Source organism: Mycobacteroides chelonae, from assembly GCF_016767715.1.
Taxonomy (GTDB): domain Bacteria; phylum Actinomycetota; class Actinomycetes; order Mycobacteriales; family Mycobacteriaceae; genus Mycobacterium; species Mycobacterium gwanakae.
Genome location: NZ_CP050145.1, coordinates 4221192 through 4336534, shown reverse-complemented (window position 1 = coordinate 4336534; position 115343 = coordinate 4221192). Strand labels below are relative to the sequence as shown.

General features: G+C 63.2%; 96 protein-coding genes and 1 pseudogene (2 of these 97 cut by a window edge). 56 read left to right on the top strand and 41 right to left on the bottom strand.

What is annotated here, in order from left to right:
* A protein-coding gene (locus HBA99_RS21405) for a hypothetical protein (RefSeq protein ID WP_070951994.1) crosses the window boundary here: on the top strand, window positions 1–1050 show its 3' portion. Its footprint begins 273 nt before the window's first position; the window shows 1050 of its 1323 coding nt (coding positions 274–1323); the start codon falls outside the window, past its left edge; the stop codon is at window positions 1048–1050.
* On the opposite strand, the gene HBA99_RS21400 is transcribed toward HBA99_RS21405, so the two are convergent.
* From HBA99_RS21400 to HBA99_RS21370, 7 genes are all read right to left on the bottom strand, one after another.
* Entirely contained in the window at window positions 1034–1588 is a 555-nt protein-coding gene (locus HBA99_RS21400; protein WP_070951995.1) for a hypothetical protein, read from the bottom strand. The genes HBA99_RS21405 and HBA99_RS21400 overlap by 17 nt on opposite strands.
* On the bottom strand, window positions 1585–2169 hold the full coding sequence (locus HBA99_RS21395) for a hypothetical protein (protein WP_070951996.1): 585 nt from the start codon (window positions 2167–2169) through the stop codon (window positions 1585–1587). Before HBA99_RS21395 ends, HBA99_RS21400 begins: the two co-directional genes overlap by 4 nt.
* On the bottom strand, window positions 2169–2816 hold the full coding sequence (locus tag HBA99_RS21390) for a hypothetical protein (RefSeq protein ID WP_070951997.1): 648 nt from the start codon (window positions 2814–2816) through the stop codon (window positions 2169–2171). Before HBA99_RS21390 ends, HBA99_RS21395 begins: the two co-directional genes overlap by 1 nt.
* 32 nt (window positions 2817–2848) lie before the next feature.
* Window positions 2849–4051: a DUF7373 family lipoprotein gene (locus HBA99_RS21385; protein ID WP_234797208.1), complete on the bottom strand. Its 1203-nt coding sequence runs from the start codon at window positions 4049–4051 to the stop codon at window positions 2849–2851.
* A 72-nt stretch (window positions 4052–4123) separates the two neighbouring features.
* Entirely contained in the window at window positions 4124–4924 is an 801-nt protein-coding gene (locus HBA99_RS21380) for an exodeoxyribonuclease III (protein ID WP_070932629.1), read from the bottom strand.
* A gap of 9 nt (window positions 4925–4933) precedes the next feature.
* A complete protein-coding gene (locus tag HBA99_RS21375; protein WP_070951998.1) occupies window positions 4934–5833 on the bottom strand; it encodes an N-acetylglutamate synthase, CG3035 family in 900 nt (299 codons plus the stop codon).
* Between the two features lie 14 nt (window positions 5834–5847).
* The gene (locus tag HBA99_RS21370; protein ID WP_030096298.1) at window positions 5848–6441 is read right to left on the bottom strand and encodes a peptide deformylase; all 594 of its coding nucleotides are present in this window, start codon (window positions 6439–6441) and stop codon (window positions 5848–5850) included.
* A 176-nt stretch (window positions 6442–6617) separates the two neighbouring features.
* Here HBA99_RS21370 and HBA99_RS21365 point away from each other — a divergent pair, with 176 nt between their 5' ends.
* From HBA99_RS21365 to HBA99_RS21350, 4 genes are all read left to right on the top strand, one after another.
* Window positions 6618–6965, top strand: a complete 348-nt coding sequence (locus HBA99_RS21365; RefSeq protein ID WP_030096299.1) for a DUF3263 domain-containing protein — start codon at window positions 6618–6620, stop codon at window positions 6963–6965.
* Between the two features lie 61 nt (window positions 6966–7026).
* Window positions 7027–7491 carry a LytR C-terminal domain-containing protein gene (locus tag HBA99_RS21360; RefSeq protein ID WP_030096300.1) on the top strand — a complete coding sequence of 155 codons (465 nt, stop codon included), beginning with the start codon at window positions 7027–7029 and terminating at the stop codon, window positions 7489–7491.
* Between the two features lie 51 nt (window positions 7492–7542).
* A complete protein-coding gene (gene sodC / locus HBA99_RS21355; protein ID WP_030096301.1) occupies window positions 7543–8259 on the top strand; it encodes a superoxide dismutase[Cu-Zn] in 717 nt (238 codons plus the stop codon).
* 8 nt (window positions 8260–8267) lie between these two features.
* Window positions 8268–9389 (top strand): glutamate--cysteine ligase, encoded by a 1122-nt coding sequence (locus HBA99_RS21350; RefSeq protein WP_070932635.1) that lies wholly within the window; start codon window positions 8268–8270, stop codon window positions 9387–9389.
* Here the strand turns inward: HBA99_RS21350 and cysC are convergent.
* The 4 genes from cysC to HBA99_RS21330 form a co-directional block, all read right to left on the bottom strand.
* Window positions 9386–11287, bottom strand: a complete 1902-nt coding sequence (gene cysC, locus HBA99_RS21345) for an adenylyl-sulfate kinase (RefSeq protein WP_070932637.1) — start codon at window positions 11285–11287, stop codon at window positions 9386–9388. The two genes, HBA99_RS21350 and cysC, sit on opposite strands and share 4 nt — an antisense overlap.
* Window positions 11288–11321: 34 nt before the next feature.
* Complete coding sequence (gene cysD / locus HBA99_RS21340; RefSeq protein ID WP_070932639.1) at window positions 11322–12275, bottom strand: sulfate adenylyltransferase subunit CysD; 954 nt, start codon at window positions 12273–12275, stop codon at window positions 11322–11324.
* A 190-nt stretch (window positions 12276–12465) separates the two neighbouring features.
* Complete coding sequence (locus tag HBA99_RS21335; RefSeq protein ID WP_070932641.1) at window positions 12466–12843, bottom strand: hypothetical protein; 378 nt, start codon at window positions 12841–12843, stop codon at window positions 12466–12468.
* Window positions 12844–12931: 88 nt separating this feature from the next.
* Window positions 12932–13852, bottom strand: coding sequence for an IclR family transcriptional regulator (locus HBA99_RS21330; protein WP_070921020.1), 921 nt, complete (start codon window positions 13850–13852; stop codon window positions 12932–12934).
* Window positions 13853–13971: 119 nt separating this feature from the next.
* On the opposite strand from HBA99_RS21330, the gene HBA99_RS21325 reads away from it, so the two are divergent.
* The 5 genes from HBA99_RS21325 to dtd are packed head-to-tail and all read left to right on the top strand — an operon-like array spanning window position 13972 to window position 18844.
* Window positions 13972–15144, top strand: a complete 1173-nt coding sequence (locus tag HBA99_RS21325) for a hypothetical protein (RefSeq protein ID WP_070923073.1) — start codon at window positions 13972–13974, stop codon at window positions 15142–15144.
* Entirely contained in the window at window positions 15144–15929 is a 786-nt protein-coding gene (locus tag HBA99_RS21320; protein WP_070951999.1) for an SDR family oxidoreductase, read from the top strand. Before HBA99_RS21325 ends, HBA99_RS21320 begins: the two co-directional genes overlap by 1 nt.
* A 17-nt stretch (window positions 15930–15946) precedes the next feature.
* Window positions 15947–17110, top strand: coding sequence for a sulfotransferase family protein (locus HBA99_RS21315; protein WP_057964333.1), 1164 nt, complete (start codon window positions 15947–15949; stop codon window positions 17108–17110).
* Window positions 17107–18411 carry an FAD/NAD(P)-binding protein gene (locus tag HBA99_RS21310; RefSeq protein ID WP_070952000.1) on the top strand — a complete coding sequence of 435 codons (1305 nt, stop codon included), beginning with the start codon at window positions 17107–17109 and terminating at the stop codon, window positions 18409–18411. The genes HBA99_RS21315 and HBA99_RS21310 overlap by 4 nt, the downstream gene beginning before the upstream one ends.
* A gap of 1 nt (window position 18412) precedes the next feature.
* Complete coding sequence (gene dtd, locus HBA99_RS21305) at window positions 18413–18844, top strand: D-aminoacyl-tRNA deacylase (protein ID WP_057968127.1); 432 nt, start codon at window positions 18413–18415, stop codon at window positions 18842–18844.
* A 1-nt stretch (window position 18845) separates the two neighbouring features.
* On the opposite strand, the gene HBA99_RS21300 is transcribed toward dtd, so the two are convergent.
* Both HBA99_RS21300 and HBA99_RS21295 read right to left on the bottom strand, forming a co-directional pair.
* A complete protein-coding gene (locus HBA99_RS21300; protein WP_081343043.1) occupies window positions 18846–19286 on the bottom strand; it encodes a hypothetical protein in 441 nt (146 codons plus the stop codon).
* Between the two features lie 52 nt (window positions 19287–19338).
* Window positions 19339–20538: a 3-ketosteroid-9-alpha-monooxygenase, oxygenase component gene (locus HBA99_RS21295; protein ID WP_057968125.1), complete on the bottom strand. Its 1200-nt coding sequence runs from the start codon at window positions 20536–20538 to the stop codon at window positions 19339–19341.
* 140 nt (window positions 20539–20678) lie between these two features.
* On the opposite strand from HBA99_RS21295, the gene HBA99_RS21290 reads away from it, so the two are divergent.
* Window positions 20679–21200, top strand: coding sequence for a gamma carbonic anhydrase family protein (locus HBA99_RS21290; RefSeq protein WP_057964336.1), 522 nt, complete (start codon window positions 20679–20681; stop codon window positions 21198–21200).
* Window positions 21201–21203: 3 nt separating this feature from the next.
* On the opposite strand, the gene HBA99_RS21285 is transcribed toward HBA99_RS21290, so the two are convergent.
* Window positions 21204–21674: a nitroreductase family deazaflavin-dependent oxidoreductase gene (locus HBA99_RS21285; protein WP_070932655.1), complete on the bottom strand. Its 471-nt coding sequence runs from the start codon at window positions 21672–21674 to the stop codon at window positions 21204–21206.
* A 123-nt stretch (window positions 21675–21797) separates the two neighbouring features.
* On the opposite strand from HBA99_RS21285, the gene HBA99_RS21280 reads away from it, so the two are divergent.
* Window positions 21798–23144, top strand: coding sequence for an FAD-dependent oxidoreductase (locus tag HBA99_RS21280; RefSeq protein ID WP_030096315.1), 1347 nt, complete (start codon window positions 21798–21800; stop codon window positions 23142–23144).
* 61 nt (window positions 23145–23205) lie between these two features.
* Here HBA99_RS21280 and HBA99_RS21275 read toward each other — a convergent pair whose 3' ends face one another.
* Genes HBA99_RS21275 through HBA99_RS21260 form a run of 4 tightly spaced genes read right to left on the bottom strand, consistent with a single transcriptional unit; the run spans window position 23206 to window position 26853 of the window.
* On the bottom strand, window positions 23206–23607 hold the full coding sequence (locus HBA99_RS21275) for a nuclear transport factor 2 family protein (RefSeq protein ID WP_070950583.1): 402 nt from the start codon (window positions 23605–23607) through the stop codon (window positions 23206–23208).
* Window positions 23604–24794, bottom strand: a complete 1191-nt coding sequence (locus HBA99_RS21270; protein WP_109418689.1) for a thiolase domain-containing protein — start codon at window positions 24792–24794, stop codon at window positions 23604–23606. Before HBA99_RS21270 ends, HBA99_RS21275 begins: the two co-directional genes overlap by 4 nt.
* A gap of 2 nt (window positions 24795–24796) precedes the next feature.
* On the bottom strand, window positions 24797–25864 hold the full coding sequence (locus HBA99_RS21265; RefSeq protein ID WP_057968121.1) for a thiolase domain-containing protein: 1068 nt from the start codon (window positions 25862–25864) through the stop codon (window positions 24797–24799).
* Window positions 25864–26853 (bottom strand): Zn-ribbon domain-containing OB-fold protein, encoded by a 990-nt coding sequence (locus HBA99_RS21260; protein WP_109394557.1) that lies wholly within the window; start codon window positions 26851–26853, stop codon window positions 25864–25866. The genes HBA99_RS21265 and HBA99_RS21260 overlap by 1 nt, the downstream gene beginning before the upstream one ends.
* Before the next feature lie 77 nt (window positions 26854–26930).
* Between HBA99_RS21260 and HBA99_RS21255 the strand changes: the two genes are divergently transcribed.
* Complete coding sequence (locus HBA99_RS21255; RefSeq protein ID WP_070952430.1) at window positions 26931–27962, top strand: LLM class F420-dependent oxidoreductase; 1032 nt, start codon at window positions 26931–26933, stop codon at window positions 27960–27962.
* On the opposite strand, the gene HBA99_RS21250 is transcribed toward HBA99_RS21255, so the two are convergent.
* Both HBA99_RS21250 and HBA99_RS21245 read right to left on the bottom strand, forming a co-directional pair.
* A complete protein-coding gene (locus HBA99_RS21250) occupies window positions 27959–28588 on the bottom strand; it encodes an LON peptidase substrate-binding domain-containing protein (RefSeq protein ID WP_078353962.1) in 630 nt (209 codons plus the stop codon). The genes HBA99_RS21255 and HBA99_RS21250 overlap by 4 nt on opposite strands.
* A 15-nt stretch (window positions 28589–28603) precedes the next feature.
* On the bottom strand, window positions 28604–29413 hold the full coding sequence (locus tag HBA99_RS21245) for a crotonase/enoyl-CoA hydratase family protein (RefSeq protein WP_030096322.1): 810 nt from the start codon (window positions 29411–29413) through the stop codon (window positions 28604–28606).
* A 53-nt stretch (window positions 29414–29466) separates the two neighbouring features.
* Between HBA99_RS21245 and HBA99_RS21240 the strand changes: the two genes are divergently transcribed.
* Entirely contained in the window at window positions 29467–31119 is a 1653-nt protein-coding gene (locus HBA99_RS21240; RefSeq protein WP_070932662.1) for an acyl-CoA synthetase, read from the top strand.
* A gap of 3 nt (window positions 31120–31122) precedes the next feature.
* Window positions 31123–32238: an NAD(P)H-dependent flavin oxidoreductase gene (locus HBA99_RS21235; protein ID WP_057968119.1), complete on the top strand. Its 1116-nt coding sequence runs from the start codon at window positions 31123–31125 to the stop codon at window positions 32236–32238.
* Between the two features lie 84 nt (window positions 32239–32322).
* On the opposite strand, the gene HBA99_RS21230 is transcribed toward HBA99_RS21235, so the two are convergent.
* The 3 genes from HBA99_RS21230 to HBA99_RS21220 are packed head-to-tail and all read right to left on the bottom strand — an operon-like array spanning window position 32323 to window position 36130.
* Complete coding sequence (locus tag HBA99_RS21230) at window positions 32323–33828, bottom strand: long-chain-fatty-acid--CoA ligase (RefSeq protein ID WP_070950585.1); 1506 nt, start codon at window positions 33826–33828, stop codon at window positions 32323–32325.
* A 9-nt stretch (window positions 33829–33837) separates the two neighbouring features.
* Window positions 33838–34935, bottom strand: a complete 1098-nt coding sequence (locus tag HBA99_RS21225) for an acyl-CoA dehydrogenase family protein (protein ID WP_070932666.1) — start codon at window positions 34933–34935, stop codon at window positions 33838–33840.
* A 16-nt stretch (window positions 34936–34951) separates the two neighbouring features.
* The gene (locus HBA99_RS21220) at window positions 34952–36130 is read right to left on the bottom strand and encodes an acyl-CoA dehydrogenase family protein (RefSeq protein ID WP_057968116.1); all 1179 of its coding nucleotides are present in this window, start codon (window positions 36128–36130) and stop codon (window positions 34952–34954) included.
* 228 nt (window positions 36131–36358) lie between these two features.
* On the opposite strand from HBA99_RS21220, the gene HBA99_RS21215 reads away from it, so the two are divergent.
* The 12 genes from HBA99_RS21215 to HBA99_RS21160 all read left to right on the top strand — a co-directional run bounded on the left by HBA99_RS21215 (window position 36359) and on the right by HBA99_RS21160 (window position 47969).
* Complete coding sequence (locus tag HBA99_RS21215; RefSeq protein ID WP_030096329.1) at window positions 36359–36550, top strand: ferredoxin; 192 nt, start codon at window positions 36359–36361, stop codon at window positions 36548–36550.
* A gap of 94 nt (window positions 36551–36644) precedes the next feature.
* Entirely contained in the window at window positions 36645–37550 is a 906-nt protein-coding gene (locus HBA99_RS21210; RefSeq protein ID WP_057968115.1) for a 3-oxoacyl-ACP reductase, read from the top strand.
* Between the two features lie 236 nt (window positions 37551–37786).
* Window positions 37787–38554, top strand: a complete 768-nt coding sequence (locus tag HBA99_RS21205) for an MlaE family ABC transporter permease (protein ID WP_057968114.1) — start codon at window positions 37787–37789, stop codon at window positions 38552–38554.
* 53 nt (window positions 38555–38607) lie between these two features.
* A complete protein-coding gene (locus HBA99_RS21200) occupies window positions 38608–39414 on the top strand; it encodes an MlaE family ABC transporter permease (protein WP_057968142.1) in 807 nt (268 codons plus the stop codon).
* 7 nt (window positions 39415–39421) lie between these two features.
* Window positions 39422–40621, top strand: a complete 1200-nt coding sequence (locus HBA99_RS21195; RefSeq protein ID WP_070923061.1) for an MCE family protein — start codon at window positions 39422–39424, stop codon at window positions 40619–40621.
* The gene (locus HBA99_RS21190) at window positions 40621–41655 is read left to right on the top strand and encodes an MCE family protein (protein ID WP_070923060.1); all 1035 of its coding nucleotides are present in this window, start codon (window positions 40621–40623) and stop codon (window positions 41653–41655) included. The genes HBA99_RS21195 and HBA99_RS21190 overlap by 1 nt, the downstream gene beginning before the upstream one ends.
* Entirely contained in the window at window positions 41648–42706 is a 1059-nt protein-coding gene (locus HBA99_RS21185; protein WP_070932670.1) for an MCE family protein, read from the top strand. The genes HBA99_RS21190 and HBA99_RS21185 overlap by 8 nt, the downstream gene beginning before the upstream one ends.
* A complete protein-coding gene (locus HBA99_RS21180) occupies window positions 42703–44109 on the top strand; it encodes an MCE family protein (RefSeq protein WP_057968110.1) in 1407 nt (468 codons plus the stop codon). Before HBA99_RS21185 ends, HBA99_RS21180 begins: the two co-directional genes overlap by 4 nt.
* On the top strand, window positions 44106–45281 hold the full coding sequence (locus tag HBA99_RS21175) for an MCE family protein (RefSeq protein ID WP_057968109.1): 1176 nt from the start codon (window positions 44106–44108) through the stop codon (window positions 45279–45281). The genes HBA99_RS21180 and HBA99_RS21175 overlap by 4 nt, the downstream gene beginning before the upstream one ends.
* Entirely contained in the window at window positions 45281–46810 is a 1530-nt protein-coding gene (locus HBA99_RS21170) for an MCE family protein (RefSeq protein WP_070915669.1), read from the top strand. The genes HBA99_RS21175 and HBA99_RS21170 overlap by 1 nt, the downstream gene beginning before the upstream one ends.
* On the top strand, window positions 46807–47487 hold the full coding sequence (locus tag HBA99_RS21165; protein ID WP_070932672.1) for a mammalian cell entry protein: 681 nt from the start codon (window positions 46807–46809) through the stop codon (window positions 47485–47487). The genes HBA99_RS21170 and HBA99_RS21165 overlap by 4 nt, the downstream gene beginning before the upstream one ends.
* Window positions 47466–47969, top strand: a complete 504-nt coding sequence (locus tag HBA99_RS21160; RefSeq protein ID WP_064409673.1) for a hypothetical protein — start codon at window positions 47466–47468, stop codon at window positions 47967–47969. The genes HBA99_RS21165 and HBA99_RS21160 overlap by 22 nt, the downstream gene beginning before the upstream one ends.
* On the opposite strand, the gene HBA99_RS21155 is transcribed toward HBA99_RS21160, so the two are convergent.
* From HBA99_RS21155 to HBA99_RS21135, 5 genes are all read right to left on the bottom strand, one after another.
* Window positions 47966–49477 carry an alpha,alpha-trehalose-phosphate synthase (UDP-forming) gene (locus tag HBA99_RS21155; RefSeq protein ID WP_057964350.1) on the bottom strand — a complete coding sequence of 504 codons (1512 nt, stop codon included), beginning with the start codon at window positions 49475–49477 and terminating at the stop codon, window positions 47966–47968. The genes HBA99_RS21160 and HBA99_RS21155 overlap by 4 nt on opposite strands.
* A 38-nt stretch (window positions 49478–49515) precedes the next feature.
* The gene (locus tag HBA99_RS21150; RefSeq protein ID WP_044105041.1) at window positions 49516–49680 is read right to left on the bottom strand and encodes a hypothetical protein; all 165 of its coding nucleotides are present in this window, start codon (window positions 49678–49680) and stop codon (window positions 49516–49518) included.
* 275 nt (window positions 49681–49955) lie between these two features.
* Window positions 49956–51623, bottom strand: coding sequence for a PE-PPE domain-containing protein (locus tag HBA99_RS21145; RefSeq protein ID WP_070952001.1), 1668 nt, complete (start codon window positions 51621–51623; stop codon window positions 49956–49958).
* Between the two features lie 227 nt (window positions 51624–51850).
* Window positions 51851–52294: an SRPBCC family protein gene (locus HBA99_RS21140; protein WP_057968141.1), complete on the bottom strand. Its 444-nt coding sequence runs from the start codon at window positions 52292–52294 to the stop codon at window positions 51851–51853.
* 58 nt (window positions 52295–52352) lie between these two features.
* Window positions 52353–52691 (bottom strand): ArsR/SmtB family transcription factor, encoded by a 339-nt coding sequence (locus HBA99_RS21135; protein WP_064409671.1) that lies wholly within the window; start codon window positions 52689–52691, stop codon window positions 52353–52355.
* A gap of 202 nt (window positions 52692–52893) precedes the next feature.
* Here HBA99_RS21135 and HBA99_RS21130 point away from each other — a divergent pair, with 202 nt between their 5' ends.
* The 5 genes from HBA99_RS21130 (at window position 52894) to HBA99_RS21110 (ending at window position 58013) form a co-directional block, all read left to right on the top strand.
* The gene (locus HBA99_RS21130) at window positions 52894–54087 is read left to right on the top strand and encodes an MFS transporter (protein ID WP_064409670.1); all 1194 of its coding nucleotides are present in this window, start codon (window positions 52894–52896) and stop codon (window positions 54085–54087) included.
* The gene (locus HBA99_RS21125) at window positions 54084–54611 is read left to right on the top strand and encodes a mycothiol transferase (protein WP_057968103.1); all 528 of its coding nucleotides are present in this window, start codon (window positions 54084–54086) and stop codon (window positions 54609–54611) included. Before HBA99_RS21130 ends, HBA99_RS21125 begins: the two co-directional genes overlap by 4 nt.
* 41 nt (window positions 54612–54652) lie before the next feature.
* A complete protein-coding gene (locus tag HBA99_RS21120) occupies window positions 54653–56179 on the top strand; it encodes an aldehyde dehydrogenase family protein (RefSeq protein ID WP_057964354.1) in 1527 nt (508 codons plus the stop codon).
* Window positions 56180–56237: 58 nt separating this feature from the next.
* Window positions 56238–57104, top strand: a complete 867-nt coding sequence (ppk2, locus tag HBA99_RS21115; protein WP_030096347.1) for a polyphosphate kinase 2 — start codon at window positions 56238–56240, stop codon at window positions 57102–57104.
* Window positions 57105–57176: 72 nt separating this feature from the next.
* Complete coding sequence (locus HBA99_RS21110) at window positions 57177–58013, top strand: hypothetical protein (RefSeq protein WP_070952002.1); 837 nt, start codon at window positions 57177–57179, stop codon at window positions 58011–58013.
* A gap of 8 nt (window positions 58014–58021) precedes the next feature.
* On the opposite strand, the gene HBA99_RS21105 is transcribed toward HBA99_RS21110, so the two are convergent.
* The 3 genes from HBA99_RS21105 to HBA99_RS21095 all read right to left on the bottom strand — a co-directional run bounded on the left by HBA99_RS21105 (window position 58022) and on the right by HBA99_RS21095 (window position 61185).
* Window positions 58022–58213 (bottom strand): hypothetical protein, encoded by a 192-nt coding sequence (locus HBA99_RS21105; RefSeq protein WP_046256038.1) that lies wholly within the window; start codon window positions 58211–58213, stop codon window positions 58022–58024.
* 447 nt (window positions 58214–58660) lie between these two features.
* Entirely contained in the window at window positions 58661–59098 is a 438-nt protein-coding gene (locus HBA99_RS21100; RefSeq protein ID WP_070952003.1) for a PNPOx family protein, read from the bottom strand.
* Between the two features lie 59 nt (window positions 59099–59157).
* Complete coding sequence (locus HBA99_RS21095) at window positions 59158–61185, bottom strand: prolyl oligopeptidase family serine peptidase (protein WP_070952004.1); 2028 nt, start codon at window positions 61183–61185, stop codon at window positions 59158–59160.
* Between the two features lie 78 nt (window positions 61186–61263).
* Here HBA99_RS21095 and HBA99_RS21090 point away from each other — a divergent pair, with 78 nt between their 5' ends.
* From HBA99_RS21090 to HBA99_RS21070, 5 genes are read left to right on the top strand one after another with little or no spacing between them, the layout of a single operon-like run.
* A complete protein-coding gene (locus HBA99_RS21090; protein ID WP_030096352.1) occupies window positions 61264–61542 on the top strand; it encodes a putative holin in 279 nt (92 codons plus the stop codon).
* Complete coding sequence (locus HBA99_RS21085) at window positions 61535–62296, top strand: hypothetical protein (protein WP_030096353.1); 762 nt, start codon at window positions 61535–61537, stop codon at window positions 62294–62296. The genes HBA99_RS21090 and HBA99_RS21085 overlap by 8 nt, the downstream gene beginning before the upstream one ends.
* A gap of 38 nt (window positions 62297–62334) precedes the next feature.
* Window positions 62335–63732 carry a dihydrolipoyl dehydrogenase gene (gene lpdA / locus HBA99_RS21080; RefSeq protein WP_046256037.1) on the top strand — a complete coding sequence of 466 codons (1398 nt, stop codon included), beginning with the start codon at window positions 62335–62337 and terminating at the stop codon, window positions 63730–63732.
* 54 nt (window positions 63733–63786) lie between these two features.
* Window positions 63787–64926: an SMI1/KNR4 family protein gene (locus HBA99_RS21075; RefSeq protein WP_131821701.1), complete on the top strand. Its 1140-nt coding sequence runs from the start codon at window positions 63787–63789 to the stop codon at window positions 64924–64926.
* A 31-nt stretch (window positions 64927–64957) separates the two neighbouring features.
* Window positions 64958–65458, top strand: a complete 501-nt coding sequence (locus tag HBA99_RS21070) for a beta-class carbonic anhydrase (RefSeq protein ID WP_030096356.1) — start codon at window positions 64958–64960, stop codon at window positions 65456–65458.
* Window positions 65459–65461: 3 nt separating this feature from the next.
* Here HBA99_RS21070 and HBA99_RS21065 read toward each other — a convergent pair whose 3' ends face one another.
* Genes HBA99_RS21065 through HBA99_RS21050 form a run of 4 tightly spaced genes read right to left on the bottom strand, consistent with a single transcriptional unit; the run spans window position 65462 to window position 70766 of the window.
* Window positions 65462–66790, bottom strand: a complete 1329-nt coding sequence (locus HBA99_RS21065; protein WP_070952005.1) for an NtaA/DmoA family FMN-dependent monooxygenase — start codon at window positions 66788–66790, stop codon at window positions 65462–65464.
* A gap of 9 nt (window positions 66791–66799) precedes the next feature.
* Complete coding sequence (locus HBA99_RS21060) at window positions 66800–67981, bottom strand: GNAT family N-acetyltransferase (protein WP_070952006.1); 1182 nt, start codon at window positions 67979–67981, stop codon at window positions 66800–66802.
* Window positions 67978–69237 (bottom strand): acyl-CoA dehydrogenase family protein, encoded by a 1260-nt coding sequence (locus HBA99_RS21055; RefSeq protein WP_070952007.1) that lies wholly within the window; start codon window positions 69235–69237, stop codon window positions 67978–67980. The genes HBA99_RS21060 and HBA99_RS21055 overlap by 4 nt, the downstream gene beginning before the upstream one ends.
* Window positions 69234–70766, bottom strand: coding sequence for an APC family permease (locus HBA99_RS21050; protein ID WP_070952008.1), 1533 nt, complete (start codon window positions 70764–70766; stop codon window positions 69234–69236). Before HBA99_RS21050 ends, HBA99_RS21055 begins: the two co-directional genes overlap by 4 nt.
* 231 nt (window positions 70767–70997) lie before the next feature.
* Here HBA99_RS21050 and HBA99_RS21045 point away from each other — a divergent pair, with 231 nt between their 5' ends.
* Together HBA99_RS21045 and HBA99_RS21040 are read left to right on the top strand one after the other, a co-directional pair.
* Window positions 70998–71417 carry a MerR family transcriptional regulator gene (locus tag HBA99_RS21045; RefSeq protein WP_030096361.1) on the top strand — a complete coding sequence of 140 codons (420 nt, stop codon included), beginning with the start codon at window positions 70998–71000 and terminating at the stop codon, window positions 71415–71417.
* A 1-nt stretch (window position 71418) separates the two neighbouring features.
* On the top strand, window positions 71419–72408 hold the full coding sequence (locus tag HBA99_RS21040) for an aldo/keto reductase (RefSeq protein ID WP_070932695.1): 990 nt from the start codon (window positions 71419–71421) through the stop codon (window positions 72406–72408).
* Here HBA99_RS21040 and HBA99_RS21035 read toward each other — a convergent pair.
* Complete coding sequence (locus tag HBA99_RS21035; protein ID WP_030096363.1) at window positions 72405–72938, bottom strand: carboxymuconolactone decarboxylase family protein; 534 nt, start codon at window positions 72936–72938, stop codon at window positions 72405–72407. The genes HBA99_RS21040 and HBA99_RS21035 overlap by 4 nt on opposite strands.
* Window positions 72935–74365 carry an acetate metabolism transcriptional regulator RamB gene (gene ramB, locus HBA99_RS21030; protein WP_057968092.1) on the bottom strand — a complete coding sequence of 477 codons (1431 nt, stop codon included), beginning with the start codon at window positions 74363–74365 and terminating at the stop codon, window positions 72935–72937. The genes HBA99_RS21035 and ramB overlap by 4 nt, the downstream gene beginning before the upstream one ends.
* A gap of 534 nt (window positions 74366–74899) precedes the next feature.
* Here ramB and HBA99_RS21025 point away from each other — a divergent pair.
* From HBA99_RS21025 to HBA99_RS21015, 3 genes are read left to right on the top strand one after another with little or no spacing between them, the layout of a single operon-like run.
* Window positions 74900–75316 carry an MmpS family transport accessory protein gene (locus HBA99_RS21025; protein WP_030096365.1) on the top strand — a complete coding sequence of 139 codons (417 nt, stop codon included), beginning with the start codon at window positions 74900–74902 and terminating at the stop codon, window positions 75314–75316.
* A 38-nt stretch (window positions 75317–75354) separates the two neighbouring features.
* Complete coding sequence (locus tag HBA99_RS21020; RefSeq protein WP_371258669.1) at window positions 75355–78192, top strand: MMPL/RND family transporter; 2838 nt, start codon at window positions 75355–75357, stop codon at window positions 78190–78192.
* A gap of 9 nt (window positions 78193–78201) precedes the next feature.
* Window positions 78202–81135: an MMPL/RND family transporter gene (locus HBA99_RS21015; RefSeq protein ID WP_070952009.1), complete on the top strand. Its 2934-nt coding sequence runs from the start codon at window positions 78202–78204 to the stop codon at window positions 81133–81135.
* A 94-nt stretch (window positions 81136–81229) separates the two neighbouring features.
* On the opposite strand, the gene HBA99_RS21010 is transcribed toward HBA99_RS21015, so the two are convergent.
* Both HBA99_RS21010 and rfbA read right to left on the bottom strand, forming a co-directional pair.
* Complete coding sequence (locus HBA99_RS21010) at window positions 81230–81568, bottom strand: hemophore-related protein (protein ID WP_030096368.1); 339 nt, start codon at window positions 81566–81568, stop codon at window positions 81230–81232.
* A 135-nt stretch (window positions 81569–81703) separates the two neighbouring features.
* Window positions 81704–82570, bottom strand: coding sequence for a glucose-1-phosphate thymidylyltransferase RfbA (gene rfbA / locus HBA99_RS21005; RefSeq protein ID WP_030096369.1), 867 nt, complete (start codon window positions 82568–82570; stop codon window positions 81704–81706).
* A gap of 464 nt (window positions 82571–83034) precedes the next feature.
* Here rfbA and HBA99_RS21000 point away from each other — a divergent pair, with 464 nt between their 5' ends.
* The 8 genes from HBA99_RS21000 to HBA99_RS20965 all read left to right on the top strand — a co-directional run bounded on the left by HBA99_RS21000 (window position 83035) and on the right by HBA99_RS20965 (window position 92087).
* Window positions 83035–84294 carry a glycosyltransferase gene (locus tag HBA99_RS21000; RefSeq protein ID WP_070932697.1) on the top strand — a complete coding sequence of 420 codons (1260 nt, stop codon included), beginning with the start codon at window positions 83035–83037 and terminating at the stop codon, window positions 84292–84294.
* A gap of 152 nt (window positions 84295–84446) precedes the next feature.
* Window positions 84447–85508 (top strand): NAD-dependent epimerase/dehydratase family protein, encoded by a 1062-nt coding sequence (locus HBA99_RS20995; RefSeq protein WP_070952431.1) that lies wholly within the window; start codon window positions 84447–84449, stop codon window positions 85506–85508.
* Window positions 85509–85672: 164 nt separating this feature from the next.
* Window positions 85673–86800 (top strand): acyltransferase family protein, encoded by a 1128-nt coding sequence (locus tag HBA99_RS20990; protein WP_030096372.1) that lies wholly within the window; start codon window positions 85673–85675, stop codon window positions 86798–86800.
* A gap of 190 nt (window positions 86801–86990) precedes the next feature.
* Complete coding sequence (locus tag HBA99_RS20985; RefSeq protein WP_070933357.1) at window positions 86991–87725, top strand: class I SAM-dependent methyltransferase; 735 nt, start codon at window positions 86991–86993, stop codon at window positions 87723–87725.
* A gap of 219 nt (window positions 87726–87944) precedes the next feature.
* Window positions 87945–88745, top strand: a complete 801-nt coding sequence (locus HBA99_RS20980) for a TylF/MycF/NovP-related O-methyltransferase (protein WP_030096374.1) — start codon at window positions 87945–87947, stop codon at window positions 88743–88745.
* A gap of 49 nt (window positions 88746–88794) precedes the next feature.
* Window positions 88795–90063 carry a glycosyltransferase gene (locus HBA99_RS20975; protein ID WP_070952010.1) on the top strand — a complete coding sequence of 423 codons (1269 nt, stop codon included), beginning with the start codon at window positions 88795–88797 and terminating at the stop codon, window positions 90061–90063.
* On the top strand, window positions 90060–91184 hold the full coding sequence (locus HBA99_RS20970; RefSeq protein WP_109492816.1) for an acyltransferase family protein: 1125 nt from the start codon (window positions 90060–90062) through the stop codon (window positions 91182–91184). Before HBA99_RS20975 ends, HBA99_RS20970 begins: the two co-directional genes overlap by 4 nt.
* A 114-nt stretch (window positions 91185–91298) precedes the next feature.
* Entirely contained in the window at window positions 91299–92087 is a 789-nt protein-coding gene (locus HBA99_RS20965) for a TylF/MycF/NovP-related O-methyltransferase (RefSeq protein ID WP_030096377.1), read from the top strand.
* Window positions 92088–92090: 3 nt separating this feature from the next.
* Here HBA99_RS20965 and HBA99_RS20960 read toward each other — a convergent pair whose 3' ends face one another.
* A complete protein-coding gene (locus HBA99_RS20960) occupies window positions 92091–93350 on the bottom strand; it encodes a glycosyltransferase (protein WP_070952011.1) in 1260 nt (419 codons plus the stop codon).
* A gap of 180 nt (window positions 93351–93530) precedes the next feature.
* On the opposite strand from HBA99_RS20960, the gene mtf2 reads away from it, so the two are divergent.
* From mtf2 to HBA99_RS20930, 6 genes and pseudogenes are all read left to right on the top strand, one after another.
* The gene (mtf2, locus tag HBA99_RS20955) at window positions 93531–94310 is read left to right on the top strand and encodes a fatty-acid O-methyltransferase Mtf2 (RefSeq protein WP_070933359.1); all 780 of its coding nucleotides are present in this window, start codon (window positions 93531–93533) and stop codon (window positions 94308–94310) included.
* Between the two features lie 61 nt (window positions 94311–94371).
* Window positions 94372–94617, top strand: a complete 246-nt coding sequence (locus HBA99_RS20950; protein ID WP_030096380.1) for a hypothetical protein — start codon at window positions 94372–94374, stop codon at window positions 94615–94617.
* 935 nt (window positions 94618–95552) lie between these two features.
* Window positions 95553–95783 carry an MbtH family protein gene (locus tag HBA99_RS20945; protein WP_005062145.1) on the top strand — a complete coding sequence of 77 codons (231 nt, stop codon included), beginning with the start codon at window positions 95553–95555 and terminating at the stop codon, window positions 95781–95783.
* Between the two features lie 26 nt (window positions 95784–95809).
* Entirely contained in the window at window positions 95810–106183 is a 10374-nt protein-coding gene (locus HBA99_RS20940; protein ID WP_420901997.1) for an amino acid adenylation domain-containing protein, read from the top strand.
* Window positions 106180–113908 (top strand): annotated as a pseudogene (locus HBA99_RS20935) (non-ribosomal peptide synthetase). Before HBA99_RS20940 ends, HBA99_RS20935 begins: the two are co-directional and overlap by 4 nt.
* 166 nt (window positions 113909–114074) lie before the next feature.
* Window positions 114075–114878 carry a GAP family protein gene (locus HBA99_RS20930; protein WP_057968082.1) on the top strand — a complete coding sequence of 268 codons (804 nt, stop codon included), beginning with the start codon at window positions 114075–114077 and terminating at the stop codon, window positions 114876–114878.
* Here the strand turns inward: HBA99_RS20930 and HBA99_RS20925 are convergent.
* A protein-coding gene (locus HBA99_RS20925) for a GlxA family transcriptional regulator (protein WP_057969759.1) crosses the window boundary here: on the bottom strand, window positions 114875–115343 show its 3' end. 479 nt of this gene lie beyond the right edge of the window; only the last 469 of its 948 coding nucleotides appear in the window; its start codon lies beyond the right edge, outside the window; it ends in the stop codon at window positions 114875–114877. The genes HBA99_RS20930 and HBA99_RS20925 overlap by 4 nt on opposite strands.

Genomic DNA, 115343 nt, shown 5'->3' with positions numbered 1-115343 from the left:
GGCCGGTCGCGGTATCAGGCCTTCGTGGGCATCGTGCTCAAGACGATTCTTCCGGTGTTCGTGCTCTTTGCGGCGTGGCGGCTGATTCTGGCCGACTACGCGTTGTACCTGGGTTCATTGAACGCCGACCTCTCCTACGCGGCCTACTCCGGCGGCGCCCCCGAGAGGACGTTGACGCAGGCTCAGGAGTTCATGACTCCCAGCGACTGGCGGGCATATCTGGCGATACTGATCGCGTTCGTGGCCCGTGGCGCCTTGACCAGGTATTCCGAGAAGCTCCCTGCCTGGACCCAGCTGGTGGCCGTCTACCTACAGGCTCTGTGGGTGGTGCTGCTGCTCAATGCCGCGTCGAATCGGCTTGTGGGGAGCCCGAAATGGGTATCTGAGCGCAAGGTCATCGTCTGGTACACCGAGCAGAAGGAGCGGTTTTTCGCGCACTTCAGCCTCCTCGGTCAGGTGTGGAAGTGGATCACCGATGCGGTGGGGCCGACCGTGCTTGCGGTGTTGTTGGCGGTGACGTGGATTGCCATTGTGGGAACCGTCTATGCGGCTCGGCCGCAAACCACGTGGGCGGGGGCCAGCCAGGCGGCATTCGGGGAACTTCAGGGCTCCCGCGTCACCGATGTGGCAAGTCGGACCGGCCTCGCGGCGAAGGCACGTTGGCAGCGGCTGCCGGTCATCGTCCAGACGCGTGCGTCCGAAATCTTCCGGAGCCTGCTGGGCATAGCCGACCAACTGCGAGACACTCTCCGGCTCACCGTGCATTCCGGGCCGGTGACGCTGTGTTTCTTCGGCTTTGTGTTCATGGCGACCGTGGTCCTGGATCCCAACGGTGCCTACTTCAACGTCTACGTGACCGACGGGTACATGTGGCGCGGCGTGGCCATGCTGCTGGGACCGCATGAGTGGATCTGGTGGGCGTCGTATCGCGAGTCCTTCCGGACAGCGATTGGCGCATTGATCGATCCGCTTCGGATATGCCTTGTGGTGGCAATGTATTGGCATTGCGTGGAGAGAGCCTCGCGGCCGTCGGTCACGAAGGAGGTATGAACCGCACGAAGCGGTATTTTTTCGCGCTTCCTTTTTCGGGTGCGAACTCGACGTCCACTGCGGTGATGTCGGCGTCCTCTGGAACCACCATGACGGCCGCGAATGCGCCGGCAGTATTGCAGGCGTCATACCCCTGCTTCCGGGTCCAATCCGACACCGAGACCGGCAGTAGCCCTATCTGTCCATACCAGTGCCGATAGCTCTGATCGACAAATGTGGCGCGACACATCGCCCATCCCTCATCCAGCGCGGCTGGCTTCCCGTCCTTGGATCGGTCGAATGCATACGCCACAAAACGTGTTCCGGGTGGCTGAGGGGAGTCGTACTTGGAGTACGCAGGAGTGGGCATGTCTAGAGCGCGCATACGCCATAGCACGCCGTCGATCTTGACCGTGGCGCCGGCGGGCACGGTGGCGGCGGGGATATCGGTCCCAAGGTTCTCTTTCCACGAGGGATAGCCCACCGTAATGCCGAAGGTGAGCACTCCGACAACGATCAGTATCGCTCCAATAATGTTGCGCCGCAGCCAGTTTCTCATGGAACGACCTGCTCGTTCACGAGCGTCAGCAATGGCCGCTCTTGAATCATTTCGGGCGGGATGACGATCAGGAGTTGTGAGTCGACCCAGCCCTGCATCATACGAAAGTCATTATCCGGGAAGATGATTGCGAGAAGATTGAGCGCTCTGGGAGGCTCTGGGGCGTCAAACACCCATGTCTTGCGCACGCTGACACCTGGTTGCCCGGAGGCCTTAGTGGCGGCGAAGTTCTCCCGGTCGATGTTGCGGTGGTCGGCCTCGAGCTGCAAATCGATCCTGTCGGGTGTGCGGACGGTTTCATAGGAGAGATCGATCGCGATGTAGCGGCCCTTGGTCTGGTAGGTGTCGATGCTGGAGTCGCTGACCGATGACTTCACGCGGACTTCGGGCGCCGAGAACACTCGATGTACGGTCACCGACAGATTGCGGCCCGCGGTGGGTGCCGGGGCAGTGCCGTGCACCAGGAGCGGTGCGTACGAGTCGGTGCGTTTCGGCACATTCATGTATAGGTAGGCCGAGCCTGCGAGCAGCAGGGCGCAAATAACGGCCTGGACTGCGACGATGGCCCGATTTCGCCGCATCACTCGCACCTGCCGATGGTGGTGCGAAGCTCGCCGTAATGACCCGTGGCACCCCAGGTGGTGACGGTATTGGCAACCCCGGCGGCTCGTTCGAAGTCGGACATTTTGATGATGACGTCATCGCCCGGCTGCGCTTTGCCGAACGGGAATCCCCAAACGACGATCACGTCCTGGACCTTTCCCGGCTGCAGGACCGATAGCAGGCCGTAGGGCCCGTAGGCGCCCTCGTCTCGAACATCGTCGCCGACCAGACTGAATACGGCGCTGTTACTGGGCTTGAGGTCGTGCAACACCACCCCGGACGAGTCGGCGGTGTTCTCCACGGTCGCGAACAGGCCCACGAGCTGGCGCTCCTTAGCGGCCTTCTGCAACAGCAACTGGTTGCGGGTCGGCAGGCGTGCGGGGTCACAGATCTGGGCGACGCGATGCGGTGTGATCGTGTAGACGCCGTTCGAATACGAGGATCCCAGTGCCACCGGTGTCATCGGCTCGGCGGTTTCCAATCCGCCGAAGGCCGCGGTCATCGCCAACACCGCGACGATCGCGACCTGGTGCAACCGTTTCAGCGAATAGCGATCCAGGAACCTGCGATTCTCCGGCTCGTTGGATTCGCTGACGGGATCGTCCCCACCCATGCGCAGAAGCATACGGTGAGAAGGTCGTCCGCAGCTGATTTCTGTTAGCTAAGCCGGTTCCGCTGATCCTGGACGCGTTGACCGATCACCGACAGGGCGCCCTGCACCCATGCGACATACCGTCCCTGCTGGAACAGGCACGTCAGGAGCGGGTCGTCACCGGTACCCGACTTGTACTGCAGGCATTCGGCGTTCGGCACGGTGGACGGCGCGCTCGGCGGGCCGTAATCCGTCCTGGCCTGTAACTCGGGTCGCAGTGCATCCAGTAGACGTTTGGCGCCCATATCATCGCCCGCGCGTGTCACTCGAGCGCTATCGGCGACGATGAACCGGTCGACACCGGTTTCGCGATAGATCTCAAGCCACGCCGGGATGTCGGAGTGAAACAGCGCCGCACCACGCGCGTCGAAGACGGCGCCGCTGCCGCTGGGGTTGAACGAGGTCTTGTCGGTGGCGAGTCTGAGCAAGGATCCATCGGGGTCGAAAGGCGATGTGAGCGAGCTTAATTGCTCAATCGGGGTGGGCGTGAAGTGCTCCAGCTCCTGGAACTGCCGGGTCAGGTAGCGGGACAGGATTTCCGCGCTCTCGACGTCTGGTTGCTGACTGATGTCAACCCGCACCACGAGTGGCCCGCGTTGGAGATACGCCACGGTTTCCGCGTAGACAGACTGGCCGTAGTTTTTGTGTGTGGCGTACGCCTTGGCAGCCGGAAAACCTGGAATCTCCACGGTCTCCACACGTTTGGATTCGCCAGGGTCCAGTTGGTTTCGGAGGCTGAATAGGGCTTCCGTCGCCGCTGCCGCGGACGCCTCGTCTTTGAACAGCCGGATCTTGACTCCCAATAGGGTGGTGGCGTCGTTGTTCGGAGTAACCGGCTCGCGCGAGATGCTGATGCCGGTCACGTATCCGTAGTCGAGCAACTCGTCGGACTTATCCCGTCGATAGAGCAGGGTCGGCCACCCCGTGCTGTTGAATCGGCCGTCGATGATCGTCGGTGCCACGATCGACCCGGACAGCCGGATCGCCTCATAAAACAGATACTTGAGCTTGACGTCTCCGATGTTGCCGGTCGGAGGCGGCAGCGGAACCGTGGGCCGTGGTTTCGTCGTCGCGGTGGTCGTAGTTGACGGTGTCGGTCCCATCGGTGTTTCTCCGTTGGTCACGATCTCGATGCCGTTGGGCGGTGACGTACAGGCCGCCATGGTGAGCATCAGAGCGATCGCCAACGCGTGGAACCGGCGCATCATCGCTACCCCCTCGATCAGTAGTTCTCTGAGGGTAGCGCGGGCAGGATTTGCTGCGGGAACTTCGCGCCGGTATCAGTCCAGATCGACGACGACCGGAGCGTGGTCGCTTGCGCCCTTGCCCTTACGTTCCTCACGGTCGATATGCGCGTCGCCCACCCGCTTGGCGAATTCCGGTGAGCCGAGGACGAAATCGATGCGCATCCCGCGCTTCTTGGGGAAGCTCAGTTGCGTGTAATCCCAGTAGGTGTACACGCCTGGACCGGGGGTGAACGGCCGCACCACATCGGCGAATCCGGCGTCGTTCATCGCGGTGAACGCGGTGCGCTCGGGCTCGGACACGTGGGTGCTGCCCTCATAGGCCTCGACGCTCCAGATGTCGTCGTCGGTGGGTGCGATGTTCCAGTCACCCACTAGCGCCACCTGTGCCGCGGGATCGGCTGCGAGCCAGCCGGCGGCCTCGTCACGTAGGGCAGAGAGCCACCGCAGCTTGTACTGGTAATGCGGATCCTGCAGCGTCCGGCCGTTCGGGACGTAGAGGCTCCATACCCGCACTCCGTTGCAGGTGGCGCCGAGCGCTCGGGCCTCGGCGGCTTCCTCGGCATCCGCGCCGGACGCCCACCCGGGCTGACCCTCGAATCCGACGGTCACATCGTCCAGCCCGACTCGCGAGGCGATGGCCACCCCGTTCCACTGGCTCAGTCCCACGTGTGCCACCTCGTACCCGGCATCGGTGAACGCCTGCATGGGGAACTGCTTGTCGGAGCACTTGGTCTCCTGCATCGCGAGCACATCGGTGCCGGAGCGTTCCAGCCAGGAGATCACCCTGTCGGCACGGGCGCGGATGGAGTTCACATTCCAGGTGGCCAATCGCATGACGTCACCCTACTTTTCGATGCTGACGGCCTCGATACGTGCATACCGGTATCGGTGTTGTTCGGTAAAACCCAAGCTCGGGTACAGCGCGAGCGCAGCCATGTTCTCCGCCCGTACCTGGACGTATGCGCGGCGCGCGCCCTGCGCGGCCCCCCAGCCCAGCAGTACCTCACACACCTGTCGGGCCAGCCCCCGGCGTCGATGGGTCTCGGCCACCCGTACCGCGGAGATGCCGAGCCAGCCCTCGGTGACGGCACCGCGCGCGATGGCCACGGCGGGACCGTTATCGGCGACGGAAGCAAAGCCCAGTTTCCCGTCGATCACCGCGGTTAGCACCGGCACCGTCAGGGGGTGGCTATCTCCATGCAGGGCAAGCCAATCCGGCGGTGGTGCCGGAGGCAGGGGCGGGCCATCCGGCTCGCCCAGATCACGCACCATCACCACGGTTTCCTCGCTCGTCACCAGCGTCTCGGGCGGATGTACCAACCGGTCGGGCAGGCACAACAGGGTGGGCAACTGGTGTGCGGAGTACCAGAAACCCACATCGCCGAGCGACCGAGGGGATGCCGAATGTTCCAGTGGGACAGCAGAGTTGCCGCGATGTGTGTACCCGCCCGCGGCCCGCACAAACCATCCGTCCACCCAAGCGTGTTCGATACCCGGCCAGGCGAAGGCCGCTGCTCGCTGCGCGGATCTGATGTCCCGGTTCAGCACCGGAACTGGGGGCAATACGCGCACCGAGACGATATCGAGGGGCGAAATATCCACCACCGCACCGGATTTATGCAGTACCCGTACCGCCGGATGCGTTGCCACCAACTCGCCGACGGTGTCGGTGAACGGGGGCACCGAGCCGGCAGGCCGTTGGCTGCGGATGGCGACCCGCGTACCGAGTTCGGGCAGGGACACGGCGCCGGGTCGCTCTAGTGTCCGAACGGATCAGCGACTTGTCCTGGCGTCCAACTCAATCCGGGTACGCCCCAACCGTTGGACTTGACCGCGCGTTTGGCCGCGCGAGCGTTCCGGCCGATCAGCGTGTCTATATAGAGGAATCCGTCGAGGTGCCCTGTTTCGTGCTGCAGCATGCGCGCGAACAGATCGTTGCCCTCCAGGGTGATCTCTTTGCCGTCGGCGTCCAGGCCGGTGACCCGCGCCCAGTCCGCGCGTCCGGTGGGGAAGGACTCTCCGGGTACCGACAGGCAGCCCTCTTCGTCGTCATCCGGGTCGGGCATCGTCTCGGGGATGGCGGAGGTTTCCAGGACCGGGTTGATCACCACGCCGCGATGGCGGGTTCCGCCGCCACGGGTGTCGGCGCAGTCGTAGACGAACAGGCGCAGGGGCACGCCGATCTGGTTGGCGGCGAGCCCGACGCCGTTGGCGGCGTCCATGGTCTCGTACATGTTCGCGATCAGCTCGGGCAGATCGTCGGGTAGCGAACCGTCAGGACCGACCGGGACGGGCTCGGTTGGCGCATGCAGCACCGGGTCGCCGACAATGCGGATAGGAACAATAGCCACGGAAGGCAAGCTATCGGCTTGGTATTGAGAGCCGACGCGCGGGGTTGGCTAGCCGGAGTTGCGGTTTGAGCGTGGTTAAATATCGCCGAACCACAGTGTTGTTATTTTCAGTGTTGCAGTGAACGCGATCGATCAAGAGACAAGACGACAAACGCCCGGTTGGGTCAGGAGCTTTTATGGACGGCGCCCAGGCGCGAGCTGAGCAGTCGAAGGCTGCGAATGCTGGTCAGGATTCGCCTGCCGTCGGCTCAGACGGAGTCGAGATCGCTGCTGGTCTGAGCCGGCGCGAGCACGACATCCTGGCCTTTGAACGGCAGTGGTGGAAGTACGCGGGTTCCAAGGAAGACGCCATCAAGGAGCTCTTCGGTATGTCGGCCACCCGCTACTACCAGGTATTGAATGCGCTGGTAGATCGTCAAGAGGCCCTGGCTGCCGACCCGATGCTGGTTAAACGTCTCCGTCGGCTGCGTGCCAGCCGTCAGAAGGCCCGTGCCGCGCGTCGCCTGGGGTTTGAGGTCACATAGCTGTCTCGGAGCGGCCGGCTGAATAGGTGCTGGCGCCCTCGGACCGTAGAGTGGATTCACAATGAACGAACGCGTACCCGATTCTCATGGTCTGCCGCTTCGCGCCATGGTGATGGTGCTGCTGTTTCTCGGAGTGATTTTCCTGCTCGTCGGGTTCAACGCTCTCGGATCGGACAAGTCCGCGTCATCGGACTCGACGTCCACATCGGTCAGCGCCGCCGCAGCCCCGAAGTCGACGACACCGCCGCCCGCGCCCAAGCCGGAGGTTCGTGTGTACAACACCACCTCGGTGCCCGACCTGGCGCGGGGTGCCGCCGACCAGGTCACGGCCGCAGGCTGGAAGGTCGCCGAAGTCGGCAACCTGCCGATGCCCGAGGTGAACGTCACGACCGTCTTCTTCGGCAAGACCGCCGGAGAAGAAGAGGCTGCCCACGAAATCGCCAAGGTGCTCGGTGTTCAGGCCGCGCCGCGTGCACCCGAACTCGTGGAACAGCCGCCGGGTGTCGTCGTCGCTGTCGCCATCTGACCGATCTGACGGATCGGCACTGCGGGTGCTACACGCTGTAGGAGAGATGGCATGATGAGGCCCATGGTTAAGCCCGCCGTTCTCGCCGCCGGAACCCTTGCTGCCGTTGCCTTGTCCCTGAGTGGATGCTCCCCGGATCAGCCCGCCAGCACCACTCCGGGCACCACACCTCCGGTGTGGACCGGTTCCACGGCGCCCTCGACCGCGGGCGGCCACGGCGGCCACGGCGGCGAGCAGCCGATCCCTTCGGGTGAGAAGCTCAACGCCACGCTCAAGCTCGCCGACGGCACGCCGGTGGCCAAGGCCGAGTTCGTGTTCCAGGACGGATTCGCCACCATCACTGTGAAGACCACCGAGAATGGCAAGCTCACCCCAGGGTTCCACGGGCTGCACATCCACTCGTTCAAGAAGTGCGAGGCCAACTCCACCGCACCTGCCGGCGGGACGCCGGGTGACTTCTTGTCTGCGGGCGGACATTTCAACGTCCCCGGTTACACCGGTCATCCGTCCAGCGGCGATCTGGTGTCGATCAACATTCTCAAGGACGGCTCGGGCGAGCTGGTTACCACTGCGGATTCGTTCACCAAGGATGATCTGACCGCTGGCAACGGCACTTCGATCATCATCCACGAGAAGGCCGACAACTTCGCCAACGTTCCGCCCGAGCGGTACACCCAGGCCAATGGCACGGCAGGTCCCGACGACACCACCAAGTCGACGGGTGATGCGGGCAAGCGTGTGGCCTGCGGTCTCATCGACGCGGGCTAGCCGCCAGAGTGGCCCGCCCGATCGAATTTCGCGGGTCACCGCGACCCACGCTGGGGGTTGAGTGGGAATTCGCGCTCGTCGACGCCCAGAGCAGAGACCTCACCAACGAGGCCTCCGCGGTACTGGCGGCGATCGGCGAGACACCGCACGTGCACAAGGAGCTGCTGCGTAACACCATCGAGGTGGTGACGGGCATCTGCGGGACGGTCGCCGAGGCGATGGATGACCTGCAGACAACCCTCGCTACTGTGCGGCCGACCGTGCAATCGATGGGCATGGAGCTGTTTTGCGCCGGAACGCATCCCTTCGCCCGGTGGTCGGCGCAGCAGCTCACCGATGCCCCGCGATACGACGAGCTGATTGCCCGCACCCAATGGTGGGGGCGTCAGATGCTGATCTGGGGTGTGCACGTGCACGTCGGCATCTCCTCCAAGCACAAGGTGATGCCGATCGTCACCTCGATGCTCAACTACTACCCGCACCTTTTGGCGCTGTCCGCGTCATCCCCGATGTGGGAGGGGCAGGACACCGGATACGCCAGTAACCGGGCCATGATGTTCCAGCAGTTGCCCACCGCCGGTCTGCCATTCCACTTTCAGACCTGGGAGCAGTTCGAGGGCTTTGTCGACGATCAGATGAAGACTGGAATCATCGACCAACTCAACGAAATCCGTTGGGATATCAGGCCTTCACCGGCACTGGGCACCGTCGAGATCAGGATCTTCGACGGGATCTCCAACGTCGCCGAACTCGAGGCTCTGGTGGCACTGACGCACTGCCTGGTGGTGGACCTGGACCGCAAGCTGGAGGCGGGGGAGTCACTGCCCACCATGCCGCCCTGGCATGTTCAGGAAAACAAGTGGCGCAGTGCGCGTTACGGGCTCGACGCGGTCATAATCCTGGATGAGGACAGCAATGAGAGATTGGTGACCGAGGACCTCGACGATCTGCTGACTCGGCTGCAACCCATCGCGCGGCTGTTGGAATGCGAGACCGAGCTGGCCGCCGTGGAGGATATCTACCGCCATGGCGGGTCTTATCAGCGCCAGCGGCGGGTGGCCGAAGAGCATGACGGCGACCTGGGCGCGGTCGTGGACTCGGTGGTCAACGAATTGGAAACCGAGCGCTAGACAGACAACCAGTACTCCAGGATCGCGGCCGCCTGCTGTTCTGGATTGCCTTCCTGCGGACGCAACACCAGCTCGGCGTTCACCGGGGCCTCGTAGGGCGCGTTGACTCCGGTGAAGTCGCTGATCTCCCCGGCACGGGCCTTGGCGTACATGCCCTTCGGGTCGCGCTGCTCGCAGACCTCCACGGGAGTGTCGACGAACACCTCGATAAAGGGCAGCCCGGCCTTTTCGTGCTGGGCCCGGATTTTGTCCCGATCGGCTTGATACGGACTGATGAGCGCGGCCACCGCGACCACCCCGGAGTCGGAAAGAATCTGGGCGACGGCGCCCACGCGGCGAACGTTTTCGGCGCGGTCGGCCGCCGAGAATCCGAGGTCCGCATTGAGGCCGTGCCGCAGATTGTCGCCATCGAGCCGATAGGCGGGGATGCCCATTGCCACCAGCCGCCGCTCCAATTCAACTGCCACGGTAGATTTTCCGGATGCGGAGAGCCCGGTGATCCATATCGTCCCGCCCTTGGTGGAGCGTTCCTCGCGAGAAACCGCGGACGAGTGCCAGACCACCTTGGACTGGTGCAGAGTCGGGCCGGAGATCATGCCGGCGGCGACCGTGTTGTTGGTGGCCTCGTCGACCAGGATGAAGCTGCCGGTGGTCCGGTTGCGCCGGTACGGATCGAACATGATCGGTCGCTGCAGTCGCAACTGCACGCGTCCGATCTCGTTGAGCTTCAGTTCCTTTGCTTCCTGGTCCCGGTGCAGGCTGTTCACGTCGAGCCGGTAGTCAAGGCCGGCAACGGCGGCTTTCACCGTCGAGTTGGCATGCTGCATCACGAATCGCGATCCCTCGGAGAGGGTGGAAACATCGGTGAACCAGCACACCATGGCATCGATCTGGCCACCTACCAGTGGCCGATTGTTCGGCCGGCAGAGCATGTCGCCGCGGCCCAGGTCGAGCTGGTCGGCAAGTTGCACGCTTACCGCGCTTCCGGCGAAGGCCTCATCCACGACCGCGCCACCCGGACCCCAGATCGCCGATACGGTTGAGGTGAAACCTGATGGCAACGCGACGATCTCGTCGCCAGGCTTGAATACGCCGCTGGCAACGGTTCCGGCCACGGCCCGGAAGTCGTGTAGGTCGGTGATGTGCTCGGCGCCCGGTGCCGCCGCACCGCCCTGGGGGCGGATGACGTACTGGATGGGAAAGCGGGCATCGATCAGGTTGCGGTCTGACGAAATATGTACCTGCTCAATATGGTGCAACAACGACGGACCCTCATACCAAGGGGTATTCGCCGACCGGGTGACGATGTTGTCGCCCAGGAGCGCCGACACGGGAATGACGGTGAGGTCATGCAGCTCCAGTTTGGTGGCGAATCTGCGGAATTCCTCTTTGATTTCGTCGAAACGCTGAGGGGACCAGTCGACCAGATCCATCTTGTTGATGCACAGCACCACGTGCTCGACACCGAGCAGCGAGGTGATGAACGCGTGCCGGCGAGTCTGTTGTGTCAGCCCGTTGCGGGCATCGACCAGAATGATCGCCAGGTCAGCGGTCGAGGCGCCGGTCACCATATTGCGGGTGTACTGTTCATGCCCCGGGGTGTCCGCAATGATGAATTTGCGTGCGGGCGTGGAGAAGTAGCGGTGCGCGACGTCGATGGTGATGCCCTGCTCACGCTCGGCGCGCAGCCCGTCGGTGAGTAGTGCCAGGTTGGTATGTGTCTCGCCCTTGGCCTTGCTGCTGGCTTCCACGGCGGCCAGCTGATCGGCGAAGATCGACTTCGAGTCGTACAGCAGACGACCGATGAGGGTGGACTTGCCGTCGTCGACGCTGCCCGCCGTGGCGATGCGGATGAGCTCCTGGGCAGGTTCGGTGGTTTCGATGGTCTGCGGGCTCATCAGCTCTGCCCTTGTTCTTCGCGCAAGCGCCTCATCAGAAATACCCTTCCTTCTTGCGGTCTTCCATGCCGGCTTCGGAGATCCGGTCATCGGCGCGGGTGGCTCCCCGCTCGGTGATGCGGGTTGCGGCAACCTCTTCCACTACCGCGCTGGGAGTTGACGCGACAGATTCGACGGCGCCGGTGCACGTCGCGTCACCGATCGTGCGGAACCGAACGGACTTCTCGACGAGTTCCTCGCCCGGCTGCAGGGTGAGGAATCTAGTGTCGGCCAACAGCATTCCGTCGCGTTCCACCACATTGCGTTTATGCGCGTAGTACAGCGGAGGCAGCGTGATGTCCTCGGATTCGATGTACTGCCAGATATCCAGCTCGGTCCAGTTGGACAGCGGGAACACCCGGATGTGTTCACCCTTGCGGTGGCGACCGTTGTAGATGTTCCAGAGTTCCGGGCGCTGGGCGCGTGGATCCCATTGGCCGAACTCGTCACGGAAGCTGAACACCCGCTCCTTGGCGCGGGCCTTCTCCTCGTCGCGGCGCGCGCCGCCGAACACGGCATCGAAGCGGTGCTCGTTGATGCTGCGCAACAAGGTCGCGGTCTGCAGGCGGTTACGCGTGGCGCCTGGTCCGGTCTCCTCGACGACGGCACCCGAGTCGATGTCGTCCTGCACACTGCCGATTTCCAGCCGCAGGTTGTAGCGGCCAACCGTCTCGTCGCGGAAAGCGATGACCTCGTCGAAGTTGTGCCCGGTATCGATGTGCATGACGGGGAAGGGCAGCGGCGATGGCCAGAATGCCTTGGCCGCGACGTGGAGCATGACCACGGAATCCTTGCCGCCGGAGAAGAGCAGCACGGGCCTTTCAAAGGTCGCCGCAACTTCGCGGAAGATGTAGACGGCCTCGGCTTCCAGCGCGCTCAAGTGCGATAACTCGTACGACTCGGCGGCTGATGAGCCTCTGTGGCGAAGAACATCGGGCGATGTCGGCATGCGGTTACTCCATTTCGGTCCAAATATGTACCGTATCGGTTCGTATTCGGTCCAGCCCAGATTAGAACGTGTTCTTGTTGGGTGTCAATGGGTGACATGGGCGCGAGCGCACGACCGCGCACATAAACGTGAATGGGCGGGCGCGTACGCGCGCGCCTCGGAAGCTGGCGGGAGCTCGAAGGGCGGATAACTACGCCAGTGGTGACCCTGGCTGCCTGCCGGTGATCATTTCGAAGACCTTCCCGGGCTTTTGGGTGCTCAGGTACTGGCGGGTCATGTCGCGTGACTGGATGGCGGAATCCTGTGTCAGCCCGGAGAGTGCGAAGCACGGCCCCGCGGCGTCGAGATCCGAAGGCGCACTGGCCTTCATGTCATCGACCGCGTCTTGGTCGGAGGCGCCTGCGCCGGCCCATGACCCTACGGCTGCGCCAGTCTGAGTATTGGTTGTGCCGCATACGGCGAGAACCCAGGGGTCGCCAGCGAATGCCGGTGCAGGGTTAGTGATCGAGAACAGTGCGGCGGCGGCGCCGACGGCGACGGTGCGGGCTAGCGTCTCGCGGCAATTCATTCTGGCCCCCACCCATTTACATCCATCACGCGTGGCTACATGATGAATATGAATATAACAGCATTTGTGCAGCATGTAGCAAATACTGCTACGGCTTGGTGCCGCCGATGTGTTCGGTGATTCCGTCCGCGGTGTGTACCAGAGCCTTGGCGCGCACGGTGATCTCGGCGTCGGTGAGGTCGTCGCCGATGTAGAGGCTCGCGACCATTGCCTGCTTGCCGTTGTGGTCGTAGACCGGTGCCGACATCACGTTTACCCGGTGGCGTACTTTCGCCCCCGAGCCGACGGTGTAGTTCTCGCTGCGCAGGTAGACCCGTTCGCCGATTCCCGACACGATCTCGCCGAGGAGGGCGCGCAACTCGTTGGGGATGTCACCGGGCACCCCGGCCATGAGTGAGTACAGCTGACGTCCGGCGGGGGTCAGCAGTTCGACCAGATAGCCGTCGGCACGGCACTCCTGGATTACCTTGCGCAGCCGTTCATCTGCGGTACGGCCGGGCGCGGTCGGATCCTTGCCCAGCCAGGAGGCGATGGTTTCGTCGGTGTCCCAGAGCACGAACATCAGGCCCACCGGTGGAGTGAACGGATAACTCTGGCCTACCTCGACCCGGACTGGATGGTCGGGGTCACTAACCACCTCCAGGACCGTGACCCGATCGCTGACGACGGCGGACAACGCCGCGGTGTGCCCGAATTCTCGAGTAAGCGTGAGTAATTGATCGCGGCTCGCCGGCTTGGCGCGCAGCGATTCCTGGGCGGCTCTGCCGACACGGATGAGCGCCGGGCCCAGGCTGTACGTCTTGTCGCGGTCATCCCGGATGAGATACCCCGACTCGGCGAGGGTGGTCACGATGCCCAGGCAGGTGGGCTTGCTCAGTCCTAACCGGCGCGCCAATTCGGAAAGTCCAAAGCGCTCGGTGCGGTGCCGTGCCAGGAAATCGAGTACGGCCATCACGCGTTCGGTAGGGGGCGACGTCCTGCCTGCCCCATTGTCCCGTTCCTCGACCACCGGTGAAACCTCCTGTGCCCCTGCGTAGATCCAGACATTCTTGACGTACCTGGCAGGGCGCTCTAATGTCTGGAGGGATTCTACCACTGCGGTACACATTTGTACCAGTCAGGAGCGCCATGTACAGCGAGGCATTCACGGCCGCGATCGCGGAAGCCGAGGAGCTGATTGTCGCCGCACCCCATATCGACACCGAGGCCGACCTGCTCGAGGGGCTTCAGTATCTGGCGCAGGGGATTGCGGCCTGTACGCACATGGCGTTTCACACCGACCGCGATCACCCATTTCTTCTCTCCGGCACGGGGCCATTCACGAAAATGGGATTGGACAACCCCGACACTCTCTACTTCGGCGCGCGGGTCAACGGCGAGTTCGAGTATGTGGTCACCGGAACGCGCGGCACCACTGCGGATTTGAGCTTTCAGGTGCTCGGCGGCGGTGAGTACACCGACAAGAACGTGCCGGGAAGCGCCATCGCCTTCGACGATCGCGAAATCCACATCGAGAGCGACGGCAGCTTCGAAGTCCGTTTCGGCCCCGGACCGGCAAGTGAGTCGCGGCCCAACTACTTCACCCTCGGACCGGGACCTGCACAGCTGGTCATGCGTGAGGTGTACAGCGACTGGCGTGCACAGCGCGGCACCCTCGCCATCGCACGGGTGGACACCGCGGGCACCGCACCGGCCCCGCTGACCAAGGAACAGATCGAAAAACGTTACGCCAGTGCTGGTAAGCAGCTGGTGAACCGAGTCAAGACGTGGCTGCAATTCCCCAAATGGTTCTACGACAATCTGCCCGTCAACACCATGACGGAGCCGCGACTCACGCCCGGCGGTCTGGCCACCCAGTTCTCCTCGGTGGGGCACTATGACCTGGCCGACGACCAGGCGATGATCATCACCGTCCCCAAATCCGATGCGCCGTATCAGGGTTTTCAGCTCGGAAGCCTGTGGTACATCTCGCTCGACTACATCAACCATCAGACCTCGCTGAACTCCAGTCAGGCTCAGGTTGACCCGGATGGCAACATCAGGATGGTGGTGAGTAATGCCAATCCTGGTATCACCAACTGGATTGAGACACTGGGGCATCGTCGTGCATACCTCCAGTTCCGGTGGCAGCGGGCCGATCGTCCGCTTACGGCCGCCGACGGCCCGAAGGTCGAGGTGGTCGCGATCGGTGATGTCCCCGCGAAATTGCCGCATTACGCGCTGAATCAGATCGACGCGGAGGGCTGGCGTAGTCGAATTGCCGAGCGTCAGAACGCCATCGGGGCAAGGATGTTGGGCTGATGAGTCTCCTCGACTTTGACGGCAAGGTCGTCGTGGTGTCCGGTATCGGCCCGGGACTGGGCGGTGCGCTGGCCACCAAGTTTGCCGCGGCCGGTGCCGATGTGGTCCTCGCGGCACGCACCCAGTCACGCCTCGATGAGGTGGCTGAGCAGATCACCGCGACCGGGCGCAAAGCCCTTGCGGTGGCCACGGATATCACTGATGAGGCCAGCGTCGCCAACCTCGTCGAACGTGCCACCGAAACGTTCGGAAGCATCGACATCCTTGTCAACAACGCCTTTAGCATTCCTTCGATGAAGTCTCTGGAGAAGACCGACTATCAGCATATTCGCGATAGCGTCGAACTCACGGTGGTCGGTACGCTGAGGCTGACGCAGGGCTTTGCGGGCGCGCTCGCCCGATCGAACGGGGCGGTCGTCAACATCAACTCGATGGTCATCCGGCACTCGCAGATTCGTTACGGCAGTTACAAGATCGCCAAGTCCGCGCTGCTGGCCATGTCCCAATCATTGGCCACAGAATTGGGGCCACAGGGAGTTCGGGTGAACTCGGTGGTACCCGGATACATGTGGGGTGAGAACCTCAAGGGCTACTTCGAGCACCAGGCCAAGAAGTACGGCGGCACCGTCGAGCAGATTTACGAATACACGGCCGCGAACTCCGATCTCAAACGGCTACCGACCACCGATGAGGTGGCCAATGCCGTGCTGTTCCTTGCGTCCAACCTGGCGAGCGGAATCACCGGCCAGGCCCTCGATGTCAACTGCGGCGAGTTCCACGCTTAGCCACAAGGAGAATCCACATGAGTCTTGAATCAAACACCGAGCGCACCAGCGTCGGCACCGTCGACGATTTGCACGAGTCGGCCACCCGGCTGATCGGACTGGACGACTTCGGGGACGGGTCCGTCGACAACTACCGTGAAGCGCTCGGGGTGCTGCTCGACTCCTATCACAGCGAAGCCGGGCTGACCCCGTTGGGCTCCAAGATGTCTCGGGTGTTCCTGCGTGGTGCGTTGGGTGCACGGTTACTCAGCGAAGCGGCCTTCAAGGCGCACCCCGACCATGCGCAGGTCGCCATCGATCGGCCCATCTTTGTCACCGGACTACCGCGCACGGGCACCACCGCGCTGCACCGCCTCCTGAACGCCGATCCGATGCATCAGGGGCTGGAGATGTGGCTGGCCGACTTCCCGCAGCCTCGACCGGCGCGCGATACCTGGGATTCCAATCCGGTGTACCAACAGCTGGAGGCGCAGTTCTCCAAGCATCACGTGGAGAACCCGGAATTCATGGGCCTGCATTACATGTCGGCCACCGAGGTCGAGGAATGCTGGCAGCTTCTGCGGCAGTCGGTGCACTCGGTTTCGTATGAATGTCTTGCGCACGTGCCCTCCTACGCGCAGTGGTTGTCGCAGCAGGACTGGACCCCGGCCTACCGCCGCTATAAGGCCAACTTGCAGCTGATCGGTCTCAACGACATCGAAAAGCGTTGGGTGCTTAAGAATCCGAGTCATCTTTTCGCCCTTGATGCGCTCATGGAGGTGTACCCCGATGCCTTGGTCATCCAGACACATCGCCCTGCCGAGACCATCATTGCCTCGGTCTGCTCGCTCAACGAGCATGCGACGGCAGGTTGGTCGCAGACCTTTGTCGGTGCCACCCTCGGCGCCGATCAGCTGGATACCTGGGCTCGTGGTCTGGAGTCGTTCAAGTCCGCGCGCACAAAGTACGACGAGGCGCAATTCTGCGATGTCGACTACTTCGACTTCATCTCCGATCCGATCGGCACCGTTGAATCCATCTACCGGCACTTTGGATTGGAGCTGTCGGCGTCCGCTCTGGTGGAGATGCAGAAGATGAACGACGAGAGTCAAAAGGGCCCGCGCGCACCCAAGCATGTCTACTCGCTTGCCGACTATGGGCTGAGTAAGGAAGCGGTGATGGAGCGCTTCGCGGGGCTGTGACCCGTATCGCCGTAGTGGGCGCCGGCGCGGCGGGAACGCTTGTCGCCCTGCATCTACTGCAGCACGCAGCCACCGGGACGCTACATCTGACACTGATCGATCCCGATAGGAGGACCGGGCCGGGAGTGCCCTATCGCACCGCGGATCCGCGTCATCTTCTCAACGTTCCGGCGGGCAAGCTCAGTGTCACTGCTGCCGAGCCGGCAGATTTCGTTGCCTGGCTTGCTGAAAACGGCTTACCAGAGGCGAGCCCCGAGGATTTCGTTCCGCGAGAACTGTTCGGACGTTACCTCTCCAGTGCATTCGAAGGAGCACGCGGTGATCGCGTGACTCGGGTCCATTACCGCGCCGTCGCGGTGGCTCGGCACGCCGGCGGGCTCTCGGTTGCTTTATGCAATGGCGACGAGGTGCACGCCGACACCGTGGTGCTGGCGGCCGGGCCGAATACCCCCGGAACCTCCTGGGCGCCAGACTGGTTGCGGCGCAGTGCGCTCTTTGTGAGTGATCCCTGGCGCGCAGGTGTGCTCGACAACCTTCCCGAGGACGGCGACCTGCTTCTGGTCGGAACCGGTCTGACGATGGCCGACCTGGCCTGCACGCTGCGACGGCCGGGCCGAATCCTGCATGCGATATCCCGTGGTGGGCTGCTCCCGCGAGCACATCGACTAGATCCACACCCTCCGGCGCGGGTTCCAGCGTTCGTTGTTGAGCGCGGCGACGTCTTGGAGCAGGCCGTGCGTTACGTCCGGGACGTGATATCCGAGGGCGCCGACATGTGTGCGGCCGTGGATGCGCTGCGCCCCCACGTCGGCGCGTTGTGGGCGGGTATGAGTATGGGTGAACGCGAGTGTTTCCTGCGAAAATATCGCAGGCTGTGGGACATTCACCGCCATCGGATGGCGCCGCGCACTGCTGCTCAGATCGACGGGGATACCGCAGACGGTGCGTTACGTGTTCATCGTGCGGAACTGCAGGACGTTGTTGCGTCGGATTCCGGGGTCGCCGTGACGTTGTCGACAGGGCAGGTTCTCCACGTGCGCGCAGTGATCAATTGCACCGGGCCGCAATACGATCTCACCGCCGGTGCCGATCGGTTGTGGAACCAACTCCTTGCCGACGGCCTGGCGCGACCCGGCCCACTGAACCTCGGGTTGGATACCGATACCGATGGAAGGCTGCTGCCTGGGGTGGTGCCGATGTGGGCAATAGGGCCACTGAGGCGTGGAAATCTCTGGGAAACAACGGCATTCGCGGAGATTCGAGCACAGGCGGAAAAACTGGCAGCGCTGATAGGGTCGTAGCGTGCGTGTTCTGGTGCAGCGGGTCACGTCGGCGACAGTGTCCGTCGAGGGGGAGGTGGTCGGTGCGATCCGCCCCGAAGGCCAGGGGTTGTTGGCCCTGGTGGGTGTCACCCATGACGACGATGCCCAGACGGCCGCGCAACTCGCGGAAAAACTGTGGCGACTGCGCATCCTCGATGAGGAGAAGTCGGCCGCCGACGTCGGTGCCCCGGTACTGGTGGTCAGTCAGTTCACGTTGTATGCCAACACGAAGAAGGGGCGTCGTCCCGCATGGAATGCCGCGGCACCGGGAAGTGTCGCCGAACCTATCGTGACGGCATTCGCGGACGCACTGCGCAATCTCGGCGCACAGGTGGAAGCCGGGATTTTCGGGGCGCACATGCAGGTTGAACTGATCAACGACGGCCCGGTGACCGTGCTGCTGGAGCTCTAGCTCACCCGTCCCCGGGTGGGGGCGCCGTGCAGATCGGGTCGAGGCACCCCTCGGCGACGGCATGCGCGATGCTGTCGGACAGACGCGGGCACCCGCGCACCCGCGCGGTGTTGGTGCCCTCCTCGCGCATCTGTGCGAAGTAGGCGCAGCGTCCGGCTGCTTCGGTATTCCATTGCACCGCGGTGTGATTGATGCCCAGCTTCTTGACCATTACCGAGCCGTGGCAGAACCGGCAGTCGACCTCCTGCAGGCCGGAGGTCAGATACCGCTGTTTATCGCTCTCGGTCGCCTCGTGCAGAAGCGCGGCCTGCTCCGGGTTGTGTTCGAATGCGGGAGCCTTCGACCAATGGCCGTTCGGCCTGCCGGATCCAGCGGATTCGTGAGCCTCGTCTTCCCCGTGGGCGCCATGTAAAGCCAGCATCGACTGAGCCAGCTCTTCCACGGAAGGTGGGCTGGTGTTGGCCTCAGTCGATGCTGAAACTTCCGTCATCGCACTAGCTTTGCGTCGCCTCGGCGGGAGCTTCGGCCTCGGCTTGAGCTTCTGCGGAAGCCTTTTCGTCCGCTTGCCGCTTCAGGTTTTCGTCGACCTCGCCGTGCCAGAATTCGTTGGCCTTGGTGGTGTCGATTTCGAGTTCGAATCGGTCGGTCATTTCCGGAGTGACGTCGGCCTTGTCGACGTAGAACTGCGAGTACCACCGGCGCATCTGGTAGACGGCGCCGTCCTCCTCGACCAGCAGCGGGTTGTCGATACGGGTCTTGTTCTTCCAGATCTCTACGTCCTGCAGGAAGCCTTGTCCCACACCCTTGGTCATGGCGCGCGAGAGCTTGCCGGTCATCTTCTCGTCCATGCCCTCGGGCTTCTGCACGATGACGCCGTACTGCAGCACGAAGGAATTCTGGTCGATCGGGTAGTGGCAGTTGATCAGGATTGACTCGGCCTTGTAGCCGCCATAGTTGTTGTGCAGCCAGTTGATCATGAAGGAAGGCCCGAAGTACGAGGCTTCCGAATCGAGGATCTGCTCGCCGGTGTACTGCGAGGAACCACCGAGCTGCACATCGGGACGGCCAACGGTGCGCAGGTACTGCGAGGCGATGTGCCCCTCGAAGACATTCTTGAAGAACGTTGGGAATCCGAAGTGGATGTAGTAGAAGTGCGCCATATCGGTGACGTTGTCCACGATTTCGCGGCAGTTGGAACCTTCGATGACGATGGTGTTCCAGTCCCAGGTGGTCCAGCCGTCGTCGGCGAACTCCGGAACTTCCGGAATCTCCACATCATCCGTCGGGCCGTTGCCCTCGGCGTCATGCCAGACGAAGAGCAGGCCGCTCTTGACGTCGGTGGTCCAGCTGCGGGTGCGGGCCAGCTTGGGGGTGCGCTTGGCGTAGGGCACCAGCTTGCACTTGCCGTCGCCGCCCCAGCGCCAGTCGTGGAACGGGCAGGCGACGTTGTCGCCCTTGATGCTGCCCTGGGAGAGGTCGCCGCCCATGTGACGGCAGTATCCGTCGAGGACCTTGATATCGCCCTGAGTGTCGGCGAATACGACCAGCTTGGTGCCGAACGCGTCGATGGCGTGCGGCTCTCCGTCCCTGAACGATTCTGCGACGCCCAGGCAGTGCCAACCACGGGCATAGCGCGTGGGAAGCTCGCCGACGTCGATCTCGCGAACGCCGATTCCTGCGGTATCTGTGCTCATGGCGGGGCTGCCTCCAGTGTTTCGATGCTGGTCGCTGTGGCGACCATCTTCAACTAGAACATGTTACAGTTTTGGCCCCCCGGGGCGCAAGAAATGTGCCTGCCACAAGCGCAAATAAGCCCCTTGGCTAGGGTCTGCGCATGCCTTTGTACTCACTCGACGGAAAAAGCCCGAGCGTCCACCCTGAGGCGTTCGTCGCGCCGACCGCCTGTCTCATCGGGGATGTCACGGTGGAAGCCGGCGCTTCGATCTGGTTCAACACGGTCATCCGCGCCGATTACGCGCCGATTGTGATCCGGGCGGGCGCCAACATCCAGGACGGGTCGGTGCTGCACAGCGATCCGGGGATGCCGGTCGATATCGGTGAGGGAGCCACGGTGGCGCACATGTGCCTGGTGCACAGCTGCACCGTGGGTGACGGCGCCCTGATCGGAAATCACGCGACGGTGCTCGACGGCGCCTCCATCGGCTCGCGCAGCATGGTGGCCGCGGGTTCGTTGGTACTCGGCGGCAGCCAAATCCCCGAGGACGTGCTGGTGATGGGCTCGCCCGCCAAGGTCAAGGGGCCCGTCGCGGGCACCCCCGCGGAGTTCCTCACCAAGGGCGTTCCCGCCGCCTACCAGGCGCTGGGGAAGCGCTACCTGGACGGTTTGGACACGTAACCGCTATGGCCTGCTCAGCTGCAGGCAGTCGGGCACGTTGAATACCCGCTGCATCCGCAGTTCCTTGGCGGGCAGCTGGGTACGCACTTCGGCGGTGCGGACCACGCGTGGGTTGGTAAGGCGCAGAGTTTCCCCGGCCCGGACCAGCTCGGCCCCGCCCCGTGCGATGACATTGCGAACCCAGTCGGCGTTCGCGCCGTACGGCAAGAGGATGAGCACGGTGTTCTCGTGTGTGTCGAAGGCCTCGACGGGGGTCTCGTAGGCACGTCCGCTGTTCCTGCCGGTGTGGTGGATGACCGCTGTTGACGTGGATGCGGTACCGGCGGTTGTCATCACTCTGGGGTTGGTCACGGCGCGATTGAACCGGCGGACCGCGTTGAGTATCGCGGGGATCTGCATCCGGATACCGACTACGAGCAGTGCGAATAGGGCGAGCGGAACTGCGACGAGGATGAGGATGAGCGCGATGAGCACGCGTTCAGGCTACTGAGATGCGATCGGGAGTGTGACCAGGATCTCTGGACGTGCGTCCCACTTTCTTCGGAATTATTTTTAGGCTTGCCTTACCTAATCAATGTCCGAATCAAAGGGGATGGCATGAGGAAGATCCGAGTCGCGGTTATCGGCGCAGGTCCGGCCGGTATCTACGCCGCCGATATCCTCACCAAGGAGTACGAGCAGGCGCAGGTCGATGTGTTCGATCGACTGCCCGCGCCCTATGGCTTGGTGCGTTACGGCGTGGCTCCCGATCATCCCCGCATCAAGGAGATCATCAAGGCGCTGCGCCGGGTGCTCTCGCGCGACGAGATCCGGTTCATCGGCAATGTCCACTACGGCACCGACATCAAGCTCTCGGATCTGCGGCGCTTCTACGACGCGGTGATCTTCTCGACCGGCGCGCGCGCCGACCGTGACCTCGACATCCCCGGTATCGACCTTCCGGAAAGCTATGGCGCCGCCGATTTCGTCTCCTGGTACGACGGTCACCCCGATGTACCGCGGGACTGGCCGCTGACGGCCAAGAGCGTCGCGGTGCTGGGAGCCGGGAATGTGGCCCTGGATATCGCGCGCATGCTGGCCAAGCCTGCCGACGAACAGCTCAGCACCGAGATCCCCGACAACGTCTATCAGGGCCTGGCGCTCAACCAGGCCACTGACGTACACGTCTTCGCGCGGCGCGGTCCGGCGCAGATCAAGTTCAGCCCCATGGAGTTTCGCGAGCTGTCCCACTCGCCGAGTGTGGATGTCATCGTGCACCCAGAGGGATTTGAGATCGACGAGGGCAGCCAGCAAGCCATCAATTCCAGTAAGGCCACCAAGCTCGTCGTCGACACCATGATGAAGTACCTGGACACCGAGCCCACCGGCGCGCCGCATCGCATCCACATCCACCTGTGCCAGTCGCCGGCGGCTGTGCTGGGGATCGATCGGGTCGAAGCCCTGCGCACCGAGCGCACCGAGCTCATCGGCGACGGAACTGTCAGGGGAACAGGCGAATACACCGACTGGCCGGTGCAGGCGGTCTACCGCGCGGTCGGCTACATCTCCTCGCACCTGGCGGACCTGCCGTTCGACCACCACGCCGGGGTTGTTCCGCACGACGCCGGACGGGTGCTCGATATCGACGGAATCCCGGTCGAATCGACCTACGTCACGGGCTGGGTCAAGCGCGGGCCCGTGGGATTGATCGGACACACTAAATCCGATGCAGCCGAGACGATTTCCAGCCTGCTTGCAGACCTCCCGGGTATTCAACCCGCCGAAATCTCCGACCCCGATGCGGTTTTCGCGCATCTACGGGGAAGCGGGATTGACTACACCACGTGGGAGGAGTGGGAACGGCTCGATGCTCACGAGGTAGCCCTCGGCGAGGAGCAGGGTCGCGAACGCATCAAAGTGGTACCGCGCGAGGAGATGATCAGCGCCGGTCGCCAGGCCTCTTAGCGCGAAGACATAAAGGCCCCCGTCGCCGCGAGCGCGGGGGTCTTTATGTGGTTCGGCGGAGTCAGACCTTCTTGGCGGTCCCCGCCACCTTGTCGAACTCCCAGTACGCACGCAACACGACGAGCTTGCCCTCGTCATTGGCCTCGTAGGTGAACACACCCTCGGCCGTCATCTGGTAACCGTTCATCGTGGTGACGATCCGGCCCACGTTGGCCTGATGTGTGCCGCAGTCGTAGGTGGCGTCGAAGATGAAATCCAGGTTCTCGGTGGGCGCAATGATGTTGTCCCAGAAAGCCGCAATGGCCTGCTTGCCGCGATGCCCCTTGCCCTCGGGATCGAACAGCGACGGACCCACCGGATCCTGCACTACGCCGTCGTCGGCGAAGTTGTCGACCCAGGCCTGCTTGTCGCGGGCTTCGACGGCTGCGCGGGAACGCTTGCCCGCTTCATCTGCGAGGCTCATGCTGTCTGCACCTCCGGCTTCTCGGAGCCAACCACCCACATCGAGTAGTACTGGGAACCACCGCCATACGCGTGGCCCAGCGCCTTCTTGGCGCCTGGTACCTGATGATCGCCGGCCTTGCCCATCACCTGGATGGCGGCCTCCGCGAACCGGATGAGGCCCGAGGCCCCAATCGGATTCGAGGAGAGCACGCCGCCGGAGGCGTTGACGGGGATCCGGCCACCAATGGCGGTCTCGCCGGCCTGGGTCAGTTTCCAGCCCTCACCCTCGGCCGCGAATCCCAGGTTCTCCAGCCACATCGGCTCGAACCACGAGAACGGCACGTAGATCTCTGCGGCGTCGATTTCGTCGATCGGGCTGGTGATTCCCGCGTCACGCCACAATGCCGCCGCGGCGTCGCGTCCTGCCTGCGGATTCACCCGGTCGCGCCCGGTGTAGTCGAGCGGCTCGGTGCGCAGCGCGGTGGCATGCACCCACGCGACCGTATGGCCGTCGGCGATACGGCGATCGGCGGTTTCTTCGTCTCCCACCACGATTGCGCATGCGCCGTCCGAGGACGGGCAGGTCTCGTCGAAGCGGATCGGGTCCCACAACATCGGAGAGGCCATCACCTTCTCGACGGTGATATCCGGCTGGTGAAGGTGTGCCAATGGGTTCTTCGCCGCGTTGAGCCGGTCCTTGACCGCGACGATCGCTCCGGTGTCTAGCGGAGCCTTGGAGCGTTCGATGTATGCGCGCACATGTGGAGCGAAGTAGCCGCCCGCACCCGCGCCCACGGGCACCGAGAAGGGCACCGGAATCGACAACGCCCACATGGCATTCGACTCCGATTGCTTCTCCCAGGCCAGTGCCAGCACACGGCGGTACTTGCCCGACTGCACCAGGCTGGCCGCGACCACGCCGGTGGAGCCGCCGACCGAACCGGCGGTGTGCACCCGGATCATGGGCTTTCCGGTCGCGCCGATCGCGTCCGCCATGAAGAGCTCGGGCATCATGACGCCCTCGAAGAAGTCGGGGGCCTTACCCACTACGACGGCGTCGATATCGTCCCAGCCGACACCCGCATCGGTCATTGCCCGGTCAATCGCTTCGCGGACAAGACCATTCATGGAGACGTCCTGGCGCTTGGCCACGTACTTGGTCTGCCCGGTGCCGATCACAGCAGCAAGGTTTTTTGATGCACCCACGATTACTTACCCTCCAGCACCGCGACGAGGTTCTGCTGAAGTACGGGCCCGCTGGTCGCGTGGGCCAGCACCCTTCCTGCCGAACCATTCCAGATATGTTGTGCGGCAAAGCCGATCCGCTCCAGCCCGGCCGAGAACATCGGGTTGGCCACCAGGGTGCCGCCCGAAGGGTTGACGGTCGTGGAGTCCTTGAGGCCAATGGCTTCGGCGAGGATCAGCTGCTGATGGCTGAACGGTGCGTACAACTCGGCCACCTCGATGGAGCCGGGGTCGCCGCCGGTCGCGGCGGCCGCGGAGGCAGCCGTGGACGGCGAGGTGGTCAGATCTCGGGCACCGAGTATCGGCGTCTCGATCCGATGTTCGAATCCGGTAATCCACGCTGGGTTTTCGCGTAGCTCGCGGGCGCGGTCACCAGAGGCCAGCACCATGATCGAGGCGCCATCGGATATCGGCGCGATGTCGTGCTTGTGCAGGGGATCGGCGAAGTACTCGCGCGCCAGCAGCTCGTCGACGCTCGAGGCCGGGGCCTCGGAATCCACGCGCTGGGCGCGGCCGAGGGCGTCGAGGGCAACCTGTGCCATCTGCTCCTTGGTCCACTTCCCCGAATCCAGGCCGACCCGCGCCTGCAGCGCCGCCAACGACACCGAATCGGGCCATAGCGGAGCGACGGTGTACGGATCGGTCTGCAGGGCAAGGGCTCTGCGCAGGGTGCCGGCGGAGGACTTCCCGAATCCGTAGACGAGTGCGGTCTCCACCTGCCCGGTGAGGATCTTGATGTAGGCCTCGTACAGCGCCCACGCCGCGTCCATCTCCACATGAGACTCGTTGATGGGCGGCACCGCACCGATCGAGTCGATCGCCGAGATGAACGAGAAGGCACGACCGGCCAGGTAATCGGATGATCCCGAGCACCAGAAGCCGATATCGGACTTGGTGATTCCGAGGTCGGCGTAGATCTCCCGGAAACAGGGCACCAGCATCTCGACACCGTTGGTGGTGCCCTCGGTGCTGCGTACGTGAGGGGAGTGGGCGAAGCCCACAACTGCTACTGCGGGGGCAGCGGAACTCATCAGATCCGGTCCTTGTAGGTCTCGTAGTCGGCGTCGGGCTCACCGGTGGGGCGGAAGTACTGGATATTGTCGATCCCGTATCCCCACTCCTCCTTGGGCTTCCACACGGCCTCGACTCGCATACCCATGCGGACATCCGCCGGATCGATGTCGTAGACGAGGTGCAGGAACGGAATATCGGCACCGTCGAGTAACACATATGCGGCCACATACGGCGGCTTGATGCGCTGCCCGGGGAAGGGGATGTTGATGATCGCGAAGGTGGTGACGACGCCCTTATCGGCCACTTCCACCAGGTCCGAGGTGGGCTCACCGGTCAGCGGATCGGCCCCACGCGCCGGGAAGTACACACGTCCACCGGCGCCGGTGCGGCCGCCGAGCAGCTTGCCCTCGGCCAGCGCGCGCAGATAGGCGCTCTCCTCCGGTGAGGTGATGTGCTGAACTTCCAGCCGGATCGGGGTGACCTGCATGGTCACCGGCTCCTGATCTGGTGCGGGCGCGGGCACGTCGACCGGACGGTCTCCGAGTGCGAAGTAGGCGATGTCGGTGATCGCGCCGACGGTCTCATCGGCCCATACCGCGTGCACGCGGGCACCGGTCTCGATACCGGCGGAGCCCGCATCCCCTGCGTCGACGGCGTGCAGCAGCGCGGTGTCGGCACCGTCGAGCTTGATGAGTGCCCAGGCGAACGGTTTGGCCAGCGGCTGGCCCTCGAGCGGCTCGGGCTGCCAGGACCACGACTGGACCGTGCCGACACTCGACACCGGCACCACCTCGGTCAGGGGTGCGTAGGTCACCGGGTCGTACTCGGCCGCCGGTACGTGAACCCTGCCGTCGCTGCCGCGGGTGCCGACGATCTGCCGATCGCGCAGGGCGGTGAAGAACTTGGAGAGGGTCGGTCCCACCGAACGGGTGTAATCAAAAGACAGTTCGAGGGGTGCCGTCAGGAGGGGCAATTGCCCGGTTGTGCTGCTTTGGCTGACTGTCACACCTCCGAGTAGAACAAGTTCTAGTTTTTTTCGCAAGGGTGGTGGTCGCGGCATATCCCGCCGGTTACAGTCGGGCCATGAAATTCGGATTGCAGCTGGGGTACTGGTCGGCCTCCCCGCCGGAGAACGCGCCCGAACTGGTGGCCGCCGCCGAGGAGGGCGGATTCGACGCCGTCTTCACGGCTGAGGCCTGGGGTTCCGACGCGTACACCCCGTTGGCCTGGTGGGGGTCGGACACCAGCCGAATCAGGTTGGGTACCTCGGTGATTCAGCTCTCGGCGCGAACACCCACGGCCTGTGCCATGGCGGCCCTGACGCTGGATCACCTCTCCGGTGGCCGCCATATCCTGGGGCTGGGCGTATCCGGGCCGCAGGTGGTGGAGGGCTGGTACGGACAACCATTCCCCAAACCTCTGGCCCGCACCCGCGAGTACATCGACATCATCAGGCAGGTATTGGCTCGCGAGGCGCCCGTACGCAGCGACGGCCCGCACTATCCGCTGCCGCTGGCCGGGGACAAGGCCACCGGGCTGGGCAAGCCGCTCAAGCCGATCGTGCATCCGCTGCGTGCCGATATCCCCATCTTCCTCGGGGCCGAGGGCCCGAAGAATGTGGCGTTGACCGCTGAGATCGCCGACGGCTGGCTGTCCATGTTCTATGCGCCGCGGCTCGCCGACATGTACAACGAATGGCTCGACGAGGGCTTCTCGCGTCCCGGCGCCCGGCGCAGCCGCAAGGACTTCGAGATCGCCGCTACCGCGCAGGTGATCGTCACCGACGACCGCCGCTCGGTGCTCGACCAGCTGAAGCCGTTCTCCGCCTTGTATATCGGGGGCATGGGCGCGGTCGAACTCAACTTCCACGCCGAGGTGTATCGGCGCATGGGTTACGGCGAGGTGGTTGATGAGGTCACCGAGCTGTTCCGCACCAACCGCAAGGACAAGGCGGCCGAAGTGATTCCGGATGAGTTGGTGCTCGACACCACCATCGTAGGAACCGAGGCCGAGGTACGTGAGCAGATCAAGACCTGGGAGGCCGCGGGGGTCACCATGCTGGTGGTCGGTTGCCGCAGTGTCGCGCACGTCAAACAGCTGGCGGCGCTGACCTAAACCTCGCGGAAGTCGAGCATTGCGGTGACGGTGTCGACGGCCTCATTCAGTGCGTGAAACCGCGTCTCCAACGTCGGTGCTGCCAGCACGGCGTGCCGATCGGCCTGACCCATGGGCACTCGAGATGCCAACGCGTACAGCCGCTTTTCGGCGCCGCTGGGCAGCCCGGTGGCGATGGACCACCGGCGGGGCAGGCGCACCTGTTGTGCGGTCGCGACCCGGCGCAGCAGGTTCTCGATACGTGCCTGCACCTCGTTGAGGGCACTCAACGGCAGCACCCGCTCATCGAGCTCGTCGGGCCACGGTTCGGTCTCGGCACGCGGATACGGATCGTCGTCGAGCCACCGGTTGATGCGGATTCGATGCGCGCCCTCACAACGCAACGCGAAGCGCTCCGCGCCGAGGGACTCGCAGTCCAGGACGCGGACCGCGGTGCCGACGTCGTGGCGGACGTCTCCGCCACCCACCTCTCTGCCGCGAGCGATCAGAACGGTGCCGAAGGTACGGTCGGCGGCCATCACGTCCCGGACCAGGGCGACGTAGCGCGGCTCGAAGATACGCAGCGGCAGGGGCTCACCCGGCAGCAGCACCGACTGCAGCGGGAACATGGGCGTCACGCCGCCCACACTATGTGGGCCGGTCTAGGTACCGGTGAAGTTGGGGGCGCGCTTCTCGGCGAAGGCGCGGGGGCCTTCCTTGGCGTCGTTACTGGTGAAGACCCCGATGCCGACCTTGGTGTCGGCCTTGAAGGCCTCGTTCTCGTGCAGGCCTTCCGAATCGCGGATGGTCTTGAGGACCGCTTGCACCGCCAGGGGTCCGTTCGCGGCGATCATGTTCGCAAGCTCCAGGGCCTTGTCCAGTGCCTGGCCGTCGGGGACGACGTGGCCGATGAGCCCGATTTCCTTGGCTTCCGGGGCCTTGAGGTGCCGGCCGGTGAGCAGGATGTCGCAGGCGACCGTGTACGGGATCTGGCGGGGGAGGCGCACGGCCGACCCGCCCATCGGGTACAGGCTCCACTTCACCTCGGAGACACCGAATTTGGCGCTCTCACCCGCGACGCGGATATCGGTAGCCTGCAGGATTTCGGTGCCGCCGGCGATCGCGGGGCCCTCGACGGCCGCGATCAGCGGCTTGGTCAGGCGCCGGCCCTTGAGCAGACCGGGGATGACGGACGGGTCGTAGCTGCCGTCGGAGAACTGGTCGCCCGGGGCGCGCTTGTTCATGGCCTTGAGGTCCGCTCCGGCGCAGAAGTACCCGCCTGCACCGGTCAGGATGCAGACGCGAACGTCGGGATCATTGTCGACGCGGTCCCAGGCCTGCGTCATGATTTCCAGCATTTCCCCGGACAGGGCGTTGCGTGCGTGCGGACGATTCATCGTCACGATGAGGACGTGATCGCGGAGTTCCACTAGGGCGTGCGGGGCGTCCTGTTCGGTCACTGTGTCCGTCATGAGGCTCCTTCATTGGGCCGGGGCTTGTCTAAAAATGTAACACGTTCTAATTTATGGACATGGCCCTTAACATTGCCGACCTCATTGAGCATGCAATCGACACTATGCCCGATCGTGTTGCCATCATTTCCGGTGACCGAAAGCTGACGTACGCAGAGCTTGAGGAACAGTCCAACCGGCTGGGGCACTATCTGCAGAGCCAGGGCGTGGGCCCCGGCGACAAGGTCGGCCTGTACTGCCGCAACGGCATCGAGATCGTCGTAGCGCTGACGGCCATCGTCAAGATCCGCGCGATCTCGGTCAACGTGAATTACCGGTACGTCGAGGCCGAGTTGCACTACCTGTTCGAGAACTCCGATATGGCGGCCCTGGTGCATGAGCGCCGGTATGCGGACAAGGTCGCGAACGTCCTGCCGAGCACCCCGAACGTCAAGACCGCGATCGTGGTGGAAGATGGCGCGGACGGGTCGTTTGACTCGTACGGCGGCGTCACGTTCGCAGATGCGCTGGCGCAGGGATCTCCGGAACGTGATTTCGCCGAGCGCAGCCCCGACGACATCTTCCTGATCTACACCGGCGGCACCACCGGCTTCCCCAAGGGTGTGATGTGGCGGCACGAGGACATCTACCGCTCGCTGTTCGGCGGGATCAACTATGTCACCGGCGAGTACATCGAGGGTGAGTGGGACCTGGCCAAGCAGGGAGCCGAGGCCGCTCCATTCATCGGTTTCCCGATCCCACCGATGATCCACGGCGCCACCCAGGCCGCGACCTTCATGGCCCTGTTCCAGGGGCGCACCACGGTGCTCGCGCCCGAGTTCAACCCCGAAGAGGTGTGGGAACTCATCGAGAAGCACAAGATCAACATGCTGTTCTTCGCCGGCGACGCGATCGGGCGACCGCTGATCGACGCGTTGGATACCGAGGTGGGCCGCGCCCGCGATCTGTCCTCGCTGTGGGTGTTGGCCAGCAGTGCCGCACTGTTCTCGCAGACGGTCAAGGAGCGGTACCTGGAACTGCTGCCCAACCGGGTGATCACCGATGCGATCGGCGCCTCCGAGACCGGTACCGGCGGGTTGTCCACCGTTACCAAGGGGCAGATGCATCCGGGTGGCCCAACCGTGAAGATCAGTTCCACCACAACGGTTCTCGACGAGGAAGGCAATCCGATCCAGCCCGGTTCCGGGGTGCGGGGTCTCATCGCCAAGAGTGGGCACATCCCGGTCGGATACTTCAAGGACGAGAAGAAGACCGCCGAGACGTTCAAGACGTTCAACGGTGTGCGGTACGCGATCCCTGGTGACTGGGCGACCGTCGAAGCGGACGGCACTGTCACCATGCTGGGTCGCGGATCGGTGTCGATCAACACCGGCGGCGAGAAGGTGTTCCCTGAGGAAGTCGAGAGCGTCCTGAAGGGCCACCCCGCCGTGTTCGACGCGGTTGTCGTCGGTGTGCCCGACGAGAAGTGGGGTCAGCATGTGGGCGCTGTCGTCGCGGTGCGTCCCGGCGTGGAGCTCACCTTCGAAGAACTGGACACCCATGCGCGCAAGGAGATTGCCGGATACAAGGTGCCGCGCAGCGTCTGGATTGTGGACACCGTCAAGCGCAATCCTGCGGGCAAGGCCGACTACCGCTGGGCCAAAGAAGTCTCGGAAACCGAGAAGGTGGACCTCGTGAACACCAAGCACGTCAACACGGGAGCCTGAGCCATGCATACCGACCTTTGTGAGCGGTTCGGAATCCGCTATCCGATATTCGGTTTTACGCCCTCGGAGAAGGTCGCCGCAGCCATCACCCGCGCGGGCGGGATGGGTGTGCTGGGGTGTGTCCGCTTCAACGATCCCGACGAGTTGGACGCCGTTCTGAATTGGATGGATGAGAACACCGACGGCAAGCCCTACGGTGTCGACATCGTGATGCCGGCCAAGGTGCCCACCGAGGGCACTGCGGTAGACATCGACAAACTGATTCCGCAGGGGCACAAGGATTTCGTCGAGAAGACTCTTGCCGACCTGGGCGTGCCCCCACTGCCGGGCGAACGTGAGTCGGCGGGGGTGCTGGGCTGGCTGCATTCGGTGGCCCGCTCACATGTGGAGGTCGCGCTCAAGCATCCGATCAAGCTGATTGCCAATGCGCTCGGCTCCCCGCCCAAGGACGTGATCGACCAGGCGCACGAGCACGGCGTGCCGGTCGCCGCGCTGGCGGGGAAGGCCGAACACGCCAAACGGCATGTCGAGAACGGTGTCGATATCGTTGTGGCCCAAGGCTATGAGGCCGGTGGACATACCGGCGATGTGGCATCCATGGTGCTCTGGCCCGAGATCGTGGATGCCCTCGACGGCAGCGCCCCGGTGCTGGCGGCCGGTGGTATCGGCAGCGGCAGACAGGCCGCGGCAGCCCTGGCGCTCGGTGCCTCGGGTGTGTGGACCGGCTCCATCTGGCTGACCGCCGCCGAGTATGACCTTGGAAGCGTTACCAGCGGTGGCGATTCCGTGGTGCAGCAGGCGCTGTTGAAGGCGACCTCCAGCGACACCGTGCGCACCCGCATCTACACCGGAAAGCCCGCGCGACTGCTGAAGACCAAGTGGACTCAGGCCTGGGATGCCGAGGGTGCGCCCACGCCGCTGCCGATGCCGCTACAGAACATTCTGGTGAGCGGGGCGCACGAGCGGATGAATCGTGCGCATGACCCGGAGACTGTCTGCTTCCCCGCGGGGCAGATTGTCGGGCGGATGAACGAGATTCGGCCTACCTCCGAGATCGTGGCCGACCTGGTGGCCGGTTTCGAGAGCGCTGTCGACAAGCTGAACCAGATCCGCGGCTAGCTCTGCCCGCCGCTCTCCTAGCCGCCGAGTGTGCGGATAGTGTCGAGTATCAGCGAGATTTCGACCAGATCCGCACACTGGGCGTCAGGGCTGAATGTAGGTGCTCCCGGAGAGCCGCCACAGCGGGTCGCTGGTTTCCAACGCCTCGGCCGACAGCTGCCGCTTGATCACCTTGAATGTCGCGGTACGCGGGAGATCGGTGCTTATGCGGACGAATGACGGCCACTGTTTGGGCCCGAGATCCTCTTGTGCGGAGAGGAACTCACCCAGCTTCGATGCCTCGAACCCGTTACGTACGATCAGGGCCGCCATGACACGATCTCCGACGGTGGGATCTGGAATGCCATAGATGGCAACCTCGGTGATATCCGGATGGCGCAGCAGCACGCGCTCGATGGGGGCGGTGCCCAGGTTCTCGCCGTCGACCCGCAGCCAATCGCCCAGGCGTCCGGCGAAGTACACGAACCCGTTTTCGTCGGCATAGGCGAGGTCGCCGCTGCGGTACTTGCCCTCGACCATGCGCTCGGCATCGGCCTCTGCGTTCTTGTAATAGCCGGTGAATCGTCCGGGGCCGGTCACATTCACCAGCTCGCCGGTGGCCTCCTCGGCATTGACCACCTTGCCGCTCTGGTCGAAAACCGCAGGGGGGCAAGGCTGTCCGGTCTGGACGTTCAGAATCTGAACGTCGGGGGTCAGGGGGCCTATCGCACCGGGCGGCGTCCCCGGCGCCCAGCCCAGCGCTACCCCGCCCTCGGTCGACCCGAACCCGTCCACCACAAAGGCGCCGAATCGCTTGGCGAATCGGTCGGTATCGCCGGCAGCCGCCTCGTTGCCGTACATGAACTTCAACGGGTTCTCGGCGTCATCGGGCCGTTCCGGTGTCGCCAGCACATACGACATCGGCTTACCGACGTAGTTGGCATACGTCGCCCCGTATCGGCGGACATCGTTGAGGAATCCCGATGCGGAGAAGCGGCGGCGCAACGCAATCGACGCACCGGCGGCGACGGCCACCGACCAGCCCGCGAGCACCGCATTGGAATGGAACATCGGCATCGAGAGATAACAGACATCTGTGGGACCGAGACCAAAGCGCGAGGACAGCATGACCCCCGCCGAGGCCACCTTGGCATGGGTGATCTGGACGGCCTTGGGGTCTCCGCTGGTGCCCGAGGTGAAGATGAGCATGAACAGTTCATCCGGTCGCACATCGGTGATCTCGATCAGTGGATGTTGTGGGTCGACAACGGTTTCGGATTCGTCCGTGATGATGAATTGGCAGTCGGCGAGCTCGACATCACGCTGCAAAGCCGATCCGCGCCGTGTCGAATTCAAGCCCACCAGCACCAGGCCACCTAGTGCGGCCGCGGAAAGGAGTCGCGCGAACCCGGGGGTGTTCTCCAGGATCACACCGACATGCGGCGGCTTCGACGGGTCCAAGCGTGCGCGCAATACCGATGCCAGGCGGCGGCTTTCGGCCACATGATCACGCCACGACGTGAACGAACCCTCGAAATGCAGCCCCCGGTCCTCAACATCGGCCAGGTTCGCCAGCAGCTGCGTGACCGTTGTGCTCTCCGGCGTGCCCACAACCAGATACTAGGCAGGTGTATCGGCGAGTTCGCGGCCGATGCGGCGCAGTTGCTCCGTCGCGCTGCCCGAAGCGAACTCGCCGCGCTTGGCGGCCAGGAAGTAGCGGTGCACCGGATGGTCCTCGTCGATACCCACGCCGCCGTGCACGTGGACTGCGGTGTGTGCGACGCGGTGGCCGGCATCGGAGGCCCAGAACTTGGCCGTGGCGACGTCGACATCGGCGGGGAGATCTTCGGAGACCCGCCATGCTGCCTGCCACAGGGTGAGGCGCAGACCCTTGACGTCGATGTAGCCGTCGGCCAGCCGCTGAGCCACCGCCTGGAAGCCACCGATCGGCTTGCCGAACTGCTCGCGGGTGCGCGCGTAGTCGGCGGTCAGCTCCAGCGCCCGCTCCAGAACGCCAAGTTGATAGGCGCTGTGCCCCAGAGATTCCCGCAGCCGCAGCCACTCCACGACCTCGACGCCGCCGACCTTGCGGTCAGCAGGAACGGGAACCTCGGAGAGAATCAGCTCAGCGGAGCTGTCTTTGCCGGTGGTGTGCAATGTCTCCTGAGTGACGCCGGGATCGTCGGCAGCCACGAGAAAGACCGCGACACCGTTTTCGGTCTCGGCAGGTACCAGGTACGCGTCGGCCTCGACGCCGAACGGCACCAGGACCCGATTGCCGGTCAGCACGTGACCGGCGCCCTCGGCCCGGGCAGCGACGGGCCCCTCGCCCGGTTCGCCGTCGAGCGCGATGGTCAGCACCTTCTTACCGGCGACAGCCGGTGCAGCCCAATCATTCTGCAGTGCTTCGGAACCGAACGCGGCGAGCGCTCCAGCCGCCAGTACCACCGACTCCAGGTACGGAACCGCGGCGAGTTCGCGGCCCAGTTCGACGAGAATCGACGACTGCTCCAGCACGCCGAATCCGCCGCCGCCCAACGATTCGGGCGCCGCGGTCGAGAGGATGTCGGCCTCGACGAGCTTGGTCCACAGCTGCCAGTCGAATCGGCTGTCCTGCTTGTCGAGCTCCTTCTGGCGCTCCGGAGTGCTGATCGCCGACGCGATGGTACGGGTCAGGCCGGCAAGGTCGGTCTGTGCCTCGGTCAGGGAGAAATCCATTGCAGTGCAGTCCCTTCTAGCGTGTCGCCGCAGGCTGGCCGAGTGCAGTCATCGCGATGATGTCGCGCTGAACCTCGTTGGTGCCGCCGCCGAATGTGAGGATCAAGCAGGCCCGGTGCATCCGCTCGACGCGTCCGCGTAGCTGCGCACCGGGGGAGTCCTGACGCAGTGTCGCCGCCGTCCCGAGTACCTCCATGAGGAGTCGGTAGGCCTCGGTGGCCAACTCGGTGCCGAAGACCTTCGTGGCGGAGGCATCGGCGGGGGAGGGAGCGGCATCGGTGGCGGAGGCCAGCTCCCAGTTGATCAGCTTGAGGTATTCGACCTTGGCATGCACGCGCGCCAGGTTCAGCTGAACCCATTCGGCGTCGATGATCCGGCCGCCGGGGCCCTTGGTGTTCTGTGCCCACTCGCGTACCTCGCGCAGTGCGGTGATGATCGGCGCCGAGGAGACCAGGGCCACCCGCTCGTGATTGAGCTGGTTGGTCACCAGCTTCCAGCCCGCGTTCTCCTCACCGACTCGGCTCGTCACCGGGACACGCACATCCTGGTAATAGGTAGCGCTCGTGCCGGGCCCGGCCATGGTGCGGACCTTGGTGTACGAGAAGCCCTCCGCGGTGGTGGGCACGATGAGCATGGAGATACCGCGATGCTTCTTTACTTCTGTGTTGGTACGCACCGCCAGCCAGATGTAGTCGGCGTACTCGATGAGGCTGGTCCACATCTTCTGGCCGTTGATGATGTAGTCGTCGCCGTCACGAACAGCCGAGGTGCGCAGTGAGGCGAGGTCGGTACCGGCGCCAGGCTCGGAGTATCCGATGGAGAAGTGCAGCTTGCCCGCCGCGATCTTCGGCAGGAAGAACTTCTTCTGCTCATCGGTGCCGAAGTGCATGATCGTCGGCGCGACGCTGTTGATGGTCAGGAACGGCACGGGGGCGCCGGCGATCGCGGCCTCGTCGGTGAAGATCAGCTGATCCATCACCGAGCGGTCCTGGCCGCCGAATTCCTTGGGCCAGCCCAGAGCGAGCCAGCCGTCGGCACCCATCTGTTCCACGGTCTCGCGGTAGACGTTGCCGCTGCCGTACTCACCCTGATTGGACGCCAAGGCCTCGCGCCGCTCCGGGGTCAGCAGTTTGTCGAAGTACGCGCGTAGCTCGCGGCGCAGCTCTTCCTGCTCGGGCGTGTAGGCGATATGCATGTGTGACCTCCGCTGCCGTGGCCCTCAGGTGTGACCCACGTTGACACAAGAGTTGTAACACGTTCTAGTCTAGGGAGTCCAGACGCGGCGCCACGACACAAACCCAGCCCAGAGATCCTGGCGTCACCAGGGTTGTGTCGTGGGTCACGTGTCGTAGTCTGGCGATACAGCCCAAATAGACGATGACGTCGGCTCGCCGAGTCATTTAGCGCCGGAAAGAGGTTTCCAATGCGTGTCGGTGTAATTCCTGACCGTTGTGAAGGCAACTTGGTGTGTCTCGGGATCGCTCCAGAGGTATTCGACGTCGATGACGACGACTATGTCGTCATCCTGCAGGAGGAAGTACCGGCCGATCAGGAAGATCTGGTCGAACAGGCGATCGCGGAGTGCCCGCGTGCCGCTTTGATTCGCAAAGACTAGAGGCATTCGTAAATCACCGGCCTACTTCGCGTTCGGCGAAGCGGTGTCGGCGTGATTCGGTGCGTCGATTGCATGGGACTGAAGGGAAATCACTATGAGCGCGATTGCTGATGCCGACCTGAGTGGCCGCGTCGCCATTGTCACCGGAGCCGCGGCGGGGCTCGGCCGCGCCGAGGCCATCGGGCTGGCCCGGTCCGGAGCGACGGTCATTGTCAACGACATCGCACCTGCCCTGGAGGGCAGCGATGTGCTCGACGAGATCGCCGCGGTGGGCGCCAAGGGCGTGACCGTCGCCGGTGACATCGGTGAGCGCTCTACCGCCGACGAGCTGATCTCCACCGCCGAATCGCTCGGTGGGCTGCACGTCGTGGTCAACAACGCTGGCATCACCCGGGATCGGATGCTCTTCAACATGTCGGACGAGGAGTTCGACGCCGTCATCCACGTGCACCTGCGCGGCCACTTCCTGCTGACCCGCAACGCCGCCACCTACTGGCGCGGAGCGTCGAAGGCGGCCGGTGCCCCTGTCTACGGCCGCCTCATCAATACGTCGTCTGAGGCCGGTCTCCTCGGGCCGGAGGGGCAGGCCAACTACGGCGCTGCCAAAGCCGGTATCACCGCCCTCACGTTGTCGGCCGCACGCGCCCTCGGTCGATACGGGGTGCGGGCCAACGCCATCGCCCCGCGCGCCCGCACCGCGATGACGGCCGACGTTTTTGGTGACGCGCCCGAGGATTCCATTGATCCGCTTTCCCCTGAGCATGTCGTGACCCTGGTGCGGTACTTGGCCTCGCCCGCAGCGGAAGCAGTTAACGGTCAGCTGTTCATTGTTTACGGACCCACCGTCACCTTGTTGGCGGCGCCTACTGTGGAGGCGAAGTTCACTGCGGATTCGGACGCGTGGGATCCGTCGGCACTGAATTCGGCCCTGGCTGATTTCTTTGCTGGACACGATCCGAAGCGCACATTTTCGGCGACCGCACTGATGGTCGAGGAGTAAAGAGCAACGAGGGCGAGGGTGTGAATTTAATAGAACGAGTTCTAGTTATCGCATCAAACCCGCAGGACAAAGTGGACACGGCGTGCGATTTGTCTATTCGTACATGAATTGACACTAAGAATTTTTTCTCGTTAGTATGGTGCGCCTCACAGTGTGGTAGGTACACGCCGATCGTTAACCGGTTCTTTTGGGGCGAGACTCCGGCGGTACCGGGATGCGTGAGACAGGAGTAAAGGTTGAAGCAGCAGCTCGCGGCGCCCGCACGCGCCGTCGGCGGCTTCGTCTCCATGTCATTGGCCACGTTCCGCAACATCTTCCGCCGCCCGTTCCAAGGGCAGGAATTCCTGGATCAGACCTGGTTCATCGCGCGGGTCTCATTGCTGCCGACGCTCCTGGTGGCCATTCCCTTCACCGTGCTGGTGGCGTTCACTCTGAATATCCTGCTGCGCGAGATCGGCGCCGCGGACCTGTCGGGTGCAGCCACGGCGTTCGGCACGGTGACCCAGCTGGGCCCGGTGGTTACCGTGCTCGTCGTCGCGGGCGCCGGCGCCACGGCGATCTGCGCGGATTTGGGCGCCCGCACCATTCGCGAGGAGATCGACGCGATGCAGGTGCTGGGTATCGATCCGATCCAGCGGCTCGTGGTTCCGCGCGTGCTGGCCTCGACCTTTGTCGCGCTGCTGCTCAACGGCCTGGTCTGTGCCATCGGTATGGTCGGCGGCTACGTATTCTCGGTGTTCCTGCAGGGTGTCAATCCCGGCGCCTTCATCAACGGTCTTACGGTGCTCACCGGCCTCGGCGAGCTGATGATCTCGGAGATCAAGGCCTTCCTGTTCGGCATCTTCGCCGGACTTGTCGGCTGTTATCGCGGGCTCACCGTCAAGGGCGGCCCCAAGGGCGTCGGCGATGCGGTCAACGAGACCGTCGTCTACTCCTTCATTTGTTTGTTCGTCATCAACGTGGTCATGACGGCCATCGGTGTGCGGGTCCTGGTGAAGCACTAGTGACCGGACCGTATCTTTCGACGCACACCGTCACCTCCTATACCGTTCGGTATATGCGTGGTCTGGGACGCTCGTTCGACAAATTCGGTGAGCAGGCTCTTTTCTACGCGCAGTCACTGAGTTACATCCCCGCAGCACTGACGAAGTACCGCAAGGAAACCATCCGGGTGCTTGCCGAGATCACCATGGGCACCGGTGCCCTGGTGATGATCGGCGGAACCGTGGGTGTCGCGGTTTTCCTGACTCTCGCCTCCGGTGGCGTCATCGCGGTACAGGGTTACTCGTCGCTGGGCAATATCGGTATCGAGGCACTTACCGGCTTCCTGTCCGCCTTCCTCAATGTGCGCATCATCGCGCCGGTGGTGGCGGGTATCGCAATGGCGGCGACTATCGGCGCCGGAACCACCGCCCAACTGGGCGCCATGCGTGTCGCTGAGGAGATCGACGCGCTGGAAACCATGGCAGTGCACGCGGTTTCGTATCTCGTGTCCACCCGTCTGGTGGCGGGGCTCATCGCCATCATCCCGCTGTACTCGCTATCGGTGCTGGCGGCGTTCTTCGCCTCCCGCGCGACCACCGTGATGATCAATGGTCAGTCCCCGGGTGTGTACGACCACTACTTCAACACCTTCTTGGTGCCCACCGATCTGCTGTGGTCGTTCTTGCAGGCGATCGTCATGTCAGTGGTCGTGATGCTCGTACACACCAACTACGGATTCAACGCCTCCGGCGGACCGGTGGGTGTCGGTGTCGCCGTCGGTCAGGCCGTGCGCACCTCCCTGATCGTGGTTGTGCTTGTCACTCTGTTCATCTCACTTGCCGTCTACGGCGGGTCCGGCCACTTCAATCTCTCGGGCTAAGGATCACATGTCAGGAGATTCGTCGCGCCGGTCTGTCCGGCTAGCCGGTACGGTGCTCGCCGCCGTGTTGGTGGCGCTGACTGTGTTGACCTACCTGGCGTACAACGACGCCTTCGCCGATACCAAGCCCATCACCGTCGTCTCGCCCCGTGCGGGCCTGGTGATGGAAGAGGGTGGCAAGGTCAAATTCCACGGGCTGCAGATCGGCAAGGTCAAGTCGATCTCCTACGTCAATGAGCAGGCCAAGCTGGAGCTCGCGGTCAACGCCAAGGACCTGAGGATGATTCCGTCGAACGCCTCTGTCCGGATCGCGGGCACCACCGTCTTCGGCGCCAAGTCCGTGGAATTCCTTGCTCCGCCACAGCCGTCGGATTCGTCGCTGAGGCCTGGTGCGACGGTGACCGCAGAGTCGGTGGCCCTCGAAGTCAACACGGTGTTCGAGAACCTGACCCGGCTGCTCGGCAAGATCGATCCGGTCAACCTCAACGCCACGCTGACCGCGGTCGGCGAGGGGCTACGCGGAAACGGCGACAATTTCGGGCAAGGTCTTGTCGAGCTCGACCAGTACCTGGATCAGCTGAATCCCAAACTTCCCACCCTGCAACAGGATTTCCAGAAGGCCGGACAGGTGGGGCAGATCTACAGTGATGCCGCGCCAGATATTGTGCGCATCCTGGACAATGTGCCGACGCTGAGCCGCACCATCGTGAACCAGCAGCAGGATCTCAAGGCAACGCTGCTTGCGGCGATTGGGCTGGGTAACAACGGATACGAGACCCTGGCCCCGGCAGAGAAGGATCTCACCGCGGCGCTGCAGCGCTTACGCGCCCCCACCACGCTGCTCGGTAGGTACTCGCCGGAGATTCCCTGCACACTGCAGGCCATCTCCAAGGCGTTGGTGACCTTCACCCCGCTTATCGGCGGTGTGCGGCCCGGTCTGTTCCTGAGTAACAGCTTTCCGCTCGGTGCGCCCGTGTACACCTATCCGGACAGCCTGCCCATCGTGAACGGCTCCGGCGGCCCCAACTGCCGTGGTCTCCCGAACATTCCGACCAAGGCGCAGAACGGGTCGTGGTACCGGTCGCCCTTCCTGGTGACCGATAACGCGTACATCCCCTACAAGCCGTTGGAGGAGCTGCAGGTCAACGCTCCCGACACCCTGCAGTACCTGTACAACGGTGCCTTCGCGAAGCGAAGTGAGTTCTGATGCTGCGCGGTACACAGATCAAGGTCATCGTCTTCACCGTGGTGATGCTGTTGGTGGCAGCGGGACTGATCATCACCTTCGGCGAGTTCCGATTCGGTTCCGGCAAGCGGTATCACGCAATCTTCACCACGGCCTCCGACTTGCGGTCCGGGCAGAAGGTGCGCATCGCCGGTGTACCGGTGGGGCGAGTCAAGGGCGTGTCACTCAAGCAAGACAACAATGTCGAGGTCACCTTCGACGTCGACTCGAAGTATCAGCTCTACAGCTCCAGTCGCGCGATCGTCAGGTACGAGAACCTGGTCGGTGACCGGTATCTGGAGATCACCTCGGGGCCCGGCGAGCTGCGCAAGCTGCCCGATGGCGGAACACTCGATAAAGAGCACACCCAGCCCGCCCTCGATCTGGACGCGCTGCTCGGTGGACTTCGGCCCGTGCTCAAGGGATTCGACGCCGCGAAGGTCAACGAGATCAGCAACGCGTTCATCCAGATCCTGCAGGGGCAAGGTGGGACACTCTCCCAATTGCTGGGTGACACATCCTCATTCACCTCGGGATTGGCCGAGCGCGATCAGCTGATCGGCGATGTGATCAATCACCTCAACGAGGTGCTCGGCACTCTGGACTCGAAGAGTAGCCAGTTCTCTTCGAGTGTTGATCAGCTGCAGCAGCTCGTCTCCGGCTTGGCGCAACAGCGCGATGTGATCGCCGGAGCGTTGCCGCCGCTCGCTTCGACAGCCTCATCGCTGGAGTCGGTGCTCAAGGACACCCGTCCGTACATCAAGGGCACCATCGAACAGACCCGCCAGCTGGCCACCCGGATGGACGAGCGTAAGGCCGATATCAACGTCGTCGTGGAGAACCTGGCCGAAAACTACCTGCGGCTCAACGCTCTTGGCGCCTACGGATCGTTCTTCAACATCTACTACTGCTCCATCCGGATCAAGGTCAATGGACCTGTCGGAACCGACTGGCTGATCCCATTCGGTGGACCGCCCGACCCGTCGAAGGGTAGGTGTGCCTTCAAAAATGAGTGACATCCAAGAGAAAGATCCGGTACGCACCGGCGTCTTCGGCATCGCCGTGGTGGCGATGCTGGTGCTGGTGGCGTTCGGCTATACGGGTCTGCCGTTTTGGCCGCAGGGTAGGCAGTACACCGGGTTCTTCGCGGACTCCGGCGGCCTGGAGCCGGGCAGCAACGTCTTCGTCTCGGGTATCAAGGTGGGTCAGGTCAAGGATGTGTCCTTGGCGGGCAACCAGGTTCGCGTGGACTTCACCGTGGATCGCTCTGTTCGCCTGGGTGACCAGTCGCTGGCCGCGATCAGAACCACCACTGTGCTTGGCGAAAAATCGCTTTCGGTAACCCCGGCGGGAGCTGGCCGCATCACCGAGATTCCGTTGGGCCGCACCAGAACTCCATACACGCTCAACAGTGCGCTGAGCGACCTGGGCGCATCGGCGGGCGGGATCGACAAGGCGCAACTCGACCAGTCGCTGCAGGTCATCACGGATGCGATGCGTGATGCCACCCCGCAGCTGCGCGGTGCCCTTGACGGTGTCGCCTCGCTCTCACGCACGCTCAACGCCCGCGACGCCGCCCTCGAACAGCTGTTGAGCCGTGCCAAGTCTGTCAGCGGGATTCTTTCCGAGCGTGCCGGGCAGGTGAACAAGCTTGTCACCGATGGCAATCAGCTGTTCGCCGCGCTCGACGAGCGGCGTTTGGCGATCGCCGAGCTGATCAATCGTGTGCAGGGACTGTCCCAGCAGATCAGTGGATTCGTGGCCGACAACCGCCAGGAATTCCGGCCCACCATGGAGAAACTGAACCTCGTGCTCGATGACCTGCTGGACCGCAAGGCCCATATCAGTGAGGCCCTCAAGCGTTTACCGGGATACGGCACGGCACTGGGCGAGGTCGTCTCCTCAGGACCGGGCTTCCACGTCAACGTCTACGGCTTCCCGCCCGCCACGCTGACCGCCGTCATGTTCGACACCTATTTCCAGCCCGGCAAGCTGCCTGCCAGTCTCTCGGACTACCTGAACGGTCTGATCGGTGAACGCCAAGTCATGAGGCCGAAATCGCCATGACAACACAAGAGAGCCGTCTGAAACCCTGGCTCCGGAAGAGCGTCTACGCACTGCTCGCGGTGGCACTCGTTGGCGGCCTGCTGTACTGGGTGTGGCCCAGCCGCGGAACCCACAAGATCATCGGCCATTTCGCCTCGGCCGTTGGGCTCTACCCGGGTGATGACGTTCGCATCCTCGGTGTGAAGGCAGGGCGCATCACCGCTGTCGAGCCGCGCGAGGGTGACGTGAAGGTCACCATGGAACTCCCGGACAAGTTCAAGGTGCCCGAAGGCGCACAGGCGATCATCATGGCGCCAAACCTGGTGACCGCCAGGTTTGTTCAGCTGACCCCGGCCTACACGGAGGGACAGGCTCTTGCCGACGGTGCCTCGTTGGGACTGGACAAGACCGCCGTCCCGATCGAATGGGACGAGGTCAAGACCGAACTGGCCAAGCTCAGCGACAGCCTGGGGCCGCAGGGTGAATCCAAGGGGCCGGTCAGTGATTTCATCAACCAGGCGGCGAGCACCTTCGACGGTAACGGCGACTCGTTCCGCAATGCGGTGCGTGAACTTTCGCAGGCGGCCGGGCGGCTCGGTGATTCGCGCACGGACCTGTTCGGCACCATCAAGAACTTGCAGGTGCTGGTGGATGCGTTGGCGAACTCCAATGAACAGATAGTGCAGTTCAGCACCCACCTGGCATCGGTGTCGAAGGTACTGGCAGCCAGCACCGAGAACCTCGGAGCCACCTTGGGTGCCCTCAACCAGGCCCTCACCGATGTGCGAGGTTTCCTGGGAGACACCAACTCTGCGCTCGTCGACTCGGTGAACAAGCTGAGCGATTTCGTGAAGATCTTCTCGGACCAGAGCGACGACGTCGAGCAGATCCTGCACGTCGCGCCGAACGGTCTGGCCAACTTCTACAACATCTACAACCCCGCGGCAGGCACGTTGAACGGCATGCTCTCGATTCCGAACCTGGCCAACCCGGTGCAGTTCATCTGTGGTGGTGTGTTCGAAACGGGCACCAAGACCGAGTATTTGAAGCGGGCCGAGATCTGCCGTGAACGGATGGGCCCCGTGCTACGCCGCGCGACATTCAACTACGCCCCGATCCTGCTGCACCCGATCAACCAGATCTCGGCGTACAAGGGACAGATCATCTACGACACTCCTGAGACGGAGGCGAAGTCCGAGGCCCCCCGCGAGGATCTGGTGTGGGTTCGGCCCAACGGCGCACCGCCGCCGCCGAAGCCATCACCACAGGACCTCAGTGCGTTGATGCTCGGGCCTGAGGAAGTCAACGCGCCGCCACCCCCGGGCACGGAGCTGCGTCCCGCAGAGCCAGGACCGGTGCCGCCGGGATTCCCCGCGGCTGCGGATGAGGCTGCACCGCCAGCGATTCCGGGAGCGCCGCGATGAGCCGAAACGTATTGCGTGGCATGGCGATGGGAGTCGGTGTCGCGGTGGTCGCCAGCGGATGCCAGTTCAACGGGTTGAACTCGTTGAACCTGCCCGGGACCGCGGGACACGGATCGCGGTCCTACACCATCACCGTTGAGCTGCCCGATGTCACCACGTTGCCGCAGAACTCCCCGGTCATGGTGGATGACGTGACGGTGGGCAGCGTCTCGGGTATCGATGCATACCAAAAGCCCGACGGCTCTTGGTATGCCGGGGTGAAAGTTTCGTTGGGGCCCGAGGTCAAGCTGCCTGCCAACGCGGTCGCCAAGGTCGCCCAGACCAGCCTGCTCGGCTCGCAGCACATCGAGCTGGCCGCCCCCACCGGCGAGCCCGCGGTGGGCAGGCTGACCGGTGGTGCCACGATTCCGCTGAGCCGTACCGGCAAATACCCGAGCACCGAAGAGGTGCTCTCCGCGCTTTCCGTCGTGGTCAACAAGGGCAATCTCGGTGCGATACAAGACATCACCGACGAGACCTACAACCTGTTCAAGGGACGTACCGGCAACCTGACCCAGGTGCTGCCCAAACTCGCCACGCTGATCTCCTCGCTGAACGCGCAGCGGGACGACATCATCTCGGCCATGCAGGGCATCGACAAGTTTTCCCGAGTCCTAGCCGAACACAAGGAAAGCCTTGGGCGCGCCATCGATTCAATCGAACCCGCGCTGAAGGTGCTCAACGAGAATCGCGCCAACATCATCGAGGCGTTCCGCTCGGTGGGCAACCTCGCGAAGATCACTGACCGGGTGCTCCGAACCACCAAGGAAGACCTCGTCGCCGACCTCAAGGGTTTGTATCCGGTGGTGCGGGCACTGGCCGAGAACCGGGACGTGTTGATCGACAGCCTCGACCTACTGCCCACGTTCCCGTTCAGCACCAAGTACCTGCGCAACGCGGTGCGCGGTGACTACCTGAATGTCTTCGTGACGTTCGACCTGACCGCTCGGCGCCTGGGTGAAACGCTTTTCACCACATCGTTCTTCGACCCGAACATGCAACATTTCAACGATGTGGTGAATCCACCGGAATGGCTCATCGGATCCATGGCCAACCTGAACGGCAAGGAGACCAGCCCGTTCGATTTGCCTGCCCCCGCAGCCCCGGCCGCCCCACAGGGAGGTGGGCGCTGATGGAACGGCTGATCAAGATCCAGCTGATGATTTTCGCGGCCGTCACGGTGATCAGTGTCGCGCTGATGGCGATCTTCTACCTCAGGGTGCCTACCGCGCTCGGCATCGGGAAACACGATGTGAAGGCGCAGTTCGTTGCCTCGGGCGGCCTGTATCAGAACGCGAACGTCACCTACCGTGGCGTGCAGATCGGGCGGGTCACCGATGTGGCGCTGACTCCCGAGGGCGTCACCGCCAGCATGCGGCTCAACAACGACGTCAAGGTGCCCGGCAATGTGCGGGCCGTCGTCAAGAGCGTCTCCGCCATCGGCGAGCAGTACGTAGATCTGGTGCCGCCCCCTACGGGGGCTGCCGGAAGCCTCCGGCAAGGTGACGTGATCGGTACCGATCGCACCGCCATCCCCACCGATGTGTCCACCCTGCTACGCCAGGCAGACGGGCTGGTCAACACCGTCGCGGACACTCGGCTCCGCGAGGTGCTGTCCGAGGCGTTCAAGGCATTCAACGGATCCGGGCAGGAACTTTCCCGGCTGATCGATTCGTCGCGGCTGCTGATCCAGGAGGCCAACGCCGACTACGGCAGCACCACCAAGCTGATCGATCAGGTGGGGCCACTGCTGGATGCCCAGATCCGTAGCGGTGACAACATCCGCGGGTCTGTCTCCAGCCTGGCGGCATTGACTGAGCATTTCGCCAAGGCCGACCCGCAGCTGCGGCAGTTCCTCAAGGTGGCACCGGGTGCCGCCGAGGAAGCCTCCGAACTGTTCGCGGGTATTCGCCCGTCGTTCCCGGTGCTCGCGGCGAGCCTGGCCAATCTGGGGCGGGTCGGCGTCATCTACAACAAGTCCATCGAGCAGTCGTTGGTGATCCTGCCCGCGTTGTTCTCCGCGCTGTTGACCGTCGCCGGCGGTGCCCCGATGGACGAGGGCGCGAAGCTGGACTTCCGGCTGAACCTGGGTGACCCGCCGCCATGCCTGACCGGTTTCGTTCCGGCACCGCTGATGCGTACCCCGGCCGATGAGACCCTGCGCGAGCTGCCCAGGGATATGTACTGCAAGACCGCCCAGAACGATCCCAGCGCGGTACGCGGCGCGCGCAACTACCCGTGCCAGGAGTTCCCCGGAAAGCGGGCACCGACCATTCAGCTGTGCCGTGACCCCCGCGGATACGTGCCGATTGGCAGTAACCCGTGGCGCGGCCCGCCCGCACCCTATGGCACCCCGGTGGAGGATCCGCGGAACATCCTGCCGCCCAATAAGTTCCCGAACATACCGCCGGGTGCCGAGCCGGATCCGGGTACTCCGACGCTGCCACCGCCACCTCCACCGGCTCCGGAGGCCCCGCCGGCCGGTGGCGACGTGATGCCGGTAGCAGCGAAATCGGAGCCGATGGCGGCACGTGCCTATGATCCGAAGAATGGTGTGTTCCTCGATGCCAACAACCAGCCGAGTGTGTACGCGCCCGCGCTGGACCGCGGCAGTGAGGCGGAGACGTGGGCGGATTTGATGCTGGGGCCGAAGCCGGTATGACCCAAGACGAGCCAAAGGCCACGTCGCAGACAACGCGTCGGCGGGCGGCCCGGCCAGCCGGCCCCACGAGTGAGACCAGTGCCGAGCCCATCAGTGTGTCGTTGGGCCGCACCGAGATCCGGTCGAAACCCGAACCCTCCGTTTCCGATTCCCGTCGACGGGGAAACGCGCGCGCTGTGGCATGGGTGGCATCGGTGCTGGCAGTGGTGTTGATTGGCGCATTGGGGGTGGCACTGGCGCTCATGGGTCGTGCCCAGCACCGCGATGACGTGCGAGCCGCGCGCGACCAGCATTTCGTCGACACGGCCGTGCAGACGGTGACGAACATGATGACCTACAGCCCGGACAGCATCGACAAGAACGTCGACCAGTTCGTCAACAGCACCAGCGGACCGCTGCGGGGCACCTTCAACCCCGACAACACCGCCAATCTCAAAGCGCTGTACCACCAAACCGGCACCAGCTCGGAGGTGGTGATCAAGAAGGCGAGCCTGGAGAGCGTCGACGAGGTGAGTAAGAAGGCCTCGATACTCATCTCCGCGCGGGTAACCCTCACCAACGCCGACTCGGGGGTCAACGAGCCCTCCAAGTCGTACCGCATGCGGATGATCGTCGCCGAGGATCAGCAGGGCAACATGACCGCATATGACCTGAGATGGCCGGACGGACAGAGCTGATGCGCTGGTTGACAAGAACTTTCGTCGCGGTTGTGGTGCTGGCCGTGATCGGGTTGTCCGCCGTGGCAGGCGGTATGTACTGGCACCGGGTCGACACCATCGCCAGTCGAGCTGCGGGACAGACGCTGATCAAGCAGGCCGGCAAGCAGGTGGGAAGCATCTTCGGATACGACTATCAGACCGTCGAGCGCAGCCTCGACGAACAGTACGCGGGGCTGACCCCCGAGTACCGGCGTGAGTTCGAAGACAAGGCGAACCGCGAGATCATCCCGCAGGCCAAGCAGCGCAAGATCGTCAGCCAGACCAGTATCGTGGGCACCGGAATCATTGCCGCGCATAGAGACTCGGCGCAGGTGGTGGTGTACATGAACCGCACCATCACGGACCAGTCGCGCACTCCGGTATACGACTCGTCGTCGATTCAGGTGGATTACACGCGCGCAGGAGACAAGTGGTTGATCTCCTACATCACGCCGCTTTAAAGGGGTTCGCCGCCCAGCACCGCCGGCTGTTCCGGCGCGATCGAATCGCCGGTGGCCGGTGTGGCCAGCGCCTCCAGGAATGCGCGCGCCCATCGATCCACGTCATGCGCGAGTACCTGGCGGCGCAGCGCCCGCATGCGGCGGCGCCCTTCCTCAGGGGTCTGGTTGAGCGCCGACTCGATTCCGTCCTTCACGCCGTCGATATCGTGCGGATTGACCAGATAGGACTGGCGTAGTTCCGCTGCGGCGCCGGTGAATTCGGAAAGTACGAGCGAGCCGCCCAGATCGCTGCGGCAGGCCACGTACTCCTTGGCCACCAGGTTCATGCCGTCGCGCAGCGGAGTCACCAACATGACATCCGCGGCGACGAAGAAGGCGATGAGATCTTCGCGCGGTACCGGCCGATGCAAGTAATGCACCACCGGATGGCCGACCTCGCCGAACTCGCCGTTGATGTGACCGACCTGTTGCTCCACATCGCCGCGCATCTTCTTGTAGCTCTCGACGCGTTCGCGGCTGGGGGTGGCGAGCTGGATGAAGACGGTGTCGCTGCTGCTGGCGCGGCCCTCGGCGAGCAGTTCTTCATAGGCGCGTAGCCGGATATCGATGCCCTTGGTGTAGTCGAGTCTGTCGACACCCAGCAGGATCTTGCGCGGACCGCCGAGCTCGGCGCGAATCTCCTTGGCGCGCTGGCGAATGTGCTTACTGCGGGACACACTGTCGAGCTCTGCCGAGTCGATGGAGATGGGGAACGCGCCCACCTTCACGGTGCGGAAGCCCACCCGAATCTCACCGAACCGCGAGCGCACGCCGATCGATGCGCGAGACGTGCTGGCGCCCACTAATCTTCGTGCCAAGTACATGAAGTTTTGGGCACCGCCGGCCAGATGGAACCCGATGAGATCGGCGCCCAGCAGTCCGTCGACGATCTCGGTGCGCCAGGGCATCTGCATGAACAGTTCAACGGGCGGGAACGGTATGTGCAGGAAGAACCCGATCGTCAGGTCGGGGCGCAGCATGCGGAGCATCTTGGGCACCAGCTGCAGCTGATAGTCCTGCACCCAGATGGTGGCGCCCTCGGCGGCCACCGCGGCCGTTGCCTCCGCGAACTTACGGTTCACATCGACGTAGGCCTGCCACCATTCCCGGTGATATTCGGGTTTGACGATCACATCGTGATACAGCGGCCACAGGGTGGCGTTGGAGAAGCCCTCGTAGTACTCGTTGACCTCTTGGGTCGACAGTCGCACCGAGTAGAGCACCATGTCGTCCTCGGATACCGGCTCGACATCGGCGTCGGCGACACCCGGCCAGCCCACCCAAGCGCCGCGGCGCTTGCGGAGCAGCGGCTCCATCGCGGTGACCAGACCGCCGGGGCTGCGCTTCCAGGTAGTAGAACCGTCAGGCAGCTTTACCAGGTCGATCGGGAGGCGGTTGGCGACGACGACAAAGTCGGAGCCGCCGAAGGCGGGCTCGACGGCCGATCGCTCATCCGATCGAGGCACCATGTTTGTTTCTCAGTACGAATCGCGAGGAGACGTATGAGTTACGCGTCGACCTTGGTTGGCCCGATACCCAGCATCGCGAGCAGCATGCGGCACTCGTCGGCATCGTTCGCGTAGGCGGCCACGACGCGCTGCGCCTGGTGGGCAGTCTCGTCGGCCAGCGGCTCGAGGTCGTCGATCGCGGCTGGTTCGGTCTTGGCTGGCATTCACCCAGTCTAGGCGACGCAGTGCCAGGCGCCCACATGAGGAATGCGTACATCACTCTGAGGGGTTGCTACTTACCTGCCGTCGACCCAGTGCGATCCCGCATTTTGGGTCCCAATACTCCGGGATGTGCCCCGCTCCGGAAGGGCATTGATGGTGCGAAAGCCCTGATCACAGCCATCTTTGCGCATGTTCCGCCCAGTCTTGGCACGTTGACTCGGTTCCGCGCGAGAACGCGGAGGTTTTGATCTGGCTGATTCGTGATGCGGCGGTCGGGTCAGGCCGCGTTGCTCCCGGAATGGTTGTCCCCGGATTTGCCGTGATCGCCCGAGTGGTCACTGGGGCCGGCGTGGGCGCCGGATTCGGCAGTACCGCCATTTCCGGCGCTGACGGTTTCCTTGCTGGGCCCCGAACCGGTGCCGGTGGCGTCGGGCGCATTGCGGGCGCCCAGGCCCGGTATCGACGTGAGGCCTTCTCTGATTGACGGGAGTTTCGGATTCTTAGGTGTCGTTCCGGGGCGTGACGCGGGAAGCTTCGGAAGGCGCAGGGTTGGCCTCGTTGTGTTTTTCGACGTGTCGATGTCGTCCTTGACGGTTGCGACGGCAGGCTTGCCATGGTCCGGGTTCTCGTCGGGCGTGGCCTCGGGTTTGGTCCCCGTTTCTATCTTGGCCTGCGTGGTGGGCACGGTGCTTGCGCTGACCGCGATTGCGGTGGGATCGGAGAGCTTGGTGGGTGCGGGTGTCTGGGCCGCGGGCGGTGTGGCCCTTGTGGAATCAACCTGGGGAGCAGCGGGACTGGCGGTTTTGTCGACCTGTGCCGGTTGCTTGGGCGCCGCAGTCCCGGGCAGTCCGTTCTGGAAATTCTCGGCGCCTTCCTCGATGGCACCGGGCAGCTTCTTGACTGCATCGACGATTTTCTTCGATGGGGTGAAGAGACTGAACGGTTTTACGGTGCCCGGGCTGGTCTCGCGGTCATAGGCCATGTCGATGAACACCCGCAGGGTGGGCTCGATGGCGTCCAGTACGAAGGAGGCGCCTATCGGGTTGGTGAGATCGCGTAGCGGTTGCAGCAGCGGGAGATGTTCGGTGTGCACGACGTAGTAGGTGGATGTGGAGCCGTTCGCGTTGGTGACCACCGTCTTGGTCGTGCCGTCTTCGTAGTAGTACTTGGTCGTGCTGCCGTCGATCTGGGTCTTGTCGGCAACGGCTTTCGCGTCGTCGTAGTTATTCAGATCGGTGCCGTCATAGAACTGGTCCGGATGTGTATACGGAAATGCCACAAGGGCATTGGCGATGGCCAGCGGGTTGAAGTAGGCCGGGAAGTCGCCGATTGTGTCGTATTCGTTGGTGATGTCCGTGGTGGTGAAGATGTCCGGCTTCGCAGGCTGGGTCGAGTAGATATCCATGACCGGAATCCAGATACCAGGGAAGCGGGCCAGAATGCCCCCATTGGGCTTGTAAGCGTTGGAGATGAGGACGAATTGGATATCCGGGTTTCCGTTGGGTTCGTACTGTTCTTCGAGGTCTTTGCGTGACTCGTTGACGACTACCGCGCCGAGCGAGTAGCCGATGATGACCTTCTGCCCCGGATGGGTCGCAATCTCGTGGGCCAGTACCGTGTGCCCCACAGTGACAGACTGGCGAAAGGTCTTGTCCCGCAGGCCGTCGACGGGCCACATCGTCCCCGGATAGGAAACGGGGACGTATGCGTCGGAAGAAGGGTCGTAGAAGCCGTTGAGGCCGCCGAGCTTGGCGGGAATGTTCGCGCCTGCGCCGTCGCCGCGGCCGCCGACTCCGATGACATAGGACGCGAGCGTCGAAGCGATGGTTCGCGACTCGATGGCGACCGGTGCCAGCACGGTGCAGGCCGCCGCCACCGCCGCGGTGGCGGCCACCGAGCGTTTGAGCGAGCGACGTTTCCCCAAAACCGAATGCTGCGCAGCCATCAGGACCCCTCCTGTGCTTTCGGCGCCGTTGCCGAATGCGGTGGCATGAGAGTAAGTAAGGCAAAGCTTTTACGCCATACCCGATGGGAGTGAATCGGCCGAAGCGAGCATATTGACCACTGCGCTTGTAGTGCCTGGTCAACGGTTAATTTAGACGCAGAATCGTATCTAAATTAGCTGACTCGCCCGCAGTATGTTCGAGGATTTTCAGCAAATTCTTTGAGCGCTCAGCCGAGCATCCTCGCGTACCTGTCGTTGAGGTTTTGCCAGTCGTGAGTCATGGCATCGAGGCCGACCACGCGGCCGCGCGGTGTCCCGTCGACGGCGAGGGTGAGAGTGTCCAGGCAGATATGCCAACCGCCGGCATTTCCCGACGCGTTACCCCGATCGGACATCGAGTGCTCGAGGGTCAGCCGACATCCCTTCTCTGTGGACTCGATTCGCCAGCGCAGGGTGTCGTCGGGGCCCCAGCGATGGATCAGCTCGTGCGGCGGGTCGACGGTGAGCACTTCACCGTCGAGTATCGGATCTGCCGGGGTCTCCTGGACCTGAGCGGCTCCCACCGAGTCCAGTGGGCGATCGGGTATTGCGGGTGACCACTGACGCAACTTGTCGGGGTCGATGAGCCACTGCCACACCTTCTCCGGCGAATGGTTCAACTCGCGGGACATCGTCAGGACCCATTTGCCGTCGTGGTCGTCGCACGGCGCGAGGGTGGCATCGAGGGGATTAGTCACGGTTGTCGTCCTTCGTGTTGTCATGATCGTCGGCGTCGTTGTCGATGAGATGGGTGAGGCGATCGAACGCGTTGGCCCACTTGCGGTGATAGGGCGTTACCCAGGCCAGTACGGCGGGCAAGGGATCGTCGGCCAGGTGGTAGACGCGGCGCTTCCCGGCGACCTCCACGCGAACCGTGCCGGCATCGCGCAGGACGCCGAGGTGCTTGGACACCAGGGACTGCGAAACATCGAGTCGTTCGATCAGCGTGGTGACATCGGCTGCTCCTTCGCGCAGGGTGTCGATGATCCGGCGTCGGGTCGGGTCGGCGATCACCATGAAGGCGTCCATGGATACATATCACCATGGCATCATATGAATGTCAAGAGATATATTGGGCGAAGGCGATGTGGCGCTGCTGCGGCCCGTCGTGGTCAGGGTCAGTACTGTGGTCAGCAGGTACCGGTGAGTGCTGCTCGCCGAGGTCGCGGTGGGGGCGTGATCGCCGGCTCAACGCCGAGGTGAGGACTATTTCTTGACGAAACCGCTGCGTATGCGGATTGCCGTTATCGGTGTATTCGCATCGTTCGGGCTCGTGGTGGCCACCTGGGCTGTGCACCTGCCGACCATGAAGCAGGCCACGGGGATGTCCTCGACGGCGCTGGGTCTGGTGGTGCTGGTCTTGGGTGGCGGCGCGCTGGTGGGCATGCTGATCAGCGGTGTGCTTGTCGACCGATTCGGCAGCGGGCCCATCGCCGTTGCCGGAGGCGCCGCGATGGCGCTTGGCGTCAATATCCCGCTGTCGGCCACGAATGTGTGGATCGCCGGAGCGGGCGCGTTCCTGTGCGGTGTCGCCGTCGGTGTCACCGATGTCGCGATGAATGCTGCCGCGGTCGACGTGGAGCGTTTCTACGGTCGGCCGATCATGGCCTCGTTCCACGGGGTGTTCTCCGTGGGCAATGTGGTGGGCGCCGGTATCGGAACCGTGGCGTTCGCGGTGCACGTGCCGGTCTTCGTCACGGTCCTCGGCGTCACCGTGCTGTGCCTGGTGGTGCTGGGATCGTCGGCCAGTGTGCTGTTGAAGGACAAGCTGCGCGTCGGTGAGGCCGAAGCGCCGGACACCGTGCCGTACACGCTGCCGCCCGCGGTCACCTGCCGCCGGGGTCAGGTCTTTCTCCTGGGCGTATTGGCCATGCTGCTGATGCTCTCGGAAGGGTCGGCGACCGACTGGAGCAGTCTGCACGCACAGGAGCACCTGGGCGCCTCCCATTCATGGGGTGCGTTCACATTCGGCGTGTTCATGGCGGCGATGACAGTGGGCCGTTTCACCGTCGACAAGCTCGTCGAACGAGTTGGCCGGGTACTGGTCCTGCGCTGGGGCTGTGCGCTGGCCGCGGTCGGTCTGCTGACCGTCATCGCGTCTCCGGCGCTGCCTCTCACCATGGCGGGCTGGGCGGCCGTGGGCCTCGGGCTTGCCGGTGGCGTTCCGCAGGTATTCACCGTGGCGGGCAATATCGACGAACAACACGAGGGCCGAGTGCTGTCGTGGGTGGTCGGGACCGGCTATGTCGCGGTGCTGGGTGGGCCGGCCCTCATCGGTTGGCTTGCCGATGCGTTGTCCCTCAACACCGCCTTGCTGCTGCCCATCTTCGCGGTGCTCGTCTGTGGCTGTGCGGCAGGTGCGCTGACGATGAGCGCGCCCGCGACCAAGACGGCGCCCAAGGCCGGGCGTACCGTCAAACCGTGACGGACTTCGAGGCAGCCGCGTCTGCGCGGGAACTGTTGCGTGACAGCTTTACCCGGATCATCGAACATGTCGGTGAGGTGACCGATGGTCTATCGGATACGGCGGTGACCTATCGGCCCACGCCGGACGCGAACAGCATCGCCTGGCTCATTTGGCATTCGGCGCGCTGTCAGGACGTGCAGATCTGTGCCATCACGGGTGCCGAGCCGGTGTGGACGGCCCGCGGATGGGAGCCGAGATTCGGCCTCGACCTGCCCGCCGACTCCAACGGATACGGGCACACGCCCGAGGATGTGGCCAAGGTGATCGCGACGGTCGACCTGCTCAGTGGCTACTACCAGGACGTGCACGAAATGACACTGCGCTATGTCGACACCCTGACCGATTCCGAACTTGCGCGTGTTGTCGATCAGCACTGGGATCCGCCGGTCACCGCGAGTGTCCGGCTGGTCAGCATCGTGGACGACTGTGCCCAGCACCTGGGTCAAGCCGCCTACCTGCGCGGGATGATTCCAACCAACTAGTGGGGATGGCGACGTGGGTCCCCGCGTGCCAGACTCCTCTAATGACAACGACGTCTGAAAACCTCGGCACCGCCCACAGCGCCGCCCGCGACGTACGCAATCCCGCGAACGGGCAGGTCGTCGGGCAGGTGAACTGGACCGATCCCGCGGATATCCCCGTGATCACCACACAACTGGCGAAGGCGCAGCCGTCGTGGGAGCGACTCGGGCCCGAGGGACGCGGCAAGGTACTGGCCCGCTTCGCGCAGTGGCTGACCGACAACACGCCGCGTATCGAGGCCCAGTTGATCGCCGAGACCGGTAAGTCCAAGATCGACGCGGGCATCGAGATTCCATCGATTCTCGCGATCATCGCGTACTACGCGCCTCGTGCGGCGGAATTCTTAACACCCGAGTCGCGGCCGGCCTCGTCCATCGCCATGAACACCAAGAAGATCACCCTGCATCAGCGGCCCCGCAAGGTCGTAGGAGTCATCTCACCATGGAATTATCCTGTGGCACTTGGATATTGGGATGTGATCCCGGCCCTGTTGGCGGGCTGTTCGGTGCTGCTCAAGCCCTCCGAACGCACGCCGCTGTCCGATGAACTCATCGCACGCGGCTGGGAGGAAATCGGAGCGCCGCCGGTGTTCGAGATTGTCCACGGCGCACGTGAGGTCGGCGAGGCACTGATCGACAACGTCGACTTCATCCAGTTCACCGGATCGACGGCCACCGGCAAGAAGATCATGGAGCGCGCCGCGCGCCGCCTCACCCCGGTCAGCCTGGAACTCGGCGGCAAGGACCCGATGCTGGTGCTCGCGGACGCCGACGTCAAACGTGCCGCACATGCCGCGGTGTGGGGCAGCATGTTCAACGCCGGTCAGACCTGCGTCTCCGTCGAGCGGGTGTACGTCCACGACTCGATCTACGAACAGTTTGTCGACCTGGTGGTCGACGAGGTGCGCAGTCTGGAGATCGGCGCCGGGATGGATCACAGCGTCGGCGCCATGATCGACGAGAATCAGCTCGAGGTCGTGGATCGGCATGTGCGCCAAGCAGTTGCGTCGGGTGCGCGGGCACTCACCGGCGGCGCGCGGGTTCCGGGCGGCGGTACCTTCTACGCTCCGACCGTGCTGGTCGACGTGGACCATTCCATGGACTGCATGCGGGAGGAGACCTTTGGTCCCACGCTGCCGATCATGCGGTTCTCCGAGGAGTCCACGGCGATCGCCCTGGCGAATGACAGCGAGTACGGGCTGTCTGCCAGCGTCTGGACCAAGGACCGAAGGCGCGCCGAACGCATTGCACTGCAACTTGATTGCGGTACCGTCAACATCAACGACGTGATCATGAACCTGTCCTGTCTGACCGCGCCGCACGGTGGCTGGAAGGGCTCGGGGATGGGCTCGCGCTTCGGTGGCGCCAGCGGTCTGCTCAAGTACTGCCGTACCGAGGCCATCGTCGACACCCGGGTGACGCTGCCCAGTGAGCCGCTGTGGTACAGCGGACCGAGCTGGCTGGCGCCGGTGGCGCTCAAGAGCCTTACCAAGCTCTCGAACAAGGCACTGCGCCCCTTCCGCCGCTGACACCTCACGTTCACTCGTCGGCCACCCTGGCGACGGTTGCCGGGGTTAGTTTCCGCTGGTGACCGAGACCATTACCGCCGCTGCGCAGGGCTACACCGTCGACGACGATGACGATGACGATCCGGTACTCATCGCGCCCGACGGCGTCGCGGTGGACACCTGGCGAGAGAACTACCCGTACGACGAGCGGATGAGCCGCCATCAGTACGAGCTGGAGAAGCGGCTGCTGCAGATCGAGCTGCTCAAGCTGCAGAACTGGAGCAAGCGCACCGGCGCCCGGCACGTCATCCTCTTCGAGGGGCGTGATGCGGCCGGGAAGGGCGGCACCATCAAGCGGTTCATGGAGCACCTCAACCCCCGTGGTGCCCGCGTGGTCGCGCTGGAGAAGCCGACCGAACGGGAACGCACCCAGTGGTACTTCCAGCGGTATGTTCCGCATCTGCCGGCTGCCGGCGAGATGGTCTTCTTCGACCGCTCCTGGTACAACCGTGCCGGTGTCGAGCGCGTCATGGGATTTTGTTCCGACGAGCAGCATTCCGAATTCATCCACCAGGCACCGCTTTTCGAGCAGATGTTGGTCAACGACGGCATCAGCCTGACCAAACTGTGGTTCTCGGTGTCCTCCGCCGAGCAGCGCACCCGCTTCGCGATCCGGCAGGTTGACCCGGTGCGTCAGTGGAAGCTCTCACCAATGGATCTGGCCTCCCTGGACAAGTGGGATGCCTACACCAGGGCCAAGGAAGAGATGTTCTCGCTCACCGACACCGATCACGCGCCGTGGATCGTGGTGAAGAGCAATGACAAGAAGCGGGCCCGCGTCAGCGCGATGCGGCACGTTCTGGGCAAGTTCGACTACGACGACAAGGATGTCGACGTCGTCGGTCAGGCCGATCCACTGATCCTGGGTCGCGCGCTCACGGACTAGATCCCGCCGCCGACCCCCGGTTCCAGATCCCGAAGTCGCCTCGGTGCGGACGGCCGGACTAACCTGGGCTCGATGCGATTCCTGTTCGCGGTCCTGCTGTGGCTGCTGACCACTGCCGCGCTGGCTCTGACGGTGACGGCAGCCTGGACACAGTCCCGGATTGTCGATGAGAACGGCTATGTGGCGTTGACCGCGCCGGCGGCTGACGACCCGAGGGTGCAGCGGGCGATTGCCGGGGAACTCGCCACCCAGATCGTGTCGCTGGGAAAGAAGCAGGGCTCGCGTGTCAACGAGACCCAGGTCGCGGAGTTGACCGCCACGTACGCCGGTGGCCCGCAGTTCCGTGCGGACTTCGCTTCGGTGAATCGGATGGCGCACCAGTGGTTGTTCACGAACTCGAACTCGGCGCAACGTGATTCGCAGGGCAGCTGGCAGATCGATGTGGCGCCCATGATCAAGAGCCTGGTGCCGCAGGGGCTTTCCATCAAAGCGCCGGAGACCCTGAAGGTCTCGGTCACCGACGACAGCCTGGCAGGTCTGACGCCGGGTCGTTTGGTGCCGGTGGCGCGATTCGGTCAGCTTGCCGTGTGGATATCCTTCGGTTTGACCCTCGTTCTCGCGGGGCTGACTCAGTTGGCGGTCCGTAGCCGCGCCAAGGGCCTTGTTGGGCTTGGCATTTCGGCACTACTGGTGGGCACGGCCGGGTGGGCGGGGCTGGAGATCGGGCGGCGCTACCTGGATCGGCCATTGAACCGGGTCAACGACAATCTGCGTGATGTTGCCGACAGCCTGGTCACCCAGGCGGTCGGCAATGCCCACCACTGGCTGAGCCTTACGATGGCGGCCGGTGGCCTGGTGATCGTGGTGGGTGTGGTGTCGGGGCTAGTGGGCGGTTTGTTGCGGCGCTGACGTGAACGTCAGGCAGCGTGTGCGTCGCGGATGCGCTGCACGTCGTGCTCCACGCAGCCGACACGTTCGGCGGCGTCACTGACGGACAGCCGACGATCCAGCAGGATGTCTAGCTCGGTGGGCGAAAACTCTGGCTCGGTATCCCACGGAGCACGGTCCCACCCGTTCTCACTCAAGCCGATGAACAAGTCGTTTCTCATCGTGCACCTCACGGAAATCTGGCTCCAACTACCGAACATCAGGAAGCGCTGCAATGCGCTCGTGTCATGTCGGTCAATAACTACGGCCCGCCAGGCAACTTTGCCAAGGCCAATAATTCAGCTAGCTACCAAGCTAGCCGAGCACGCCTAACGGCAACAACCCGCGACGGTCACGGATAGGTCTCGATTTCGGTAACGGCGCCCGATGGCACGGTTCCATCCCTCAGTTTCCCCCCGCCTCTGAACTGGGAAATTAAGAATCGAATCCTATAGTGCTTGCAGTAGTTAGCACCTGTGAGCTGCGGTTTTGCGATCGGGTGGAGTGGTGGTTAACGAGGCGAAAAACCTATCGAGCAAACTGCATGCGTGTAAGTGTGTGATTCGCTGATGCTTGTCTGGCTGGGTGGCGTGATTTGCGAGACTGTCGCCATCGTTAAGTGACGTGGGTCATGACAGGCGCACGGTCACCATGCTTTCGGTAGCGGCGGCCCGGTCGATATCGGACTGGTTGAAGCTGCCGTCCGCGTTGCGCCGCACGTTGTGGTACTTGGCATCGCGTGGCACTCTGTGCAGCAGGTCGGCCAGTGGCCCGGCGATCTGGGGGCCTGTGGACAACTGGGCTGTGCCATCGAGCCGCTTGCCGCGCACCAATGCGGTGACGGGGCGCCCGTCGCGCAGGTTCTTGGCCCAGGCCCTGTCGGTGAAGACGGTCAGTACATCGCCGTCGCGAATGTAGGTGGCGGCCACGTTGTACTCCTTGCCGCTCTTGCGTCCGGTAAAGGTGAACAACGCGATGTTGCCGCTGAGCACAGGGTGCAGCGGGCTGCGGAGCAGGCCCCTGACCATCTTGTTGACCCATGGTGGAACGGTGTTGGATTCGCTCATGGAGCCATTGTCTGCTCCGCCCACCGCGGCCGCATCGGGGATCGCCCTGAGATTTCGGGTCAGGGTGTGAGCTGGCGCCAGAGGAACTCGATGGCCAAGGCCGCCTTGAATGCCGACTGGTCGTTATTGGCCGCACCGCCGTGGCCACCCTCGATGTTCTCGTAGTACCAGACCGGTTGTCCGGCCTCTTGGAGCGCGGCGGTCATCTTGCGTGCATGCCCCGGGTGGACGCGGTCATCGCGGGTCGAGGTGGTCACCAGAACGGGCGGATAGTGCTTCCCGGGCGAAATATTCTGGTACGGAGAGTATTTGGAGATGAACTCCCAATCATCAGGATTGTCCGGGTCGCCGTACTCGGCCACCCAGGAGGCGCCGGCAAGTAGCAGGTGGTAACGCCGCATGTCCAGCAGTGGCACCTGGCACACCAGCGCGCCGAACAGCTCCGGGTATGCCGTGAGCATCACGCCCATCAACAGGCCGCCGTTGCTGCCTCCCTGTGCGCTCAACTGTGCCGCGGTGGTGATGCCCCGCTCCACTAAATCCCTTGCAACAGAGGCGAAGTCTTCATACGCCAGATGACGTCCTTCGCGCATCGCCTGGGTGTGCCATACCGGACCGTACTCGCCGCCTCCACGGATGTTGGCCAGCACGTAGGTGCCGCCGCGGGACAGCCACAGTTTGCCTAGCACGCCGTCATAGCCGGGAGTCCTGGAGACCTCGAAACCGCCGTATCCGCCGAGCAAGGTGGGTCCCGCTTCGGTGGATCCGCTGGGGCGCACGACGAAGTAAGGAATTGCGGTCCCGTCGTCTGACCGTGCGAAGTGCTGGGTCACGTCAAAGGAGCTGCCGTCGAAAAAGGACGGTGCCGATTTGATGGGGGATACTGAGGCCCCCGCGGTGCCTGCTGTGCCATGTAGCAGTGTGGACGGCTGGGTGAAACCCGATGTGTCAAGGAATATCTCATCGCCGAGGTCATCGATCGCGACGATCTGCGTGGTGGCGTTGGAGGGCACACCGCTTAGTGGTTCGGAGTCCCAGCTGCCCGGGGTGAACACCATGATCTCGCTGACCACGTCGCGCAGGATCACGACGGTAAGCCGTTCCCGCGTCCACGCGTAGTGGTGCAGGCTCGCATGCTCATCGGGAATGAACACCGGAGTGACGGTGCGGTCCCCGGCGAGGAAATCGGCATAGCGAGCGGCCAGCAGGGTCCCGGCGGAGTGCTCGGCGCCGTCCAACTGCCACGGCGACTTGAGTTCGACCAGGAGCCATTCGCGGTGCACCGACACCGAGGCATCGGTGGGGACGTCGATATGCAGCAGCTCGCCATCGACACTCAGCTCGTGTACTTCGGAGTTGAAGAAGTCGGTGGCCCGGCTGATCAGGGTGCGTTCGAAGCCGGGTGTGTCGTCAAAGCTCGCGCCCACCATCACGTCCGAGGATTCGCCGCTGAAAACCAGTTCCGCATCATCGAGGGACTGTCCGCGCTTCCAGCGCTTGATCAGACGGGGATATCCCGAATCCGTGAGACTGTCGGGCCCGAAATCGGTGCCTACGAACACGGTATCGGCGTCGATCCAACCGATCTGAGTCTTGGCCTCGGGCAACACGAAACCGTCCGTCACGAACTGTCGTGTTTGCAGATCGAATTCGCGTACCACCACGGCATCGGATCCGCCGCGCGACAAGCTCACCAACGCCCGGTTGAACTCGGGGCGTAGTGCCGTGGCACCCGCCCAGACCCAGTTCTCATCCTCGCTGACCGCCAGGGCGTCGAGGTCGATGATGACATCCCATTCGGGTTCATCGAGACGGTATTGATCCAAAGTGGTTCGCCGCCAAAGGCCACGGGCGTTGTTGGCATCGCGTCGGAAGTTATAGAGGAATTCGCCTCGCCGACGTACATACGGGATTTGTGCGTCGGTATTGAGAATGGCCAGCGCCTCGGCCCGCATTTGGTCAAAACGTGCACCGGAAAACTCGCCGGTTGTTATCGAGTTGTGTTCGCGTACCCAGTTCAGCGGCTCGTCGCCGCCGATGTCTTCGAGCCAGAGATGTGGGTCCAGGGAGCGGCGCGCCGATGTCATTTGAGCCAGTGTGCCAGTGATCGCAGTATGGTCGAAGGTGGCCCGGGGGCGGACAGAACACCGAGCAGGAGTTTTCTCGTGATACCACTGCCACGCGCGCAGGTTGTAGCCAGCGCGATGCTGCTGGGGATAGCAGTTGGACTTGTCGCTGGGATGTCTAGCGTGTTCATCGCGCACGAACCAGTGCGGCCCGACCTCTTCATTGGCGTCGTTGTCGCGGTACCGAGCTTGATCGGTTTCTTCATCTTGATCGCATCCACGCGTAAATGGATGACGGCTGCGGCGGCATTCGTGCTGGCGATTTCTCCCGGGTGGTTCGGGATTCTTGCGGCGATACAGGTGATTCACAGTGTCTGACAAAAATGCAGAAAACACCGTCGAAAAGACGAGCGCTGAAGCCGAGCTTGTGGACGACACGGAGAAGCCGAGCATCGTCGAGGGCGACCTGGCCGATCCGCTGGCCGTGCCGATCGATGGCGGTAGGACCAGAGACGGATTGGATACCGCCACCTTCACCGCGTTCTCGGCGTTCAAGGATGACGAAGACCTGGTGACCACCGGCCGCATCGACACCGATGCGTTGCCGCTGACCGCAGCGTTTGATGTCGCTAGCGACCGCACCGGCGCGATGCCGGTCACGTCGGCCGAATCGATGACGCCCGATCCCTACACCGGCGCGGTTCCGGTGCTCGCCGACGAACCGGCGAAGCCGGTACGGGTGCCCGCCGAACGGGAACCAGCCTTCCTGAAGCGCTGGGTATTGCTGTTGCTGTTGCTGGCGGTGTGGATTCCCGCCGGGGCGATCGGACTGCTGCTGTACCAGCACTGGTTCGAGACGCTGTTGCCGAACGACCGGACGGTCGCGGTCACCTACGTTCTGATCTGGGTGTTTGTCTGCGTGGTGGTCGCGCTGCTGTTGGCCATGGTCGAACCGCTCCCCATAGTGGTCGCCCTCGCTTTTGCCGTGCTGACGGCGCCCGCGATCTCGGTGGCGGCCGCCGGTGTCAAGTACGGCTATGTGGCGTGCACCGCACCTTCGGTGCCCGGAGTTCAGTCACTGTGCCCGGAACCGCTGCGCAGTTGGGGCATTCAGTATCGAGACCGGGCTTGACGCTCCTCACCTGACATCGTCCTACTAGTGTGGAGCTCGTGACTGCACACTATGACGTCGTCGTTCTCGGAGCCGGTCCCGGTGGCTATGTCGCGGCTATTCGCGCAGCCCAGTTGGGCCTGACCACAGCCATTGTTGAGGAGAAGTATTGGGGCGGAGTCTGCCTCAATGTCGGATGTATCCCGTCCAAGGCGCTGCTGCGTAACGCGGAGCTGGCCCACATCTTCACCAAGGAAGCCAAGACATTCGGCATCAGCGGTGAGGCCACGTTCGATTTCGGTGCCGCGTTCGACCGTAGCCGTAAGGTCGCCGAGGGGCGTGTGGCCGGTGTGCACTTCCTGATGAAGAAGAACAAGATCACCGAATATGAAGGCGTGGGTACCTTCACCGATGCCAACACTCTGGCGGTCAAGAAGGCCGACGGCGCCACCGAGACGCTGACCTTCTCCAATGTGATCATCGCCACCGGTAGCAGTGTGCGGCTCGTGCCCGGGACCTCGCTCTCGGAGAACGTGGTCACCTACGAGAAGCAGATCATGACCCGCGAGCTGCCGGGATCGATCATCATCGCGGGCGCCGGGGCCATCGGTATGGAGTTCGCATACGTCCTCAAGAACTACGGCGTGGACGTCACCATCGTCGAATTCCTGCCGCGCGCGCTGCCCAACGAGGACGCCGAGGTGTCCAAGGAGATCGAGAAGCAGTACAAGAAGCTGGGCGTGAAGATCCTGACGGGCACCAAGGTCGAGTCGATCACCGACAATGGCTCGCAGGTCACGGTCAAGGTCAGCAAGGACGGGCAGGAGAGCGAGCTCGTCGCCGACAAGGTGTTGCAAGCCATCGGATTTGCGCCGAACGTCGAGGGCTTTGGCTTGGACACGACGGGTGTCGCGCTGACCGACCGCGGCGCGATTGCCATTGACGAGCGGATGCGCACCAATGTGCCGCACATCTACGCGATCGGTGACGTCACCTCCAAGCTGCAGCTGGCTCACGTCGCCGAGGCGCAGGCTGTTGTCGCCGCCGAAACCATCGCCGGCGCAGAAACATTAGAACTGGGCGACTACCGGATGATGCCGCGGGCCACCTTCTGCCAGCCTCAGGTGGCCAGCTTCGGGCTCACCGAGGAGCAGGCCCGCGCCGAGGGCTACGACGTCAAGGTCGCCAAGTTCCCCTTCACCGCGAACGGCAAGGCGCATGGCCTCGCCGATCCGACCGGATTCGTGAAGCTGATCGCCGATGCCAAGTACGGCGAATTGATCGGCGGGCACCTGATCGGTCCCGATGTTTCCGAGCTTCTGCCCGAGCTGACGCTCGCGCAGAAGTGGGATCTGACAGTCAATGAGCTGACTCGTAACGTGCACACTCACCCGACGCTGTCCGAGGCGCTGCAGGAGGCGTTCCATGGACTCGCCGGGCACATGATCAACTTCTGATCTGTCGCGGGCCGGGGGGCCCGTCGTAATCTGCTGGCCGGTAGAGGGGGAAACGTGGCGGAACCAGTTGGAATGCACGCTTGGCGTCAACTACTCGACGCAATGATCGACAACAAGCAGCGGCATGCCTCGGTGGACGACGGACTGTATCCGGTGACCCACCCAAATCCTGGTGCCACTGAGGAACAACTTCGCGCTACCGAGGAACGGCTCGGCCGTCCGTTAGATCCGCAGTACCGTGAGTTCCTCGGTGTGGCTGATGGCTGGGAGAGCTACCACTTCAGTACGAACCTGTTGGGCACCAGCGATATTGGCGTCGGCGATCGCTGGGGTGAGACTGCTCGCACCATCGCGCAATGGTTTGATGAGACAGATACCGCCGAAGACTTGGGTGTCGCCGACGATTCGACCCAGTTCGCGCCGATCGCCGATACCGGCAACGGCTATGCCGGCTGCCTCTATCTGTACACCGGGCAGTCCGATGAAGCACGAGCGGGAAGTGTGTTCCGGCTCGACATCGATTCGCGGACGATGTGGCCGGACCTGTACTCGTATCTACATCACGAGAATCTTGAGCAGGGCATGTACCTGGCCGAGCAGGAGATGGGCCCGCATGCCCGAACCTGGGGGCGCGATATCCGCTCGTCACCACCGACGATGGCCGAGATCGTCGCGAAGCTTGCTGAGCTGACAGCGCTTGTCAAGTCCGTGACTCCTGTGCAGCGCCGTCCCGGCGCCAGTCAGTCCGAATTGAACTTGCTGACAGCGCATCTCGGCGCCGCGCTGGATTCCGAACACCGGGAACTCTTGGTGGTCACTAATGGATTGATCAGCAGCTATATCGGCGAGGTGTTGTCCATAGGGCAGATCCTTGACGGGAGTCGTTGGCGGGAAGGAATTCTCAGCGCGCAGGAATTCCATGACGAACTCGAACGTCAAAGTGTGGCCATGTTCGGACCTCGAACGCGCGAGCGACTGTCGGTGCTGCAGATCGTGGGTTCGAGCTCCGCCGTGCCCTTCGCTGTTGCGCCCGGCGAGCTACTTGCCGTCCGCCCGGACGGCGAAGTCCGCGGGTTGGTTCGCGATGCGATGTCCGAGTTGAACGGTGGTTGGCATCCGCCGTACGGCTGCGTCCGTGAGTACTTGTTGAGGGTGTGCGATCACATCTGGGATCAGACCGCTCGTAACCGTTGACCATGTATATGCTCGCGCGTAGCTTCGCGCCATGTCGACCACTGACGAGCTGCTGAACAACGCGCGGGCCTATGCGGCCCACTTCGACAAGGGTGATCTGCCGCTGCCACCGGGCCGCAAGGTCGCGGTTGTCGCGTGCATGGATGCGCGCCTGAATCCGTATGGTCTGCTTGGTCTTCACGAAGGTGACGCGCACGTCATCCGCAATGCGGGCGGGGTGATCACCGAGGACGAGATCCGGTCATTGGCCATCTCGCAGCGGCTGCTGGGAACCGAGGAGATCATTCTCATCCACCACACCGATTGCGGCATGCTGACCTTCACCGACGACGCCTTCAAACGTTCGATTCAGGACGAGACCGGTATCAAACCGCCGTGGTCGGCCGAGGCGTTCACCGATCTGGACGAAGACGTCCGCCAGTCCCTGGCGCGGATCAAGGCCAACCCGTTTGTCCCGCGGAAGGGCAGCGTGCGCGGATTCATCTACGACGTCAAGGACGGAACGCTGCGCGAAGTCGGCGCTGAGGATTAGTGCTCAGGCAAGCAGAGCGGGTGTACGCACCGCGGCGGGCCAGGGCAAGGCCAGGTGGTCGCGCAGCGTGGCTCCCGTGTACTCGGCGCGGAAGATGCCACGGCGCACCAAGATCGGCACCACCTGTTCGGTGAACAGTTCGAACTGGCCGGGCAGCCCGGACGTGCTCAGAATGAATCCATCGGCCGCACGTTCGGTGAACCACCGTTCGATCTGATCGGCCACCTGTTCCGCGGAACCGACAAAGCGAGTGCCGAACGCGTTCAGAGTGCGGTAGAGGAACTCGCGAACTGTTGGATTGCCCACGGTGGCAAGGTGTTTGTATCCAGCGAGCGCGGTTTGATGGGTCTCGGTGCTGTCCGGGAACGCGGACGCGGGCACGGGACCGTCCAGGTCGGCGCCGATGACGTTGACGTCCACTTCGAGGAGCCATCCCGCCTGATATTCGGGGATGAAGTGTTCGTACACAGTGCTTTCCGTGGCATGTGCTTCGGCCTCGGTGGAGCCGACAACGACGCCGAGAGACGGGGTGACCAAGGGGAGCGAGGACCGCCCGGAGGCGCGGGCCTCGTCGTGGAGCTGTCGATAGAAGCTCTTCGCGCGGTCGATATCGGTCTGCCCGGTGAAGACAACCTCAGCATGTTTGGCGGCGAACGCTCTACCTGTGGTGGAAGATCCGGCCTGAAAGATCACCGGCTGCCCCTGGCGGGAGGGTGTGACGCCCAGTGGGCCCTTGACCTTGTGGAACTCACCGTCGTGATTGGTCACGTGAATTTTGTTGACATCATTGTAGATTCCGGTCGCGCGGTCTTCGATGACGGTGTCCGCCTCCAGAGAATGCCACAGGGCCTTCACCACCTGAAGAGTCTCCTCGGCCAAACGGTAGCGCTCGTCGTGCGGGAGGAAGCCACGCTCGCCGAAGTTGGCGGCGGCGGCCTGTGCGAAGCTCGTCACCAGGTTCCACCCGGCGCGTCCCGCGCTGAGGTGGTCCAGCGATAGCAGTTGGCGTGCTAGGTGATACGGCGGTTGAAAGGTCGATGAGCCGGTGACGACCAAGCCGAGGCGTTCGGTGACGGCGGCCAGGTATGAGGTGGCCGTGAGTGGTTCGAAGTCCTCGGTGGACTTGTGCGCCCAGGTGGCCTCCGGGCCGAAGTTGAGGCCGTCGGCGAAGAAGATGGCATCGAACTTGGCCGCCTCGGCCGCTCTCGCGGTGGCGACCAGAGTATCGAGCTGATTCGCGGGACCGTTCCGCACGCCGGGAAGTCGCCACGCGCCGCCCGAGCGCACATTGCCGAAGGCAAGGAGGTGAAGTTGGCGAAGACCATCAGTCACAGTGCGCTCCTAGAAATTGGTACCGGCGAAAGGCTGTGCACCGGTGGAGAACAGGGCGTCAGCGGAGGTGATCGCCCCCGCGGACTGCGCGGACACCAGTCCGGCACGCGCCAGTTGCGTCCACGAATTTCCGCCGAGATACACCGAACCGAGAGCGGCGATATCGAGTGACACATCGGGGGTGTGCTGGGTACGCCGAACCTTGTCCGCGCCCACCGCGAACCGCGCCGAGTTGTGTGGCAGCAGGTCGTCGCGTACCTCGATCACCACCGGTGCCGTGTCCGCATACGTGCGCGCTGCCAACGCCGCCTCGACATCGACAAGCCGGAGCCAGGTCTCGTCGCGGACGCCGGTGACCGTCACCGAGCGGGGATCGGTCACCAGGTGGGGGAGCGGGTCATCGATGGGGCGGGGGCCGATCTCGATGACGTCGACAAGGTCCAGATCCAACAGGTGACCGACCAGCGCGCGGTAGGCGTCATCGCTGTGCGCGACAAGATCGTCGACGGAGATGGTGCGTACGCTGCTGGCGAACCACTCGGCGGTGTCGCGCGGGCGGTATCTCACGTAACCGTCCGGATGAGTGACCACATATGGCTTGCCCGGGGCGGACGCATCGATCAGCTCGTGTAGTCGCCACCATTGCGGTGGACGTGCCACCGCCCCGGTCCATGCCGCACGGTCGTAGATCGCGGCGAGCACTTCAGGTGACGCCGCCGCATCGAGCAGGGTGATCGAACCGGAGTCGGTGGGGCTCTGTGGCAGGGCCCGTCGCCGCTGAATGCGATAGGTCGCGCTACTGGTTGCCACCCCATAGCCGAAGCGTCGGTATATCACCGCTTCGGAGGCGCGCAGGCTGGCGACGGCCTCGCCTCGTCCCGCGATATCGGCGAGCTGTCGCGAGACCAAAGTGGTGAGGATTCCGCGCCGGGTGTGGGTGGGTAGCACGCCGATATGTGTGACGGCGGCGTGAGGAATCCGCGAACCGCCGGGGACGGTGAGCCAGCTGGTGTAGGAATCGGCCCCGCCGACCAGCTCCGTGCCGTCGAACGCTCCCAAATACCGCCCGGGTTCCAGCAATCCGTCGGTCGCGAGATCACCCAGGGGTGGCAGCCCGACCATGGCCCGCCAGAACACCGCGAAGGCACGCTCGCGCTCCTCGGAGGTCTGCAGGAAGCGGATATCCGTCACGATTGCTTGCCCTGTGTCGCCTCGGCGAGGCGTCCCAGCCCGTTGAGGCTGCGTGGTGAGGGCCACTCACCGGTCAATAGATATCGGCCGATCTCGCGTTGCCGGTAGGGCAGCGGATCGTGGGTGGTGTGCGTGCGGGCGTTGCGCCAATAGATGTCCAGTCCAACGGAATTGGCCGTCGACCGAGCCCCTGTGGCCTGGAAGATGTTGTGCGTCACATCCAAGGCCACCTCGGTCGCGATGGACTTGGCCTGGTCAACGCGAACCGCCAGCGCACCCCACTGGTCCGCGGACAGTTCGTGTCCGGACGCCAGGGTCTGTTCGAACTCTCGGGTCACCGCATCGGCCAGGGCGATCCCGGCGGACACCCCTGCGGACAGGCGCCCCAGCAGCTGCTGGTGGTACGGGTCCTCGGTGACCTCCGTGGAATGCGCCTCGGGCCATGGACGGCCCTTGTCCTTGATGTAGGTGACACCGGCGGAGAGTGCGCCCTCGGCGATCCCGAGATACAGGTGGACGAAGATCAACTGGCTGAACAACGCCCGCAGTCCGTCGCGGAGCTCGCGGCGGTCACCGTACTCCTCAAGTCCGGTGAGCACCTCGTCGTGGCGTAACAGCACATTGTCGAATTCGACGCTGCCGCTTGCGGTGAGCCGCTGCCCGAGGTTGTCCCAATCGTCGTTGAACCGCAGGCCTTCCCGGTCGCGGGGGATGATCGCGTTGATCGGCTCCTGTTCGTAGAGCAGCACGGTGATCAGGTCGGCCACCGCGACCCCGGTGGCAAAGGTGCGCTTGCCGTTGACCAGGTATCCCTGCGCTGTCGGGGTTACCGTGATGCCCGGATCGCGTGGATTGCTGACACTGCCCTGGAACCAGCCGTGCTCGCCGACCCCGCGCGCGATGTGCTCGCGCTGAGCCGCAGACCCGAGGATATGGGTCCACACGCCGTTGGAGTAGTGGTAGACCAGCAGCTGGCCGATGGACCCGTCGGCCGCCGCGATGATCCGGCTGAGCTGCAGCGCCTGCGTCAGACTTCCTCCGGCGCCACCGAATTCGTGGGCCGTGGCGAAGGACAGTAGCCCGTGCTCGCGCAACAGCCCGATCTCGGCGACGGGATTCTGGTTGGCACGATCTCTTTCCAGCGCGGTGGCTGCCAGTTCTTCGGCGGCGCGTTGAGCGACCCGCGTCCACGCGGCGAACTCGGTGTCGCCAACTCCCAGATAGGCGCGGGTGGGCGAAGAGGCGGCGATGGTCATTTGACGAGAACTCCTGAATCAGCGGTTTCGGGTTCGGCGGCCGGTTCCTCGTGCAGGACTTCGAGGATGCCGAGCTCGGTCAGCCGTTCCCTCTCGGAATCGGAAAGTGTTTGGATGGAGCCGATCCGGGCCGCGACTTCGGGTCGCCGGGCTCGCAGGTACCAGTAGCGCAGCAGCCCGGCGAGCAGAATCGCGCCGAAGATGAGCGGCAGGATGTTGAACGGAAAAGCGGGGACCGGGTAGAAATTGCTGAAGATCACATACCCGATGGCCAGGGTGGCCGCTATCGACACCGTCAGCCGGGCGGGCGTGAGTGCTCTGATGCGGTACAGCCAGATCGGGGTGGCCACCACCACCAGCAGATAGCTGGTGAGAAAGCCCCAGTTGGCCACGTAGTTTCCGTACACGTCGAAGACCAAGCGGCCTACCGAGCTGAGGGTGGCGGTGACGGAGAAGGCCGCCGCGATGATTCCGATGAGGAAGATGCCGGCGACAGGGGTCTTGTAGACGGGGTGGACCCTGGCGAGTGTAGCTGGAAGCGCTCCCTCGTGGGCCAGGGTGAACAGCCCGCGCGCCGCAGAGTTGATGACGGCGGTGACGAACACGATGAACGCGATGGTCACCGCCAGGCTTATCGGGTAGATCGACCATGCCACACCGGAATTCGTAGCTACCTGGGGGAGTATCGCGCTGTCGCCGTCGATGTTCCGGAATTGCAGGATCTGCGGGTAGGTGGCCAGGATGTAGAGCACGCCGATGATCAGCACAACGCGCAGCAGCGAGCGGGCAATGGTGCGGTGCGCGTCGCGTGATTCGGCGCCGAGGGACGCCACGCTCTCGAATCCCGCATACGCACCGACCGCGGTGACCGCCGCGATGAAGGTGGTGCTGTTACCCAAGTTGGACAGCGACCACTGCTCGGTGTCGATGCGCCAGCCGTAGCTGACATACGAGGCCACAATGATGATCAAAATCAGTGCAGTGGCGATGATTTCGAAGACGAGCTCATATTTCGCGGAGATGGAGACGCCGCGGTAGGGCAGATAGACAGCGACCGCGACGACGACGGCGACCAGCGCGAGCTTGAAGAACGTTGCCTCCGAGTGGATTCCGATTGCGTCAAGGAAGGATTCGAAGTACAGCACGCCGCCGAGAGTCCCGGTGGTCGCGAAGGTGATGTATCCGATGAGCAGGCTGAATCCGGCGGCGTACGCGGCACCGGGGCCCAATCCATTGCCGGCATACGTGCCGAGCGAGCCCGAGGACACGGTCCGTTTGGCTTGAAAGCTGATGGTGGTGGCGATCAGGATCACTGCCACCAGGCCGATCACCGCGGCCCAGGCGGCACCCTTGCCGGCCGCTACGAACAGCGAAAATGGCACCGTTGCGACCGCGACACTGGGGGCTGCCGCTGCCAATCCCTGTGCGAAGACGCCCCAGGAGCCGACGGCGTCGCGCTCGAGGCCGTGAGATTCGGCGTTTTGAAGAGATCTGCCATTGACGGTGAGCTGATGGGCGGAAGCGGACATGCGGAGAGGCCTTCGTTTGGCGGGAGATGGGCTGAAACAGGCAGCGCGCAAACGAAATCGCGCGCCTACCTACAGTCCTGGGCCAAGCGCATGTTCCGATGGTGCGGCGGCATCGGGAAGGTGTCAACGGCCTCCGTGGCACCGTCGCCGGTACCAGCGGGGACTTTCGTGGAGCCCTGCGCGGAATCTCCACTTGACCTGGAGTTGACTCCAGGTTCTACCGTGGCTTTTGTGAGCACAAGTGAGCCGCAGAACGAGGGGTTCCCCATCTCGTACGTCGCCGAACGAACCGGCCTGTCGATCGATGCGCTGCGCTGGTTCGAACGGGAGGGACTGTTTCCCCGGGTAGCCAGGGACGCCGGGGGCCGCCGTCGCTTCCGCACCGATGACATCGAACGTGTCGAGCTGATGCTGCGGCTGCGCCGCACAGGTATGCCGGTGCGGGACATGCGCCGGTTCATCGAGTTGTTGTCGGGCGGCGCGGAGACACACGCCGAGCGTTTGGAGCTGCTGTTCGCGCAGCGTGTCCGAATCCTGGCCACGATGGAGCGGCTCACCGAGGACCTCGCGGTCGTCGATTTCAAGGTTGCGCACTACACGGAGTCGGTCAATGACGCCTCGGCTCAACCCGCCGGAGGAAAGAAGAACTGACATGAAGTACACGCAGCTCGGTGAGCTATCGGTGTCAAGGATCGGCCTCGGCGCCATGTCGATGTCGTCGGGCTATCAACCTCTGGCCGCCGAAAGCGGTCCGGATGCCACTCGGTCCATCCAGGCCATCCATCGCGCGCTCGATCTGGGCGTCAGCCTGATCGACACCGCCGAAATCTACGGCCCGTACACCAATGAGGAATTGGTGGGTAAGGCCATCGCGAGCCGTCGCGATGAGGTGGTGCTGGCGACGAAGTTCGGACTGATTTCGCATGCCACCGGTGCGACGTTCCAGCCCGACAGCTCGCCGGCGAATATTGCTGTCGCGGTGGAAGGATCGTTGCGCCGACTGGGAATCGATCACATCGACCTCTACTACCAACATCGCGTCGACCCCACGGTGCCGATCGAAGAGGTGGTGGGTGCGGTGGCCGAATTGGTGGCGCAGGGCAAGATTCGCCACATCGGGCTGTCGGAAGCTTCGGCGGCCACCATCCGCCGCGCGCATGCGGTACATCCGATCGCGGCGGTCCAGTCGGAGTACTCGTTGTGGACGCGGGATGTGGAGTCTGCGGTGCTGCCGACCCTGCGGGAGTTGGGAATCGGTCTGGTGCCCTACTCGCCCCTGGGCCGTGGGTTCCTGGCGGGATCAATACAGTCCGCGGATCAGTTGGCAGACGGCGATTTTCGAAAGAACCTGCCGAGATTCAGCCAGCAGAACCTCGAACGAAACCGCGCGATCGTCGGCGCCGTCGAAGCCGTCGCGGCCGAGACGGGGGCCACAGCGGCTCAGATCGCGCTGGCCTGGCTGTTGTCTCGCGGCGAGGGCATCGCGCCGATCCCCGGGACCACGAAGGCCGCGCGTGTCGAGGAAAACACGGCAGCCGTGGATGTGGTCCTCTCCGATGCGCAGTTATCGCAGTTGGAGACGGTCGCGCCCGCGGTGGGCGAGCGCTACCACGAGGATCTGATGGCCTTGCTCGACGACTAGAGGTCCAGCGGGATGCGCAACGACGACATGGTCGCGGCCAGGCCGTCGTACTGCGTAACGAGCAGACAAAAGCCAATGAGCTGGCGGCGGTCCAGGTGCTTGGAGAGCCCTTCCCATGCTTCATCGGAAAGTGTTCTGGTGGTCAGGATTTCGTCGACGCCGGTGATGAGGGCGCGCTCCTTGTCGGAGAGTCCTTCGGCCCCGGCCCCCGCGAAGATGCGCTCTTGGTATGCGTGATCTATCCCGGCGGACTTGGCGATGCGCGTGTGGTGCTGCAGCTCGTACGCGCATTCACGCACGTGGGCCACGCGCAGAATCACCACTTCGGTGTCACGGGTGGACAGCTTGGTGCCGCGCAGGATGGCACCGGAATAGGCCAGCCACGGCCAGAACCTGGTGCCCGTCTGCCCGAGCGTGGTCGCCAGGTGCATCTGCGGTGCGCTGATCGCGCGTGCCATCCCCTTGGCAATCACCCAGTTGATCGGTCCGAGCTCGCGTAGACCACCTGGTGGGATGCGACCATCGCTCATTGCCGGGCTCCTTCTTGCTGAACAAGGTATGGCGACACCGTACTGCGATGCTCGTCAAGGTCCAGAGCCCGCCCGAGTGCGGGGAAGGCGCGCTGCGGGCAATTGTCGCGTTCGCAGACCCGACAACCCACGCCGATGGGTGTCGTCGCACCCTCGGAGGACAGATCCAGACCCTGCGAATAGACCAGTCGATGCGCATGCCGTAACTCGCATCCGAGCCCGATTGCGAAGGTCTTACCCGGCTGTCCATACCGCGACGCACGCCGTTCGACAGTGCGCGCCACCCAGAGGTAGTTGCGCCCGTCGGGCATCTGCGCCACCTGCACCAGGATCTTGCCCGGGTTGCCGAAGGTCTCGTATACGTTCCACAGCGGACAGGTACCGCCGCTGGAGGAGAAGTGAAAACCGGTGGCTGACTGACGTTTCGACATGTTTCCGGCACGATCGACCCGGACGAATGAGAAGGGGACCCCGCGCATCGACGGACGCTGCAGGGTCGACAGCCGGTGGCAGATCGTCTCGTAGCTCACCGAGTAGAACGCCGACAGACGCTCGATGTCGTACTGGAAGTCCTCGGCCACCCCATGGAACTGCCGGTATGGCAGCACTGTGGCAGCGGCGAAGTAGTTGGCCAGCCCCAGCCGCGCCAGTTTGCGTGATTCCTCGGAGGTGAACTTGCCGTCGTCAACCATGGTGTCGATGAGATCGCCGTACTCCAGGTACGCCAGCTCGGCGGCCAGTTTGAAAACCTGCTGACCTCCGGAGAGGTGGTTGCTGATTTCCAGCGTCTTGGATACCGGGTCGTACTTGTGCAGCACGCTGTCGCCGAGATCGATGCGCCGGGCGATCTGCACGCCATGGACCTCGGTGATGCGGTCGGCGATCTCTCTGGCGAGGTCCGCTCGGTGCATGCGCATCCGAACTGTCAGTTCTTCGGCCGCGGTGTCGAGCTCGTGGAGATAGTTGTGCCGTTGATAGAAGTAGTCGCGCACCTCTTCGTGCGGCATGGTGATCGATCCGCTGCCGCTGCCGTCGGTGTATCGGTCCTCGGTGGCCGCGGCCAACTGCGTGGTGGTGATCCGGTAGCGCCGATGCAGATTGACCATGGCACGCGCCAGTGCGGGGTGTCCGGCGACTACATCGGCGATCTCGGCAGGATCGACGTCGATGTCCAGGTCCTTGTCCTGCACCACCTCGCGCAGTTCGGCGATGAGGCGGCTGTCGTCCTGGGAGGAGAAGAACGTCGCGTCGACGCCGAACACCTCGGTGATACGCAGCAGCACCGCGACGGTCAGGGGGCGGACGTCATGCTCGATCTGGTTGAGGTAGCTCGGGGAGATCTCCAGCATCTGGGCGAGCGCAGCTTGGCTGAACCCGCGTTCGCTGCGGAGTTGACGTAGGCGCCCTCCAACGTACGTCTTGGACACGCTGACCAGCCTACGCGCTTTGCGAACTCCTCCTTCGCAGTCTTGGCAAGGTTCGGATAGGCCCAGGATGTTCTCCGGATCGCGATGCGCGCACCGGATGCCGGCGAGCAATCAAGCTGGTTTGCTTTCTGGGCCTATTCGGGAGGGGGTGACGGGCGAACATGGCTGGCTGAGCTGTCTCTCGCTATGACCGGCGCCACTGTGGCTCTTGGTTCAGTCCTGAGGTCACAAAGTGGGGTCTCAGCTGCTGATTAGCCATCCGTTCACCCATTCGTAGGAATTGGAGAATCGGGCGATCGTGGTTGCCCATGGCGGTATGCAGTAAATCTGTACACGTCCGTATCCAAAATAGCGTGCTACTCATTGCATATCGGGTGTGCAACGGGTACATACGCGACTCTCATGCATGGTCTAATCTTTAACGGCCGGGGAGCGCCGCTGAGGTGTTCCGCGTTTTGCAATTGGGATGTGCATGTCCGAGCATGGTGCCGGATGCGGAGATAGACGAGGAGGGTTACGATTCTTCGGCTTTTGATGCGTCTGTGGATTCCGCTACTGGTGCTCGCGGTAATTGGTGCCGGCGGTTTTACGGTGTCGCGGCTTCACGGTGTATTCGGTTCTGAGAACCGTCCATCGTATGCCGATACGAATGTCAGTGACGCCAAATCGTTTGATCCCAAGAAGATGTCGTACGAGGTTTTCGGATCGCCGGGGAATGTGGCCGATATCAGCTATTTCGATGTCAATGGCGATCCGCTGTTCATTCAGAAAATTCCATTGCCATGGTCGGTGAAATTCGAGATCGGTAAGACGACAGCGGTGGGAAGCATCATGGCGCAGGGGGATGGCCGCAGTATCGGGTGCCGCATCATCGTGGACGATGAGGTTAAGTCCGAGAAGGTGACAAATCAGACCAATGCCTTTACCTCATGCCTGCTGAAGGCCGCATGAGCGAGGGCAACGGCAAAGGTCAATCACACCGACCGATAATGGCGACCGTTATCCGCAAGGGTGCGGTATTCATTATCTTGGGCTGGCTTGCGATCACTGTCCTGCTGACCGTCAAGGTGCCGCCGCTGGAGATCGTTGAAAGGGAGCATTCGGTCTCCCTCAGCCCGCCGGACGCGCCCTCCGTCAAAGCAATGACGCAGATGGGGAAGGTTTTCCAGGAATCTAATTCCGAGAGCGTCGCGGTGATCGTGCTCGAGGGGGAGAACCCTCTCGGCGATGATGCGCACAAGTATTACGACGCCGTCGTCCGCCAATTGAAGGACGATCCGAAACATGTGCAGCATATCCAGGACTTCTGGGGTGACCCGCTAACCGCCGGCGCCGCCCAGAGTGCCGATGGCAAAGCCGCGTATGTGCAATTGAATCTCACCGGGCGATTCGGCCAGGCTGATGCCAACGAATCCGTGGAAGCCGTTCAGAAGATCGTCAAAGACACTCCGGGGCTGCCGCCGGGGGTCAAGACCTATGTCACGGGTCCCGCCGCCGTCGTCTCCGATATGTCGGAGAGCGGAAACCGGACGGTCATCCTCATCACCTTGGTGAGTGTTGGCGTGATTTTCCTGATGCTGCTCCTGCTCTACCGGTCATTCATCACGGTCATCATCTTGCTGTTCACCGTCGGCATCGAGCTGCAGGTTGCGCGAGGACTGGTCGCGTTCCTCGGTATGCACGGGATCGTGGGTCTCACCACCTTCGTGGTCAACCTGCTGGTGTCTGTGGGCATCGCCGCAGGTACGGACTATGGAATCTTCTTCACCGGGCGCTATCAGGAAGCGCGTCAGGCGGGCGAGGATCGCCAGACCGCCTACTACACCGCCTACCGTGGGGTGGCCAAGGTCGTGCTGGCATCCGGCTTGACCATCGCCGGTGCGATCGCGTGTCTGCACTTCACCCGGCTGCCGTACTTCAAGCCGCTGGGCATCCCGGGCGCGGTCGGCATCCTGGTCGCGGTGGCGGTTGCGCTCACCCTGGTTCCGGCGTGCATCGCCGCAGGTAGCCGCTTCGGGCTGTTCGATCCCAAGCGCCAGGTGACGACGCGGCGCTGGCGGCGGCTGGGTACCGCGATTGTGCGTTGGCCCGGACCGATCCTGGCCGGGACGGTGGCCATCTCACTCATCGGGCTTTTGACGCTGCCGGGATACAACCCCAGCTACACCGACGCGAAGTACATACCGAAGGACATCCCCGCGGTACAGGGACTCGTGGCCGCCTCGCGGCACTTCCCGGAATCGAAGATGTCTACGCCCGACATCCTGTTGGTCGAGGCCAATCACGACATGCGTAACTCGGCCGATCTGCTGGTGCTGAACAGGCTGGCCAAGGCGGTCTTCGCGGTCCCCGGCATCGCCAACGTGCAGTCCATCACGCGTCCCGAGGGAACGCAGATCGAACACTCGTCGGTGCCGTTCATGCTCAGCATGTCGAACGCGAGCCAGCGGTTGAGCCTGCCGTTCCAGCGTGCGCGCATGGACGACATGCTCAAGCAGGCCGATGACATGGGAACGACGATCGCGCTCATGCAGCGCATGTTCGATCTGATGAAACAGATGGTGGCGACCACTCACCGGATGGTCAGCACCACGCACGATCTTCAGAAAGATATGTCCACGCTGCGGGACCACATCGAGAATTTCGAAGACTTCTGGCGGCCGATCCGTAACTACTTCTACTGGGAGAAGCACTGCTTCGATATTCCCATCTGCTGGTCGATCAGGTCGATCTTCGATGCGCTCGACGGCGTCGATCAGGTGACCGACAAGATGCAGACTCTGGTGGGCGATCTTGACGAGCTGGACAGGCTGATGCCGCAGCTGCTCGAGCAGTTCCCCATCATGATCGACACCATGAAGAGCACCCGCGAATCGATGCTGACCATGCACAGCACGATGTCCGGCATCTTCGCCCAGATGGATGAATCCACCGAGAACTCGACGGCCATGGGCAAGGCGTTCGACGCATCGAAGAACGATGACTCGTTCTATCTGCCGCCGGATGTGCTGAACAACAAGGACTTCAAGCGGGTCATGAAGATCTTCATGTCGCCCGATGGCAAGTCGACGCGCATGCTCATCTCTCAACGTGGAGATCCCGCGACACCCGAAGGCATTGCGCGAGTGGATCCGATCAAGACCGCCGCGGAGGAAGCGCTCAAGGGAACACCGCTGGAGCACGCCAAGATCTCCCTGGCGGGTACGGCGGCGGGTGTCAGTGAGCTGGTCGATGGATCAAAATACGACCTCTTGATCGCGGGGGTCGCCGCCCTGTGCCTCATTTTCATCATCATGTTGCTAATGACGCGAAGCTTGGTTGCCGCGCTGGTGATCGTCGGAACAGTGGCGTTGTCGCTGGGTGCGTCGTTTGGTCTGTCTGTGCTTGTCTGGCAACACATTTGCGGCATCCAGATCAACTGGGTGGTGTTGGCCATGTCGGTCATCGTGCTGCTCGCGGTGGGCTCTGACTACAACCTATTGCTCGTCTCGCGCATGAAAGAGGAGTTAGGCGCCGGCCTCAATACGGGCATCATCCGGGCGATGGGCGGTACCGGCAAGGTGGTGACCGCTGCCGGGCTGGTCTTCGCCGCGACGATGGGCTCCATGATCGTCAGCGACCTGCTCACCCTTGGGCAGGTGGGAACCACGATCGGTTTGGGTCTGTTGTTCGACACCTTGATCGTGCGAGCGTTCATGACCCCGGCCATTGCCGCGCTCCTGGGCCGGTGGTTCTGGTGGCCACTGCAGGTGTCGCCCCGGCCGGTCGGTGCGGTGCACGGGTGGAAGGGACCGCGCCTCGTCCGTTCCGTGCTGCAGAGGAACTAGCGGCGGCGCATGAGTACCGAGAAGTCGCGCCCGTTCATCGCGCGAACCATACGAAACCTGTCGCCCCTGATCATCCTGGGCTGGCTGGCGCTGATTCTGTATACGACGCTGGCATCGGTCAATTGGGACTTGACCAAGGCGATTCCGGCATTGGAGAACGTCGCAGAAGAGCGTTCGGTATCGCTGATGCCCCAAGATGCGCCGGCCGTCAAGGCCATCATGCGTATGGGCAAGGACTTCAACGAATCGAATTCGGACAGCTCCGCGATGATCGTGCTCGAGGGGAAGGACCCACTCGGCGAGGACGCGCATACGTACTACGCCGGACTGATCCGCGAGCTGCGCAACGATCCCAAACACGTAGAGCACGTGCAGGATCTATGGGGAGATCGGCTGACATCGTCGAGTGTGCAGAGTCCCGATGAAAAGGCCGCATATGTGCAGCTGAATCTCGTCGGCAATCAGGGCACCGCCATGGGTGACGAATCAGTGGCCGCGATCCGCGAAATCGTCAATCGGACACTGCCTTCGGCTCCCACCGATGTGAAGGTCTACGTGGCCGGTGCGGCGCCGCTCGCTTCGGACATGCAGCATGCCGGCAACAAATCGATTCTGAAGATCACCGCGGTCACCGTGGTCATCATCTTCACGCTGCTGTTGATCCTCTATCGCTCTGTTGTCACCGTGATCCTGCTGCTGATCATGGTGGGTGTCGAATTGGCCGCGGCCAGAGGCATTGTGGCGTTCCTGGGCTACCACGATGTTTTCGTGTTGTCGACGTTCGCCGTCAACATGCTGGTTTTCTTGAGCATCGCCGCAGGCACCGATTACGGGATCTTCTTCTTCGGTCGTTATCAAGAGGCACGCCAGGCCGGTGAGGACCGGGAAACGGCCTACTACACCACATATCGCAGTGTGGCTCCCGTCGTCCTGGCTTCCGGACTGACCATCGCCGGAGCCATTCTGTGTCTACATTTCACGCGACTGCCCTATTTCCAGACCATGGGAATCCCCTGTGCCATCGGAATGCTGACGGCCGTCGCGGTCGCGGTCACCCTGGTACCCGCAGGGATTGCGGTGGCCAGCCGATTCGGACTGCTTGAACCCAAGCGCAAGCTGCGGGTTCAGCGGTGGCGCGGGCTCGGTACGGCCATTGTCCGCTGGCCCGCACCGATCCTGGTCGCCTCGCTGGCCGTGGCACTGGTCGGGTTGTCCACGCTGCCGGGATACAAGACGAGCTACAACGACCGGCTGTACATCTCCGGGGATATCCCGGCCAATCAGGGATTCGCTGCCGCGCAACGTCACTTCTCCGAGTCGCGACTGACGCCCGATGTGTTGTTGATCGAAACCGATCGGGACCTTCGGAACCCGGCCGACTTCCTGGTGCTGAACAAGGTGGCGAAGGCCATTTTCAAGGTGCGGGGAGTCTCGCGGGTGCAGGGGATCACCCGGCCCGAGGGAACTCCGATCGCCAACACATCGGTGCCCTTCCTGCTCAGCTTGCAAAGCGCCGGCCAGGTGCAGGCGACCCGCTTCCAGAAGAAGCGCATCGCCGACATGCAAAGGCAGGCCGACGACATGTCGAAGATGATCGCGACGATGCAGCGCACGTACCTCGTGATGAAGCAGATGTCCGAGACCACGCACCGCATGACGGGCCATACCCACGAGGTGCAGCAGCTGACCGACGACTTGCGGGGCAGTATCGCGCTGTTCGATGACTTCCTACGACCGATACGCAACTATTTCTATTGGGAGAAGCACTGTTTCGACATCCCGATCTGCTTCTCGCTTCGATCGATCTTCGATGCGATGGACGCGGTCGACGCGCTCGATGACGGGCTGATGGTTCTGGTCAGGGACATGGATCAGCTGGACGCCATCATGCCGCAGCTGCTTGTCCAGTTCCCTCAGATGATCTCGGTCATGCAGAGCATGCGCACCTCGGTGCTCACCATGTACGCCACCATGTCCGGGCAGTTCGCTTCGATGGACGAATCCACCAATGACGTGATGGCCATGGGGCAGGCATTCGACGCCTCTAAGAACGACGATTCGTTCTTCCTGCCTCCAGAGGTGTTCAAGAACCCGGACTTCCAGCGCGCGATGAGTTCGTTCCTGTCGCCGGACGGAAAGACGGTGCGGTTCATCATCTCTCATAACGGTGATCCGATGTCGCCGGAGGGCATCACGCGGATCGAGCAGATTCGGAACGCGGCAGAAGAGGCTCTCAAGGGAACGCCACTGGTGGGCGGCAAGATCTATCTGGCCGGCGCCGCGTCGACCGCAAAGGACTGGAAAGACGGCTCCACGTACGACCTGCTGATCGCGGGCATCGCGGCGATCTGCCTGGTTTTCATCATCATGCTCATCACCACCCGAAGCTTCATCGCGGCCTTGGTGATCGTCGGAACGGTGGCCCTCTCCTTGGGTGCGTCCTTTGGCATGTCCGTGCTGCTGTGGCAGTACATCCTTGGCATCAATCTGCACTGGATGGTGCTGGCGATGTCCGTGATCATCCTTTTGGCGGTTGGATCCGATTACAACCTGCTGCTGGTCTCTCGTATGAAAGAAGAGCTGGGCGCGGGGCTGAACACGGGCATCATCCGCGCGATGGGTGGCACCGGAAAGGTCGTCACCTCAGCCGGATTGGTGTTCGCGGCCACCATGGCCTCGATGGTGGTCAGTGATCTGCAGATCATCGGTCAGATTGGAACCACGATCGGGCTGGGCCTGTTGTTCGATACGTTGATCGTCCGCTCGTTTATGACGCCGGCAATCGCTGCTCTTCTGGGCCGGTGGTTCTGGTGGCCGCAGCGAGTGCGGCCGCGTCCGCCGAGTGCGCTGCTTGCACCGGTGGGCGCGCGCCCGGCGGCGCCTGCCCCGGGCCGCCTAGACGATGACGAGCCGACCACGGAACTGCCGAAATTTAACGACTAATCACGTTGTCGTTCAACTGATCTGTGCCTGATGCGGCGAGTACGCAAAAGGCCGGGTGCGAGTTCACCTCGGCCCGGCCCTTGCGTATGAAGACTCAGTACTTGTGGCAGCTGCGCACCATCTGCTGGAAGACGGGGATAACGTACTCGATCCCCTGATTGCCCCTCACCTGGTTGATCATGCTGATCCGCTTGTCTTTCGGCGCACCGAGGAACTCTCGCATGAACTGCTGGTTGGGTGGCGACGCGTCGAAGTACTCCGCGGCCATGGGGTTCTCCGCATGTAGTGCCGCATTCGCCTGATCGTACGTACAGGTGCTGTTCACCATCTCGTCTGTAACGGGGTCGGCGGATGCGAGCCCTGCGCCGGCGCTCAACGCCAGCGTGGCACCGCCTACCACCGCCGCAATCTTCGTCAATGATTTTTTGTTCATGTTCTCAATTGCCTCCTCGTACCGACCACATCAACTTTACGTATTCAATGAAACTCAAGGCCCAGGGTGTTCTCAGACCCATGACTATTTATACGTCTCACCGTCCATTGCGTTACCGACGACCAGAGGATCGGGTTATTTCCGCTGCAAGAGCTCAAGTAGGTAACTTCCGTATCCAGACTTGAGCAGCTCCTGAGCACGCGCAGCGAGCTGGTCGTCATTGATGAAACCCGCGCGCCACGCAATTTCTTCCGGTACGCCTATCTTCAGGCCCTGTCGGCGTTCGATGGTGCGCACGTAGTCGCTCGCGTCCAGCAGTGAATCGAAGGTGCCCGTATCCAGCCACGCGGTTCCACGCGGGAGCACTTCGACCGAAAGACGTCCCTGGTCCAGGTAGGTCTGGTTGACCTCGGTGATCTCGTACTCACCCCGAGCCGACTTCTTCAGCGAGCGCGCGATCTCGATGACGTCGTTGTCATAGAAGTACAGACCGGGCACCGCATAGTGGGATTTCGGTGTCGCGGGCTTTTCTTCCAGGGACAACGGGACGCCCGAGGCATCGAACTCCACCACACCGTATGCCGACGGGTTGGCCACCCAGTACGCGAAAATGGCTCCACCGCTGATGTTCTCGAACCGGCGCAAACTCGTGCCCAAGCCGGGCCCGTAGAAGACGTTGTCACCCAGGGCGAGCATCGCGGTGTCGGTGCCGATATGCGAGGCTCCGATCACGAACGCCTGTGCCAGGCCCTCGGGCTTGGGCTGGACCGCATAGGTCAGGTTGATGCCGAATGCCGAGCCGTCTCCGAGGAGTCGCTCGAATGCCGAGGCGTCCGAGGGGGTGGTGATCACCAGAATGTCGCGGACCCCGGCCATGATCAGCGTGGAGAGCGGGTAGTAGACCAGCGGTTTGTCGTACACCGGTAGCAGCTGCTTGCTGACACCCGTCGTTATCGGATGCAGGCGCGTGCCCGAACCGCCCGCGAGAATGATGCCGCGCATGTGTGCTCCTACTCGACGACAATGCGAGTTCGGTTGCGGCGGGGACAATTTGTACATTGTCGTGGCGCAACCCGTAGGCCACCCTATCGCGTATGTAGGCGGAATGCCGACGGAATCAAACGCCGGCAGCGGGCATGCGGGCCGCTTTGGTGAACGGTGCGTGGCGACAAAGTATGTCAAGGTGGTTCCGGCGCGCCCGCAGCCGTATATGCATATCGTGCGACCTGCCGAACCTGGGCCGGCCGGTATTGCATTGCCGCATTCCTGTGCGATAGCGATTTTAGTGTGGCAACCCGCGAAGCGGAATTCTTTCGGCTGTAGCTGAATTGATGTTCCGGAATTTGGAGACGGATGTATGCCTGTCCTCGTGAGGCTATCCGAGAAGCACAAGATCGGTAATAATGACCGGCAACACCGACGGCCATTCTGCGAGTACCTAACATATCGGGGAGGTCGACACCGTCATGAAATTTGCCATGGCAAGTTATGGCACGCGCGGCGATATCGAACCTGCCGTTGCTGTCGGACGAGAACTGCAGCGCAGAGGCCATGAAGTGCGCATGGCGGTGCCGCCAGACTTGATCGGCTTCGCCGAGTCTGTCGGGCTCTCGGCAGTTCCCTATGGCGTCCAGGTGGGGCCCCAGCTCGATGAGTATCGCGACCTGTGGATGTCGTGGACCCGTCATTTTTGGAGGGTTCAGGATTTGGTTGCGTTGTGTCAGCAGGCGCTGAAACTGGTAACCGAACAGTGGTCGGAAATGAGTAAGGCCCTTGTGTCGGTGGCCGAAGGGGCGGATCTGCTGTCGACCAGTGTGGGCTATGAGGAGCCGGCCGCCAATGTTGCCGAGTTCTACGGAATCCCACTGGTTGCCCTACACACCATGCCGTGGCGCCCCAATGGTCAGCTCTTTCCTGCCCTGCCGCCGCCGGTGACCCGCACAGCGATGACCGCCTACGACTGGTTGACCTGGCGTGTGACCAAGAGGGCTGAGGATGCGCAACGACGCGAGCTGGGTTTACCGAGGGCGACAAGCCCTTCGCCGCGGCGGATCGGGCAGCGTGGCTCACTGGAAATCCAGGCCTACGACCGTATTTGCTTCCGCGGGCTGGCAGATGAGTGGGCGAAGTACGGCGAGCGAAGGCCTTTCGTGGGGGCACTCACCATGGAATTGACCACTGCGGCCGATGACGAGGTCATGTCCTGGATTGCCGCCGGTCCGCCGCCTATCTGTTTCGCTTCGGGAAGCATTCCGGTGGAATCTCCGGCGGAGACCGTCGAGATGATCGGTTCAGCGTGCGCGGAATTGGGGGAGCGTGCGCTAGTGTGCGCCGGCGCCACTGACTTCAGCGACGTACGTCCACCCGAGCACGTCAAGGTGGTCGGCGTGGTGAACTATGCGGCAGTCTTTCCGGTGAGTCGGGCGATTGTTCACCACGGTGGGTCAGGCACCACGGCCGCGAGCCTGCGCGCCGGAGTGCCTACTTTGATCCTGTGGACCGTCGGTGATCAGCCATTCTGGGGAAATCAGCTCAAGCGCATGAAAGTGGGCGCCTCTCGGCGCTTTTCGACCACTTCCCGGGACACCTTGGTCTCGGACCTGCGGGAGATCCTCAGCCCCGACTATGCGGTTCGGGCTCGGGAGATCGCTCCCCACATGTCCAAGCCGTACGAGAGTGTGGGCAAGGCAGCCGACCTTTTGGAGGAGCGGGCTGCTCGTGTTTAGGTCAGTTGTCATCGCGCGGCAGTCCATGCGGGAAGAACCCCGCGCGATGTCATCTGGACCATCGATATCATTGACCCGGAACGCATTACCGGTGCGTGCCGGTTACCTGGCTGGTCCGTAAAGAACGGGAGGAATCGGCTTTGTCGACATCTGTGCTCATCTCTGGTGGAGCGGGATTCATTGGATCCGCGCTATCCAACCGCCTCGTGCAGGCGGGATACGACGTCGCGGTGATGGACGTCCTACATCCTCAGGTGCATGCCAGGGGCCGGGACATCGACCTCCCGCCATCGGTGCGGCTGTTCACGGGCGACGTGACCCATGCCCCCGACTGGGATGCCGTGCTGCGGTTGTTCGAACCCTCGCAAGTTGTCCATTTGGCTGCGGAGACGGGTACCGCGCAGTCGCTTTCGGAAGCGACGCGTCACGGCTCGGTCAATGTGGTGGGTACCACCCAACTCCTTGATGCCCTGAGCCGTGCGGCGTTTGTGCCCGACCAGGTGGTACTCGCATCATCGCGCGCGGTGTACGGCGAAGGTGCCTGGCAGTCCGGTGCGGAAGTCTTCTACCCACGCCCGCGCAGCCATGCCCAGCTACTTGCCGGCCAGTGGGATCCGAAGGGTCCCACCGGTGAGCCTTCGGAACCGCTCGCCAGCTGCGCCAGTAGGACAGAGCCCCGGCCCACCAATATCTATGCGGGTACAAAACTTGCCCAAGAGCATCTGTTGGCTTCCTGGGCGGCCGCCCATGACACCAACCTCAGCGTTCTGCGTCTGCAGAATGTGTATGGGCCCGGTCAGTCACTCACCAACTCGTACACCGGAATCGTCACGCTCTTCGCGCGTCTGGCACGCGAGAAGCAGTCCTTGGAGGTGTACGAGGATGGACGGATAGTTCGCGATTTCGTCTTTATCGACGATGTTGTCGATGCGCTCTTTGCCGCGGTACACACACCCGCAGTCGAGCGACGCACTCTCGACATCGGTTCTGGCACTGCGACAACCATTCATGAGTTGGCTCGTAAGGTTGCGGACATCTGTGCGGCGCCCGAACCCACCGTTGTCGGGAAGTTCCGGGATGGCGATGTGCGCGCCGCGAGCTGTGACGTCGAGCCGGCAATCGAGCAGCTCGCGTGGAGCCCGAAGTGGACGCTCGAGGATGGCCTGCACGCACTTCTGGAATGGATCGACAAGGACTGCCCGAATCGCTTTTGAGCACATCGCCGCCCCACTGTGGTCTGGTGGCGAGAAACCCTGTCGCGAATATGAATCATCAGTTGTGACAATGTTTTCCAACTACATGTGGAAACACCGGAAAGCCTGATCTCGAACTGAGATGACGATACGATGACGCTTCCGGCGAAGAGTGGTGGAGGCGCATGAAGCTCGGTTCTGTATTCGATCCGCGAAACAACGCGCTGAACGCATGTCGGCTCGCCTTGGCGACAGAGGTGATCCTTTTTCACTCGTTTCCGCTTACGGGTCACGTGGTGGAATCCAAGGCGATACTTCAACTGCTGTTTTCGGTAGGAGTTGACGGATTCTTTGCTCTTTCGGGATTTCTGATCACTGCTAGTTGGCTCCGTAATCCCAGCTCGCGCGACTACTTCATCGCGCGAGCCCTGCGCATCCTGCCCGGGTACTACGTGGTACTGGCGGTAACGGCGTTTGTCATCGCTCCGCTCAGTGTTGCGATCCAGGGCGGATCGGCCGCGAGGCTGCTGTTCTCCAGTGCGCCGATCGAATACATGTTGAAGAACAGCGCGCTGATTCAGCTCCAGTTCGACGTGGGTGGGACGCCGCGCGATATCCCGTATCCGGGAATCTGGAACGCGTCCCTGTGGTCGCTCGTATTCGAAGTGATGTGCTACATCGCCGTAGCGGGGTTGGGGCTGCTCGGGCTCGCCAGCCGTCGCTGGACCGCACCGGTGATACTGATATTGGCAACGATTGCGGCGATTCTCCTGCCGCCGCTAACCTTCCCTGGGCTATGGACAATTCCGCAGCTCGCGGTGCGCAGTGCCATCATGTTTTCCGCCGGTGCACTGCTGTATCAGTGGCGAGATGTGATTCCGGCCCGGTGGTCGCTTGTGTCGGTGAGCGTGGTGATTGTGCTGGCGTCGGGCATGTTGCCCGACTACCGCGTCATCGGTGCTCTTCCGCTTGCTTACGCCGTCGTCGTTTCGGGTGTGCTGATCAAGAACAAGCGCATGAATATCCAGACGGACCTGTCATACGGTGTCTATATCTATGCCTCGCCGACGCAGCAGTTCTTAGCTGTCGCAGGCCTCGCCAGCCTGAATCCGTTTGTTTTCTTTATTGTTTCGGCGGGTGCGACGTTGGTGCCCGCCGCATTCAGTTGGTTCCTGGTCGAGAAGCGTGCCCTCGCGCTCAAGTCGCGCCTCAAACGCAAGCATGCCGATCAGGCGGCGACGCGTGCGGGGCCCGCGGGCTCGGATAGCCTCGCGCCGCGAGAACGGGCCCTATCGCCGCGCGAGGACAGTTAGCGCATAGGTGTCGCCATGGATATGTCGGTAGGCTGATTCGCATGGCATTTCGGGATTCTGAGAATGGGCGATGTTCTTCGAACATCAAAGGACAGCAAAGGATCTCGTGATCATGCCGCTCTTCCGATTGGCACTGCAGCGCAAACCTCCGTTCATTGCGCGGCGTTATCCGTACGGGTCCCGCCGTCGAATGCTCGGTGCGCTGGGGCCGGACCTGGCCAGGACGGTCTCGATGCGGGCCGACAACTCGGCACCGGCGGAAACCCCCATCGGGAGGATCTTCGAGAACACCGACAACGTCCACAAGCTGCGTCATTACCTGCCCATCTACCAGCGTGCGCTCACGGGGATCGAGCGAATGCTCGAGATCGGGGTGGATCGGGGCGGATCCCTACAGATGTGGCGGGAACACCTGCCTCAGGCCACCATTGTGGGTCTGGACATCAGCCCCAAGTCCGCGCAGCACGACGACCCGGGGCGCGGTATCCACGTGCGGATCGGTGACCAGACCGATCCGCACTTTCTCGGTACGGTGGTCGAGGAGTTCGGCCCGTTCGACGCCGTCCTCGATGATGGTGGTCACACCCCGAAACAGATGATCGGGTCGTTCAGGTATCTATTTCCGCGTCTGCGGCCCGGCGGGGTCTACATCGTGGAGGACGTCTGCGCGAACTACTGGACGATCTATCGTGACCAGCGCCAATCGTTCATCGATTTCACCAAATGGCTGATGGACGCTATGCACGCTCATTATTTGGAGATGAGCTCGGTCTACCAGATCATGGAGGACCATCCCAAGCGGATTGAGACAGTCGAGGTGCCGTTCGCGACCACCATCATCGACCGGATCGAGGTGTTCGACTCCGTAGTCGTGATTCATCGCGCAGAAGAGTCGAAGCGGCTACCCCGTGCCGTGTTCCGATGAGGCTGAATATTAATGAAGGGTGGCAGGATCTCCGATCGCCAGCGTGCCGCAGATATTTGGCGACATTCGTTCACAAGAATTCTTGACAGATTCTGCTGAAAATGCAGCCCCTACAAGGGGAGTAGCCCGGTCCGAAACGTGTCGACGGAGTCGCACAGACGGCTATTGTTAGCGCTGGGACGGGACACCAGCATTTCGAGATAGGGGCAGTTCTTGACCGTGACCGATTACGACACTCGATCCGCTTATCTGGGCCTGCTTCGACAGGACCTCACCCGATACGGAGTTGATGAACTTGTGCCAGTGGGTTGGAACTGGCTGCACCGCCCCTTTTTCAAATTTGGCGACTACGTGCTTGTGCGCAAGCGTCCGTTCGACGCGCACAAGCGTGACTTGGGCCTGGATTGGCCGGCGGATGCGCTGACGATGATCGGTATGCAGCGACTCACCAGCCTGCAGCAGTGCGTCGAGACGGTGCTTGCCGATGATGTGCCTGGCGACCTGGTCGAATGCGGTGTGTGGCGCGGTGGTGCGTCCATCCTGATGCGCGGGGTTCTGGCCGCGTATGGGGACACCACGCGGAACGTGTGGCTCTGCGATTCGTTCGAGGGCGTACCTCCGCCGGATACCGCGCATTACAAGGCGGACAAGGGCGACAGGCTGCACCTTGCGGCGCCCATCCTGGCGGTGACCGAAAAGAATGTCAGGGCTAATTTCCAGCGCTATGGATTGTTGGATGACCAGGTTCGATTTGTTCCAGGCTGGTTCAAAGACACGCTGCATGATGCCCCGATTCAACAAATCGCTGTATTGCGGCTTGATGGCGACCTCTATGAATCCACAATCCAGGCGCTCGACGGGCTTTACGAACGTTTGTCTCCCGGAGGCTTTTGCATCATCGACGACTACCACGCGCTCGACTCGTGCAAACAGGCCGTCACCGATTACCGCACGAAGCACGGGATAACCGCCGAGATCAAGGAAATTGACGGAACAGGCGTGTTCTGGCGTAAGGAATGACGGCGGCCCGACTCCGCTGAACCGCGATACCCGAAAGGCGTTAGAGGCGATGAAGTTTGTGCTGGCGAGCTACGGAACCCGGGGTGATGTCGAGCCCTCTGTTGTCGTGGCTCGTGAGTTACAGCGCAGGGGACACGATGTGGTCATGGCTGTGCCGCCCGACCTGATCGGCTTCACGGAGTCGGCTGGTCTGGAGACCGTTTCCTACGGGTTGGATACGAAGACCTGGCTGGACGTGTATCGCAATTTCTGGACGTTCTTCTTCCACACCTTCTGGAAGGTGGGGGAGATTCGGACGATGTGGCGTCAGATGTGGGAGCTCAGCGACGAATGCTGGGCGCAGATGAACACCACGCTGATGTCCGCGGCCCAGGATGCCGATGTGTTGTTCGCGGGCCAGAGCTACCAGGAGCCCGCTGCGAATGTCGCTGAATACCATGACATTCCATTGGTCACACTTCATCACATCCCGATGCGGCCGAATGGTCAGCTTGTCACCATCCTGCCTTCCCGGTTGGGGCGTGCGGCGATGACAGCGTTCGACTGGTTTGCTTGGCGCCTGAATAAGAAGGTGGAGGACACGCAGCGGCGTGAGCTCGGCCTACCCAAGGCCTCACGGCCGTCGCCTCAGCGGATCGCCGAGCGCGGCTCCCTGGAGATCCAGGGCTATGACGAGGTCTGTTTTCCCGGCCTGGCCGAGGAGTGGAAGGAATGGGATGGCTTGCGGCCGTTTGTCGGCTCGCTGACCATGGCGTTGACCGCCGAGGCCGACGGTGACGTCGCCTCATGGATCGCTGACGGGACGCCGCCAATCTTCTTCGGATTTGGCAGTATGCCGGTCGAATCCCCCACTGCCGCACTCGAGATGATCGGCTCGGCGTGCGCGGAGCTGGGAGAGCGGGCCTTGATAGGCGCGGGATGGACAGACTTCAGCGATGCGCAGCTTCCCGACCACGTGAAGGTCGTGGGAGCAGTCAACTATGCGACGGTCTTTCCGGCCTGCCGGGCGATCGTGCATCACGGGGGGTCCGGCACCACCGCGGCAAGCCTGCGCGCCGGGGTCCCCACGTTGATCTTGTCGATGGATGCCAATCAGACGCTTTGGGGTGGACAGATAAAGAAGCTGAAAGTGGGTACCACGCGGCGTTTTTCGACCACCACGCGAGAATCTCTGATTGCGGATCTGCGCCAGATTCTTGCACCGGACTACGTTGACCGGGCTCGCGAGCTCGCCAACGGAATGACCAAACCGGGTGAGAGCGCGGAGGCCGCCGCTGATGCCATGGAGCAGTTCGCTCGCTCGAGGTGTTCCGCGTGAGTGGGCCGGAGGGGCCGAGGCTAGCGAGAAACTCGACGCTCGGCCAGGTATTCGACCCGAGAAACAATGCGCTTAACGCATGGCGGTTGATCCTGGCGGTCAGCGTCATCTTCTGGCACTCCTGGCCGCTGACCGGTCGAACGATCACCTATCGCCCATTCGAGCAACTCATCGAGCAGGTCGGCGTCGACGGTTTCTTTGCGATATCGGGCTTTCTCATCACCGCGAGTTGGCTGCGCAAACCCAAGCTTCGTGACTTCGCGATTGCCCGTGGCCTTCGCATCTTCCCGGGGCTGTGGGTGTGTCTACTGATCATCGCGTTCGTCATAGCCCCCATCAGTGTCCTCATCCAGGGCGGCTCGGTCTCGGCGTTGTTCTCCTCGCACAAGCCGGTCGAGTACGTCATCAACAATGGTCTGCTGAACGTGTACTACGCCGGTGTCGATGGCACCCCGCGCGGTGTCCCATGGCCGGGCGTGTGGAACGGGTCAATCTGGACGCTTGTCTTCGAGATGATCTGCTACATCGCGGTGGCAGTGCTGGGCGTCGTCGGACTCCTGAAGCGGCGATGGGTTGTTCCCGCGGCCTTCGTGCTATTCCTTTGTGCCACGGCGTATCTCTCGTACCCGGTCTTCGCGGCGACTTCTATCGCGCAGATGGTGGCACGGTTCGCTGTCATGTTCGCGGCAGGAGCCCTGCTGAACCAGTACAAAGACGTCATTCCCGCGCGCTGGTCGCTCGTTGCGGTGAGCGTCGTGATCGTGCTGGCTTCCGGACTGTTGGAGAACTATCGGGATATCGCGGCTTTGCCGTTGGCGTATGCGGTCATAGTGTCGGGCTCGCTCATCCACAATCCACGACTGAACCTGCGCAACGACCTGTCCTACGGTACGTACATCTATGCCTATCCCGTGCAACAGCTACTGGTCGTCATGGGACTGGGTAGTCTGAATCTGTTGCTGTTCTTCGCTATTGCCACGGCGGCCACCGTGCCGCTAGCGGCCTTCAGTTGGTTTGTGGTGGAAAAGCAAGCGATCTCGCTGAAGTCTCGACTGAACCGAAAACGTCCCGCAGAGGTAGACACCGCGTCAGCGGCGCCGGTGGAGCGTGATGCGGTGTGAGGGCCGGATATGGCATCGATCAGCTTGTGAGCCATAGCTATTCGACGTGGTTGAATCGATTCGCCACGCGCTTTTCTCATCTCCAACCTGAAGGCGGATGCTATCGTTTCCGCTGTGGCAGATGAGCTAACGCTCCGTACCCGTATTTGGCTGTGGGCGGTTCGCAAGGAATATTGGCTTGCGCGCACGCTCCTGCCCAACGTCTATTCGAACGATGCGCTGATTTGTTTCAATAATCACGCATTCCTCGATGACCCGGCGTTCCAGCGTGCATACCAGCGCGGTGTCCGCGCGCTCGGTGGCACCGACTGGTATCAGTGGCATTGGCGCGTACATGTCGGGCTGTGGGCGGCTGCCAGTGCGAGCAAGGTGAAGGGTGACTTCGTCGAATGTGGCGTCAGCTACGGCTTTTTGAGCAGCGCCATCATGGAGTACCTCGATTGGGATCGACTGGGGAAGACCTTTTATCTCCTCGACACCTTCGCCGGACTCGACCCGCGCTTCGTCAGCGCGGGTGAACGCGACTCGGGGGCGCTTGAGAAGAGCGAGGAACTCGTACGCAACGGCATGTACGTGAGCTCCGTGGACAGCGTCAAGGCGAACTTTGCGCAGTGGAAGAACCAGCGCGTTATCGCTGGAGCAGTTCCGGAAACGCTTGAGGAAGTCCATGCCGATGCGGTGGCATTCCTGCATATCGACATGAACTGCGCACCACCCGAAGTCGCGACATTGCGATACTTCTGGCCGCGACTTTCACCAGGAGCATTTGTGCTCCTGGACGACTACGCGAATCGCGGTCGCGACGAACAGCGTATTGCCATGGATGAGGTGGCGCGCGATTTGGGCGTATACATCGTGGCCTTGCCGACCGGCCAGGGTCTGATTATCAAACCACCGCAGTAATGGTCATTTCTTACTTGCCTTACCGCGGGCGGCGGCCTCGAAGAGATCTGCGGCCTTGGTGACGCTTTCCTCGGGGCTGGTCATCCGAGTAGCCAACTCTCGGGCGGCCACCGCGTACTCGGGCGCCAGGATACGACGCAGATCGGCCACCAGTGTTTTTCGATTGGTCGCCGAGAACCGGCGAGCAGCACCGACTTTCAACCTGCCGAGCTGGTTTCCCCAGTACGGCTGATCGGCCGTGCTCCACAGAATCAGCGTCGGGGTACCGGCTCGCAGACTCGCGGCCGTGGTGCCCGAACCTCCGTGATGAACAACGGCTCGGCTGGCGGCGAAGACCGCCGAGTAGTTGACGGCGCCCACGACCTTGACATGGTCGGGTTGGACGATGTCACCGAAATCGGTACCGCCGGCGCAGACAAGCGCCCGCTCACCCAGTTCCGCACACGCAGAACTAATCACCTCGATGGTGCCGGCCGGTGATTCGAGCGGAATGCTGCCGGTGGCGAAGCAGATCGGCGGTTTCCCTGCGGCGATCCAGGACGCCACCTCATGGTCGGCGGTGGTAGATAACCCCATCGTGAGGGCGCCGACGAAAGGCCGCTTGCCATTCCATTTCGCCCACTCATTGGCCAGTCCGGGAACGGAGACCGCGTCGTAGGCTTGTATTTCGATGGCTGCGCTGCGGGCGATCCGACGCGGCGAGGGTCCGGTGGCCTCAGGTAAGCCGAGCTCGCGTCGCTGCGTGTCCTCGGCGTCCTTCGTGGCGCGCCACAGCAGCCATTCGGAGAGCATTCCGCCCGATCGTACGAGCGGTGCCGGAAGCATCGGAAGCAGTTGACCGTTGGGTCGCATCGGGAAGTGGTGCAGCATCATCAGGGGGATGTCGAAATACTCGGCCACGTTGGCGGCCGATTGCTCGAAGTTGAGTCCTGTCGACAACAGATCAGCCCCGTCTGTCACCGAGGTGAGCGTCGCGCTGGTGTCACTCCAGTACCGGGCAATCGGCGCCCAAAGCTCACGCAGCGTGCCGACGGGGTTGCGTACCAACTGAGTCCAGAAATTCCGGAGGAACTCGTCCTGTAGGAAATCCTGTAGTTCCGGGCCATAGGGAACCGCGGCCAGTCCAGCCGACTCCGCGAAGGTGACGAGGTCCGGGGGGACAGCCACGCAGACGTCGTGTCCTCGTCGGGTCAGCTCGCATCCGACGCTGACGGAGGGCTCGACGTCGCCGCGAGTGCCGTAGCACGCCAGCGCAAACTTCATTCCGTTCCTGGCCCTTCAGTCGTTGTCGCGTTGGTGGACCGAATAACTGAGTCATTATCTCTGGTTCTCCAACTGTCGCAAGGCAGTTCGGAGTTCGATAAGCCAGCCTGAAACTCAGAACTCTGCCATAATTCGTCTATGGTGCGCAGTCATCCGGTTCGGAAGTCGCGAGATTGGGTCATCTTCAAGCTGAACGCTCAGTTCACTCAGGCGGTGCAGAAGTTCATCTACCGGCATGCCACCCGTAAGCTCGAAACAGAGAACGTCGTGTTCCTCAATTACGGCTACGAAGAGGATCCGGCGATGGATGTCCCGTTGTCGGCTTCCGATGAGCCCGATCGGTATTCCATTCAGCTCTACCACAGCACCGCTACCCAGACGGAGCTCGACGGTAGGCGGGTGCTGGAGGTCGGTTGTGGCCACGGCGGCGGAGCTTCCTACCTCGTACGCACATTGCATCCGATGTCCTACACGGGGCTGGATCTCAATCCGGACGGGATCGAGTTCTGTCGCAAACGGCACAATCTTCCGGGCCTGGAGTTCACGCACGGAGATGCGCAGAACCTGCCATTCACCGATCAGTCCTTCGATGCGGTGATCAATATCGAGTCGTCGCACCTGTATCCCCAATTTCCGGTGTTTCTCACCGAGGTGGCGCGCGTGCTTCGTCCGGGCGGACATTTTCTCTACGCAGATGCGCGCAGCGCTCAGGATGTCGCTGGGTGGAAGGTGGCGCTCGCGAACGCGCCGCTACGGATGGTGTCCGAGCGGGGGATCAATGTCGAGGTCCGGCGCGGGATGGAGAAGAACCTGGAGCGCTGGCGGTACGTGATCGATCGCGCTACGCCCAGACTCTTGCGCGGGTTGGTTCGCAGGTTTGCGCCGGCTCAGCGTGCTTACGAGGACCTACGGAGCGGGGGAGCGGTGGAGTATCGGATGTACAGCTTCACCAAGGCATAGGCCTTGCGGCAGATTCGTCTTCCGACAAGGATTTTCATCGTCGAGTGGGTATAGTCAAAGCATGAACGTCGTCGAGTCGATAGAGCGCGGTCTGGACTGGCTCGCGACGCCCAGGCAGTTACCCGGGCGCTTGGAGATGGAGACTCGGCGGGGTAAGCGTCTGGAGCTGGAGGTCGTTTCCGTCGCGATCCGGCTGCCGATCCTCAACGGTGCCGTGGTGCGACTACCGGTGTTTGTCATGCTGATGCCAGCCGGATCGTCGCCCATCGAGGGAACGCAAGCCCGTCCCGAGCACCTCGACGACTGAACTATTTCGGTAGCGGGCTCGCCATGGGCCGGGGCTTCGTGTTCCGCATGAAAATATCGTCTTCTCGGGCGCTCTCACCGTTGGTCAAAGCGGTCTCGCGGGCGGCTTCCGCACACTTTTGGCGATGTGCGACGAGGAAGGCTGTGAGGATGCTGTGCTCGGTGTAAACGGTGCGGGTATGGACGATCTTCGTGGCCACAGGACATTTCTGGCGACGCGCGCATAACAATGTTTTTCGTGGAATTTGTTGCAGCACCGACTGGAGCCACTGAGGTGGCCAAACCGCCATGGATATCTTCGGTATTTCTTATAGACGAGAACTTAATTCGTAGTGGTTTGTCACCACATTTACTTCCAGGTACCCGATACTCCGTCACATTCTGTTGCTAGGGCGGCTTCTGCCCCATCAGTTCTCGGCTGAATCAGAATTCAGGTCGCGGCGAGTTCATTTGATACGCCCCAGGTTGTAACACTCTCGGCGCAGCGCGCAATGTAACGGAATGGCCCGATCTGTTACCTGAACTCGAAAAACATCCAAATATTGAGCTGTGGGCTACTTCTTCAAGTTACTTGATTAAGATGCGCAGCAAGCCTCAATATTAGGTAACGTGCGCCTCCAGTTCTAGTATCATACTTTGCTGGACGATAGGCGAACCGGTGGTCACTTGATTGCTCTCGCTGACGGCCCTGCGCTCGCCTCACGTGGCGTGCTCAGACTTGGTATACTCATATGCGCGTTCATCGCAACAACTAGAGATCTATCTAACCATACTTGACCTGGATAAATACATTCATACCGATATTGTGGCTAATTAGTTGCGGTAGTAAGCAACGATGTGTCAAAGTTGCGAAGATTAGAACTTTGTGAAACCCGCTACGCCGCTATAAATTCAGCCGTATGTTTGCGATGTCCACCGAAGCAACCTGGAGAAAGCGTGAGCATCAATCCATTCGATGATGACAAGGGAAGCTTTTTCGTCTTGGTCAACGACGAGGAGCAGCACAGCCTATGGCCGGCTTTCGCCGATGTGCCTGATGGCTGGCGGGTTGTATTTGGTGAAGCGGACCGTGCCGCCTGCCTGGAGTACATCGAACAAAACTGGACCGATATCCGGCCGAAGAGCCTGCGCGAGAGATTGGCGCAGGGTGGGGGTCTTGGGCGCTGAACCTTCGGAGAGGGGGTAGGCGAATGTTGGAGTCTGAAGACGGGGCATTACCGCTTTCGCGCGGACAATTGGATATCTGGCTTTCCCAGGAAAGCGGTCTCGTCGGTGCGGAGTGGCAGCTTGGCCTTTTGGTTCGAATCGAAGGAAAAGTAGAACGAGTTCTACTTGAGCAAGCCGTCCGCCAGGCAATCAATGAAGCCGAACCTGCGCGGGCCGCCTTCCTTGAGGTCAATGGTCAGATCGTTCAGAGGGCGATTGACCATTCGGAACTCGTGTTGGACTTCCATGACGTCCGTGATTCAGAAGATCCTGTCGAGCACGCTCGCCAGATCGCCTCGTCGATCCAACGCACATTGATGCCTTTGACCGACCAACTGCTGAAATTCGCGTTGATCCGGACGGCCGACGATCAGTACTACATGTTCGGGCTGTGCCATCACATCAACTTGGACGGCTTGGGCATGGCGATCGTGAGCCGCCGAATCGCATCGATCTACTCCGCGCTGGTCGCGGGGGATCCGATTCCCGACGCCTACTTCGGCACCCTGCAGGATCTGGTCGAGCTGGAGGCGGAGTACGAAGCCTCCACCGACTATGCAGAGGATCGGGAGTACTGGAGCCGTAACCTTCCGCCGGACAGTGGCCTCGACCCCCGCCCGCCCCATGCCCATGAGGGCCATGAGGGCTACACACCGACAGCGTCGGTTCAGATCGATGACGCGGTAGTCGGCGAAATCAAAGACTTGACAAAGGCTTTGCGTGTTCGCCGGTACTCGGTTATCACAGCCGCCTGTGCGTTGTTGGTGCGCGGGTGGTCCACCAGCGGGTCGGAAGTGGCGCTGGACTTCCCGGTTAGCCGCCGTGTCCGTCCCGAGTCAAAGACGCTTCCGGGGATGCTGGCCGGCGTGGTGCCGCTGGTACTCAGTGCCCCGCCGGAGTCCACGGTCGCCGAATTCTGCCAGCACGTTGATGTGCGCATTCGCGAACTGCTCAAGCATCAACGATTCCCGGCGCATGTCCTGGACGGCGGCGAATTCGGTCTCCGGGGCCCCCGGCAGGCGGGAAATCGCGTCGCCATCAACTTCATCCCCATGAGACTCACCTTGGACCTCGCTGGTGTGCCCGCCACGGCGACGTACACCAACCACGGCCCCATGGGGCACTTTGGACTCTTCTTTATCGGAGCCAGCGACCAACTACTCCTGAGCACCTCGGGCGACGGACTGCCGTTCTCTAAGTTCGGAGTGCCGAACCTCACGGAGCGGTTGCAGCGGCTCTTATCGGAGATGGCGGCCGATCCTGATCGGCGGCTCTCCTCTCTGAATTCCCTGGTCAACGACGAGCTCACGAGCTTGGCTGAGGTTGGCAACAGTGCGGTTCTCGCGGGGCCGCTTGCCACGCGTGTATCGATTCCCGAACTGTTCTCCTCCCAGGTGGCCGCCGATCCCGAGGCTCCGGCGCTGACCTTCGGTGCGCACACTCTGACGTACCGAGAGCTGGACGAGGCCGCCGATGCGCTGTCGGGTCAGCTTGTATCGCAAGGCGTGGGTCCCGGCGACCGCGTGGTCCTGCTGTCGGACCGCTCTGCTCAGGCGGTCATCGGCATACTCGCCGTATTGAAGGCCGGGGCGGCATATCTGCCTATTGACCCCGCGGTACCCGCGTCGCGGCTCGAGTTCATCGTCGGCGATGCGGCGCCGGCGGCCGCGATCACCACAGCCGGACTCAGGGCGCGACTGGACGTCTTCGATCTGCCGATCATCGACCTTGACCCCTCCGCTGCCGAGACGGAGCCCTCGGCTCCCGCGCCGGGTGCTCGACCAGATGACATCGCTTACATCATTTACACCTCGGGAACCACGGGAGCGCCCAAAGGCGTGGCGGTCACTCACCACAACGTCACCCAGCTGATGTCGTCGCTCGATGCCGGACTACCAAACCCTGGCGTATGGCCCCTGTGCCATTCTCTGGCGTTCGACGTTTCGGTATGGGAGATCTGGGGGCCGTTGCTGCGCGGTGGCCGGCTTGTGGTCGTCCCCGAATCGATCACGGGCTCACCCGCAGACTTCCACGACGTGCTGGTCGCCGAACAGGTCACCGTACTTACGCAGACTCCGTCGGCTGTGGCCATGCTTTCCCCGGAAGGCCTGGAGTCCACGGCGCTTGCGGTGGTCGGTGAGGCGTGCCCTGCCTCGGTCGTGGAGCGGTGGGCTCCCGGGCGGGTGATGATCAACGCGTACGGTCCGACCGAGACCACGATGTGCGTGGCGATCAGTGCGCCGCTGGTGGCAGGGGCGCCGGATTCCGCCGTCCCCATTGGCGCGCCGGTACCCGGCGCGGCGCTCTTCGTGTTGGACACGTGGATGCAACCGGTGCCTGCCGGCGTCGTCGGAGAACTGTATGTGGCCGGTGAGGGCGTCGCCTCCGGATACATCGGTCGTTCCGATCTGACGGCCTCCCGCTTTGTGGCATGCCCCTTCGGGCAGCCCGGTACCCGCATGTATCGCACCGGGGACCTGGTCTCGTGGGGCGACGACGGACAACTGCAGTATCTGGGCCGGGCCGATGAGCAGGTCAAGATTCGCGGATACCGTATTGAACTCGGTGAAGTCCAAGCGGCGTTGAGCGCACTCGACGGAGTGGACCATGCCGCCGCGATCGTCCGGGAAGACCGGCCAGGAGACAAACGTCTCGTCGGCTACGTCACCGGGACCGTCGACCCCGCCGAAGCGCGCAGCACCTTGGCGAAACGCCTTCCGCCCTACATGGTTCCCGCGGCGGTGGTGGTGCTTGAGACATTGCCTTTGACGTCCAACAACAAATTAGACACCCGCGCATTGCCGACTCCCGAATATGGCGGACTGGGGGCCGACTACCGCGCCCCCGCCACCGCCGTCGAGGAAATTCTGGTCGACGTCTACGCCCAGGTGCTCGGTGTCGATCGTGTCGGCGTCGACGACTCCTTCTTCGATCTGGGCGGCGACAGCATCCTCTCGATGCAGGTGGTCGCGCGCGCCCGGGCGGCGGGTGTGCTGTGCCGACCGCGCGATGTCTTCATCGAACAGACGGTGTCGCGGCTGGCCGCTGTCGTCGAAATCTCCGGTGGCGAAGCCGATGTGGTGGACGAGGGTCTCGGACCCGTAGAAGTCACGCCGATCATGCACTGGCTGCGCGGTGTGCAGGATTCGGCGGGCGCGATCGACGAGTTCAACCAGACACTCGTGGTTCAGGCACCCGCGGCCGTGTCTGAGGACGACGTGGTTTCGGTATTGCAGGCATTGCTGGATCGCCACCCCACCCTGCGGTTGCGTGCCACGGACAACGATGGCGAATGGTCGCTGCTCGTCCCGGAGGCGGGGGCGATAGACGCCCGCGACTGCCTACGCGTCGTTGACGCGTTATCGGATGAAACGTTGGTGGCGGTACGTTCTCGGCTGAACCCGGCCACCGGAACGATGCTCAGCGCGGCGTGGATTCCCGACACCAAGCAGCTGGTGCTGGTGATTCACCACCTGGCTGTCGACGGTGTTTCGTGGCGAATTCTGTTGGAAGACTTGAATATCGCGTGGGCGCAGCATCACAGTGGAGCCGATGTGGTGCTACCGGCCGGTGGAACGTCTTTTGCCCGCTGGTCTTCACTGCTCTCCGAACACGCGCGGTCCACGGACGTGGTGGCGCAGGCCGATGTGTGGAAAGAGGTGCTGACCGCGCCTGCATACGTGCCCGCGGTTCAGCCGGCCACCGACACGTACGCCAACGCTGGACGTCTGTCCTTGTCATTGGATGCCGAGACCACTCGGCATCTGCTGGGCGAGGTACCCGCGGCGTTTCATGCTGGGGTGCAAGACATTCTGCTCATCGCCTTCGGGCTGGCCTGGAACGAGTTCCTGGGCGCCGGGGGCGCGCCGATCGCGTTCGACATCGAGGGGCACGGGCGCCAGGAAGAAATCGGCGAAGCCGTGCACCGTCGCATCGACCTGTCGCGCACCGTCGGGTGGTTCACCACCAAGTACCCGGCGGCCTTGGCGGTAGGGGAGCTGTCGTGGGCGCAGGTGACAGCGGGCGAGTCGGCCCTCGGTCAGGTGATCAAGGCGGCCAAGGAGCAGCTGCGTGCGCTGCCAGATGGGCTGACCTATGGTTTGCTGCGTTATCTGAACGCCGATATCGGGCTGACCGGGTCGGAGCCGACAATCGGGTTCAACTATCTCGGGCGCCTGGGTGCGGGAGCGGCTGACCTCTCCGAGGACTTCTGGCGGATAAGCCACGAGAGCCTGTCGATGACCGATGTGGCTGCGGCCATTTCGATGCCATTGGCCCACTCGGTGGAGCTCAACGCCGGGATCGTCGAGACAAATTCGGACGCCGAGTCCGGACCAGAACTTCGGGCCAATTGGACCTGGGCGCCTTCGGCTTTGGACGACGCACAGGCCGCACGTCTCAGTCGGTTGTGGTTCGAGGCTCTCAGCGGGATCTGCGCTCATGTGCGTTCCGGCGGAGGCGGCCTGACGCCGTCTGATCTGGTGCCTGCACGCTTGACTCAGCAGCAGATCGACGCGTTGGTGCAGCAGTACGAAGTTGCCGACGTGCTGCCGCTTACCCCGCTGCAGCAAGGCCTGCTGTTCCAGGCGGGATTTGCTGAGGCCACCGGGGATTCCGTCGAGGACGACGTCTACTCGGTGCAGTTGGGGCTCACAGTCACAGGTCCCCTGAACGCGAGCCGCTTGCGTGATGCGGTGTACGCGGTGGTGAAACGCCACCCGAATCTGGCCGCCCGCTTCAGCGAGGAGTATGGGGAGCCGGTACAGGTCATCCCTGCAGAGCCTGTGATCGCTTGGCAGCATGCCGAATTGGTTGGCGATGTCGATCAGCAAGTCGAGCAGCTGTGTGCGGCCGAACGTGCGGCGGTCTGCCGGATCTTCACCGAGCCGGTTTTTCGGGCGACGCTCATCTCCGGGCTCGGTGGCCCCGCGGAAAGCCGGCATCGGCTGGTGCTGACCGCTCACCACATCGTGATCGATGGCTGGTCGCTGCCCATCCTGCTGCAGGAGATATTCGGTGCCTATTACGGGCAGCGTCTACCGTCGCCTGCGCCGTACCGAAACTTCGTCACCTGGTTGGCAGCGCAGGATCGCGTTGCGGCGCAAAGAGCATGGGGTGTGGCACTCGACGGTTTCGAGACCCCGACGCTGGTTGGTTCGCTTGCCTCATCGGGTCGCAGGGGCTCGGAGTCGTATCGGATTTCGGAGCAGATATCCCGCGCACTGTCCGAATTGGCACGTGCGCAGCGCACCACCGTGAACACAGTGCTGCAGGCCGCGTGGGCGCAGGTGCTGACCTGGTTGACCGGGCAGCACGATGTCGCATTCGGCACTGCGGTGTCGGGCAGGCCAAGCGACCTCGCTGGCGCGGAATCAATGGTCGGTCTGTTGATCAACACGGTGCCGGTGCGGGCAAACATCAACGCGGCCAGCACTGTTGCAGATCTGCTGGATCAGTTGCAACGTGCCCACAACGACACCGTGGAGCACGAGCACCTGGCGCTCAACGAGATTCACCACGCGATCGGCCTCGACAGGCTCTTCGACACGCTGTTCGTGTACGAGAATTACCCGATCGACGTCGGCGCACAGCTGGGTGTGCAGGAGTTGGCCATCACCGACTTCAGCAGCCGCGAATACAACCATTATCCGTTGTCGGTTGTGGCCATGCCGGGCCATGAGCTGGGCTTGCGGGTCGAATTCGATACCGATGTATTCGAATTGGCGACGATCGAGATCATCGTTGACAGGTTCCGTCAGGTGCTGGCGGCCATGATCGCGGACCCGGCCACCCGGCTGTCTTCGATCGACCTGCTCGATGCCGGCGAGCATGACCGGTTGGATGCGTGGGGTAACCGCGCGGTGTTGACCCGCCCGGAACTGGCATTGACGTCGATCCCAGAACTCTTTGCCGCACAGGTGATACGGGCGCCGGAAGCAATCGCGATCACCTGTGGTGAACGTTCCTGGAGCTATGGCGAATTGGATGCGACCGCCAACAGGCTGGCGAATCACCTGGTCAGCCGTGGAGCCCGCCCAGGTGAGCGGGTGGCGCTGTTGCTCCCCCGTACCGGGGAGGCGATCGCGGCGATCTTGGCCGTACTGAAGACCGGCGCGGCATATCTACCTATCGACCCCGCACATCCGGATTCCCGGGTGGAGTTCGTGCTGGGCGATGCGGCGCCGATCGCCGCCGTCACGACGGCGGACTTGCTGCCGCGACTGGGCGCGTCCGGGATACCCGCCATCGATATCAACGATCCCGCCGTGGATCGGCAATCCGACGTGGCGTTGCCCGTCCCCGCTGTCGACGACATCGCCTACATCATCTACACCTCGGGAACCACCGGCGCGCCCAAGGGCGTGGCGGTTACCCATCGCAACGTCGCACAGCTGCTGGAATCGCTTGACGCAGAACTGGATCTGGGACAGGTCTGGACGCAATGCCACTCCCTGGCGTTCGACTACTCGGTATGGGAAATCTGGGGCGCGCTGCTGTACGGGGGCCGGCTGCTCATCGTGCCCGACGCGGTTGTCCGTTCCCCTGAAGATCTGCACGCCATGCTTGTCAGTGAACAAGTCAGCGTCCTGAGCCAAACTCCTTCGGCCTTCTACGCGTTGCAAACCGCCGATGCGATGCAACCGGAAGTGGGACAGCAGCTCAAGCTGCAGACGGTGGTCTTCGGCGGCGAGGCACTTGAACCGCAGCGTCTTTCGCCCTGGTTCGACAGCCATCCGGGGCTCCCCCGGATGATCAACATGTACGGCATCACCGAGACGACGGTGCACGCATCGTTCCGCGAGATCGGGAGCGGAGACGTCGATAGCAACAGCAGCCCGATCGGCGTGCCGCTGGAGCATCTGGCCTTCTTCGTGCTGGATGGCTGGCTCCGGCAGGTGCCGGTGGGTGTGGTCGGTGAGCTGTACGTGGCGGGGTCCGGCCAGGCGAGTGGATACCTGGGGCGTTCGGACCTGACGACAACACGTTTCGTCGCATGCCCGTTCGGGGCGCCCGGCTCGCGGATGTACCGCACCGGCGACCTGGTGCAGTGGGGCGAAGACGGTCAGCTGCGGTATGTGGGACGCGCCGACAAGCAGGTGAAAATCCGTGGGTACCGCATCGAACTTGGTGAGGTACACGCGGCACTGGCCCGTGTGGAAGGCGTGGATCAGGCAGCGGTGATCGCGCGCGAGGACCGCCCCGGCGATAAGCGGCTGGTGGGTTACATCACCGAATCAACCAAGGGGAGCCTGGATCCCGCCGCGGTGCGCGCGGTGCTGGCCGAGCGACTGCCCGCCTACATGGTTCCGGCGGCCGTCGTGGTCCTGGGCGCCATGCCGTTGACAGTCAACGGCAAGCTCGACACCCGGGCGCTACCGGCACCGGAGTATCAGGACGCCGACCACTATCGGGCGCCCGAGGATGCTGTTGAGGAGATCCTGGCCGGCATCTACGCGCAAGTGCTCGGTGTCGAACAGATCGGCGTCGACGATTCATTCTTCGACCTTGGCGGAGACAGCATTTCGTCGATGCAGGTGGTTGCCCGTGCGCGCGCCGCCGGTCTGCTGCTGCGGCCGCGTGACATCTTCGTCGAGCAGACCGTCTCGCGGCTGGCTCAGGTCGCGGTGTTCGCCGATGGCGAGACGGCTGTTGTCGACGCGGGCACAGGCCCGGTGGTGGCCACGCCGATCATCCGGTGGCTGCATGGGCTCGGCGGCAAGGTCGACGAGTTCAACCAAACCGTGGTGCTGCAGGCCCCCGCGGGAGTGGCCGACGACGACGTGGTCACCGTGCTGCAAGCCCTGTTGGATCGACACGCCACCTTGAGGCTGCGCGCCGAAGACAGCGACGGCGAATGGTCGCTTCTGGTTCCGGAGGCAGGGACGGTAGACGCACGCGAGTGCCTGCTTACCGTGGACGTGCTTACCGATGAGGCGCTGCGTCAGGCGCGGTCGCGGCTGAATCCTGCCACCGGTTCGATGCTGAGCGCATTGTGGGAGCGCGGCAGCAGTCGGCTGGTGCTGATCGTTCACCACCTGGCGGTGGATGCGGTGTCATGGCGCATCTTGTTGGAAGACCTCAACATTGGCTGGGCACAGCATCACGGTGGACAGCCGGTGGAACTGCCGCCGGGAGGAACATCATTTGCCCGGTGGGCGACACTGCTCGACCAGCACGCACGCGCCGCCGACGTGGTGGCGTTGGCCGACGCCTGGCGCCAGGTAGAGGCGATCCCGGCCGCGTTGCCCGCGGCGCACCCCACGATGGACACCTATGCCAGCGCGGGACAGTTGTCGGTATCGCTGGACGCCGATCTCACCCGGGAACTGCTGGGAGAGGTGCCCGCGGCGTACCACGCCGGGGTCCAGGACATCTTGCTGATCGCTTTCGCCTTGGCGTGGAACGAGTTCCTCGGCTCGGGTGGAGCCCCGATCGGCATCGACGTCGAGGGCCACGGTCGGCAGGAAGAGTTCGCGGGCGATGCGGATCTGTCCCGCACCGTCGGCTGGTTCACCAGTAAGTACCCGGTCTCGTTGGCAGTGGGTGAGCTGTCCTGGGCGCTCGTGGTGGCCGGTGACTCCGCACTGGCGCCAATCCTCAAGGACGCCAAGGAACAACTGCGCGCGTTGCCGGACGGACTGACCTACGGACTCTTGCGGTACCTGAACCCCGACGCAGGCGTCGGGGGACCGGACCCGGCGATCGGGTTCAACTACCTGGGCCGTCTCGGCGCCGGCGGTGCAGATCTGTCCGAGGATCTCTGGCGGATAGACCCGGATGGGGTGTCGATCACGGCCGCGGCGACCTCGGTCCCAACTCCGTTGGGGCACACCGTCGAACTCAATGCCGGCGTGATGGAAGGTGCCGGGCCCGACTCGGGTCGCTTGCACGCGACATGGACGTGGGCGCTTTCGGCGTTGAGTCACGACCAGGTTGACCGGATCAGCCGGCTCTGGTTCGACGCGTTGGCCGGGATCTGCTCGCATGTGCGCACCGGTGGCGGCGGACTGACTCCGTCCGATGTCGCTCCGGCGCGACTGAGTCAGTCACAGATCGACCAGCTGCACGAGCAGTATCAGATCGCCGATGTGCTGCCGCTGACGCCGCTGCAGCAGGGGCTGTTGTTCCACTCCAATCTGGCACCGGAAGCGATGGACGGCAGTGACGATCTCTACGCGGTGCAGCTCGATGTCGCTCTGAGCGGCCCGCTCGATCCGAAGCGGCTCCAGGAGGCCGTGCACACCGCGATCAAGCGGCGCCCGAACGTCGTTGCCACGTTCTACGAGGAATTCGGCGAACCGATACAGCTCATTCCCGCCGCTCCCGAACTCGCGTGGCAGTACGTCGAGTTCGACGCGGACGGTGGCCTGGACGTGGAGCAACAGGTCGACCGGCTCTCCGCCGCAGAGCGAGCTGCGGTCTGCGACCTCGCCGGACAACCGGCTTTCCGGGCCGCGCTGGCCCGAACCGGGGAGGACCAGTACCGGTTCGTGCTGACCAATCACCACATCGTGCTCGATGGGTGGTCCAAGCCGATCCTGCTGCAAGAGATCTTCGCCAGCTACTTCGGCGAGCGGCTTCCGGCGCCGGTGTCGTACCGCCGGTTCGTCACCTGGCTGGCCGCACAGGACAACAGCAGCGCACGGTCGGCCTGGCGTGAGGTGTTCGAAGGTTTTGAGACCCCGACGCTCGTCGGTCCGCCCGGCCGGATAGTGCTGGGTCGGCGCGGGGTGGAGTCCTTCGAGGTGTCCGCTGAGACCACACAGGCACTCGGTGAACTCGCACGCTCCTGCCGCACCACGGTCAGTACGGTGTTGCAGGCCGCATGGGCGCAGCTGCTGATGTGGCTCACAGGCCAAAACGATGTCGCGTTCGGCACCGCGGTGTCGGGCAGGCCCAGCGATCTCGTCGGCGCCGAATCGATGGTCGGTTTGTTGATCAACACCGTGCCGGTCCGCGCGACCATCACGCCGACCACCACCATCGCAGACCTGTTGAACCAACTGCAGGGCGCCTACGGAGACACGCTGGAGCATCAGCACCTGGCGCTCAACGAGATTCACCATGCTGTCGGGCACGATCAGCTGTTCGACACTATGTTCGTCTACGAGAACTACCCGATCGACACGGCGGCACTATCGCGTGTGCACGAGTTGTCCATTACCGGGTTCAGTAATCGTGAGTACAACCACTACCCGCTCGCGGTGCAAGCCACACCGGGCCACGAGCTGGGACTCCGCGTCGAATTTGACACTGACGTCTTCAACGCCGTCCGAATTGGAAAGTTGGTCAAGAGGTTCCAGCGTGTGCTGGAGGCCATGACATCCGATGTCAAAGGGAACAAGAAGGAGCCCGCATGAGCGCCGATCCCACCCGGACTTTGTTGTCGATGGATCTTCTCGACGACGACGATCACGACCGGCTCGACGAATGGGGTAACCGCGCGGTGCTCACCGAGCCCACCGCCGAACCCGTCGCGATCCCGGTGCTGTTCGCGGTCCAGGTGGAGCGCGCGCCGGAGACCGTCGCGCTGGTATGCGGGGACAGGTCCTGGACCTATCGCGACCTGGATCAGGTCACCAACCGCATCGCCCATCTGTTGGCGGGCAATGGAGTCGGCCCGGGAGAGGTTGTGGGACTGCTGGTTCCGCGCTCGGGCGAGGCGATCATCGGGCTGTTGGCGGTGCTGAAGACGGGTGCTGCCTATCTGCCCATCGACCCTGCCCATCCGGACGAGCGCATCAAGTTCATGGTGTCGGACGCCGAACCGGTGGCGGTTCTCACCACGGCCGACTTGAGCTCGCGATTCGATGGACTCGATGTGCGGGTCACTGAGATCGACGATCCCCTGATCGACGGCCAGCCCAGTTCCGCGCTCCCCGCCCCGGAGCCCGATGACCTTGCGTACATGACCTATACCTCGGGCACGACCGGGGTTCCCAAAGCGGTTGCGGTCACCCACCACAACGTCACCCAGTTGGTGGACGCGGTGCGCGCGGATCTGCCGGCCGGACCCGGCCAGGTTTGGTCGCAATGGCATTCGTTGGTCTTCGACGTTTCGGTGTGGGAGATCTGGGGCGCGCTACTGCACGGCGGACGTCTGGTGGTGGTCCCGGAATCGATCGCGTCCTCACCGGATGAGCTGCACGAGCTGTTGATCAGCGAGAAGGTCAGCGTCCTGTGCCAGACACCTTCGGCCGCAGGGATGTTGTCGCCTGAGCGGTTGGAGTCGACGACGCTCATCGTCGCCGGTGAAGCCTGCCCGACCGAACTGGTGGATCGATGGGCCACCAGCGGACGAACGATGATCAACGCCTATGGCCCGACCGAGGCCACGATTTACGCGGCGATGAGTGGACCGCTGAGGCCGGGTTCGGATGTGGCACCGATCGGTTCGCCGGTGCCCGGGGCGGCGCTGTTCGTGCTGGACAAGTGGCTGCGGCCCGCGCCCGAGGGCGTGGTCGGCGAACTTTACGTCGCAGGCAACGGCGTCGCGCCCGGTTATGCGCATCGCTCGGGACTGACCGCATCGCGGTTCCTCGCCTGCCCGTTCGGTGGGCCGGGCTCGCGGATGTATCGCACCGGAGATTTGGTGCAGTGGGGTGAGGACGGCCAGCTGCAGTACCTGGGCCGCGCCGATGAGCAGGTGAAGATCCGCGGGTATCGCATCGAGCTGGGTGAGATCCAGGCGGCACTGGCCCGCCTGGATGGAGTCGAGCAGGCGGTGGTGATCGCCCGCGAGGACCGTCCCGGCGACAAGCGCCTTGTCGGCTACATCATGGGGAGCGCCGACCCGGTGGAGGCGCGCACCGCACTGGCCGAAAGGCTCCCGGCGTACATGGTTCCGGCCGCAGTGGTGGTGCTGGAGACGCTGCCCCTGACAGTGAACGGCAAGCTGGACAAGCGTGCTCTTCCCGCACCCGAATATCGCAGTGTCGGTACGGATTACCGCGCACCGACCGGACCTGTCGAGAAGATCCTGGCCGATATCTACGCCCAGGTTCTCGGAGTCGATCGCGTGGGCGTCGACGAGTCGTTCTTCGATCTCGGTGGCGACAGCATCCTGTCGATGCAGGTGGTGTCGCGGGCGCGGGCGGCCGGGGTGGTGTGCCGGCCACGCGACATCTTCGTCGAACAGACCGTCAGTGGGGTAGCGGCGGTGGCCGTGCTCTCGGACGGCCAGTCCGGAGTCGTCGACGAGGGCATCGGCCCGGTGTCGGCTACGCCGATCATGCACTGGTTGCACGGCGTACAAGGTCCCACCGACCAGTTCAATCAGACGATCGTGCTGCAGGCTCCCGCCGGGGTGACCGAGGACGACGTCGTCGTCGTGCTGCAGGCGCTGCTGGACCGGCATGCCACCCTGCGGTTGCGTGCCGAGGACAGCGATGCTCCCGATGCCGACGTGTGGTCGCTGACCGTCCCGGAGAAGGGGGCGGTGAACGCGCGTGATTGCCTGCGTGTCGCCGAGACCTTGTCCGATGCAGAGTTGGTGGCGGCCCGCGCGCAGCTGAATCCGGCCGCGGGCGCTGAGCTGAGTGCGGTCTGGATCCCCGAGACCCGGCAGCTGGCCCTGATGATTCACCACCTGGCCGTTGACGGTGTGTCGTGGCGAATTCTTTTGGAAGACTTGAACATCGCCTGGGCGCAGCACCATGGCGGGCAACCGGTAGAGTTGCCGACCGGAGGGACCTCGTTCGCCCGCTGGGCGTCGCTGCTCGACGCGCACGCACATTCGGACGACGTGCTCGCAACGGCCGACACCTGGCGAGAGGTGACCGCGGTTCCCGCGCCATTACCTGCCGTGCTGCCCGAGCTGGACACCTACGCCACTGCCAAGACGTTGTCGGTATCGCTCGACGCCGAGACCACCCGCGAGTTGCTCAGTGAGGTCCCGGCGGCGTTTCACGCTGGCGTGCAAGACATCCTGCTGATCGCTTTCGGGCTGGCGTGGAACGAATTCCTGGATTCGAATGTGGATTCGGTCGGCATCGGCGTCGAGGGTCATGGGCGTCACGAAGAGCTGGCTGACGATGTCGATCTGTCGCGTACCGTCGGCTGGTTCACCACCAAGTACCCGGTGGCGTTGAGCGTACGGGGTCTGTCCTGGCAGGAAGTTGCCGGTGGAGCTGCCGAATTGGGGCCAATCATCAAGGGCGCCAAGGAGCAACTGCGCGCACTTCCCGATCCGTTGACCTATGGGCTGCTGCGCTACCTGAACCGCGATGTGGATCTGGCCGCGCCGGAGCCGGTCATCGGGTTCAACTATCTCGGGCGCCTCGGTGCCGGGGCAGCCGATCTCGGGGACGACCTGTGGCGGATCAACGAGGACAGCTTGACCTCGACCAGCGTGGCGTCTTCGGTGTCGATGCCGCTGATGTACACGGTGGATCTCAATGCCGGAATCGTGGAGGGTGGACTTGGTGACGAATCCGGCGCGCATCTGCGGGCCGGGTGGACGTGGGCGCCCTCGTCGGTCACTGAGCCCCAGGTGCAGCGGCTGAGTCAGCTGTGGTTCGAGGCACTCGCCGGAATCTGCGCGTATGTCCGCAACGGCGGCGGCGGATTGACCCCGTCCGATATCGCGCCCGCACAGTTGAGCCAACTGCAGATCGATGAGCTGCACGAACAGCACAACATCGTTGACGTGCTCCCGCTGACACCGATACAGCAGGGTCTGCTCTTCCACACCACCTTCGCCCGTGCGGCCGGCGTACTGGAGGACGAGGCAGCTGGAGTCGACTTCTATGCGGTGCAGCTCGACATCACGGTGACCGGTCTGGTCGATCAGCTCAGGCTCCGCGACGCGGTGCACTCAGTGGTGCGCCGTCACCCCAACCTGGCGGCCCGGTTCTGCACTCAGTACGGAGATCCGGTACAGGTGATTCTTGCCGATCCGGTCATCGCATGGCGATACCTCGACCTTCGTGGGGACGATCTGACTCCCGGAAGAGATTCAGCGGCTCTGCGCCGCCGAGCGTGCCGCGGTCTGCGACCTTGCCGATCGACCGACGTTGCGCGCGGCGCTGATTCGCACCCAAGGGAACAAGCACCGGTTCGTGCTGACCTTCCACCACGTCGTCATCGACGGCTGGTCGTTGCCGATCCTGTTGCAGGAGATCTTCGCGAGCTACTTCGGGCATCGGCTCCCGGCGCCGTCCTCATACCGCAATTTCGTGAGCTGGCTGGCAGAACAGGATCGTGACGCAGCGCGCTCGGCTTGGGGCACGGTGTTGGAGGGCTTCGACACTCCCACGCTCGTCGCACCGCCCGCGCCTCCGGGTGCCAGAGGCATCGAGTCCTATCGGGTGTCGGCTGAGACCACGCAGGCCCTCGCCGATCTCGCGCGGTCGCAGCACACCACGATCAGCACGGTGCTGCAGGCCGCCTGGGCGCAGCTGCTCATGGTGGTGACCGGACAGCACGACGTCGCATTCGGTACGGCGGTTTCGGGCCGGCCCGCCGAGCTGGCCGGGTCCGACTCGATCGTGGGTCTGCTCATCAACACGGTGCCGGTGCGGGCGCGCGCCACCGCGACCACCACAGTCTCAGAGCTGTTGGCGCAGTTGCAGAGTGCCCACAACGACACCATCGAGCATGAGCATCTGGCCCTCAACGAGATTCACCACATCGCGGGCCACGAGCAATTGTTCGACACCCTCTTCCTGTACGAGAGCTATCCGATTGACACCAGCGCGTTCACGGGTGTGCAGGAGTTGGCGATCACCGAGTTCGTCACGCGCGAGTACAACCACTACCCGCTGTCGGTGATGGCTTTACCCGGTCATGAGTTGGGAATTCGCGTCGAATTCGACACCGACAAGTTCGATGCGGCCCAGATCGAGGCTATATTCGAGCGGTTCGAGCGGGTGCTGACGTCGATGGTTGCCGATGCCTCGCAACGGCTCTCGGCACTCGATGTGCTGAAGGCCAGCGAGCACCAACAGCTTGATGGCTGGGGCAATCGCAAGGTGCTGGCGCGGGGGCCGGAGCCGGTGCTGTCCATTCCGGAGTCGTTCGCCGAGCAGGTCAATCGTGCCCCGGAGGCGGTGGCGCTGACGTTCGAGGGCCGCTCGACTACGTATGGCGAGTTGGATGAGGCCGCAACGAGATTGGCGAATCTGCTGGCGATCTATGGTGCCGGTCCGGGTGAGTCGGTGGCGCTCTTGATGCCGCGCTCCGACGACGCGATCGTGGCGATCCTCGCGATTCTCAAGACCGGAGCGTCGTATCTGCCGATCGATCCCTCGGTGCCGGATACACGACTGGAGTTCATGCTGTCCGACGCCGTGCCGGTCGCGGCTGTCACGACCGCCGAGCTGCGCGCACGGTTTGACGGATCCGGAGTCTCCGTCGTCCAGTTCGATGATGCCGAAGACGACCCCACCGGCGCGATTTACGGCCATACGCCGCTGCTCACCCCGGCACCCGATGACATTGCGTACACGATTTACACGTCGGGAACGACCGGTGTTCCCAAGGGTGTGGCCATTGCGCACGCCAATGTGACTCAGGCCCTTAAGTTCCCGCTCACTCACATGCCCACCGGGCCGGGCGAGGTGTGGACGCAGGCAGGGTCTCTTGTCTTCGACATCACCGTGTGGGAGATCTTTGGCGCACTGCTGCACGGTGGCCGGTTGGTGATCGTTCCGGATTCGGTGGTGCGGTCCCCGGACGATTTCCGTGATCTGCTGATCCGGGAGAAGGTCACCGTCCTGTTCCAAACCCCCTCGGCGGTCGGAATGTTGTCCCCGGAAGGTCTGGACAACATGACGCTGGTTGTCGCGGGTGAAGCCTGCCCCACCGAAGTGGTGGACAAGTGGGCACCTGGCCGGGTGATGATCAACGGCTACGGTCCGACCGAGACCACCATCTATGCCACGTTCGGCGAGTTGATCGCCGGATCGGGTGTGGTGCCGATCGGTGTTCCGGTGCCCGACGCCGCGCTGTTCGTCCTGGACCGGTGGATGCGTCCGGTGCCGCCGGGTGTGGTCGGCGAGTTGTATGTGGCCGGACTTGGCGTCGGCATCGGTTATGTCGGCCGTGCAGGGCTGACCGCATCGCGGTTCACGGCATGCCCGTTCGGGGAGCCGGGGGCGCGCATGTATCGCACCGGGGACTTGGTGCGCTGGGTCGCCGGAGGCCAGCTCGAGTACCTGGGCCGTGCCGATGAGCAGGTCAAGATTCGCGGTTTCCGCATCGAACTCGGTGAGATCCAGGCCGCCCTGGCGGACCTGGACGGGGTAGAGCAGGCGGCCGTGATCGCCCGTGAGGACCGTCCCGGAGACAAACGCCTGGTCGGTTACTTCATCGGGGCCGGTGAGCCCGCCGAACTACGCAGCTCCCTGGCCAAGCGACTGCCGCCCTACATGGTCCCGGCCGCGGTGGTACGGCTGGAGGCGTTGCCGCTCACCGTCAACGGCAAGCTCGACAAGCGTGCCCTTCCGATACCTGAGTACGACGACAGGGCCCGCTACCGCGCGCCTGCCAATGCGATTGAGGAAGCGGTCGCTGGCATCTACGCCCAGGTGCTGGGTGTCGATCGGGTCGGGACCGACGATTCGTTCTTTGATCTGGGCGGCGACTCGATCTCCGCGATGCGCGTGGTTGCCGCGATCAACACGTCGCTCGATGCCCAGCTGGCGGTGCGAACTCTGTTCGAGTCCCCGTCGGTGCGCAGTCTCAGCGTGTATCTGGACGGCGCCGCAAGCTCCGGAGCCAGCGGGCCGACCTATGCGTCCGTGCACGGACCCGGCGCGTTGGAGGTGCGGGCCAGCGACCTCACCTTGGACAAGTTCATCGACGAGGCGACGCTGCAGGCGGCTCCGGCACTGCCGCGTGCCGACGCACGTCCGCGGACGGTGCTGCTGACCGGCGCCACCGGGTTCCTGGGGCGCTACCTCGTGCTGCAATGGCTCAAGGAACTGGAAGATGTTGATGGCACGCTGATTTGCCTGGTGCGTGCCAAGTCTGACGAAGATGCTCGACGTCGTCTCGACAAGACCTTCGACAGCGGAGACGCCGAACTCATCCGGGTTTACGAAGCGCTCGCCGCTGACCGGCTGCAGGTAATCGCCGGCGACAAGGCCGAGCCGGGCCTCGGTCTGGATGACGAGACCTGGCAACGGCTGTCCGGGACCGTCGACCTGATCGTCGATTCCGCGGCGCTGGTCAACAGCGTTCTGCCCTACAGCGAGCTGTTCGGACCCAACGTGGTCGGCACGGCGGAGCTGATCCGGTTCGCGCTGACCTCGAAGCTCAAGCCGTACACGTTTGTGTCGACGGCAGACGTCGGGCGCGAGATCGAGAAGTCAACCTTTGTCGAGGACGCCGATATCCGGCTCATCAGTGCCGTCCGTCCTTCCGACGGGAGCTACGCCAACGGGTATGGCAACAGCAAATGGGCGGGCGAGGTGCTGCTCCGTGAAGCCCACGAGCAGGTTGGCTTGCCGGTCACGGTGTTCCGCTCGGGCATGATCATGGTCGGCACCAGTTACGCGGGCCAGGTCAATGCCTCCGACACGGTCGCCCGAATGGTGCTGAGCATTGTCGCCACCGGTGTTGCGCCCCATTCCGTCTACCGGCTGACCGAGGAAGGCGATCGTCAACGCGCGCACTTCGACGGGCTTCCCGTGGAATTCGTTGCCGAGGCGATCACGAAGCTGGGAGGGCAGGCAGCGGGCTCGTCTACCGGAGCGTTCACCGGATTCGAGACGTATCACGTGATGAATCCACATGACGACGGCATCGGAATCGACGAGTACGTCGATTGGTTGATCGAGGCCGGCCACCCGATCGAACGCGTCAGCGATTTCAGTGAATGGGTGGCGCGCTTTGAGGCCGGCCTGCACGCTTTGCCGGATCATCAACGCCAAGGCTCTGTGTTGCAGATGCTGAAAATCTTGCAGGATCACGGCTGGGACGGTCAGCCGCCGGAACCCTCGCGGGGGTCCATGGCCCCGGCCGACCGATTCCAGGCCGCGGTGCGAAAGGCCAAGATCGGTTCCGGTCACGACATTCCGCAAGTCTCGGCGCCAATCATCGCCAAATACGCGACTGACTTGCGATTGCATGGATTGCTTTAACGTGCGAGAAATGGTCGGGGTCGTAACGCACGTTGATTCATGATGGCTAAGTTATTTGGGCTGCGTACTACCGGAATGACTAGCGGTCTCATGAGTGCATTCAGCATGATTCATCGCATTTCGGCTGGCACTGCCATTCGCGAGCAAACAGAGTAGGGTTACCGATATGTGGCGCGAACTGTTGGGGTTGGCATTTTTGATGTCACTCAATCCGGTGCTGCTTGGCCTGATTTTGGTGGTCATCTCCCGGCCTCGCCCGGTGCAGAACCTCTTGGCCTTCTGGGTTGGTGCACTGATCGTGAATGTGCCGTCCTTCCTTGTCGCGCTTTTCGCACTGCATCTCGTCCCGAGTTTTGCGTCCTTCGCGAAGAATCTCGCGACGGCGGACCCGGGCTCCTCGGTCAAGCCTCTCCAGTTGGGCACAGGTGTGTTGTGCATTGTGCTGGCCGTTGTGATCGCCGTGCGGCTTCGGTCGCGCAAGAGAGAGAATCAGCCTGTGGCCGCAGGCGGGGGCGGGGATTCATCGGTTTTGGTCCTCGATCCAGAGACGCCGACCGCCGAACCCCAGTCTGTCGGCCGCATCAGAAGTGCCATCAGCGTTGTGGTGTCGAAGTTTCGACGTCTTTTCCACCATGGCAAGGGCGCCTGGGAAAACGGCGCGCTGTGGGTCGCCCTGGTCCTCGGCATTGGATACATGCCGCCGCCCCCGCTGGTGCTCCTCGTCGACACCATCATCGTCGGCTCGGGAACGTCCATGGGTACGCAGATTCTGGCTGCCATCGTGTTCGTCTTCGCGATGCTCGCCGTTTTCGAGGTGGCCCTCATCAGCTACGTGATCGCCCCGGCGAGGACTCAAGCCGTGCTGGAACCGGTTCACAATTGGGCCCTTGCCCACCGGCAGCTGGTGCTTCTCATTCTTTTCGCGGTGGTCGGGGTCTGGCAGGTGCTTACCGGCGTAGGCATCGTCTAGCTGCCCCGGAACGTCTTTCGGTAGTGGGTGGGACTCATGCCGAATCCGCGGCGCAGGTGATGCCGCAGATTCGCGGCCGAGCCCAGGCCCGACCTTCGCGCCACCTCATCCACGGCAAGATCGTGCGATTCCAGGAGCGCCCGGGCGCGTTCGACGCGCTGCTGCCGCACCCAATCACCGGGTGAGAGTCCGGTCTCGTCGCGGAAACGCCGATTGAAGGTTCGCATGCTCATTCGGGAATGGTCGGCCAGCTGCCGCACCGTCAACGGTTCGGTGAGGTTTTCCAGTGCCCAGCTGCGAGCGGATGCCGTTGAATTCCCGGTGCATTCGGGAAGCGGGCGGTCGATGAACTGTGCCTGGCCGCCTTCCCGCCACGGCGGCACCACGCAATACCGCGCCACGGCGTTGGCGGCCGCCGTGCCGTGATCTCGTCGAATAATGTGCAGGCACAGGTCGATTCCCGAG

Coding starts and splice junctions, on each gene's coding strand:
- HBA99_RS21100 (WP_070952003.1), bottom strand. CDS start 59,098: ATGAGCGAATCCAACACCGTTCCACCATGGGTCAACAAGATGGTCAGG.
- cysC (WP_070932637.1), bottom strand. CDS start 11,287: ATGAGCCCGCAGACCATCGAAACCACCGAACCTGCCCAGGAGCTCATC.
- HBA99_RS21025 (WP_030096365.1), top strand. CDS start 74,900: ATGCGTCTGTGGATTCCGCTACTGGTGCTCGCGGTAATTGGTGCCGGC.
- sodC (WP_030096301.1), top strand. CDS start 7,543: ATGATGAGGCCCATGGTTAAGCCCGCCGTTCTCGCCGCCGGAACCCTT.
- HBA99_RS21325 (WP_070923073.1), top strand. CDS start 13,972: ATGTACAGCGAGGCATTCACGGCCGCGATCGCGGAAGCCGAGGAGCTG.
- HBA99_RS21290 (WP_057964336.1), top strand. CDS start 20,679: ATGCCTTTGTACTCACTCGACGGAAAAAGCCCGAGCGTCCACCCTGAG.
- HBA99_RS21170 (WP_070915669.1), top strand. CDS start 45,281: ATGGAACGGCTGATCAAGATCCAGCTGATGATTTTCGCGGCCGTCACG.
- HBA99_RS21245 (WP_030096322.1), bottom strand. CDS start 29,413: ATGACGGACACAGTGACCGAACAGGACGCCCCGCACGCCCTAGTGGAA.
- HBA99_RS21130 (WP_064409670.1), top strand. CDS start 52,894: ATGCGGATTGCCGTTATCGGTGTATTCGCATCGTTCGGGCTCGTGGTG.
- HBA99_RS20930 (WP_057968082.1), top strand. CDS start 114,075: ATGTGGCGCGAACTGTTGGGGTTGGCATTTTTGATGTCACTCAATCCG.
- HBA99_RS21180 (WP_057968110.1), top strand. CDS start 42,703: ATGACAACACAAGAGAGCCGTCTGAAACCCTGGCTCCGGAAGAGCGTC.
- HBA99_RS21155 (WP_057964350.1), bottom strand. CDS start 49,477: ATGGTGCCTCGATCGGATGAGCGATCGGCCGTCGAGCCCGCCTTCGGC.
- HBA99_RS21040 (WP_070932695.1), top strand. CDS start 71,419: ATGAAGTACACGCAGCTCGGTGAGCTATCGGTGTCAAGGATCGGCCTC.
- HBA99_RS21240 (WP_070932662.1), top strand. CDS start 29,467: ATGGACATGGCCCTTAACATTGCCGACCTCATTGAGCATGCAATCGAC.
- HBA99_RS21150 (WP_044105041.1), bottom strand. CDS start 49,680: ATGCCAGCCAAGACCGAACCAGCCGCGATCGACGACCTCGAGCCGCTG.
- HBA99_RS21255 (WP_070952430.1), top strand. CDS start 26,931: ATGAAATTCGGATTGCAGCTGGGGTACTGGTCGGCCTCCCCGCCGGAG.
- HBA99_RS21320 (WP_070951999.1), top strand. CDS start 15,144: ATGAGTCTCCTCGACTTTGACGGCAAGGTCGTCGTGGTGTCCGGTATC.
- HBA99_RS21210 (WP_057968115.1), top strand. CDS start 36,645: ATGAGCGCGATTGCTGATGCCGACCTGAGTGGCCGCGTCGCCATTGTC.
- HBA99_RS21135 (WP_064409671.1), bottom strand. CDS start 52,691: ATGGACGCCTTCATGGTGATCGCCGACCCGACCCGACGCCGGATCATC.
- HBA99_RS21215 (WP_030096329.1), top strand. CDS start 36,359: ATGCGTGTCGGTGTAATTCCTGACCGTTGTGAAGGCAACTTGGTGTGT.
- HBA99_RS21360 (WP_030096300.1), top strand. CDS start 7,027: ATGAACGAACGCGTACCCGATTCTCATGGTCTGCCGCTTCGCGCCATG.
- HBA99_RS21185 (WP_070932670.1), top strand. CDS start 41,648: ATGAGTGACATCCAAGAGAAAGATCCGGTACGCACCGGCGTCTTCGGC.
- HBA99_RS20990 (WP_030096372.1), top strand. CDS start 85,673: ATGAAGCTCGGTTCTGTATTCGATCCGCGAAACAACGCGCTGAACGCA.
- HBA99_RS21190 (WP_070923060.1), top strand. CDS start 40,621: ATGCTGCGCGGTACACAGATCAAGGTCATCGTCTTCACCGTGGTGATG.
- HBA99_RS21200 (WP_057968142.1), top strand. CDS start 38,608: ATGCGTGGTCTGGGACGCTCGTTCGACAAATTCGGTGAGCAGGCTCTT.
- HBA99_RS21145 (WP_070952001.1), bottom strand. CDS start 51,623: ATGGCTGCGCAGCATTCGGTTTTGGGGAAACGTCGCTCGCTCAAACGC.
- HBA99_RS21265 (WP_057968121.1), bottom strand. CDS start 25,864: ATGAGTTCCGCTGCCCCCGCAGTAGCAGTTGTGGGCTTCGCCCACTCC.
- HBA99_RS21110 (WP_070952002.1), top strand. CDS start 57,177: ATGCGATTCCTGTTCGCGGTCCTGCTGTGGCTGCTGACCACTGCCGCG.
- HBA99_RS21380 (WP_070932629.1), bottom strand. CDS start 4,924: ATGCGATTGGCCACCTGGAATGTGAACTCCATCCGCGCCCGTGCCGAC.
- HBA99_RS21195 (WP_070923061.1), top strand. CDS start 39,422: ATGTCAGGAGATTCGTCGCGCCGGTCTGTCCGGCTAGCCGGTACGGTG.
- HBA99_RS21095 (WP_070952004.1), bottom strand. CDS start 61,185: ATGACATCGGCGCGCCGCTCCCTGGACCCACATCTCTGGCTCGAAGAC.
- HBA99_RS20960 (WP_070952011.1), bottom strand. CDS start 93,350: ATGAAGTTTGCGCTGGCGTGCTACGGCACTCGCGGCGACGTCGAGCCC.
- HBA99_RS21165 (WP_070932672.1), top strand. CDS start 46,807: ATGACCCAAGACGAGCCAAAGGCCACGTCGCAGACAACGCGTCGGCGG.
- HBA99_RS21000 (WP_070932697.1), top strand. CDS start 83,035: ATGAAATTTGCCATGGCAAGTTATGGCACGCGCGGCGATATCGAACCT.
- HBA99_RS21395 (WP_070951996.1), bottom strand. CDS start 2,169: ATGCGGCGAAATCGGGCCATCGTCGCAGTCCAGGCCGTTATTTGCGCC.
- HBA99_RS21015 (WP_070952009.1), top strand. CDS start 78,202: ATGAGTACCGAGAAGTCGCGCCCGTTCATCGCGCGAACCATACGAAAC.
- HBA99_RS21105 (WP_046256038.1), bottom strand. CDS start 58,213: ATGAGAAACGACTTGTTCATCGGCTTGAGTGAGAACGGGTGGGACCGT.
- HBA99_RS21070 (WP_030096356.1), top strand. CDS start 64,958: ATGTCGACCACTGACGAGCTGCTGAACAACGCGCGGGCCTATGCGGCC.
- HBA99_RS21035 (WP_030096363.1), bottom strand. CDS start 72,938: ATGAGCGATGGTCGCATCCCACCAGGTGGTCTACGCGAGCTCGGACCG.
- HBA99_RS21010 (WP_030096368.1), bottom strand. CDS start 81,568: ATGAACAAAAAATCATTGACGAAGATTGCGGCGGTGGTAGGCGGTGCC.
- HBA99_RS20950 (WP_030096380.1), top strand. CDS start 94,372: ATGAACGTCGTCGAGTCGATAGAGCGCGGTCTGGACTGGCTCGCGACG.
- HBA99_RS21390 (WP_070951997.1), bottom strand. CDS start 2,816: ATGCTTCTGCGCATGGGTGGGGACGATCCCGTCAGCGAATCCAACGAG.
- HBA99_RS21140 (WP_057968141.1), bottom strand. CDS start 52,294: ATGTCCCGCGAGTTGAACCATTCGCCGGAGAAGGTGTGGCAGTGGCTC.
- rfbA (WP_030096369.1), bottom strand. CDS start 82,570: ATGCGCGGCATCATTCTCGCGGGCGGTTCGGGCACGCGCCTGCATCCG.
- HBA99_RS21020 (WP_371258669.1), top strand. CDS start 75,355: ATGGCGACCGTTATCCGCAAGGGTGCGGTATTCATTATCTTGGGCTGG.
- HBA99_RS21225 (WP_070932666.1), bottom strand. CDS start 34,935: ATGGATTTCTCCCTGACCGAGGCACAGACCGACCTTGCCGGCCTGACC.
- HBA99_RS21335 (WP_070932641.1), bottom strand. CDS start 12,843: ATGAATTGCCGCGAGACGCTAGCCCGCACCGTCGCCGTCGGCGCCGCC.
- HBA99_RS21385 (WP_234797208.1), bottom strand. CDS start 4,051: ATGATGCGCCGGTTCCACGCGTTGGCGATCGCTCTGATGCTCACCATG.
- HBA99_RS21160 (WP_064409673.1), top strand. CDS start 47,466: ATGGCCGGACGGACAGAGCTGATGCGCTGGTTGACAAGAACTTTCGTC.
- HBA99_RS21295 (WP_057968125.1), bottom strand. CDS start 20,538: ATGAGCACAGATACCGCAGGAATCGGCGTTCGCGAGATCGACGTCGGC.
- HBA99_RS21175 (WP_057968109.1), top strand. CDS start 44,106: ATGAGCCGAAACGTATTGCGTGGCATGGCGATGGGAGTCGGTGTCGCG.
- HBA99_RS21220 (WP_057968116.1), bottom strand. CDS start 36,130: ATGCATATCGCCTACACGCCCGAGCAGGAAGAGCTGCGCCGCGAGCTA.
- HBA99_RS21400 (WP_070951995.1), bottom strand. CDS start 1,588: ATGAGAAACTGGCTGCGGCGCAACATTATTGGAGCGATACTGATCGTT.
- HBA99_RS20975 (WP_070952010.1), top strand. CDS start 88,795: ATGAAGTTTGTGCTGGCGAGCTACGGAACCCGGGGTGATGTCGAGCCC.
- HBA99_RS21235 (WP_057968119.1), top strand. CDS start 31,123: ATGCATACCGACCTTTGTGAGCGGTTCGGAATCCGCTATCCGATATTC.
- HBA99_RS21055 (WP_070952007.1), bottom strand. CDS start 69,237: ATGACCATCGCCGCCTCTTCGCCCACCCGCGCCTATCTGGGAGTTGGC.
- HBA99_RS20985 (WP_070933357.1), top strand. CDS start 86,991: ATGCTCGGTGCGCTGGGGCCGGACCTGGCCAGGACGGTCTCGATGCGG.
- HBA99_RS21120 (WP_057964354.1), top strand. CDS start 54,653: ATGACAACGACGTCTGAAAACCTCGGCACCGCCCACAGCGCCGCCCGC.
- HBA99_RS21365 (WP_030096299.1), top strand. CDS start 6,618: ATGGACGGCGCCCAGGCGCGAGCTGAGCAGTCGAAGGCTGCGAATGCT.
- HBA99_RS21315 (WP_057964333.1), top strand. CDS start 15,947: ATGAGTCTTGAATCAAACACCGAGCGCACCAGCGTCGGCACCGTCGAC.
- HBA99_RS21280 (WP_030096315.1), top strand. CDS start 21,798: ATGAGGAAGATCCGAGTCGCGGTTATCGGCGCAGGTCCGGCCGGTATC.
- HBA99_RS21275 (WP_070950583.1), bottom strand. CDS start 23,607: ATGAGCCTCGCAGATGAAGCGGGCAAGCGTTCCCGCGCAGCCGTCGAA.
- HBA99_RS21050 (WP_070952008.1), bottom strand. CDS start 70,766: ATGTCCGCTTCCGCCCATCAGCTCACCGTCAATGGCAGATCTCTTCAA.
- cysD (WP_070932639.1), bottom strand. CDS start 12,275: ATGCCGACATCGCCCGATGTTCTTCGCCACAGAGGCTCATCAGCCGCC.